This window comes from Brevibacillus antibioticus, from assembly GCF_005217615.1.
GTDB classification, from domain to species: domain Bacteria; phylum Bacillota; class Bacilli; order Brevibacillales; family Brevibacillaceae; genus Brevibacillus; species Brevibacillus antibioticus.
On record NZ_SZNK01000001.1, the window covers coordinates 1092035 to 1207377 of the forward strand.

The following is a 115343-nucleotide window of genomic DNA, read 5'->3' on the forward strand; positions in this document are numbered from 1 at the left end:
AAATGATTTATTGTTTTCGTACGATACCTGATAAGAAAAGTCCCCTTGACAATAAGAGAACTTTCTTTAATGGGCAGCGAGCTAAGTCAGAAGTAGTGAGAACGATTGCAAAATTAGATGGGGCTTCCTATGTAGAATTCGGATATGTTGCGGATGCGACTCGATTTGGCTTTCATTAGAATGTGCTCACTTTAATGTTTCGATGCACAGCTTGTTGCTATGCTGCATGGTCACGTCGGTAAAGATGACAACGCTTATCCAAATGTCAAATAGTCAAATTTTCGAGGAAAATCCTTTAGTCTGCATGCGCCTATAAATGAAAGCAGCACATACAGACTAACGACTTCACTACCAAGTAAGTAACAGTAAGTACTTTTTAAACATAGCCCCTATACAACCGTAACAACATAAAACACAAACTCCCCACATTCCCCACTATCCCATGGCCGACAATACTTCACTGAAATCGATGTCATTCCTCGCCGCAAAGCCTGAAAGGACATCACCTGATGCCCCTCTTGCCCAATACGAGCTGGCGATGGTGGAGGAACAAAATGATTCGCATGCAACGATAAAAAGCGAGCATCTACGGGATTAGACAAGTCCCACTGGTAGCCTGTAGAGGGATTTGCTACTAGCGTAATCGTGAACAAGTGGCCTTCTTGCACTTGCAGTGTATACGTTGAGGTCTTGACCACTGACCTTCCTCCCTTTGAATAAAGTCGATACCCATTTTCCATACCATATGAAGAAAGCTTGATCGCTGCTAACGACGAAACAAGCAGTAGAAATTTTATTTTCATTTATATAATGCGATTCAGAATGGTTAACAAGTTGTGGAATTACTTGATACATCTATATTCGTGAAAATATAACGATGAGAAATAACCATTATACGTACCATGTTCCTAATTAATTTGAAGCAATTAGTATGATTTGGAAAGGAATATGCAAAATGTTGGCGAATAAGTAGGGACAAAGACATATATTGTCGAAATGTCTGTTGATATTTGTAATCTTTATTACCTAGTTATTGCGTTGTGACTAGAAGTATCCTAAAGAGAGCGGAATCTCTTTTGCTCGCTTGCATGTAGGTACATTTCCCAGCACTTCCCTGGCGCTGAATATCTCGCTTGGAAGAAGCTTTTTCTTTGTGTTCATACTTGCTAGGAAAGGGAAAGGAAAATTGATGGAGAGCATTGCAGAATTATTTAAGAAAAAAGAGTACTACCACGCATTTCAACCAATTTGTCAACTTCCTGAGAAAAGTAGGATAGGGTATGAAGTATTACTTCGCAGTAAAGCGGGGATCCATCCAGAGGCATTGTTTTCTTTGGCGAAGGAAAACAAAATGCTGCCAGAACTTGACGCCCATTCCCTGCATTATGCGCTCTTGACTTTTTTTCATTCGTCGATTGAACACAAAAACGAGCTTTTATTTGTGAATATTTTTCCTTCTACCTTAACAGAAGACACATTTCCTGGCTTTATTCAAAAGATCGCTCGTTCCTTCCGTCCCTTTTTAAACCAAATCGTTTTGGAGATCAACGAATCGATTATGGAAGGGGAATGCTGGAGCGAACCCATTTTTACAAGACGTATAGCTGAATTGAAAAAGCTGGGGTTTCTAATTGCGTTGGATGATGTCGGAGATGGAGCAAACATATTCAGTAAAATTGAAGATATTTCGCCTGATTACATCAAGATTGATCGCTTTTTTTCGCAAGAGCTCTCGAGTTCATTAGAAAAGCAAAAGACTGTAAAATTGTTTGTCGATTTTTGCAAAGAGGCACCTCAACTCATTCTCGAAGGAGTTGAAGAAGAAGAGGATTTTGCTTGCGCTTCTTTATTGGGCGTTGCAATCGGCCAGGGTTACTTATTTGGTAAACCAGGCAGATTAGCGGGCGAATAAGAGGGCAATGCAGAATTGGAGGAATTTTTATGGCCAGTGATAACAACGTATATTCTCGGAAAGCAACGCTTTCCTTAAAAATATCCGAGTTTGAAGTCCCTCCGATGCAGGATCTGTTGATCATCGGACGGAAAGCACCAATTGGTCCTGAGGCTGTAAGGAGAATGGCGGATGCACTGTCCCCAGAACAATTTACTTTACTGAAGATGAATCATCCGAAGATTGAGGCAGTCTTGTTAAGAAATACTCTTTTGCAAATGATTGATGAAAAATTATTGATGAAAATCATTCTGGAAGAGGCAGAGCGTATGATTAGCGACTCCATGGTTCTGCGATCTGAATTGAAAATAGCATTGTCCGTTCAACGAGAGGTGGACCTATTATGAACATCTCCGACATCATGACGACGACGATTTGTACCATCACCTCTGACAAAAGTGTCTCTTATGCGGCGGAGCGAATGAACGAATCTCATGTTGATTCGTTAGTTGTCATGGATCACGGAGAGGTACTGGGAATGGTTACGACGAGAGACGTGCTGTCTGCTCATCCTAATCGAATCGTTGCCGATGCCATGAGCAGTCAGCCGTTTTACCTGTCTGCCAATCACAATGTTTGGGAGGCCTATCACGCGCTTCATCAAGAACAAAATGGCCTGGCTTTGGTCATGCAAGAGGATCAACTGATTGGATTCATCACAAAAGAAATCGTAGAGATGAAAATAGCAGAATATCGAGACCCATTATCGGGTTTGTATCGCGCTCCCTACATCCAGTTTATTGGGGAAAGTTTTTTAAAGGAGCGTAAACCTTTCCATTTGCTTTTTATCGATTTGAACGACTTTGGCCGAATTAATAAGCTGCATGGCCATCCATTCGGGGATGATGTCATCCGCACCTATTCATCGGTTCTCTCTTCTTTGGTTGAAGAACAGGGAGATTACTTATGTCGTTATGCAGGGGACGAGTTTGTTTTGATCTCTACGATTTCCGATGAACAGATTCAGGAATACATTACGCTTATTACACGTCCAACAAACGTTCTGGATATCTTTGTATCTGCAGCAGTTGGCCATGTGAACGGGTACCAAACACCAGACTTCTTCACTAGATCCTGGCGGGAATTAATCGCTGAAGCAAGCCTAGGCTCCTCAGCTGCCAAATTATCCAAAACAATTACTTCCACAGTGGGATAGGAATCGAATAGTTTGCTAGTAATGCGCATACACTTTTGGACAAGTTAGATCTTTCTTTGCAACCGATTATTTTATGGTACGTAATACATATTGTGAATAGATCGATATGAGGAGGCAATGACATGATTGTAACTACTACCAGCATGATCCAAGGAAAAGAAGTCGAACAGTATTTGGATATCGTCAGCGGAGAGGTAATCATGGGTGCAAACGTAGTCCGTGACTTTCTCGCAGGAATTACGGACATCATCGGAGGCAGAAGTGGCTCGTATGAGAGTAAGCTCGCAGAAGGGCGTGAACTGGCCTTGCGTGAAATGAAAGAAAAAGCACGGGCATTAGGTGCAAACGCAGTGATTGGGGTTGATCTCGACTTCGAAACATTGCGGGAAGGTATGATGATGGTTATTGCTACAGGCACAGCTGTCCGTGTAAAGTAAGCCGGTAAATCACCCGGCTTTCTTTTTTTACCGAAAGCGGGTTCTTATACATAGCAAGCAAGGAGAAGTGAGCATGCAGGTACAAAAAACTCTTCAGGATTTATCGAATAGAATAAACGCTCAGCCACAAGGGATCGCTGGATTACATGCGGTTTACCATTTTGTCCTAAGTGGAGAAGAGGGTGGCACCTATGAGGTGGTTTTTGCCGATAATCAAGCGGACTATACGATGGTTGTGACAAGGGAAGCGGGCTGCAAGCTGGAGTTGTCTGATAAAGATTTTATTAAGCTTGTAGAGGGACGCTTGAATCCCACAGTTGCTTTGGTAACGGGCAAGCTGAAGATTAGCGGACAAATGGGACTTTCATTTAAATTACAAACAATATTGCATCACTATCAATTGCAAAAATAACGAAAAAACTAGTCAATTCTTAAAAAGTTGCGTTAAAATATGACCAAACAATGACACCTACTCTAACACAAAACGAGGGGAAACATGCGCCATATTTGTTCATTGATAGCGATGGTAAGCCAACTGGAAGAACAATCTGTGCGTTTTGATTTTTACCAAGAAATCAGACGACGCAAGCCAGAACGTCAGATATTAAAGCATGATGTACGATTACCGCGACATTATTTCGATTATTTAATTCATTCAGGAGTATTGGAAGTGGAAACAGATGCCCCTTATCAGCCGGGGAAGATCATGCCTGCTTCCATCGGTATGAACATACGCTCGCTCGGTGGGAATGTATTGTTCGACATGTGTTTTGCTCCGCAAACATATAAATTGTGGCAAAACACAGATGCAAGCATAGAAGACCTTTCTTTACCTGCTGATATATTTGAAGAATATGTCTATCGTTTAGGCGCCATCAGTCGTTTTCGCTATTTAGGCCGAATTGATGATCCCGTAACAGCAACAAAACTTGGTGAGAATGACATGATTGAATTCAAACGCGACTTTCTTTATTCGAAGGCGGGAATTATTAAGTCTATTGTGGCGTTTGCGAATTCAAACAACGGGAATTTATTTTTAGGCATTACAGATGAGGGGACAGTGTGCGGGATTGATCATGAGATCGAGCAGTATGGAGACCCGGACAAATACATTCTTGCCATTACACAATACATCCAAGATAAGACGTCACCGTTTGTGACTCCATTTCCCAAAATTTCGTTGAAAAAGATTGAAGGGAAAACAGTGGTAGCTATCTTTGTAGAAGCCTCATCTGATTTGATCTGTGGTTTGGACAAAAACAATGAAAAGTATGTAGTGATTCGTACAAACAATCGCTCCGTTATCGTGAAAGATCCGCACCAAATTGGTGAGATTTACGTGAAACGAAAGCTTGGCAGTGAGATCAGCCGTCGATTGGGACTTCTGTAGTCTTACAGGAACACATGAGGAGGGTTACTGCGTGATATCGTCTTTACGTACGTGTCTACTGGTTATGATGGTGAGTAGCTTGTTCGTCACTGGCTGTGCACAGTCAGGCAAGGTTTCTGATGATATGAAAGATCATATCGAGACAGAGCTTGGTGCGGTTGAAAAAGTAACGGTAATGTCAACAGATGGACAGGAAGTATTATTGGACTTGCGCTTGTTTTTGCAAGAACTTTCCGGACAGGGACAAGATATACAAATATCATCCGAGCCTTTAAAGCAAGAAGATGTACGTTTTACGCTCGTCCTTTATAGGACCCAGCAGGCTCCACTTGTCGTAACGGTGGGAGAGTCGGCAAGTGAGTTTGGGGGACACACGTATCGTGGAGCGGGTGCCAGCTATTTTTATCAGTGGGTAAACAAGTTAACTGGCAAAGGAGTGCTCTCACAAAAAATCCAGAGCGTGCGTTTAGCTGCAGAGGACCTTGGGCAAGCGCGCGTGTTGAACGAATTAGAAGCAGAAACCATCAGAAAAGTAATGGGATCGGCAGTTCCGGAGGTGGACAGTCGCAGCAAGCAGTATCCACTTTACCCGAACTATCGGATGACAATGAATTCTGCTGACAAGCCGATCGAAGTGGCCATTTTAACGCCGACGCTAATTGCGGTTCCCTTTGGGAGAGAAACGTTTTTCTTTCACGTAGAGGGTAGCCTCTTCTCGCGGTTAACGGAATGGATGCCGCCAAGCAATCGAAAAGAAGACGGGATTGACCAGTTATTTAAATCTACACGGATTCGCATCACAGCAAATGGCGAAATGAACGTCCAAGACACGAAGCTGGATGTCACTCAAACGACGATCGAGCAAGGAATCGCCCATCAATCTGTCCGATTGCTAAAAAATGCAGATCCACTAAATGTTCCACCAAAAGAACCGGGTCAAAAACAATACGAACTTTATTTTTTGGTGAATGATACAGAACAGAGAATTGAACTATATCCACGTTATTTTAAGTATGAACAAACTTGGTACAATCACAATGAACTCGCTAAAATCGAATGGAAATTGCTTCAATCTCTAAGAAAATGAGGAATTTCCTCATGAAATTTCGCATTTCTGGTCACGATAAAAAGAACATATTACTACCACTTTTGCAGTTTTTGTCGTAGAATAGGTACGTTGCACTGATAGTGGAGGTTATGACCGGAAAAAGACAGACGTCTTTGAACCGGTCTAAAAGCCTGCCGATCTTTATCTGCCATAGGAGGATGGAGAATGAACATTCATGAGTATCAAGGTAAAGAGATACTTAAGCAGTACGGTGTAAAAGTTCCTGAAGGACGCGTAGCTTTCACAGTGGAAGAAGCTGTAGAAGCAGCGAAAGAACTGGGCACCCAAGTAAACGTAGTAAAAGCGCAAATTCACGCTGGTGGCCGTGGTAAGGCTGGCGGGGTAAAGGTTGCAAAAAATCTTGATGAAGTTCGTACATATGCCAGTGAAATTCTTGGCAAAGTACTGGTTACTCATCAAACAGGTCCAGAAGGTAAAGAAGTTAAGCGCCTTCTGATCGAGCAAGGCTGCGACATCAAGAAAGAATACTACGTTGGTGTAGTAGTTGACCGTGCTACTGGAAGCGTTGTAATGATGGCTTCCGAAGAGGGCGGTATGGACATCGAGGAAGTAGCAGCAAACAATCCAGAAAAAATCTTCAAAGAAGTAGTTGATCCAGTAACAGGTCTGAATGGCTTCCAAGCTCGTCGCCTGGCTTACGCAATCAACATTCCAAAAGAACTGATTAACAAAGCTGCTAAGTTCATGATGAGCTTGTACCAAGCTTTTGTTGATAAAGATGCTTCTATCGCTGAAATCAACCCACTGGTTGTAACTGGCGACGGTGAAGTAATGGCACTGGATGCGAAACTGAACTTCGACAGCAACGCTCTCTATCGTCACCCTGACATCGTAGCTCTGCGCGATCTGGATGAAGAAGATGAGAAAGAAATCGAAGCTTCCAAGTTCGATCTGTCCTACATCGCACTTGATGGTAACATCGGTTGCATGGTAAACGGTGCAGGTCTGGCGATGGCAACAATGGACATCGTGAAATTCTACGGTGGAGACCCTGCTAACTTCCTTGACGTTGGTGGCGGAGCTACTGAAGAGAAAGTAACGGAAGCGTTTAAAATTATTCTCCGTGACGAAAAAGTTAAAGGTATTTTCGTCAACATCTTCGGCGGCATCATGAAATGCGACGTTATCGCAAACGGCGTAGTGAATGCAGCAAAACAAATCAAATTGGACAAACCTCTCGTTGTACGTCTCGAAGGTACAAACGTAGATTTGGGTAAGAAAATCCTCAATGAGTCCGGTTTGAACATCGTAGCTGCAGAATCTATGGCTGATGGCGCTGAGAAAATCGTATCCTTGGTAAAGTAAGTTATCTCGAGTAGATACGTTACTCAGTGCTGAGCGACCACGACTCTTCGGAAAGTTTTCATGCGCTCCGGAAATTTATAAGCTAGTGCTTATAAATTCCTACACGTTAAAAAAGGTGGGAAAATTACGCGATGAGTATTCTCGTTAATAAAAATACAAAAGTAATTACGCAAGGGATTACGGGTGCAACTGGTCTGTTCCACACTCGCGGAGCCGTTGAATACGGTACACAAATGGTGGGCGGTGTAACACCTGGTAAAGGTGGAACCGAAGTTGACGGTATTCCAATTTTTAACACAGTAAAAGAAGCGGTTGAAGCAACTGGTGCTACTGCATCCGTTATCTACGTTGCTCCTCCTTTCGCTGCTGACGCGATCATGGAAGCAGTTGACGCTGAACTGGATCTGGTAATCTGCATCACAGAAGGTATCCCAGTTCTGGACATGGTAAAAGTTAAGCGCTACATGGATGGTAAGAAAACCCTTCTCGTAGGTCCTAACTGCCCTGGCGTAATCACTCCAGGTGAGTGCAAAATCGGTATCATGCCTGGTTACATCCACGTTCCAGGTAAAGTAGGTATCGTATCTCGCTCCGGTACCTTGACGTATGAAGCAGTTCACCAAACTTCTACTCGCGGCCTTGGTCAATCCACAGCTGTAGGTATCGGTGGAGACCCAGTAAAAGGTATGGAGTTCATCGATGTACTGAAAATGTTCAACGAAGATCCAGGTACTGAAGCAGTTATCATGCTGGGTGAAATCGGTGGTACTGCGGAAGAAGAAGCAGCTGAATGGATCGCTGCTAACATGAAAAAACCAGTTGTAGGCTTCATCGGGGGACAAACTGCTCCTGAAGGAAAACGTATGGGCCACGCTGGTGCGATCATCTCTGGCGGGAAAGGTACAGCTGCTGAGAAAATCGCGAAGCTCGAAGAATGCGGTATTCGCGTAGCGAAAACACCTGCAGTTATCGGTGAAACACTTGTTGAATTGCTGAAAGAGCGCGGTATGCTCGAGAAAGTAATGGGCAAGTAAGTAAATAAACAGAAGTGGACAGGCTCAGGCTTGTCCACTTTTTTATTTTTGAAGCAGCCTCTTTCTTTCGATAGAATAGCACTCAAGACCGTCCACGGTGACAATTGTGATCGGGATGAAGGAGGATTTTAGAGTGGAAAAGGCGAAGCTCGACGAGAGAGATTGGTTGTATGTGTTAACGATGATATCGGGGCTGGGAAGAAAGAAGATTCGAGAAATGTTAGAAATGACAGGTTCTTTTCAGGTTGCCATCGAAAATTGGCATGAGGTGGCACGTGAGCTCAGATTGACTTCCTTGATCACTGCGCAGGTTGACAAGCAAAGCAATGATGCTTCAGCTCTGGCACTGTTGGAAAAGCGTGAAGAAGAGGGAACGCGCTTCTTATGTCCTTTTGACGATGCTTATCCTGTTTCGCTCCGCAATATCCCTGATTCTCCATGGACGTTGTTTTACCGTGGTGATCTCACATTATTGGGAAAAATGTCGATTGGCGTCGTTGGTTCGCGCAAACCGACACCATATGGAAGAGCAAGTTGTAGCTATTTTGTCCGAGAAATGGTACAAGCAGGTCTTGTCATTGTGTCAGGGGTAGCGTATGGAATTGATGCGGAGGCTCACCAAGCTACCTTAAAAGCAGACGGTAAGACCATTGGAGTGCTCGGTTGCGGAATGAATCACGTTTATCCTTCGCGACATCGGGAACTTTATCGCGAAATTGAATCTTTTGGCCTACTCCTCAGTGAATATCCTCCTCATATTCCACCTGTTTCAGGATTATTTCCAGAGCGAAATCGCATCATAAGTGGACTTTCTATCGGTGTATTAGTTGTTGAAGCTGCAGAAAAAAGCGGTTCCTTGATTACGGCAGACTGTGCACTTGAGCAGGGAAAGGAAGTTTTTGCAATTCCAGGTCCCATTTTTTCATTGATGAGTGCAGGACCGCATAACTTGATCAAACAAGGTGCAAAGCTAGTAACATGCAGTAACGATATATGGGAGGAAATCAAACATCTTCTTCCAAAAACTAAGCAGATACAGCTGGTCGAAAAAAGAAATGCAACCGATGTTATCTCCTTATCTAATGAAGAAAAAGCGATTGTGCAAGCCGTAACCTATGAAGGGATTCATCTGGATGAGTTAATGAGCAGTTTAGAAAAAGACCAACGCAGGATGCTACATCAGCTGGTAATTCGTCTGGAAGCAAAAGGGGCCATCGTGGCACTTCCAGGCGGTTATTTTGCACGGCGATAGCATATCCGCTAGCTTTTTGGCAATGCCTAGAGGCACAAGTGTTTGACAAACCGGATGAGGGTATTTAATAATAGGGAAGATTCCTTACTAAAAGGGGAGGAAAAAAATGGCTGATACGCTAGTAATCGTAGAATCCCCTACGAAGGCCAAAACCATTGGAAAATACCTGGGTAGTAAATATATCGTGAAAGCGTCTATCGGGCATGTACGCGATTTGCCGAAAAGTCAAATGGGTGTAGACGTTACGCGTAATTTTGAACCCAAATACATAACCATACGCGGAAAAGGCGATGTATTGAAAGGCTTGAAAGATGCTGCTAAAAAAGTTAAAAAAGTATATCTCGCAGCCGACCCGGATCGCGAAGGGGAGGCAATTGCTTGGCATCTGGCGCAATACTTGGGGCTCGATTTAGATCAGCCACTTCGTGTGGTATTTAATGAGATTACCAAAGATGCCATCAAAGAAGCATTCAAGCATCCACGACACATAAACATGGACTTGGTAAATGCTCAACAGGCACGTCGCATTCTCGACAGACTCGTAGGTTACAATATCAGTCCGATTTTATGGAAAAAGGTTCGAAAAGGCTTGAGTGCCGGACGTGTTCAATCGGTTGCGGTAAAGCTTATCATGGATCGTGAGCGGGAGATTCAAGAGTTTATCCCGGAAGAGTATTGGACGATCGCGAGTACATTGATCAGCGACGGAAAAGAAATTAACGCGAAGTTTTATGGTTATGGCGATGAAAAGGTGGAGCTTCATTCGGAAGAGGATGTAGCAGCAGTATTGAAACGAATGAAGAACAAACCATATGTGGTACAAAAGGTAACGAAACGTGAGCGTAAGCGCAATCCTGCCCCTCCTTTTATCACGAGTTCTTTACAGCAAGAGGCAGCACGTAAGCTGAACTTCCGCACTTCTAAGACCATGCGAATTGCTCAAGAGCTCTATGAGGGGATCGACGTTGGTAATAAAGAGGGCGCAGTTGGTTTGATTACCTATATGCGTACAGACTCCACTCGCTTATCTGCGACTGCACAGAACGAAGCAAGAGAATACATACTTGAGAAATATGGTCAAGACTATGTGTTAACTGAGCCTCGTAATCAGGCGAAAAACGAAAATGCTCAAGACGCTCACGAAGCGATTCGTCCAACAGGTGTAATGCGTACACCGGATGAAATCAAGGAATACTTGTCGAGAGATCAGCTTCGCTTGTATCGATTAATCTGGGAGCGTTTCCTTGCCAGTCAAATGTCATCTGCTGTTCTTGATACGATGAGCGTAGATATTGACGCAGGTGGAGTTACCTTCAGAGCAACAGGATCAAAAGTGAAGTTTCCTGGATTTATGAAGGTATATATTGAAGGAAACGATGATGGTGCAGAAGAAGAAAGCTTCCTTCCGCCCATTGAAGAAGGACAAATCCTCGAACAAAAAGAAATCGAGCCGAGTCAACACTTTACACAGCCACCACCTCGATTCTCTGAAGCGCGCATGCTTAAATCATTGGAAGAGATGGGAATTGGACGTCCGTCTACCTATGCACCTACATTAGAGACCATTCAAAAGCGGGGATATGTGGCGTTAGAGGAGAAGCGATTTGTCCCGACTGAGTTGGGCGAGATTGTGATCACGCTTGTCGAGGAGTTTTTCCCGGAGATTCTTAACGTAGAATTCACTGCGCATATGGAATCGGGTTTGGATAATATCGAAGCAGGAGCAACCAATTGGGTCGATGTGCTGGACAATTTTTATCAAGATTTTGCAAAGCGCGTAGTGGTTGCAGAAGAAGAAATGAAAGAAGTAGAGCTGAAAGTCGAAGAATCGGATGAATCATGTGAGCTTTGCGGCCGTGTGATGGTTTATAAGCTTGGTCGATTTGGCAAGTTTTTAGCTTGTTCTGGATTCCCGGATTGCCGCAATACGAAGCCGATTGTAAAAGAAATCGGCGTAAAGTGTCCGCAGTGTGAAACCGGAGAGATTATCGAACGTAAATCTAAAAAGAGCCGTATTTTTTACGGCTGTAATCAATATCCGGAATGCGATTTTGTATCGTGGGACAAACCGATTGCCAGACCTTGTCCAAAATGCTCCAGCATGCTCGTGGAGAAAAAGCGCAAGAAGCAAGGAGTTAGCATTGTTTGCACCAAGTGTGATTATCAAGAAGAGGCAGACTCCTAAGCAGCCTGATTCGATTTTGTAGTTTGGAGGATTAACAGCATGTCACAACCAACAATTACAGTAGTGGGCGCCGGCCTCGCTGGTAGTGAGGCAGCATGGCAAATCGCGCAGGCGGGTGTAAAAGTAAAGCTGTATGAAATGAGACCGAAGACACAAACGCCTGCGCACCATACCGATAAATTTGCAGAGCTGGTTTGCAGTAATTCATTGCGTGCTAACACGTTGACGAATGCAGTAGGTGTATTAAAAGAAGAAATGCGTCGACTGAACTCTGTCATTATCGATGCGGCAGATCGTTGCGCGGTTCCAGCTGGAGGCGCGCTTGCCGTAGACAGACACGAATTCGCGGCTCATGTTACAGATGCCGTTCGTAATCATCCTTTGGTTGAGGTCATTTCAGAAGAGATTACCGAAATTCCTGATGGGATTGTCGTAATTGCGACGGGGCCACTAACTTCTCCAGCTTTGTCTACAAAGTTAAAGGAACTGACGGGTGAAGAATATCTGTACTTCTATGATGCAGCGGCACCCATTATCGAGAAAGACTCGATTGATATGAACAAGGTATTCGTTGCTTCCAGATATGATAAAGGTGAAGCAGCCTACCTGAACTGCCCGATGACGGAAGAGGAGTTCAATCGTTTCTATGATGCGCTGATCTCTGCGGAAACTGTTCCCTTGAAGGAATTTGAGAAGGAAATTTTCTTCGAAGGCTGCATGCCGATTGAAGTATTGGCAAAGCGTGGGCACAAAACCATGACATTTGGTCCTATGAAGCCTGTAGGTCTCGTTGATCCACGAACAGGTAAAAAGTCTTACGCAGTGGTGCAGCTTCGCCAGGACAATAGTGCTGCGACGTTGTATAATATCGTAGGTTTCCAGACCCATCTAAAATGGCCGGATCAAAAAAGAGTCTTTTCACTCATTCCTGGTTTGGAAAACTGCGAAATCGTTCGTTATGGTGTCATGCACCGAAACACCTTTATCAACTCGCCAAAATTGATGAAGCCTACGTATCAGTATAAAGATCGGGAAACTCTTTTCTTTGCTGGTCAAATGACTGGTGTTGAAGGATATGTAGAGTCAGCAGCATCTGGCTTGCTTGCGGGAATAAATGCAGCACGGTTCGCAAAAGGTGAAGAATTGATCGAGCTTCCGCCAGAAACAATTATGGGCAGTATGGCTCGTTATATTACGACGGCAGATCCAAAGCATTTCCAACCGATGAACGCAAACTTCGGGCTCGTACCGGAATGGCCAGAAAGAATTCGAGATAAGCGTTTGAAAAATGAAAAGCTCGCTGAGCGGGCGCTAGATACAATTCAGAATTTTACACAAGAACGACACAATTAACATTGATATCCGATTTTCGTCTGTGTTACTATATAGGTGCTTCGAGGAGGGTGCATCCCGTATGGACATATCGCAACAAAATTCTGCGGATATTGAGATGTTTACCCGCTATTTGCGAGTTGAAAAAAACGCCTCTCCTCATACGGTGAAGCAGTATGTGGCAGATATCAGCGAATTTGTCTCCTTTATGGAACAGCACCAAATCACCGTATTTGCTGCTGTTTCTTATTTGCATGGTCGCTCCTTTCTCGCGCAATTGGCTGGGAGGGGGCTTTCCCGGCGAAGTATTGCCCGCAAGCTATCCAGTTTGCGTAGCTTGTACCGATTTCTGTTGCGTGAAGGTCAACTGGAACAGAACCCATTTCAACTAGTCTCCACTCCCAAAATGGAGAAGAAACTTCCTTCCTTTTTATATCCGCAAGAAGTTCAAGCTTTTTTCGATCTGCCTGATACATCCACTCCATTGGGAATTCGTGATCGGTTGATTTTTGAACTGTTGTATGCAAGTGGCATGCGTGTTACGGAGCTCACCACTCTATCTGTGAGTGATGTGAATCCGAGCATGGGAGTCGCCTTGGTTTATGGAAAAGGAGCGAAAGAACGATATGTGCCGGTTGGAAGTTATGCCTGCGACGTTCTTCGGCAGTACCTAGAATATGGAAGAGAAAAACTGTTGGCTGGAAAAGTAGAACACGGCAATTTGCTGGTTAACTATCGGGGAGAACCGTTATCCGACCGCAGTGTTCGGCGGATTGTAGACAAATACGTAGAAACGTACGCTCTTCAATTGCGGGTTTCACCACATACCTTTCGTCATACGTTTGCGACCCATATGTTAAATGGCGGCGCTGATCTGCGTACCGTGCAAGAACTACTGGGACACGTCAATGTATCGACGACACAGGTGTACACGCATGTGACCAAAGAGCGACTTCGGCATGTATATGACACCGCTCACCCACGAGCAAACCCGGGCAATACAGGTTCCGCCAATCGGACATAACGGGAGGAATCAGTGATGGAACAGTTTCACGCAACAACCATATTTGCTGTACAGCACAATGGGTCTGTAGCGATGGCCGGAGATGGTCAGGTTACTTTTGGCAACAGTATGGTAATGAAGCACGGTGCCAAAAAAGTAAGACGTCTATATCGCGGCGAAGTATTAGCAGGATTCGCTGGCTCTGTTGCTGATGCCATTACGCTTTTTGAAAAGTTTGAAGGAAAGCTAGAGGAGTATCACGGCAATCTACAGCGAGCTGCTGTAGAACTGGCGAAAGAGTGGCGCATGGATAAAATTTTGCGTCGTTTGGAAGCAATGATGATTGTTGCCAATAAGGAGCATTTGCTGCTTATTTCCGGAAATGGTGAAATCATTGAGCCTGATGATGGGATTCTTGCAATTGGTTCTGGCGGTAGCTTTGCCCTTTCAGCAGGTCGTGCATTGAAAACATATGCTCCTCACCTCGGCGCACGTGAAATTGCGGAAGCATCGCTTCGTACCGCTGCTGAAATTTGCGTGTTCACAAACAACAATCTTGTTGTGGATGAGTTGAATTGAGCGAAAGGGAGGAACCTACTGTGCTGAATCTTGAGCAATTAACCCCGCGTAAGATCGTAGAGCATTTGGATAAATACATTGTCGGGCAGGCACAAGCTAAGAAAGCCATTGCTGTAGCGCTTCGCAACCGCTATCGTCGCAGTTGTTTGCCAGAGCAAATGATTGAAGAGGTTGTTCCAAAAAACATCTTGATGATCGGACCTACTGGTGTTGGAAAAACGGAAATTGCTCGTCGGATTGCAAAACTGACAGGTGCTCCTTTTATTAAAGTAGAAGCAACGAAGTTTACGGAAGTCGGCTATGTAGGGCGAGATGTGGAATCGATGGTCCGTGATCTGGTGGAAGCTTCTATCCGTACGGTCAAACAGGAAAAAGTAGAGTCGGTGAAAGAGAAGGCCGAGAAGCTTGCGAATGAAGCGATTGTGAATGTACTCGTACCATCTCGTAAGCAGTCGAACTCGTTCAAAAATCCGTTGGAAATGTTCTTCGGTGGACAGCAACAACAGCAGCAGGATACCTCTGATCAAGAAGAAGTGTCGATTGAGCAGCAACGCAGACAAGTCATGTGGCAATTGACGAATGGTCAGTTAGAAGAGCAAATGATTGAGATTGAAGTGGAAGATCAATCACCTTCGATGTTTGACATGTTCCAGGTTCCGGGTACAGAACAAATGGGGATGCAAATGCAAGATATGCTCGGTAGCCTGATGCCTAAGCGGATGAAGAAACGAAAATTGCGAATAAAAGATGCGCGAAAGGTATTAATTCAGCAGGAAGCGCAAAAACTGGTGGATATGGACGAAGTTACGCAGGAGTCAATTCGTCGAGCTGAACAACACGGGATTATCTTCATTGACGAAATTGATAAGATTGCGGGTAAGGATGGGCGTGGCCCGGATGTATCCCGTGAAGGGGTCCAGCGTGATATTTTACCGATTGTGGAAGGCTCAACTGTCATGACCAAGTATGGTCCTGTCAAAACAGATTATGTTCTGTTTATTGCAGCTGGTGCTTTTCACATGGCAAAACCATCAGATTTAATTCCTGAGTTGCAAGGTCGTTTTCCGATTCGGGTGGAGCTGACTAGCTTGCGCGTTGAAGATTTTGTCCGAATTTTGACTGAGCCTAAAAACGCGTTGCTTAAGCAGTACGTGGCCCTCTTGGAAACAGAAGGTGTGCGTATTGAATTTACACCGGAAGCCATTCAGGAGCTCGCTCGTCTCGCTGCTGAGGTCAATCAGAGCACAGATAACATTGGTGCTAGGCGATTGCACACCATATTGGAGAAGCTACTGGAGGATCTCTCTTTTGAAGCCCCAGAAATCCACCTAGAAGTTGTACAGATTACCCCCGATTATGTCAAACAGAAATTAGGTGCAATCGCGGGGAACAAAGACTTGAGTCAATATATTTTATAAACATTGGATAGGCAGCACATATAATTAGGAGGAAATACAGATGGATCTACTGTCAAAAACAAGAAGAATTAACCGCATGTTGCAAAAATCCGCGGGTCATGCCGTGAACTTCAATGAAATGTCACAAGTTTTAAGTGACGTTATTGAAGCAAATACTTATGTTGTAAGCCGCAAAGGAAAACTTCTCGGCTTTGCGATTCATCAAGAGATGGATAACAGCCGTATGCGCAAAATGCTGGAAGAACGCCGTTTTCCAGAAGAGTACAGCATGGGGTTACTGAAAGTAGATGAAACCTCTGCGAACCTGGATGTAGATAGCCCATACACCATTTTCCCAGTTGAAATGAAAGAAGTATTCCGCACAGGTTGGACGACGCTTGTTCCAATTATGGGTGGAGGAGATCGTCTTGGTACGCTGATTTTGGGTCGTATTAACGATCAATTTGTCGATGACGACCTGATTCTCGCAGAAGTAGGTGCAACTGTAGTAGGCATGGAAATCTTGCGTGAGCGTTCTGAAGCAATCGAAGAAGAAGCACGTAGCAAAGCAGTCGTACAAATGGCGATTGGTTCCCTCTCTTACAGTGAGTTGGAAGCAGTTGAACATATTTTTGAAGAACTCGAAGGCAAAGAAGGCTTGCTCGTTGCCTCCAAAATCGCGGATCGCGTAGGAATTACTCGTTCAGTCATTGTGAACGCACTGCGTAAGCTGGAGAGTGCGGGTGTCATCGAATCCCGTTCTTTGGGGATGAAAGGTACCTTCATTAAAGTGCTGAATGAAAAGCTGTTGCCTGAGCTAGAGAAGCTGAAAACGTCTTAATATACCTTGCCAAAAGTTACAAGAAAGTAAAAAAAGGTGTAGCAACTCATGTTGCTGCACCTTTTGTCTTGGGACTTTAGTCTTAGTTGTGTCGAAAAACGACACATTATTACCATAAATTATATATTGTTTTTAAATGCATGTTTCGACATTTGCAATGGTTTGAATATGGTTTGCATGTAAAATGCAGTAAAAAAACAGGAAGGATAAGGGATTTAGTCCCATTGAATCATTTTGAAAATCGTCATGAAAAGGGGCTTTTTTGTCCAAATTGATTTTGCTATGATTGTATCGTATTAGGGTGTCGAAAATACAGGAAACGTAGGTTGTTTTAGGGAAAAGAACTGACTCATATTGGGGGAAAAGGAAAAATGCTGGATAGTTACCATCTGCAGGTCCTGGAGAGATCACTCGACGCTGCAACATTGCGACATAGAACGATCGCAAACAACCTTGCCAACATAGACACCCCTCAATTCAAAAGTCAACAAGTCATCTTCGAGAGCTTTTTGCAAGATGAGCTGGACGCAAGAGCGGGAAATGGCAAGTTAGAAGCGTATCGGACCAATCAACGACACATCCCGTTTGGAAATGCAGGGGGCGTTGCAGTACCGCAGATTGTGTCCAATCCGAATAACTTCATTCAGAACAGTGGCAATGACGTTGACTTGGAAGCAGAAACAACAGAATTGGCCAAAAACCAAATTTGGTACAGCGGTTTAACGCAATTGACAGCAGGACATTTTCAAAAACTACGCAGTGTAATTGAGGGTGGAGGTAAATAAAGATGAGCTTGTTTCAGGGAATTAACACAAGTGCTTCTGCCTTAACAGCTAACCGCTTGCGATTGGATACGATTGCTTCCAATATTGCGCAAGCGGAAACCACTCGCGCAAACTTCGTAGATGGCGCCTGGCAGCCATATCGGAGGAAAATGGTGGAGTTGTCACCTCAAACAAATGGAACATTTGATAACTTCCTGCAAGCAGCCGTAGGGACGGTCTCAGGAAGTCAGGGTGGACAAGGTGTGAAGGTCACAGCAATTCAAGAAGACAATACTCCGTTTAAGCGAGTATTTGATCCATCTCATCCAGATGCAGATCAAGACGGATATCTCTTGATGCCGAATGTCGACCCGATGAAAGAGATGGTGGACATGATCTCCGCATCAAGATCATACGAAGCCAACGTGACAGCACTGAACGCTTCCAAATCGATGATGCTAAAAGCATTGGAAATCAAGTAAAGCGGGTGACAGTAAGGAATGGAAATGAGTGCAATCTCCCAACTAACGCCAATTCGCACACCGGTTGTGAACAAGCCAACCCCAGCTGAAGTTTCCCAAGAATTCTCATCGTTTCTATCGGATGCCATGAATAAAGTGAATCAGGCGCAAGTAGAATCGTCGAATCTTGCCGACAAGTTTGCAGCGGGAGAAATTACCGATTTGCACCAAGTGACTGTTGCAGGTCAAAAAGCTACCGTGATGCTGCAAATGACTATGCAGGTCAGGAACAAGATGATTGAGTCTTATCAAGAGATCATGCGCATGTCGATTTGATCGTTGTTGGTATCCTTTGAGAGGTGAAACATGAACGAACGTTTAGCAGTATACAAAGATCAGATTACGTCAAAATGGAACCAATTTTCCAAGAAACAAAAATGGATGATTCTCGGTATTTCCCTCTTCCTCTTGATTTCTCTAGGTCTATACATATACATCGCTTCCCAGCCGGTGTACAAACCACTTTACAACCAAAGATTAAGTGAACAAGAAATTGGGACGATCAAGCAAGAGTTGGATGCTTCACAAATCCCATATCGAATCACGGGGAATGGTACAAGTATCGAGGTTCCAGAAAAAATGGCACAAGATGTCATTGTAGATTTGGCAGCACAAGGTATTCCGAGTCAAGCAGGAATTAATGCAGAAATTTTCTCGAGTACCCTTGGAGTTACAGATCGCCAATTTGATGTCATGAAGAAAGAGGCTTTGCAACAAGAGCTACGCAAGATGCTGGAACGAGTAAAAGGTGTACGCACCGCACAAGTGATGATTACGTTGCCGCAGGAAAGCGTTTGGGTGACGGAGACTCCGGATACAGCGACGGCTTCTGTTATCGTCGATGTTGAACCTGGAACAACGCTTGATCAAAAGCAAATTAACTCGCTCTATTTACTTGTTTCCCGAAGCGTTCCGAAATTGCCGATGGAAGCGATTGCGATTACAGACCAGTATTCGAATCCGCTAGAACGTTCCGAAGGCAATGAAAACGAAGGTACATTGAGTAGCTTTAAGCAACAGGAAACAATCAAAGCAGATGTTGAAAAGAAAATTCAACAAAACCTGTACAACTTGTTGGGTACAATCATGGGACGCGATAAAGTCATCGTCCATACGTTCATCAAAATGAACTTTGACAAAGAAAATCGCGTTGAGAACATAGTTGAGGCACCTGACAAAGAGAATAACGAAGGACTTATCATTTCATCTCAAAAATTATCAAAAGCCTTCTCTGGGCAAGGTCAACCTCCAGGGGGGATTGCAGGAACCAATAACAATGCAGTTACGAACTACCCGGGATCTACCCCACAAGGAAGTAACAGTCAATACGAAGAGCTAAATGATACGATTAACCGTGAAGTAAATCGCATCACACGAAATGTTACATCAAGCCCTTACAAGATCGAAGACATCACAATCAACGTCGGGGTAGAACCGCCAGCTGGTGGAACGTTGGATGCTGCTACACTCGAGAGCATTAAACAAGTGTTGCGCAATGTTGTTCGTGTCACTTTAAGTGCTCAGGCTTCTGATTTACAGGATACTGAGTTGGACAAGCATATTTCTGTACTCCCTCGTCAATTCTCAGGAAAAGCTGAGCTTGAGGATTCCAGTGCACTAAGTCCTGCTGTTCTTTGGACAGTTGGTGGTATTGCAGTCTTGGCACTTGCAGCTGTTGCTTTCCTCGTTTATCGCAGACGCAGTCAAGCGAAGCAACAACAGGAAGAAGAGGAATATCCAGACTTGCTGACACCGTTAAACGCGGCCGAAATACCAGACTTGATTTACCAAGAAGATGGAGACCAGGTAGTGGTCAGAAAGCAACTTGAAAAATTGGCGCGAAGCAAACCAGATGAGTTTGTTGTTCTGCTTCGTACTTGGTTAGCAGAAGATTAAGGAGTGAAATGGTATGGCTCGCGGCGCTAAAGAGTTGTCAGGACGACAAAAAGCAGCTATCCTCCTCATCTCACTCGGGCCGGAAGTTTCTGCCCAGGTGTTCAAGCATTTGCGTGAGGATGAGATCGAGCAACTGACATTAGAAATCGCCAATGTGCGAAAAGTGGATACGGATGAAAAAGATAAAATTTTATCTGAATTTCACCAGATAGCGGTTGCCAAAGAGGTAATTGCACAAGGCGGGATTACGTACGCCAAAGAAATCTTGCAAAAAGCTTTGGGTGAGACCAAAGCAATGGATATTATCAATCGTTTGACGGCAAACCTTCAAGTTCGACCGTTTGACTTTGCTAGAAAGGCTGACCCAGGTCAAATCCTTAACTTTATCCAAAATGAGCATCCGCAGACGATAGCCTTAGTGCTTTCTTATCTGGAGGCTCAACAAGCAGCAATGATCCTGTCCGCGCTCCCGCAAGAACGTCAAGCAGAGGTTGCGAAACGTATTGCGACGATGGATAGTACTTCACCGGAAGTAATCGCTCAAGTTGAACAGGTATTGGAGCAAAAGCTCTCTGCCACTGTTACCCAAGATTACACGCAGGCAGGCGGGATCGAAGCGATCGTGGCTGTACTCAACGGTGTCGATCGTGGAACCGAACGCACGATTCTGGATTCCCTCGAAATTCAAGATCCAGAGCTGGCAGAAGAAATCAAGAAGCGCATGTTCGTCTTCGAGGATATCGCTACACTCGACAACCGTTCGATTCAGCGTGTTATCCGCGATGTGGAAAATGCCGATCTGCAACTTTCTCTCAAAGTATCCAGCGAAGAAGTTCGGGAAGTTATTTTCCGGAACATGTCCAAACGGATGGCGGATACCTTCAAAGAAGAAATGGAGTTTATGGGCCCAGTTCGCCTACGCGACGTCGAAGAGGCACAATCTCGTATCGTTGCAATTATCCGTCGCTTAGAGGAGGCTGGTGAGATCATCATCGCCCGCGGTGGAGGAGATGATATCATTGTCTAGGATCATCAAAAGCGCCAATTATCGGCCTTCTGAGGAATCTTTTCTCCTTTCGGTAACGCCTGTACCACTTAAGACGGAGGAAGTTGCCGAAAGGTTGCAAGAAAATCAGGAAATTTTTAATCAAGCTGAGATCGAGGCGAAAGCGATCATCTCAGATGCAGAAGAAACCGCCCAAAACATCTTGCAGCAAGCTACGGAGCAAGCAGAGCAAGTAAGACAAGAGACGCTTGCTCAGATGGAAGAATGGTGGGAACAAAAGCGTCAGGAAGCGGCCCAACTGTTTCAACAGGTACAAGAGCAGGCTATGACGGAAGGGCAAGAGGCAGGTTTCGAAACGGGTAAACGTGAGGCGTACGAGGAGCAAACAGCTACACTTAGCCAAGCAAAAACCATTCTGGAACAGGCATTTGCCGAGAAAAAACAGATTATCGCTGAGGCGGAGCCTTTTCTAGTGGAGCTCAGCATGGAAATCGCTAAAAAAATCATTGGACAGGAATTGCAACATCATCCCGAGCAGGTCTTGGAAATGACAAAAAAAGCACTCCGCCGCTCCCGTGTTCATGGCGAAATTACGGTGTGCGTCAACCATAAGTACTTCGATTATGTGCTCGAACATCGGGCTAGTTTTCTGGAATTGGTAGATGGACAAGCAGAGCTCTCCATTTACCCTGACTATACGGTACAAGATGGTGGATGTGTCATCCGTACTGCTTTGGGAAGTGTCGATGCCCGCATTGATACACAAATGGAAGAGATTAAGCAGGCGCTGCTTATGATTGCCAGAGGAAGTGAGGCTCCATGAGCGTCCTAGACCTCTCGAAGTACAAGCACATGCTTCATGGATTAGATCCGATGCGCGTGAATGGCAAAGTGACACAGGTTGTTGGACTCACCATTGAGTCGCAAGGGCCAGAAGTGAAATTAGGCGAGATATGCCACCTCTATCCGGCTAACACAAAGGAACCGATGATCGCAGAAGTCGTTGGCTTTCGCGAAAACAAAGTGCTGCTAATGCCATTAGGCGAATTGACCGAAATTGGTCCAGGTTGTGATGTAGTCGCGACAGGACGTTCGTTAGACGTAAAAGTTGGACCTGAAATATTGGGGTCGATCCTCGATGGACTGGGGCGCCCCTATCAAGGTTCGTTGCCATTTGGGCTGACGTCCTATCCTACCAACAATATGCCGCCAAATCCGATCCTTCGACCGCGCATTCAAGAACCATTGAGTGTAGGTGTGAGAGCAATAGACGGTCTCCTTACTATCGGGAAAGGGCAGCGGGTCGGCATTTTCGCTGGATCAGGGGTAGGAAAAAGTACCTTGATGGGAATGATCGCCCGAAATACTACAGCAGATATCAATGTGATTGGTCTCATTGGAGAACGCGGTCGTGAAGTGATGGAGTTTATCGAGCGCGATCTTGGGGAAGAAGGACTAAAGCGGTCTGTTGTTGTCGTAGCTACTTCCGATCAACCCGCCATGATTCGAATCAAGGGAGCGATGATTGCGACTTCCATAGCTGAGTATTTCCGCGATCGTGGAATGAATGTCATGCTCATGATGGATTCCGTCACGCGTTTTGCCATGGCACAACGTGAGGTGGGCTTGGCAATCGGAGAACCGCCAGCTACGCGTGGTTATACGCCATCAGTATTTGCGATGCTGCCAAAGCTGATGGAGCGTGCAGGAACAGCGGATAAGGGAAGTATTACGGCCTTTTATACCGTATTGGTTGATTCTGACGATATGAACGATCCGATTGCGGATGCGGCGCGGGGGATTTTGGACGGTCACATCGTTCTTGACCGAAAAATTGCTCACAAAGGTCACTTTCCTGCCATTGATGTGATGGCAAGTGTAAGTCGTGTCATGAATGAAATTGTCGATAGTAATCATTTGGATGCTGCTCGTCAGCTAAAAAAACATTTGGCTACGTTTCGTGAAGCGGAGGACCTCATAAATATTGGGGCGTACAAGCCGGGAAGCAATCGAGAAATCGATGCAGCCATTCGCTATCGTGATATCATTTCTGGTTTTACGGCACAAGGAACGCATGAACCGTCTACTTTGCAGGGTGCTATCCAAGCGTTGACAGCTCATTTCGGAGGAGTGAACTAACGTGCGTGTGTTTCAGTTTCATCTCCAAAAGGTTCTTGATTTAAAGGAAAAAGAAAAAGAACAAGCAGAGTGGGCTTTCGGAAAGTCGATCCAGCGTAAAAACGAAGAAGAGTGGAAGCTTTCTCAACTGACCGAGCATCATGACGAGATGACGATGAAGCTCCAGGAAGTACAGATGCAGGCATGCAGTGCTGCGCAGCTCATTTCCATTACGCAATACCAGCAATCTGTTGCGAGATCGATTCAGAATCAGCAACGGACCTTACACGGTTGCGAACAGGATGTGGAGCGCTGTCAGTCACGATTGACGGAACGTATGAAAGAGTCCCAACTATGGCAACGCCTTCGGGAAAAGTCGCTCCACCAATTTCTGGACGACCAGAAGCAAAGAGAGCAAAAAGAGTTGGATGAGATCGGTACGCAGCTCTATCTTCGCCGAAGCTACTGAGGGAGGTTCCAAATGGAAGAAATCCAAGAAGAACGGGAATACGGCAGGTGGGAATGGTTCTTTTATATGATTGTCATTCCTGCACTGTTTGCCAGCCTCCTTGGCGGTGTGCTCCTGAGCTTGCTCGGAGTAAATGTGTTAGGGACTGTTCTCCACTGGGCAAACTCCATACCGTACGTGGAAAAATTAGTCCCGGACGACTATGCAGCAACTCCCAACACAGAAGAACAACCTGACATGGACAAACAAGTGGCAACCCTACAGCAAGATCAAACAAAAAACCAGCAGCAGATTAGCACTTTAAAAGAAGAGTCAGCAAAGAAAGATGCCACCATTGCGGCACTGGAAAAGCAACTCGATGATGTAAACAAGGCAATGGAAGACAAGCGTGCGACTGATGAAGAGCGGCAGAAGCAGTTTGCAAGTTTGGCTAAAGTATATACAACCATGTCACCAAAGAATGCGGCGGCCATCATTGAAAATCTAAAACTGCAAGAGTCAGTTGCCGTTATGACAAAAATGAAGCCTGCACAACAGGCAGACATTTTGGCCAAGATGGAACCGAAGAAAGCTGCGGATATTTCCATCTTGTTAAAAGATTCAGTAGTGAACAAAGATGATGACATTGCAGCTCTGCAACAACGTGTTGATGTTCTGACAAAGGCGTTAAGCGATACGCGTGATGGTTCAGAATCTGCAGAGGATCTAAAAAAGACGTTCGCTCAAATGCCTCCAGCGGATGCTGCTGCTATCATTCGTTCGCTTATGCAGACAAACCAGGGTCAAGCTATCAATTTAATGAAAGATTTGCCTGTGGATAAACGGGCACAAACTCTCTCTGCGATCGCCAATGAAGACAAGAAAGAAGATGGCAATCTGGCGGCTCGCATCACGACAGAGTTGCTTCGAAAATAGATTCAGTAATCATCTGTTTTCGTTCCTATAAGCAACAAATCAAAAAGGGGAGGTGAACGAGATGAATGTGGCCAATTTGACCCCGGCAGTAGGTTCAGCAGGATCTGTTACAGCGACACCTGCAGCCAATGCGGGAACAACTGGTTTAGGTGAAATGTTTTCCATGCAATTCATGAAGATGTTGGATCAGGTGGGGGACTCAGAAGAGACAATGGTGGCGCCAGACAGTTTAAGTGAAGAGGACATGCTAGCATTAGCTGATCTCATGGCATTACTTGCCCAACTGCTTGGTTCTGGTCAAGCTACGCAAGACGAATTACCGCCTGACGCCCAAGAAAAATTTGCAACTGCAATTGAACAACTCTTGGGTAAAGCGCAAGGGAATGATGGTCAAGTAAGTGAGGATTTGAAGCAGATGCTAGCTAACCTGAAAAAAGGGGAAGCAACTCCAAACGAACTGGACAAGCTGGCAGCTCTTCTCGAATCCTTGAAGAATCAAAAAGGAAATGCGGAAGAGTCAAAAAGAAGTGGCCTGAACTTGCGATCCGATGTGATGGCAAATATGAACACAACGCAACAAGACACGCTTAAGACGATTTCTCCACTACGGTTGAATCAAGGTCTTTCGGCTTACAAGCTAGAGGCAGGGATTCAGTCCCAGACAGTACAGTCTACTCTTCAAAGCGGCCTTTTGAATCAAGAGGGCGATGCACAAGAGGGCATGTTGAATGGAAATGGTCAGACACCGATTATTGCTTCATCTAATACGCAAACACAATCTGTACAGACCTTTCAACAACAGTCGGTTCCAACACATCATGTGAACGCCAATCAACTGACACAGCAAGTCACACAGCTTTTCGTATCCAAGATGCAGTTGACGCAAAATAATGGCGTACATGAGGCAAGGCTGATTCTAAATCCACAAGCTTTGGGCCAGGTAGATGTAACGATTACCTCCCAAAATGGAGTGATTACAGCACAGTTCCATGCCGAAACACAGGCAGGTAAGGACATGCTAGACAATCAGCTTCCACAGCTTCGAGCTGCGTTGACACAACAAGGCTTGCAGGTTGATCGCTTGGAGGTAAACCAGCAGCAGGATGCAGCTTTTAACTTCCAGCAACAGCGTGAACAAGCACGACAGCAACAAGAGAATCGACAAGAGCAAGATAAAGACGAGCAAGAATTTGCTCTCGATGCCCTGGTAGACAACAATGAATCAACAGAAGTGCTATGGAATCGATTGCGGGAAACGGCTCGCGGCATTGACGACATCGTCTAGGATTGGATATAAGGAGGAAGCGCCATGAACCAATTTCGTGTGGGGCAACCCTATTTTCCTCCGAAAACGAATCACGTCGCAAAAGCTACTACCCAAACTGCTCCGGGAAACAACAAGTTATTTCAGCAGTATTTGACGGAATCGATTGGCGCTGCAACCAAGGCGGAACCACTAAGTTTTAGCCAGCATGCCGTCAATCGCTTGCAGGAGCGGGGCATTACGCTAGAAAGACAGCAGATGGAGCGTTTGGAATCAGCTGTGCAAAAAGCAGCCGCCAAAGGCGCCAGAGAGTCTCTCGTTATGATGGATAATGTGGCCTACGTCGTGAGCATCGTAAATCGGAAAATTATTACCGCCGTAGACGATGGCAGCATGAAGGACAACGTATTTACTAACATTGACAGTGCCATTTTCGTGTAGGTGGCTGTTTACTGGGCTGGACCTCCTTATGAGGAAGCCCATTCGGCTACCGACTGACAGAGGTAGCCGCTGCAAATGAGAAGCTAAAGGAGGAAGTTAGAATGCTTCGATCTATGTATTCAGGTATTTCAGGCTTGCGTGGCTTTCAAACGAAGTTGGACGTTATTGGTAATAATATCGCGAACGTAAACACCGTTGGTTTCAAAAAGGGCCGCGTGATGTTCCAAGATATTTTGAGCCAAAACGTTCAAGGGGCTGGGGCTCCTACAGCAGGTGGTAAGGGCGGAACTAACCCAACTCAGATTGGACTAGGAGCTTCAATAGCATCCGTTGATACCGTCTTCTCTGCTGGTAGCCCGATGACAACCAACCTGCCAACAGACCTTTCTATTGAGGGCGATGGATTCTTTATGGTAAGCCCGGATGATGGAGCCACGATCTATTATACGCGTGCAGGTAACTTTACACGTGATGCCGAGGGATACCTAGTGAACTCCCAAGGGATGAAGCTCATGAACTCTGATCCAGGTGCGATTCAGATCAGCCAAAATGACGGGATTGTTTCTTACTCCATCGGGAAAGACGGAGTTATCACAACCGTAGACGAAACAGGTGCGCTAGACTCTACCAATACCATTGGCGTAATGACCTTCAATAACCCAGGTGGTTTGAAGAAAATTGGGAACAATCTTTACGAAAACACAGTAAACGCTGGGGCGAATGATGGTGACCCAATGACACCGGTGACGCCAGCTGATGCAAAAGTAAGCATCATTGCAGGACAACTGGAAATGTCCAACGTTGACCTTTCTGAAGAATTTACAGAAATGATCGTGGCACAGCGCGGTTTCCAAGCAAACTCTCGGATCATCACGACATCTGACACAGTACTGGAAGAACTGGTGAACCTGAAACGATAATTTCGTTTAACGGAAAAAAGCAGGGGAAGTGTTCAAAGCCTTCCCCAGCTTGATCCGGAAAGGAGCAGCCAATGATTAAGTTAACTCGGTTTAACGGCTCTACTTTTTATCTGAACATCACTCACATTGAAACTGTTGAAGGAACTCCGGATAGCGTAATCACGCTGTTCAACGACAGAAAGTACATCGTGAAGGATTCGGTGGAATCCATCGCTGAACGTGTTCAGGCTTTTTATCATAATGTTCCTCCGGCAACTTCTGTACCGAAAATGCCGGGTGATTCAAATGAATAGCGGGAGGCATTAGCGATGTTTCAAAATCGATTGTTTAACATGGCTCTAATCATTATCATCGCGATATCGCTACTGGGAGTGATCTCGTTTGTGCTCTGGCAAACCTATCTCTCTCCAGCTGCGCAAACATCTTCTACGGAAGAGCAAGAAGTGAAGCCGCTCACGGCAGAGCAAATGAAAGAGTTCTCCGTTGACACTGGCGAAATTACTACGAACTTGCTGACGAATAATTACATGATTGTACGCTTTAGCATTACGACTGACAGTTCTGCTGCCAAAACAGAGTTGGAGCAGCGTTTGCCGCAAGTCAATCAAGTGATTATTAAAACATTGGCGGGGTTGACACCAGAAGATATAAAAGGAACTGAAGGTGTGAACAAGCTGGAAGCAAAAATTATGAATGAAATCAGCTCCCTGATGCAAGAGGGTAAGATTGTTCAAGTAGTGACAACCAAACGCGTCTTGTCATAGGAAGCGATTATGGTATACATAGCAAGGAGGTGACGACATATGGCCGAGGTTCTCTCACAGAGTGAGATTGATGCGCTGTTGGCCGCCCTATCTTCGGGCGAAATGGATGCCAACGAGCTGAAAAAGGAAGAAACTGAACGTAAAGTCAAAGTATATGATTTCAAACGCGCCCTGCGATTCTCAAAAGATCAGATACGTGGTTTAACGCGAATCCATGAAAACTACGCTAGGCTGTTGACTACGTATTTTTCAGCTCAGCTCCGTACCTTCGTGCAAATTACGGTTGCCTCCGTCGATCAATTGCCGTATGACGAATTTATACGTTCTATTCCCAAGATGACCATCTTGAACATCTTTGAAGCTCCTCCGCTGGAAGGACGAATGGTTTTGGAAGTAAATCCAAACATCGCCTATACCATGTTGGATCGACTTCTGGGAGGACAGGGGGCGATTCCGGAAAAGATGGGCGCCCTAACGGAAATTGAAACAACGGTGATGGAACGCGTATTCGGCAAAGCGCTGGATACTTTCCACGAGGCATGGAAGCAAATCATTGAGTTGGATCCTTATCAGGAAGGTTTGGAGATGAATCCACAGTTCATGCAGATCGTCTCACCTAACGAGATTGTCGTGGTAATCTCCTTTAGTACCAAAATCGGCGATACAACAGGGATGATCAATCTCTGTTTGCCTCACGTGGTACTGGAGCCAATCATGACAAAGCTGTCTGGACAATACTGGTTCTCCAAACAGAAGAAAACGCGGGATGAAGAAGAGCGCCTGCGTGTAGAAGAGCGAGTAAAAGTTGCAAATTTGCCGATTGTTGCTGAGATGGGAACAGCTACGATTACAGTAGGAGATTTCCTGCAGCTACAAAAAGGCGATGTCATTCAATTAGATCAATCGATCGACAACAAGTTGAAAATTAAAGTGGGTGACCACTTAAAGTTCTTGGGTCAGCCAGGGACACTTAAAGGAAGAGTCGCCGTACAGATTGATGAAGTCATAGAGGAGGGGGATGAACAAAATGAGTAGAGATATGCTTTCTCAAGACGAGATTGACGCGCTGTTACGTGCGAACAACTTGGTTGAGGACGAAGAGGAAGCTGTTTCGGCAGTGAACCAGGATGTTGCCGATTTTCTGTCCCCGTTTGAACAGGATGCACTCGGAGAAATTGGTAATATCTCCTTTGGGAGCGCAGCTACTGCGTTATCTACTTTGTTAAGTCAAAAAGTTGATATTACAACCCCTACTGTTTCCGTAGTCAATGTCGATGAATTGGAAAGCGAATTCCCGATTCCTCACGTGGCTGTCCACGTGGAATATACAGATGGTTTCAAAGGAATTAACCTGTTAGTCATTCGCATGGAAGATGCTGCAGTTATCGCGGATCTGATGATGGGTGGAGACGGTAGACCAGCGAGCACTGAAATGTCTGAGCTTCATATCAGCGCGGTTCAGGAAGCAATGAATCAGATGATGGGCTCCGCTGCTACGTCCATGTCGACGATTTTCAACCAGTTCATTAATATTACGCCACCAGGCATCGATGTAATGGATCTGGCGCAAGGCAAGGGTGGAGACAGCTTCTCTGATGATGACAGTCCTCTGGTGAAGGTATCTTTCCGCTTAAAGGTAGGAGAACATGGCGAACTTATTGATTCAAATATTATGCAGCTTCTCCCTCTTTCCTTTGCGAAAAAGATGATTGATCGACTGGTTGGAGGTGCAGGGGATGAAGAAGCAGCAGCGGCCCTCATAGATGAGATAGAGATGCCTTCTCTGCCTGCTATGGGTCTGTCGGCTCCTTCTGTCCAGCCAAGTGTGCAAGAACAGCCACAGGGCCATGTACCGCCTGTAGCGCAGCCGCCACAGGCACAGCAACAGCCGATGTATCAACAACCGCCGGGTTACGCACCGCCAATGGGCTACCCAGGACAGCCGCCGATGTATCCTGACGCGTATGGACAACAAATGATGCCACCTGGCTACGCTCCGTACCCAGGAATGTATCAGCAGCCTCCAATGGCTCCGCCAACACCACAGCATTTCGGAGGTCCTGCAGCTAGTCAGGCGAATGTAGTACCAGCACAATTTGCTCCACTTGGAGGTGCTCCTATGTATACAGGAGACATACAGAACTTGAACTTGCTTCACGATATTCCATTACAAGTAACCGTTGAGTTAGGTCGAACGAAAAAGCTCATTAGAGAAATCCTTGACTTGTCCGCTGGATCGATTATACAGTTGGACAAGCTGGCAGGTGAGCATGTAGACATTTTGGTGAACAACAAATTAATTGCCAAGGGCGAGGTTGTCGTCATTGATGAGAACTTTGGGGTTCGTGTTACAGACATCATCAGTCAGATAGATCGTGTTCAAAAATTACAATAAACCAATCAAGAGGGAAGCATTAGGGAGGAGCTATTCATGTCTAACAAAGTTTTAATCGTCGACGATGCAGCATTCATGCGCATGATGATCAAGGAAATTCTTTCAAAAAACGGGTACAGCGTCGTAGGGGAAGCAAGTGACGGTGCACAAGCAGTTGAAAAGTACAAAGAATTGGGACCTGATCTCGTAACTATGGATATTACCATGCCAGAGATGGATGGAATTTCTGCATTGAAAGAAATTAAAAAGTTGGATCCTAACGCGCGCGTGATCATGTGCTCTGCGATGGGACAACAAGCGATGGTAATCGATGCGATCCAGGCGGGCGCAAAAGACTTCATCGTAAAACCATTCCAGGCGGATCGCGTTCTGGAAGCGATCAAAAAGACAATGAGCTAATGATGATGATCCGGAATGCAGGGGCAAGACTCATTTTAGCCTTCAGTCTGATCCTGTTGCTTTTCGTCTCCTCCCTGCCGAGTACCGCATTTGCGGAAGGTTCAGTAGCGGATGCGTACAACCAGGGAAAAGTGCCAACTAGCAATGCGCCCGCCGGCAGTGAACAGCCGGCGGCCATTCCGGGCAGCGGAACAGGAAGTATGATCGGGTATCTGGTTCAAGTCATCTTTTCGCTTGGCTTTATTGCAGTATTGATCTTTTTATTGCTCCGTTTTCTTGGTCGACGTCAAGGGGCTCAAAGTCATGGACCGATTAAAGTGATTAGTGCTACTGCGCTAGGCAATGGCAAAACACTTCAGGTGGTTATGATCGGCGAGTCATTGTACATCGTGGGCGTGGGAGAAAACGTTCAATTGCTACGTAGAATCGAACCGGGTGAAGAGGTAGATCTGATCTTGGCTGACGCAGAGATCAAACCGATGAAAAGCCCATTCTCGCTAGAATGGCTCCCGTTCGGTAAGAAAAAGCAGGCGGAAGAAGAAATCTTGTTTTCTTCTGATATGGACGGCAAAAACTTTCAAGAGCTGTTGCAGGGTCAATGGAACGACTTGAAAAATCGTCCAAACCAAACAGAACATTGGAAGAAAGAGCAAGCTCAGGACAGAGGGGACCAAAAATGAAATATTTTTTGCAGGTGCTGATGCTTGTCGCAGTGTTGCTATCCGTACCTGATATGGTCATGGCGGCGCCAGCGGGGACACCGCTTGTTCCGAGCATTGATTTGAAGATAGGGGGCGGAACAGGAACACCGCAGGAGACATCGACGGCCATTCAGCTGTTACTGATTTTGACAGTACTATCTGTAGCTCCAGCGATTTTGCTTTTAATGACCAGTTTTGCGCGAATTATCATTGTCTTATCTTTTGTACGAAATGCGTTGGCAACTCAACAAATGCCACCGAATCAGGTATTGATTGCCCTTGCGTTATTTATGACTTTCTTCATCATGGCTCCGACACTCGGACAAGTAAACGAAACAGCCGTGCAGCCATTTATGCAAGGAAAGCTAACGCAACAACAGGCATTTGACGCAGCGGTTATACCCTTTAAGCAATTTATGGCAAAGCAGACGCGTGAAAAAGATTTAGCACTCTTTCTGGAATATACAAAAGCCGAACGACCAAAATCGATCCAGGATATTCCTTTGAATGCGCTGGTACCTGCTTATGCCATTAGCGAATTGAAGACGGCTTTTCAGATCGGCTTTATGATATTCATTCCTTTTCTCGTAATTGATATGATCGTCTCCAGTATTTTGATGGGGATGGGGATGATGATGTTACCGCCGGTTATGATTTCGTTGCCGTTTAAGATTTTATTGTTCATCATGGTGGACGGCTGGTATCTCATCGTGAGATCACTTTTGACCAGTTTTTAGCGACATTCCGAATGCCTCAGGAGGTAGAGCATGACACAAGAATTACTTATGCAGATTGCCCAAAGCTCTGTTTATACCATCCTGCTGATTTCGGCACCCGCACTTGGGGTCGCCCTACTGGTCGGTTTGATGGTCAGCGTCTTTCAGGCAACGACACAAATTCAGGAGCAGACACTCGCTTTCATTCCAAAGATCGTGGCCGTATTTGTCGTGATTTTGGCTGCGGGTCCATGGATGCTTCGGGTACTGCTTGATTTTACGATGGGGATCTTCGGTAACCTTCATCGTTTTGTTGGGTAGCATATGAATCTTTTTCTGATGTATCTGCCCGTATTCTTGCTTGTTTTTGTCCGGATGAGTGCCTTTTTTGTAACGGCACCGTTCTTTTCCATCCGTGGTGTACCGAATCAGTTTAAAATCGGTCTTGCGTTTATCATTGCCGTCATCAGCTTTCAATCCTTGCCGGTACAAGGCGAGATTCCAATGGATTTGACATTTATTCTGTATGTCATGAAGGAAGTGCTTGTTGGTGTCATTCTTGGTTACATATGTGAAATGATGTTTATCGCCATTCAGGTTGCCGGCGGAATGATGGACATGCAGATGGGTCTTGCGATGGCAAACGTGATTGACCCGAAAACGGGTGCATATATCCCGGTGACAGGTAACTTCAAAAACATACTCGCTGTCCTATACTTTTTCAGTATTGACGGGCATCACATGCTAATACGAGGTGTGATAAGCAGTTACCAGGTTATACCAGTGGATGTCATGTGGGCTGCTTTCGGAAGCGAAAACGTTATGAATACAGCAGTAAAAACATTTCTAACGATGTTTACGAGTGCGTTTATGATTGCGGCACCTATCGTCGTTGCGTTGTTTCTGGTTGATCTCTCTCTTGGTATTATCGCCAAATCTGTCCCGCAGTTTAATATCTTTGTGGTGGGTTTGCCCATTAAACTGCTTGCGGGCTTTTTACTGCTAATCGTGGTGATGCCTGCGTTCTTGCTGACCCTGAACGGATTGTTTGGGAACATGTTCCGGGCACTTGCAGAAATGATGAAATCGCTCGGAGGATCACCATGAATCAATTAAGGCTTTCTTATCAAGTAGATCTTCAATTTTTTAATGGGGAAAAGACAGAAAAAGCTACGCCCAAGAAAAAGCAAGACGCACGAAAAAAAGGGCAAGTTGCGAAAAGTCAGGATCTTTCCCCAGCCTTATCTTTGACTGCATTTTTCTTTCTGTTAATGATGCTTGGCTCTACCATGCTAGGCACCTTTCAAGATTTGATGCGGGAGTCATTGATTACATACACGACGTGGCAATTAAATGAAGAAAATTTAAAAGTCATGGTGATGCAACTCGTATTTGAAGCGATTAAAATTGTAGGACCTATCTTAGGCTTGAGTTTTCTTGTCGCGTTTGCGGTGAACTACATGCAAGTAGGCTGGCATATTAGTGCAGAGCCCCTTCAAATGAAGTTGGAAAAGATCGATCCGATTAAAGGGGCAAAAAGAATTTTTTCCTTACGCTCACTCGTAGAGCTGCTGAAGTCTTTATTAAAAATAAGCGCAGGCATATACGTCGCGTACGTCATTTTGTGGAATGCAAAGGAACAAGTTGTACAGCTTTCCTTATTGTCTCTCGGAGCAGTGTTATCGTTTACTGCCGAAGAGGTGACAAAGCTAGGAATCTATCTCGGGTTATTGCTTTTCATTCTCGCGGTTCTGGACTACGCCTATCAGCGTTATGAGCATGAAAAGAATCTGCGAATGTCCAAGCAGGATCTCAAGGACGAGCATAAGCAAGCGGAAGGTGATCCGCTCGTTAAAGGGAAGATTCGTGAACGGCAAAGAAGTATGGCCATTCGCCGTATGATGCAGGAGCTTCCCAAAGCGGATGTCATTATTACGAACCCGACTCACTTTGCTGTTGCCGTTCGCTATGATGCAAGTGCGATGAGTGCACCGACGGTAATCGCCAAAGGGCAAGACTATCTAGCATTAAAAATAAGGGAAGTAGCGAAAAAGCATCGTATCGTTACCATGGAAAACAAGCCCTTGGCCCGGGCTCTCTATAGTCAAGTTGAAGTTGGGCAACAAATTCCCGAAGAGATGTTTAAAGCGGTCGCGGAAGTTCTCGCGTACGTCTACAAGCTGCAAGGGAAAGTGAAATAAATGGAAGGAGGATAACCAGTGGGATTCAAATTTAAAGAAGTTGGTACGATCCTTTTTGTCATAAGCATTGTTGTCATGATGGTAATCCCACTTCCTTCAGCGCTTCTTGATTTGCTGTTGATTTTGAATATCTCCCTTGCATTGACCATCTTGCTTGTGTCGATGTATACAAAAGAAACTTTGGAATTCTCGATCTTTCCGACGGTTTTGCTTATTACAACACTTTTTCGACTAGCCTTGAACGTGTCGACGACGAGAAATATTCTATCGCACGGTGAAGGCGGTAAAGTTATTGAAACGTTTGGTAGCTTTGTAGTCGGTGGTAATCAAGTCGTCGGTTTCGTCGTGTTTCTGATCTTGATCATCATTCAGTTTATCGTAATCACGAAAGGTTCTGAGCGTGTAGCTGAGGTAGCAGCACGTTTTACGCTCGACGCGATGCCTGGTAAACAGATGAGTATCGACGCCGATCTGAATGCAGGAATGATCACAGAAGCAGATGCACGTGTCCGAAGAAAAAAGATTGAGAACGAAGCTGACTTTTATGGAGCAATGGATGGTGCCAGCAAATTCGTAAAAGGGGACGCCATCGCGGGTATTATCATTTTTATTGTAAATATTATCGGTGGTTTTATCATCGGGATGCTCATTCACGATATGAGCTTTGCAGAATCTGCCTCTCGATTCACTACCATGTCTGTCGGTGACGCACTGGTGAGCCAGATTCCAGCGCTCTTAATCTCGACTGCAGCGGGTATTATTGTAACGCGTTCCACTTCTGGTGAAGGCCTGGGTGAAGACATCGTTAAGCAAATGTTCAGCTTTCCGCGTCTTCTCTATATCGTAGCCGGATGCATGTTATTGCTGGGGATCTTTACACCGATTGGAATTCTGCCTGTACTTCCGGTATGCGGGATAATGGGATTTGCTGCTTGGAAAATGGAGAAGAACCAAAAGATGCAAATCCAAGAATCCGCCGACCAGGTGGAAGAGCAGCAATTGGAAGAAGTACGTAGTCCAGAAAGTGTCGTGAACCTGTTACAGGTCGATCCGATCGAATTCGAGTTCGGTTATGGCTTAATTCCGCTTGCCGATGTGAAGCAGGGAGGAGATTTGTTAGATCGGGTCATTATGATTCGAAGACAAATCGCACTCGAGATGGGGATCGTTGTACCGGTCATTCGTATACGTGACAACATCCAGCTTCGACCGAATGAATATATGATTAAAATAAAAGGCAACCAGGTCGCAAAAGGCGAAATTATGCTGGATCACTATCTGGCGATGAGCCCGGGGATCGAAGATGATTCCATTGTTGGTATAGAAACCGTAGAACCTGCGTTTGGATTGCCTGCATTATGGGTAACAGAAGAGAATAAGGAGATTGCTGAGCTGTCTGGCTATACAGTTGTCGATCCGCCATCTGTTGTGGCTACCCACCTGACAGAGGTTATCAAGCGACATGCCCACGAATTGTTAGGTCGCCAGGAAACAAGGGCTCTAATCGACAATGTACGGGAGACAGCACCAGTTCTCGTAGACGAGCTGATTCCAAGTATGCTCGCCATTGGGGACGTACAAAAAGTATTGCAAAAGCTGTTGCGTGAAAAAGTGTCTGTTCGAAATCTCAACGTCATCCTCGAAGCACTTGCGGATCATGCCTTGTATACAAAAGATCCAGATGTACTGACAGAATATGTGAGACAGGCGATAGCGAGACAGATCACACTCCAATTTACGGAGCCAGGGCAACCACTTCGCGTGCTTACAGCTGGAGCAGGATTGGAAAAAGCAATCTCTGAACGTGTGGAACAGTCTGAGCAAGGAAGCTATCTGGCGATGGATCCGGAAACGTCTCAGCGAATTTTCCAAAACATGTCGACTGAAGTGAGCAAAATGATCAACTCGGGTCAACAGCCGATCATTATTTCATCACCAGCGGTCCGAATGTACTTGCGTCAATTAGTAGATCGCATGATGCCAGACGTTCCCGTTTTGTCGTACAGCGAGCTCGAACCACATGTTGAAGTGCAAAGCGTAGGGATGGTGAACATTTCGTGAGGGTAAAACGTTACATTGTCGATTCGATGCCAGAAGCAATGGAAAAAATCAGGACGGACTTAGGAATGGATGCAGTGATTCTTAATTCCAAGCCGATCAAATCAGGTGGATTGTTCGGGATGTTTGGCAAACAACGAATCGAAGTAATCGCTGCTGTCGATGAAAAGGCATCCGAGCGAGAAAATCCCACAGTAGCAGCTGAACATCGAACCAACAACGTTTTGCCCAAATCGCAGACGGGTACATACACGGCTGCTCAAGCGTATCGAAGACCGACTGTAACAAAAACATCAGTGACTCAACAAACTGAATCAACAAGTAGAGAGCAGGTCGTAGCCGCGATGACACAAGTCGCGGTTGCGACGCCTCCAAAAGAAGAGATCTCAGATACGAGAGCTGTGCAAAAGCAAGGAGAGCCAGCTGAGCAGCAAGCTCCTGTCATGACATCCGAAGAAAGAGCTTTACCCGCAAGCAATCATGACGCGATTGCTACTGAAATGAGAGATATGCGTCAAATGTTTCAAAAGCTGTTGGTGCATGACTTAAGTGAACAACTTCCTCCGGCGGTACAGTCTATTCGTGCAAAGTTATTGAAGCAAGAAGTGACGGAAGAGCTAACAGCGGAAATCATTCGAAAAGTGATGGAAAAGTCGCAACCGGGTGAAAAGTGGGCGGAGGAAGAAGCGTTTACCGTTTGCCGAACAATCATCACTTCCATGATCGAGCCATATACAGCATCTTCGCCAAAGCTGGGTAGGAACGTACGGTATGCTTTCTTTTTCGGCCCGACAGGGGTTGGAAAAACAACGACCATTGCGAAGCTTGCGGCGAACAGCATGTTGAAGGAAAAGCGAAAAATCGGTTTTATCACGGCTGATACGTATCGAATGGCGGCTGTAGAACAATTGAAGACGTACGCAAACATCTTGAATGTCCCGCTGGAGGTTGTCTTTTCTCCAAAAGAAATGGCGGCAGCGATGGAGCGCTTAAGTGATTGTGACCTCATTTTTGTAGATACAGCTGGACGAAATTTTCGCAACGATGAGTACGTCGAAGGCATTCGCGAATTGTTGGAGCATGGAAAAGACAGCGTGAACTACCTAGTACTTAGCTTGAGCTCCAAATTCAATGATATGAAAGCGATCGTCCAAAATTTTGCGGAAGTTCAAGTGAAGCAAGTCATTTTTACAAAAGCGGATGAAACGAACAGCTTTGGCACGATGTTGAATGTTTGTCAGGAGATGAATCTACAGCTCTCCTATGTAACGACAGGTCAAAATGTACCAGATGATATCGTTGTAGCTACACCCGAGCTGGTTTCAACGATGATTATGGGAGAGTAAACAGATGCGTGACCAAGCAGAGCAACTCCGTGAGAGGATGCTACAAAACAAGAAGACACAACCAACTAGACTGGTAACAGTGACGAGTGGAAAAGGTGGTGTCGGCAAGTCCAATTTCAGCTTGAATTTTGGACTTGGTTTGATTGAGAAGGGTCATAAGGCGGTTTTGTTTGACTTGGATCTGGGTCTTGCAAATCTGGATGTGTTAATGGGAATTACCCCAAAAAAGCATCTGTTTCATTTGTTAGAGCCAGATACGACTGTTTGGGACATTATCGAGCACGGACCAGGAGGCTTAGAATTCATCGCGGGTGGTTCTGGATTTACGCAGATCATGCAGTTAGATGATGAGAAGCTTGATCGCTTATTCTCACATCTGGACCCATTGCAGGGATATGCGGACACCATTATTTTTGATACGGGAGCAGGTTTTTCAAAAGAATCCATGCGATTCATGCTCTCCTCAGACGAGGTCATCCTTGTTACCACACCCGAACCACCAGCGATAACGGATGCGTATGCAGTCATCAAGATGCTACACGCACGTAATCCCGCTGTTTCCATTCGATTGGTGATAAACCGAGCATCATCGGAGAGAGAAGGGAAAATGACAGCGGACAAGCTTGCGATGGTTTCCAAACGTTTTTTGAATATGGATATTCAGTCGCTTGGATATGTTTCGGATGATCCTTGTGTTTCAAAAGCTGTTAAATTGCAGCGTCCTTTTCTACTTACATATCCACAATCGCAAGCCACGAGAAGCATACGAAATCTGGTAGAGCGGTATTTGGATCGTCCGGTTACTTCCGATGCTTCTGTCAGTGGTCTCAAAGGTTTTCTTGCGAGGTTGAGGCACTTCATACGATGAGACATAAAAGTAGGAAGGGAGCGACTTTCGAATGAGCAAAATCCGCGTTCTCGTCACGGACGATTCTGCATTCATGCGTAAAGTAATTTCGGACATTTTATCTACTGATTCTGAGATTGAAGTGATCGATCGAGCCAAGAATGGACTCGAATGTATTGAAAAATGTAAAAAACTGGCCCCGGATGTTCTCACACTCGACATTGAAATGCCGGTCATGAACGGTTTGGACGCTCTGGAAAAGCTGATGAATGAGCACCCGGTTCCGATCGTCATGTTGAGCAGCCTGACAAAGGAAGGGGCCGAAGCTACGATTCATGCGTTGGAACTAGGTGCGTTCGACTTTGTAACGAAGCCTTCTGGTCCAATTTCTCTCGACATCCACAAAGTGGGCGATCGTCTTATCGAGCGGGTAAAGGCTGCAGCAGCATCGAAAGTACGTTTGAAAAAGCAGATGCCACGCGTAGCCAAACCGGTATCTTTCGAGTCAAAAGCTACACCTGTTCCACCGGCATCTCCAGTAATACGTACGAAAATACCGAGCCCGCCTGCCGTGATACGGTCACAAGTAGGCGGAAAGGCAAGACTGGTGGTTCTAGGTACTTCCACGGGTGGTCCTAAAGCATTGCAGAGTGTACTAACTGCAATTCCGGCGAATTTTCCGGCTCCAATTGCCATCGTTCAGCATATGCCAGCAGGTTTTACAAAATCGTTGGCAAATCGACTAGACTCATTATGCCAAATTCGAGTAACCGAGGTTGTCGATGGAGAGTATTTGGAAAATGGTACAGCGTACATCGCTCCGGGAGGCTTCCATTTCGAAGTTCGTCAAGTGAATGGGAGACTGCAGGCCTATTTACATCAAGAGGAGCCACGAGGTGGACACAGACCGTCTGTCGATATCCTGTTTGAATCAGTCAGTCAATTGACAAATGTAGACAAATGGGCAATCATCATGACAGGCATGGGAAATGATGGGACTAAAGGACTAAAGCTCATGAAGGAGCTTGGCCGTGTTACAAGTATTATCGAAGATGAGTCGAGTTGTGTCGTATATGGAATGCCACGAGCAGCGATTCAAGCAGGCTTGGCAGACAACGTGGCCCCATTAGAAAAGATTCCAGAGCTGTTGTGCAGGCTCTTGCACTGATTTTTGGGAGGTGGATCACCTATGGATATGAATCAGTATTTGGACATGTTTATTGAGGAGTCAAAGGAACACCTACAGGCAATCAACGCCAACTTGTTACTCTTGGAAAGTGATCCGGGTAATATTGGCCACGTCAAAGAGATTTTTCGTTCCGCTCATACATTGAAGGGTATGTCCGCAACGATGGGCTTTGAAGACATGGCAAGTTTGACTCACGAAGCGGAAAATGTACTAGACCTAATTCGCAATCAGAAGTTAACGATTACCAGTGATATCATGGACGCTATTTTTCATAGCGTAGATTTGATTGAAGGCATGGTAATCGATATCACAGAAGGCGGAGACGGTTCAGCGGATGTATCCGCTATTGTAAAGAAGCTGCGGGCGATTGTTGCGGGAGACTTTTCAGCCGAGCAGGAAGTAGCAGCTGCTACGATGGAAGTGGAAGCACCAGAAGAGGAAAGTACACCTGCTGAAGATCATGAGCTGGATGATTATGCCATGATGGTCTTGAAGCAGTCTCAGGAGCTCGGTAACAACGTTTTGTGGATCAAAGTGACATTGAATGAAAACTGCGTGCTCAAGGCTGCCCGCTCTTACATGGTTTTTGATCAATTGGAGTCCATGGGTGAAGTGATCAAAACGAAGCCAGCTGTTGAAGATATCGAGAATGAGCGTTTTGAACAATCGTTTGAAATCGCCTATGTGACGGAGCAATCGATTGAAAAAGTACGTTCTACGATTCTTAACATTTCGGAAATCCAAGATGTGACAATCGAAACGATTCAATTGAAGAGTGAAGCACCACCTGCTCCCGTAGTGAAACAAGCACCAGCACCAGCTGAAAAAGGAGCAGCAGAAGCTACTCAAGTACCAGTGAAGAAGCCTGCGGCTGGTGGAAAAACAATTCGTGTCGATATCGAACGCTTGGATATCTTGATGAATCTGTTTAGCGAATTGGTCATTGACCGTGGTCGTCTGGAGCAGTTGGCACGGGAGATTGGAAAGAATGAACTGCAGGAAACTGTGGAGCACATGAGCCGGATTAGTGGCGATTTGCAAAACATCATTCTAACCATGCGCATGGTTCCTGTGGAGCAAGTATTCAATCGTTTCCCACGTATGATTCGTGATCTACAAAAAGATCTGAATAAAAAAGTGAATCTGGAGATTATCGGTGCGGAGACAGAATTGGATCGTACCGTCATCGACGAAATCGGGGACCCACTCAATCACTTGCTGCGTAACTCGCTTGACCACGGAATTGAGTCTCCAGCAGATCGGAAAAAGGCGGGTAAACCAGAGGAAGGAAAAATCGAGCTTCGCGCTTTCCACAGTGGGAATCATGTATTTATTGAAGTAAAAGATGACGGTGCTGGAATCAATAAAGATAAAGTTCTCAAAAAAGCGCTTGAGAGAGGGATTGTCAATCCTGCTACTGCAGATACCATGAGCGACAAGCAAATCCACGAGTTGCTATTTGCAGCAGGCTTTAGTACAGCGGAGGTTGTATCTGATATTTCCGGTCGTGGTGTTGGACTGGATGTTGTTAAGTCCAAAATTGAATCGTTGGGTGGCAGTGTCGGCGTAGATTCTGTGCGCGGTCAGGGCACGACTTTCCTCATTCAATTGCCGCTTACGCTCTCTATCATTTCCGCGATGCTGGTACAAGTGAAAGATGAAAAGTACGCTGTCCCACTTAGCTCCATCATTGAGACGGCGGTATTTAAAAAAGATCAAATCATGATGGCTCACCGCCAAAAAGTAATCGACTTCCGGGGACGTGTAGTTCCGCTCGTTTCGCTGCAGGATATTTTCCAAGTGCCTAATAACGGGGAAACGATGGAAGATGAAGTGGCAGTCGTCATCGTGCGTAAAGGTGAGAAAATGGCAGGCCTTGTCGTTGATTCGTTCATCGGTCAACAAGAGATTGTTCTAAAATCTCTCGGCAAATATCTGGTCAATGTATTTGCCATTTCAGGTGCAACGATCCTGGGAGACGGTCAGGTCGCGCTCATCATAGATTGTAACTCGCTGATTAAGTAGAAGGAGGGGCAGCCACATGCTCGATCAAAAAGAAGTCATTAGCGAAGTCAAAGTGATTGTCTTTCGATTGAAGGACGAAGAGTATGGCGTAGAGGTTCATCAAGTCAAATCCATTGAAAAGCTGGAGCACATCACAAGAGTTCCACGAACGCCTAGTTTCGTCAAAGGGGTAATTAATCTGCGTGGCGTTGTGACACCGATTATTGACCTGCGCAATCGTTTCAGTCTCGAAGAAAGCGTCTATTCCGAAGCGACTCGAATCATTATCGTGGCCGTAGGTGAATTGGAAGTGGGCCTCATTGTAGATGCTGCTAACGATGTTATCGATATACCAGTTGATGCGATTGAACCGCCTCCAGAGGTTGTTGGAGGAGTGGAAGCTGCTTATTTGCGAGGCGTCGCCAAGCTGGATAAACGACTGCTAATCCTCTTAAACCTCGATAAAGTATTGAGCACTGAGGAAATCAAGCAGTTGGACGCAATTGAGGGGTAAGTAAAATGGGCGATTTTACGAAGTTTGGGGATTTCCAATTTGACGTTTTACGGGAAATCGGGAACATCGGTGCTGGTCACGCTGCCACGGCTCTCTCCAAGCTCATACAAAAAGAAATCGATATGAAAGTTCCACAAGTCAAGATCATCTCCTTCGACGAAGTGGCAGATTGTGTAGGAGGAGCGGAAACTGTAGTAGTGACCGTCTTCCTCCGGGTTGAAGGCGATTGTCCAGGTAACATGTTTTTCATCCTTGATTTGGATTCTGCCAAGCACTTGCTCGAACAAATTACAGGAATTGATAAAGATGTGTACGAGTGGGAAGAGCTGGAGATCTCGGCGCTGCATGAGATTGGCAACATCTTAACAGGTTCTTATTTATCATCGTTAGCTGATTTTACAAAATTAAATTTACAGCCGTCTGTACCTGCACTCGCTGTGGATATGGCTGGAGCTATTCTAAGTTACGGATTAATAGCGTTGGGTCAAGCGGGTGACTTTGCCCTCACGATTGACACCGCTTTTTTCGAAGGCAATGATCAAGTAAAAGGGAACTTTTTCTTAATTCCTGATCCTGAATCGCTCCCAATACTATTTCGTTCATTAGGGGTTCCGTTCGATGGAGATTATTAAGATAGGGATGGCTGATCTTGGTGTGGCAAAGCCGCCGAGTAAGCTGCGTACTACAGGTTTAGGTTCTTGCGTTGGCGTAGTGCTCTATGATCATATCCATAAAATTGCAGGTATGGCACATGTTATGCTCCCTGAATCGTCTTTGGCTAAAAGCGGGGAGTTAACGATAGGCAAATATGCGGATACGGCAATCCCCCACCTGATCCAGTTGATGGTGAAGGCTGGTGCGGAGACCAGGCACACTGTTGCGAAATTGGCCGGTGGAGCACAAATGTTCGCGTTTCTAGGGAATAATGACACCATGCGGATTGGGCCTCGGAATGTAGAGGCGTGCAAACTTGCATTGAAGGATGCTCATATAAAGATCGTGGCAGAAGATACAGGGGGAAACTGCGGTCGGACAATAGAGTTAGATGCCACAACCGGCATTCTTCAAATCAGGACCGTAAATCAAGGTGTGAAGGAAGTATAACAAATGTTAGGAACCATTTGGATTAATTTTGGATTAGGGATGCTCGCATTTCTTGTAACGCTGGGTACGGCTGTGGCGAGTAATGTCTGGCTCGTATCGCTGGAGAGAGCAGGTATTGCATTTGTCCTATTCTTCCTCGCTGCATTTCCAATTCGTTGGCTGCTCGCAACGTTCATACAGTCATCTACTCCGCCAATCGTTACGGACACGCTAGAGGGGACAAGCTCTCCTCTAGCAGAAGATGGGGTTGTTCTGGAAATTGGACAACAAGTCGAACAGGAAGATCAAACATTTGCACCACTCTCAACCAACAAGATGGAAAGGATTCATCCAACTGAGGATCCAGCCACCGTTGCAGAGGTCGTTAGGCGCTTATCAGATGAGTAAAGGTTGGTGACTATTCGTGGCACGGCTAACCAGTCAAGAAAAAGCAAAAGAGTTCGATAAATGGGTCATGTGGAAGCAAGAGGGAAGTCGCGAGGCGGAGGTTGACTTGGTCACGCGGTTTTTGCCACTGGTAGATAAGGTGGCAAATCGGTTGGCGATTAATCTGCCAGCAAATGTGGACAAGGATGACTTGATTAGTTATGGGCGCTTTGGACTATTGGACGCTTTGGCTAAATTCGATCATACACGGGGTCTCCAATTTGAGACGTACGCTATGTGGCGGATTCGTGGTGCGATGATCGATGGACTACGCGAGAACGACTGGATCCCTCGTACTGTTCGAGACAAGGCCAAAAAAATCGAAGAAGCATACACCAACTTGGAACAGCAAATGCTGCGAATGCCAACCGATCAAGAAGTGTCTGATTATCTGGGAATAAGCAAAAAGGAGCTTCAACAGGTTTTCTTGGAAACCTCCCTTGCCAGCATGGTTTCTATCGATGAGGCAGTAGGGGATGAAGACGAACAAAAAACAGCAAGACATTCGTATATCATCGACGAGCTCACACCTCGCCCTGAAAATGTGGCGGAAGTATCCAGCTTAAAAGAGGTTCTAGTAACTGTCATCGACAAATTGCCTGAAAAGGAACGACTGGTTGTCTCCTTGTTTTATTTTGAAGAAATGACCTTATCAGAAATTGCGGAAATCATGAGCTTGTCACCTTCAAGAATATCCCAGTTGCACTCCAAAGCTCTTTTCCGACTGCGTTCTGCGTTGTCCAGATGGAAATCGCAATTGCTGTAAGGGGACATTACCCAAGCTTGAGAGGGGTAGAATGATGGAAGGGATCGGGAAATATAAATTAGAAGTAAGAATTTCAGCTGATAAATTGGAGGCCGAACTACTTCTACGCATGGACGAACAAGATATCGACGAAATTGTCGTCTTGGAAACAGATGTATACAAAGCATTACAAGCAAGCAATGTGAAGTATGGAATTCTCGATGATGTAGTTCGGGACTTGTGCACCTTACCCGCGAAGTATGCGAACGCGAGAGTAAAGGTTGCTCAAGGGATTGCACCAGAGGCCGGAACCGATGGGACGATCGAGTACCCCTATTTGGCAACTATTAATGAAGGGGAAGGTCCAAAAGAGCTAGAGGATGGCCGAGTTGATTTTTATAATGTGACGACAATCCCTAATGTAGCAAAAGGACAACTCTTGGCTCGTAAAATATCAGCAAGCCAGGGACAACCAGGTACAGCAGTTACCGGAGAGCCCATCGCTCCCAAAGCCGGCAAGGAAATAAACATGAAGCCTGGGAAAAATGTTGTGCTCAATCAAGAGCGGACGATGCTTTACGCCGCTATTGACGGACAAGTCTCCTTTACGGAACAGGCAAAAATGAACGTATTTCCCGTATTTGAAGTAAACGGGGATGTTGATTTTGGTGTTGGCAATATTGATTTTGTGGGAACGGTGGTCATTCGCGGGAACGTATTGAATGGCTTTCGCGTAAAGTCATCAGGAGATATACGCGTACTTGGCAGTGTAGAAGGGGCCGAGTTGTACGCGGAAGGCTCCATTGAGATCAAAAGCGGGATTGTTGCCCAGGACAAAGGCTGCATTGTTGCGGGGAAAGATGTCCGGACATCCTTTATCCAAAACGCTAATGTGACGGCTGGCAATCAAGTGATTGTTTCACAAAGCATCTTGTTCTCAACCATACGAGCCGGAAAGCAAATCATTTGCAAAGGGTCAAAAGGCTTCATTATAGGCGGTGTGCTGCAGGCTGGGGAAAAGATTTCTGCACGAGTATTTGGGAACAGCAGCGCCACTCCTACGATACTCGAAGTAGGAGTAAAACCGGAATTAAGACAAGAGTTGGCAAACATTCAAAAAGAACTACAAAATGTGTATGAAAATTTACGCAAAACAGATCAAGGTCTTGGCGTTATGAATCAGATCCTCCAAGTCAGCAAAGAACTTCCAGCAGACAAGCGTCTCATGCAAATCAAGCTAACCAATACTCGTTTGGTTCTGGAAAAAGAAAGCAAGGAATTGGAAGCACGCAGAAATGATATTGAACTCGAGCTGAAAGGGGAAGGCCCAGCAGCTATTGAGGCATATCATGTGATGTATCCAGGAATCAAAATGACGTTTGGAAAACTGGTGCACTTTATCAAGCACGAGTATGCGAGAACGCGATTTATTGTGCTGGATGGTGAAATTAGCACAGCAACTCTTATCTAATCTAGGCTGCTTACATACATAGTGTGACAAAGGGAGTTGGGGCCATATGAGTTTGAAAGCGGTTGAATTGCAGGTGGCAATACCACGCACGCTAGAAGTCAGCCGAATTCAGGAGCATCAGCAACAACGAACCATGCATGAACAACAATCAATGATTGATCAGCGAAGAGACCTGGATGAACATATGCGCCAGCGCCCGAACGATCTTGAGCAATCACAAAAGAACCAAATACGCGAACGAGAAAAAAAACAAGGACAGCAAGAACATCAGGACAAAAAAGAAGCCACTGGGAGCCAATTGTCCGAATCGAGCGAAGGTGTATCTACGAATGCTGATCTCATGAGAGATCCATTGCGTGGACGTATTATAGATATTTCTTTATAAACGAAGTTAAGCCAGAAATAAAGGTGGACAACATGGACGTAGTGTATCCCATCCTGATTGGAGCAGGAATGATCAGCATGCTTCTTGCTTTTATCATTAAAAAGAAGCAGCCTGTTGACTCCTTTTCCTCATTACCGACACAACGCACGACGGACAAGGACGAGCTCGAAAAGAGCGTGCAGCGTCTTCAGAAACAGGTCAAGCAAGAAACCAATCTTCTTGCTGCTGAATGGCAAGAAATGAGAGCGGACCTTCTCGAGGATATCGATAGTTTGCGCAAGCGATTAGACAATATGGAAGAACAATGGGAAAAGAGTGCAAGTCAAAAGCAAGAAGCTCCAAAGGATACGAATAGGATAGAACCAGCGCCTAAAGTCCAAGAGGCGGATATGCTCGTACTGCGAGAACGGTATCGCCGTGCCTTTGAGCTGAGTAAAGAAGGTTTGTCTCGGGATGAGATCGCAAAACGACTCGGTGCCGGCAGAGGGGAAATCGATTTGATCTTTTCCTTGGCTGATAGGCATGAGCGAGGTCTTGCCGATGCGTAAACAAGAGCTATTATTTGGATTTGGAGCAGGACTGATTGTGGCTACCTCCATTATCGGACTGTTAGCGCCCAAGCAGACTGCGCAAGCACCAGCCTTGACAGTAGATCAAATGAAAGTAGCTGCACAAGAACTGGAAATGGTCGTACTTACAGCAGAAGAATACAAGCAGTGGCAGGAAGAAAAAAAAGTGAATGTACAGCCAGCTCCTAGCGTGCCTAAGGCGCCAGTTTCGCCAAAGGTAGGTCAAACAGTGGCGCCTGTGTCAAAGCAACCGCAGACGCCAACTGTACAGCCTACGACACCTGCAGCTTCAGCGGAACAAAAGGTGATACCGCCAACAAATCCAGGGAGTAAGGACGTTCAGCCTACTTCAACCGTACCGAATACGCAGACACCAACGTCACCCAATACGGTGGCACCTAAAGCTCCGACAGTGGAAGCACCTGTAGTAGATAAGAAGGTATCTTTCACTGTTCCTTACAAAGCAACTGCAGAGGATGTAGCGCAGATTCTCGTAAAGGAAGGAGTCCTTCCTGCCGAGAATCAATTTGTGGCCCAGCTACGTGCGAGCGACAAGCTAAATCGTATTCGAGTCGGTACCTATGAAGTGTCGACTGCGTCTAAGGAAGCAGACATCGTCAAATTGATAACAACGCCGCCTAAAAAATAGGCGGTTTTTTCAATGTAACGAAAAATGTATGTTTGTCGTCTGCCAAAGGGTCAAAACTTTTTTTACGAAATAAATGGAATTCGTTTGTTGCAATTGAAACTCCCATATGATATATTCATTTACGGTGTTGAAATCGCACGTCCACCAATTCCGGCAACGGTGCTGCCTAATGGCAGAATTGCTTGGAACATGCGGTGTGACGGAGGTAGGCATCACAAAAACCATTTTTGAAGGAGGTGTGAAATATGGCAGTAATTTCGATGAAACAATTGCTCGAGGCTGGTGTACACTTCGGTCACCAAACTCGTCGTTGGAACCCGAAAATGGCTCGCTATATCTTCACCGAACGTAACGGAATCTACATTATCGACCTGCAAAAAACCGTTAAAAAAGTAGAGGAAGCGTACAACTTCGTACGTGATCTCGCTCAAGACGGCGGAAAAATTCTCTTCGTTGGTACGAAGAAACAAGCACAAGAATCCGTTAAAGAAGAAGCAGAACGCACAGGTCACTACTTCATCAACCAACGTTGGTTGGGTGGTACTCTGACAAACTTCACAACCATCAAAAAACGTACAGCTCGCTTGGCTGAGCTGAAGCGTATGGAAAACGATGGTACTTTCGCAGTATTGCCTAAGAAAGAAGTTATCGTTCTGCGCAAAGAAATGGATCGTCTGGAAAAATTCTTGGGCGGTATCGCTCACATGGATAAACTGCCTGACGCTCTGTTTGTCATCGATCCTCGTAAAGAGCGCATCGCTGTAGCAGAAGCTCGTAAATTGGGTATCCCAATCGTTGCGATCGTAGATACTAACTGCGATCCAGATGAAATCGATTATGTGATCCCAGGTAACGATGACGCAATTCGCGCTGTGAAATTGCTCACTGCTAAAATGGCAGACGCTCTCCTGGAAGGAAACCAAGGTACAGAGCAACAAGCAACAACAACTGCGTAAGCATGTGTGTTAAAGGGTGGACTGAGGGTGTCAGAACCCCCGTCCATCCTTTTTTGCTGAATAGCGTCGCCGAGGTTAACAGGTGACTTGCTTTTCGATTATAATAGATCGTAACTTTTCGAGGAGGTTTCACTCAATGGCAATTAGTGCACAAGCGGTTAAAGAACTGCGCGAACGTACAGGCGCAGGTATGATGGATTGTAAACGCGCGCTGGAAGAAACAGCAGGCGACATGGAAAAAGCAATTGACTTGCTCCGTGAGCGCGGCGTAGCGAAAGCAGCGAAAAAATCCGGTCGTATTGCAGCTGAAGGTTTGACTGCGACAGCGGTAGCTGGAAACGTTGCAGCAGTTGTAGAAGTAAACTGCGAAACTGACTTCGTTGGTAAAAACCCTGAGTTCCAAGCACTCGTAAAAGACATCGCTGAGCACGTTGTATCCCAACGCCCTGCATCTGTTGAAGAAGCTCTGGAGCAACCTTTCAAAGGTGCTGGTGAGACTTTGGCTCATGTAATCAACGAGAAAATCGCGACTATCGGAGAAAACATCTCCTTCCGTCGTTTCGCACTCTCCGAGAAAACAGACAACGGCGTTTTCGGTGCTTACCTGCACATGGGTGGTCGTATCGGCGTTCTGGTTACTTTGGAAGGTACACAAGACGAAACAATGGCTCGCGACCTGGGCATGCACGCAGCAGCGTCTAACCCACGTTTTGCTAACCGTGAAGAAGTTTCCGCTGATGAGATCGAGCGTGAGCGTGAAGTTCTGAAAAACCAAGCACTGGCTGAAGGCAAACCTGCTAACATCGTTGAGAAAATGGTAGAAGGCCGCCTCTCCAAATTCTTCGAAGAATACGTACTGGTTGAGCAACCATTCGTAAAAGATACTGACAAGAAAGTAGCTGTTCTGTTGAAAGAAGCGGGCGCTACCTTGAAAGGATTCGCTCGCTTCCAAGTAGGCGAAGGTATCGAGAAGAAACAAGAAGACTTCGCAGCTGAAGTAATGGCTCAAGTTAATAAGCAATAATAAAGATTATAGGGAACACCTTTGTGTTCCCTATTTTCAAAGCGAGAGTTTCACTTTGTGTGAAACTCTCTGCATGTAAATAGCAGTGTGTACCTGTTCCCAATTAGAAGGAATGAAGACTGGGCACAGAGAATGATTCATGAATGGAGGCCGTTTCACATGCCACTTCCTGCCTATAAACGGGTTGTGTTAAAGTTGAGTGGGGAAGCTTTGGCGGGGGACTTAGGGTATGGGATTGACCCAAAGGTAATTTTCTCCGTCGCTAACCAAATCAAGGAAATCGTAGAATTGGGTGTACAAGTCGCAGTAGTCGTCGGAGGAGGTAACATCTGGCGCGGACTTTCCGGTAGCTCTAAAGGAATGGATCGGGCAACAGCCGATTACATGGGGATGCTGGCCACAATTATGAACTCACTCGCCTTGCAGGATGGGTTAGAAAAAGTGAACGTCCCGACTCGTGTTCAAACCTCGATTGAGATGAGGCAGGTAGCAGAACCATACATACGCCGTCGTGCCATTCGTCATTTGGAAAAAATGCGCGTGGTCATCTTCGCTGCCGGTACTGGTAACCCTTACTTTTCAACGGATACGACTGCTGCTCTGCGTGCAGCTGAGATTGAAGCGGAAGTAATCCTGATGGCGAAAAACAAGGTTGACGGTGTGTACACTGCAGACCCAAGTCTTGACCCAGATGCGAAGAAGTACGACCAGTTGACATTCCTGGAAGTGCTGAATAAAGGTTTGGGTGTCATGGATTCAACAGCGTCCAGCCTGTGCATGGATAACAGTATTCCGTTGATCGTCTTTAACATTTCTGAAGAAGGCAATATTCGTCGGGCAGTAATGGGCGACAAAATCGGCACTCTAGTGAAAGGGGAATAATTATGCCACAAACTGTGCTAAAAGACATGGAAGATCGCATGAATAAAGCGATCAATGCTTTGAAAAGAGACCTGTCCAGCCTGCGTGCAGGTCGCGCGAACCCAGCGATGCTGGAGCGTGTTACAGTAGACTATTACGGCACTCCTACGCCGATTAGCCAATTGGCAAACATCAGCGTACCAGAACCTCGTATGCTGACAATCCAGCCTTGGGATAAAACGGCGCTCAAAGAAATTGACCGTGCGCTGCAACAATCAGATTTGGGAATTTCTCCATCCAACGATGGCGTGATTATCCGCCTGATGATTCCTCCACTCACAGAAGAGCGTCGTAAAGAGCTCGTGAAGCTGGCAGGAAAAGGTGGAGAAGAAGCAAAGGTAGCCATTCGTAACATCCGTCGTGATGCAAACGATGAAATCAAAAAGCTGGAAAAAGCTGCTACCATTTCTGAGGACGATTCCCGTCGTCATCAAGAAACGATACAAAAATCGACGGATAAATTCATCGCCGAAGTTGACAAGGTTGTTAAGGACAAAGAGAAAGACATTTTGGAAGTATAGGTAATGGTAATCCCCCTCGATTGAGGGGGATGTACGTCTATATCTCTCATTACGGGGGAACACTTTATGTTAGAACATCTGGTGCGCAAATGGGGTCGCAAAGAAAAGCAATCGGAGCCAGCCGAGTTGGATCGTTCCGGTAAGATTCCGGAACATGTCGCGATTATTATGGATGGCAACGGTCGTTGGGCCAACAAGCGCAGTTTACCCCGGGTTGCCGGGCACCGTGCAGGAATGAAAGCAGTAAAGGAAGTAGTCAAGGCTGCAGACGAGATCGGCGTGCGTTATATGACGATGTACGCATTCTCTACCGAAAACTGGAAGCGTCCACGTGATGAAGTGGATTTTCTCATGAAACTTCCGCAGGAATTTTTGTCGACAGAATTGGATGAATTAATAGAACGTGGTGTCCGCATACGCATGCTGGGCAGTAAAAACGAGCTGCCTTCTCATACGCTGAAAGCATTGCTGGAAGCCGAAGAGAAAACGAAGAACAATAGCGGTCTTCAATTGAATTTTGCTCTGAATTACGGTGGGCGAGATGAACTCGCGAAAGCATTTTCAGTAATGGCAGCACAAGTAAAAGCAGGTGAGCTTCAACCAGAGCAATTGACTGAGGAATTAATATCGAGCTACCTGTATACAAGCGAAATTCCCGATCCAGACCTCTTGATTCGTACAAGTGGAGAGATTCGCTTGAGTAATTTTATGCTGTGGCAATTAGCGTATACAGAATTATGGTTTACGGACGTGCTATGGCCTGATTTTACCCGTGAACATTTTTATCAAGCAATCGTGGAATACCAAGGCCGAGCTCGTCGCTACGGGGCGGTATAACCGAGAGGTGGAATCAGTTGAAGCAACGTATAATAACAGGCCTGATTGGCGGGGCTGCTTTTCTATTATTGATGTATGCTGGTGGCGTTTGGTACTCACTATTAGTGTTTTTACTGGCTGTCATTGGCTATTTTGAATTTATGAGAATGGCTGGCATTCAGTCATTTTATTTGGCAGGATTGCTCGGATATGTATTGATGTTAAGCATTTTGTGGCCGTCTCTATTATTTTCGGATTGGCTCAGTATCAGCATGCCGGATCTGATGCTGCCCGTCATCCTGCTCTTGTTGATTTACTCCGTTTTACGGAAAAATCAGTTTCACATTGAACACGTCGCCCTTACGGTGGTGGGGGCGTTATACATAGGCTATGGTTTTACTTATATGGCCGCTACCCGAAACCTACCAGAAGGATTCATGCTGACGGTCATGGTCATAATGGGAATCTGGTCGACTGATTCGGGCGCCTATTTTGTCGGAAAAGCAATAGGTAAGCGTAAACTGTGGCCAGAAATAAGTCCAAACAAGACGGTGGAAGGGGCCTTAGGAGGTCTCGTCGCTTCTGTCTTGATTGTTCTTTCCATCAATGCAAGCTTTGGACATTTTGCAATTGATCAGGCTTTGACCATCGCACTTGTTGCGGGGATCGTCGGGCAATTGGGGGATTTGGTTGAGTCGGCTTTCAAGAGACATTTCCATGTAAAAGATTCAGGACAACTCATTCCGGGTCACGGGGGCGTTTTGGATCGCTTTGATAGTTTTTTGCTCGTCTTTCCGGTTCTACATCTATTAGGTATTGTCTAAAACCTTTTGCATATAGAAAGAGATATAGAGGGTGAAATCCGTGAAAAAAATAGCGCTCTTAGGTTCAACGGGGTCAGTTGGAACGAGCACGCTTGATGTCGTAGACCAGCATCCTGAGGATTTTTCGGTGGTGGCTATGGCAGCTGGAACAAACGTCGATCTATTGACACGCCAGGTGGAAAAATTCAAGCCCGAGCTCGTTTCTGTGGGAAATGAGAAGGCTGCCGTTGAACTGCGAGATAGATTGGCGGGTAAGTCTCAACCAGAAATCGTTTACGGGGCGGAAGGATTGGAACTGGTTGCCCGTCATGAAGCTGCCAATTTCGTTATGACCGCTGTCGTCGGCAGTGTAGGGGTCGCACCTACACTCGCTGCGATTGAGGCGGGAAAAACAATTGGACTGGCCAACAAAGAGACACTGGTGAGCGCTGGCCCTATCGTCATGAAACGAGCGAAAGAAAAAGGCGTATCGATTATTCCAGTAGACAGCGAGCATTCAGCTGTCTACCAATGTCTGCAAGGGGAGCGTAAGGAAGATGTGGCGCGGGTCATTTTGACCGCTTCAGGAGGTTCCTTCCGTCATCTCTCTCGTGAGGATCTACAGCAAGTGACAGTAGAGCAGGCATTGGCTCATCCGAATTGGAGCATGGGTGCAAAAATTACCATCGATTCTGCTACCATGATGAACAAAGGTTTTGAAGTGATCGAGGCTCATTGGCTGTTCGATTTACCTTATGAGCAAATCGAATGCGTATTGCATTATGAAAGTATCATTCACTCTATGGTAGAATACAAAGACAGAGCGGTCATGGCCCAACTCGGTACGCCGGATATGAAGGTTCCGATTCAGTACGCCATGAGCTATCCCATCAGAAAAGAACTGCCTACGGAACCACTTGATTTAGTCAAGATTGCCACGCTTCATTTTGCAGCCATGGATTATGAGCGTTATCCTTTGTTAAAATTAGCGTATGAGTGCGGCATGGCAGGAGGTACACATACCGCAGTACTGAATGCAGCCAATGAAGTCGCAGTTGATAGGTTCTTGAAGGGAGCGATCCGTTTTTTGGACATCGAAAAGGTCGTCCGAAAAACGTGCGAAGCTCACCCTGGTGTAGCGAGTCCAGAGCTTGCAGATATTTTTGCAGCTGATGAGTGGGCACGCTCTTATGCGCTCGTCTCCATCTAAGGATTATGAGTGTTAGATACTTGACAGAAAGGTGGCTGTTCACTTGCCTTTGCCCAACCTGGATTCCGTTGAATCAATTCTCGCGATTGTCGTTGTATTTGGGGTACTTGTCTTTGTGCACGAACTAGGACACTTCCTTCTGGCGAAGAAGGCAGGGATCTTATGTCGTGAATTTGCACTGGGAATGGGGCCAAAAATTTTTCGCGTGAAGCGGGGAGAAACGGAATACACCTTACGCCTGTTACCCATCGGCGGTCTCGTTCGCATGGCGGGAGAAGACCCGGAGATGGATATGTTAAAACCGCACATGGAGGTAAGCGTGGAGCGGGATGCGTTAGGAAAGGTCACACATATTTTGCTCGATGGGCCAAGTTCTGGTTCTGCTCGTGCGATTACTGGTACGGTGGTACAATTTGATCTGGAGCAAAATTTAAATATCGTGCTTGAACTGGATGGAGAGCAGAAGACGTTTGCTGTTCATCCACAGGCTCACCTGGTCAAGGATGGACAAGAAGTACAGATTGCCCCTCTGAACAGACAGTTCAAAGGCAAGACAGTTTCACAACGTTTTTGGGCGATTTTTGCAGGACCTGCAGCCAACTTTTTGCTGGCGTTTGTTTTGTTTATCGTGATCGGCTTCTTGTACGGCGTACCGAATAGTAGCATTCTGGGGAATGTGATCCCGGGAGGACCTGCTGCTGCTGCTGGATTATTGCCAGGTGATAAGGTGATTGCGATTCAAGGTCAGCCTGTATCCTCGTGGAAAGACGTTATAGAGAAGATTAGCAAAGCGCCGGACCAACAATTAACAGTTGAGTACGAGCGCAATGGCCAGCGTATGACTGTGCCTGTGAAAGTAGGGAAAGACGAGAACAACGTGGGCAAAATCATGGTAACTAATGCAACCACGTTTGCCCCAGGAGAAGTTCTCAAATACGGTGCAACCTCCACGTACGAGTTTACAATGATGATCCTGAAAAGCTTGGGAATGCTCGTGACGGGTGAATACGGACTGAAGGACTTGAGTGGTCCAGTCGGTATTTTCAAGATGACGGGAGAGGTTGCGCAACAAGGTATGGCGATTCTGTTGAAATGGGCTGCTGTATTGAGCATTAACCTTGGGTTGTTCAATCTGTTGCCACTGCCAGCCTTGGATGGCGGTCGTCTCGCCTTCTTGGGAGTAGAGGCGCTGCGCGGTCGACCTGTTGACCCGCATAAAGAAGGAATGGTTCATTTCTTGGGCTTTGCCTTTTTGATGTTGCTGATTTTGGTAGTGACTTGGAATGATCTGCAACGATTGTTCTCCTAATCACGTACTAACACGATAGAAAGATAAACAGACATACGTAAAAGGATGGTGCAAAATGTTCAAGCGCGAGGAGACGAAACCGGTTTTTGTAGGTGGAGTGCAAATCGGGGGCCAAAAAAGCGTCGTCATCCAATCGATGACGACAGCAGACACACGTGATGTAGAAAAAACTCTGGCCGAGATTCAGAGACTGCACGATGTCGGTTGCCAAATTGTTCGCTTGGCCGTCATCAATGAAGATGCAGCCCGTGCCATCAAAAAAATTAAAGAACGCTCCCCGTTGCCGCTTGTTGCCGACATTCATTTCGACCACAAGCTGGCATTGATTGCACTGGAGAGCGGGATTGATAAAATTCGGATCAACCCAGGAAACATTGGGTCGAAAGAAAAAACGCAACGCGTAGTGGAAGCGTGCCGTGAGCGCAATGTTCCGATCCGTATCGGGGTCAACTCCGGTTCTGTCGAGAAAAGACTTTTGGATAAATACGGTTACCCTTCTCCTGAAGCAATCGTAGAAAGTGCGATGGACCACGTGCAAATTCTCGAAGACTTGAATTACGACAACATTGTCATTTCCTTGAAGTCTTCCGATGTTCCAACAATGATCCAAACCTATTCGTTGATGGCACAGAAACGCAACTATCCGCTGCACGTCGGTGTAACAGAAGCAGGTACTCAGTTCTCCGGCAGCATTAAGTCTTCGGTTGGAATCGGAACGGTATTGTCGATGGGCATTGGTGACACGATTCGCGTATCCCTGACGGCTGATCCTGTTGAAGAAATTAAAGTAGCGAAACAAATCCTTCGCAGCTTGGATATCGTGAATAACGATCCAGTGGTGATTGCATGCCCATCTTGCGGTCGATGCGCAATTGACCTGATCGGCTTGGCAACCAAAGTCGAGGATGCTGTTTCCACGCTGAAAGTACCGTTAAAAGTAGCGGTAATGGGCTGCGCGGTTAATGGCCCTGGTGAAGCTCGTGAAGCGGATGTAGGTGTGGCCGGCGGAAATGGCGAGGGCTTGATTTTCCGTAATGGTGAAATTGTTCGGAAAGTAAAAGAAACCGAGTTGTTTGAAGAACTGATGAAAGAAATTAACGAAATAGTAAACGAGCAAAAACCTACAACTGTAGGATAATGCACGTTGATTGCTGATAAGGCATAAGGAGGACACGCACGTGTTGAAGCAAAGTCAAATGTTGATCCCTACCCTGCGGGAAGTGCCATCCGACGCGGAGATTGCCAGCCACAAGCTGCTGCTCCGCGCTGGTATGGCCCGCCAACTGGCTTCCGGTATTTATACGTACCTGCCCCTGGCGCTCCGTTCCCTGCACAAAATCCAAGCGATTGTGCGTGAAGAAATGAATAATGCTGGGGGACAAGAGCTGTTGATGCCAGCGATGCAACCAGCTGAGCTGTGGCATCAAACGGGTCGCTGGGATGTATATGGTCCCGAGCTCGTTCGCCTGCGTGACCGTCATGATCGTCCTTTTGCCTTGGGTCCAACCCACGAAGAAGTCATTACGAGTCTCGTGCGTGATGAGATTAACTCTTACAAAAAACTCCCGATCAACCTTTATCAAATTCAAACCAAGTTCCGTGATGAAGTACGTCCACGCTTCGGTTTGATTCGTTGCCGCGAGTTTATTATGAAGGATGCTTACTCTTTTGATACGTCACAAGAAGGTCTCGATCGCAACTTCCAGGCGATGTACGATGCGTACACGAACATCTTTACCCGAGTAGGCTTGAACTTCCGTGCAGTAGAAGCGGATGCAGGTGCAATCGGCGGAAAAGGCACTTACGAATTCATGGCGTTGTGCGACATAGGGGAAGACACGATTGCTTATTCGGAAGAAGGCGATTATGCGGCCAACTTGGAAAAGGCAGAAGTCGTGTACAAGCCATCCGCGAAGCCAGCAACAGAAGCGCCAGCTCGCGAAAAATTGCATACGCCTGGCACTAAAACGATCGACCAATTGGTACAAGCACTGCAAATCGAAGCAAAGCAAATCATCAAGAGTCTCATTTATCGCGTAGACGACAAGCTGGTTATGGTGCTGGTGCGCGGTGATCATGAGATCAACGAAGTGAAGCTGAAGAACTTGTATGATGCGACGATCGTAGGATTGGCTTCTGAAGCGGATATCGTTTCGGTAACAGGAGCGCCAGCAGGATTTGTTGGCCCAGTTGGCATTGATCCTGAAAAAGTGGAAATCATCGCGGACAATTTTGTTCAAGATGTGTATGATGGTGTTGTCGGTGCCAATGAAACAGACTATCATCTGACACACGTAGCTGCTGGCCGTGACTTTACGGTTTCCCAGTACGCTGACTTGCGAAACATTACCGAAGGCGACGAGTGCCCTCGTACAGGTGGTGTTATCAAGTTCGCCCGTGGTGTAGAAGTCGGTCACGTATTCAAGCTGGGTACGAAATACTCCACTGCGATGGGTGCTACGTACTTGGATGAGAACGGTCGCAGTCAACCGATGATCATGGGCTGCTACGGAATTGGAGTATCTCGTACAATTGCGGCAGTGATCGAGCAGAATAATGATGAAAATGGTATCATTTGGCCAGTATCTGTTGCACCTTTCCATGTGCATGTGATTCCGGTAAATGTTAAAGTAGAAGAGCAACGTCAAGTTAGTGAACAAATTACAGAAGCACTGCGCAAGGCTGGCGTCGAGGTTTTGTTTGACGATCGTCCTGAGCGTGCTGGTGTGAAGTTTAAAGATGCCGATTTGATCGGATTGCCTCTGCGTATTACAGTTTCCGATAAAGCGGCACAAGAAGGAACAGTGGAAGTGCGTATCCGCAAAAACGGTGAAACACATGATGTGAAGCTGGATCAATTGGTCGATGAAGTGAAAGGTCTCCTATCTCGTGTTGACCAAACCGGAGCTGCGTTGTTCGGTAACTAGTTGCATGCAGGAATAAGAAGGATTTTGTCGAATTTCTACGGGGTACTCCCCCAGATTAACGGGGAGTACCTCTTTTTCTTGTTTGAACGCTCACTTATAGGGAAGGTGGGAAAACCGTGGACCGTTTACAAGAGCAAAAACATCGCTTCTCCCTATTGGTCAAGCAAATGGAAGTTCCTGACGAATGGGTGGAGCGATTTTTTCTTGATGCTCAAATTGAAAAGTTAGAGCTGTATAAGCAAAACAAAGAATGGGTTTTTCACTTTGCCCTCCCGAGAATGATACCTGCGGATGTTTATTCAGCTTTTACTAAGCGATTGACGCATACATTTTCACATTTAGCCAAAGTAGATACCCGATTTCGCTATCACCAAAAGCCGTCTCTCGATCACGTAGTCGAAGAGTATTGGGATGTTTTGCTGGCGGGGCTGGAGCCAACTTTGAACTCCTTGGCAGTTACGATGCGTCAAGCGCGTAAGCAAGTCGACCAACAGGAAGTCAAGGTGTACTTGCCAACAGAGATGTCCGTTGAGGTTGCCAAGCGAAAACGAGCGGATAATGAGCTTTTGGCTGCTTTCCAGAAAGCTACCGATTCCTCGATGCGCTTTACTTTCCATGGGGAAGAAAGCGATGACGCGTACAAGGCCTTTGAGGAGCAACGTAAAGAAGAAGAACGTGCTCTCGTCGAAGTAGTGATGACGGCTGTTCAACAGGAGAGCAAATCGTCTGATAAAGCTGAGGCTGTCACTACGCTCATGATGGGGTATGAAATCAAAGATGCGCCGATCCCGATTTGCGAGATTCAAGATGAGGAACGCCGTATCGTCATCCAAGGAACCGTATTTAACGTTGAAGTAAAAGAGCTTCGTAGTGGACGTCATTTGCTCACGTTCAACGTTTCAGATTATACGGATTCTCTCACGGTGAAGATGTTCTCTCGCGATAAAGAAGATGTGAAAATGCTCGAATTGCTGAAAGACGGCATGTGGGTGAAAGTACGGGGAAGTGTACAGCATGACACATTTGTACGCGATCTCGTTATGAATGCCAATGATTTGAACCAGATTGAGCAAGTCATTCGCAAAGATCAAGCGGAAGAAAAACGTGTCGAGCTCCATTGTCATACGCCGATGAGTGCGCTTGATGCTGTTGCATCTGTAAAATCACTGGTTTCGACGGCAGCCAAGTGGGGCCATAAAGCCATTGCTGTTACTGACCATGGTGTCGTGCAGGCTTTTCCAGAGGCGTATTCCATCGCCAAAAAGAACAACATCAAATGCATTCTCGGTATGGAAGCGTACGTAGTCGAGGATGGCATCGATATCGTTTACAACCTGCAAGCGGACAATAATCTTTCCATTGATGAAAATACGGAATACGTTGTGTTTGATACGGAGACAACGGGTTTAAACGCGTCAGAGCATACAATCATCGAGATCGCTGCTGTTAAAATGAAAGGCTCGGAAATTGTCGACCAATGGACGGAGCTGATTGACCCGCAATTGGTTATTGGGCCAAAGACAACGGAGATTACGGGTATTACCAACGAAATGCTCCGCGGGCAAGAGACACTGGATGTGGTACTTCGCAAGTTCAAGGATTTTTCTGGTGACGCCATCCTGGTTGCACATAATGCAGAGTTTGACAAAGCGTTTATTAACGCGTGCGCCAAACGGATTGGCATGGAGCCATGGACCAATCCATTTTTAGATACACTGCCGCTAGCGCGCTTGATGTACAAGGGAATGCGCAATTATCGTTTGGGATCATTAGCGAAAAAGTTTAACGTCGAGCTCATTAATGCCCACCGTGCGTTGGATGATACGGTGGCCTTGGCTCACGTGTTCCAGCAAATGTTGAAGGACATAAAAGAAGCGGAAATCAAATCGCTCGCTGAACTGAATGAAAAAAGCAACGAAGAGGCGGATTACAAGAGTGGACGTCCATTCCATGCGACGATTCTCGTGCAAAATAAAGAAGGTCTCAAAAACCTGTACAAGCTCGTAAGTCGCTCCCATGTGGAAACATTCTTCCGTTGGCCACGAATTCAGCGAAGCCAGCTGACCAAATACCGCGAAGGCTTGCTAATTGGTACGGCATGCAAAGACGGAGAACTCATGCAAGCGATTCTCCGCGGTAAGTCACCTGAAGAGTTGAAGGAAGTTGCTGCTTTTTACGACTTTTTGGAATTACAGCCGGTCGCTCATTACTCGCCGCTGTTACGTAATGAAGAAATTCCTTCGCTGGAAACGATGAAAGGCTACCATGAAAAGATCGTCGACATGGGAAAAGAGCTCGGCAAGCTGGTCGTTGCTACAGGGGATGTGCACTTTCTGAATCCTCAGGATGAGATCTTCCGCGATGTATTCTTACTGTCAAAAGGTGATCCAACCGCAGGCAATCAGCCGCCGCTTTACTTTCATACAACGGATGAGATGCTGGAGGCGTTCTCCTTTTTGGGAGAAGAGACCGCAAAAGAAATTGTCGTGACGAACACAAATGCCATCGCGGATATGATTGAGGATATTAGTCCGATTCCAGACAAGCTGTACACGCCGATCATTGAAGGGGCGGACGATGAGCTGCGTCAAATGTGTTATGACAAAGCAAAGTTGTTGTATGGCGAGCCATTGCCCGAACTGGTCGAGCATCGCTTGGAAAAAGAATTGAACAGTATCATCAAGCACGGCTTCGGTGTGATTTATTTGATTTCGCAGCGCTTGGTAACGAAATCGTTGAATGATGGTTACCTGGTAGGTTCACGTGGATCTGTAGGCTCGTCTTTTGTTGCGACGATGTCTGAGATTACAGAGGTAAATCCATTGCCTCCTCACTATCGCTGCCCAAATTGCAAGCACAGCGAGTTTATTACAGATGGTTCAATCGCCTCTGGGTTTGACTTGGAGGATAAAGCATGTACACAATGTGGAACTATGTATGCCAAGGACGGCCAGGACATCCCGTTCGAGACGTTCCTCGGTTTTAAAGGAGACAAGGTACCGGATATTGACTTGAACTTCTCTGGTGATTATCAGCCGCGTGCACACAAGTACACACAAGAGCTGTTCGGAGCGGATTTCGTATATCGTGCAGGAACGATTGGTACAGTTGCGGAAAAAACAGCGTATGGCTACGTGCGCAAGTATGCGGATGAGCGTGGAATGACGTTGCGTAATGCGGAGATATCCCGGATTGTCAACGGCTGTACGGGTGTAAAAAGGACGACAGGACAGCATCCGGGTGGTATTATCGTAGTTCCAGACTACATGGAAATTGAAGACTTTTGTCCGATTCAGTTCCCGGCTGATGATAATGAGTCAGAATGGCGCACAACCCATTTCGACTTCCACTCGATTCATGACAACTTGCTAAAACTCGATATTCTGGGACACGACGATCCGACCGTCATTCGTATGCTGCAAGACTTGACGGGAATGGACCCGAAGACGATTCCACTGGATGATAAAAAGACGATGTCCATCTTCAGTACGACCGAAGCGTTGGGGGTTACACCTGAGCAAATAGGTACGAACATGGGGACATTGGGCATACCTGAGTTTGGGACTAAATTCGTACGTCAGATGCTAGAAGACACCAAACCGACTACGTTTGCCGAGCTTGTTCAGATTTCTGGACTCTCTCACGGTACGGACGTTTGGCTGAACAACGCGCAGGACTTGATCCGCAACGGTACTTGCAAGCTACCAGATGTAATTGGTTGTCGTGACGATATCATGGTGTATTTGATCTATAAAGGGCTAGAGCCATCCCGTGCTTTTAAGATCATGGAGTCCGTTCGTAAGGGTAAAGGGGTTCCTGAGGACGATCAAGAAGAAATGCGCAATAACAATGTGCCAGAATGGTATATTCAGTCGTGCCAGCGGATCAAGTACATGTTCCCGAAGGCGCATGCGACTGCCTACGTCATGATGGCTGTACGGATCGCCTATTTCAAGGTTCATCGCCCATTAGAGTTTTACGCGACGTATTTCACTGTTCGCGCAGATGACTTCGATATTCCGCTGATGGTCAAAGGCTCAGCGGCGATCAAGCAAAAGATTGAGGAGATTGAGGGCAAGGGACACGATGCACAGCCTAAAGAAAAGGCATTGCTGACGGTCTTGGAGATGGCGTTGGAGATGATAGAACGCGGCTTCCGTTTTGTCAACGTTGATTTGTACAAATCGGACGCTACGCGTTTCTTGATCGAAGGTGATACTCTCATCGCTCCATTCAACGCCCTGCCTGGTTTAGGGACGAACGCAGCAATCAGTATCGTGCAAGCGAGAGAGCAAGGAGAGTTTTTGTCCAAGGAGGACCTCCTATCCCGATCACGGATCTCCAAGACCATTTTGGAGTTCTTGGACGAGCAAGGTGCTTTGCAAGGATTGCCAGAATCCAACCAGCTATCCTTGTTCTAAGGCGTGCAGTCAAGGCTCACAGTCATCCAAAGGTTGTCAGCAGAGGGCTGTTATGCTATAATTTTTTTGGAAATACTGGTTTTATACGCATGGCAGAACGAGAGTGGGGAAACCCACTCTTTCTTTCTGGCTACACCTCATGGTTCAAACGAGAAGGAGGTACTTGCTTGAGCAAGGTAACAGGCATCGTCACTGAACTCGTCGCGCCCATTGTTGAAGAAGTGGGCCTGGAGCTGGTTGACATCGAGTACAAAAAGGAAGGCAGCAACTGGTTTCTGCGCGTGTTTATCGACAATGAAACTGGCAACATCGACATCGATGACTGCCGCCTTGTCAGCGAGAAGCTGAGCGAAAAACTAGACGAAGTAGATCCCATCCCTACGGCATACTTTTTAGAAGTATCTTCGCCGGGTGCTGAGCGCCCATTGCGCAAGGATAAGGATTTCACGAAAGCTGTCGGCAGAAATGTGCATATCACAACAAAAGAGCCAATAGAAGGTGCAACCACGTTCGAAGGCGAACTGGTATCCTATGAGGATGGCAAGCTGACAGTAAAAGAAGCAAAGAAAACGTATGTAATTTCCCAAGAGCAAATTGACACAGCTAGAATGGCAATTATTTTTTAGTTGTCTCGGTCTGTGTTTGCCCGTGGTTAGTAAAGGAGGAGGCAACGAAAGTCATGAACGGCGATTTTATCGAGGCTTTAGAAGCCATTGAGAGAGAGAAAGGCATCACCAAAGACGTACTGATCGAGGCCATCGAAGCGGCTCTTATCTCTGGATACAAACGTAACTTCAACTCGGCCCAAAATGTACGGGTGGATGTAAATCGTCATTCAGGTATGGTGCGTGTGTTTGCGCGGAAGAGCGTAGTCGAAGAGGTTTTGGATCCGCGCCTGGAGATCTCTCAAGAAGCAGCACAAGAAATCGATCCTAACTTCCGTCTGGAGGATATCGTAGAAATCGAGGTAACGCCTCGTGATTTCGGTCGTATTGCCGCTCAGACAGCGAAGCAAGTGGTTACACAGCGCATTCGTGAAGCGGAGCGCGGTTTGATCTACAGCGAGTTTATTGAGCGTGAAGACGATATCGTAACAGGCGTCGTTCAACGTATGGACGCTCGCAATTATTACATTGATCTGGGTAAGGCTGAAGCTGTTATGCCGATCACAGAAAAAATGCCATCCGAAGATTTTAAATCACAAGATCGCGTGAAGGCATACATCATCAAAGTAGAGAAAACCACTAAAGGACCGCAAATCGTCGTTTCCCGTACTCACCCGGGGCTCTTGAAGCGCCTCTTTGAATTAGAAGTGCCAGAAATATATGACGGCGTGGTTGAAATCAAGTCTGTTGCCCGTGAAGCGGGTGATCGCTCGAAGATCGCTGTGCATTCCATCAACGGAGATGTAGATCCAGTTGGAGCATGTGTTGGTCCAAAGGGCATGCGCGTCCAAACGATCGTTACGGAGCTGAAAGGCGAAAAGATCGACATTGTTCGTTGGTCTGAAGATCCTGCCGAGTATGTAGCCAATGCACTCAGCCCTGCAAAGGTGTTGCATGTTGAGGTTAACGTAGCGGAGAAGGTTACACGTGTGATCGTTCCTGATTATCAATTGTCTCTGGCGATTGGTAAGCGCGGTCAAAACGCGCGCCTGGCAGCCAAGCTGACTGGCTGGAAGATCGATATCAAGAGCGAGTCCCAAGCCGACCAAGAAGGCATCGCTTATCCAAAAGAAGTAGAGAGCGATGAAGGGACGGACAACGAATAATCATGAAGCAAAAAAAGATCCCGTTGCGTAAGTGCATTGTTTGCCAAGGAATGTTTCCGAAAAAGGAATTAATCCGCGTGGTCCGGACGCCAGAAGAAGAGATCGTCATTGATCTTACTGGAAGGGCGGCGGGACGCGGTACCTATGTGTGTCGGCAGGAAAGCTGTCTGAAGCCGGATGCGTTCGCATCGGGAAAATGGAAAAAAGTGCTGGAACGTGCCCTCAATATGTCCATCTCCCAAGAAAAGTATGATGCTTTCCGTGAGAAATGGTTGGAGATGATGGGAAAATGATCCCAAAAGCAGCACAACTACTCGGATTGGCGATGCGTGCGAGAAAGATCGTTACCGGAGAAGAACTGGTCATTACTGCTGTTCGTAATGGGCAGGCCCGCCTGGTATTGCTCGCATCAGATGCATCAGACAATACCGCCAAGAAAGTAAAGGATAAATGTTCCTATTACGGTGTCTCATGTGTAACCACTGGCGACCGACATTCATTGGGACACGCAATCGGAAAAGATGGGCGCGTTACCGTGGCGGTAACCGATGGGAAATTGGCCGAAAGCATTCAGCGTCTGCTCACCTAACTTAGAAAGGGTGAAGTATATTTGAAGACACGTGTGTATGAGTATGCCAAACAGCACAACATGAGCAGTAAGGAAATCCTAAATTTGCTAAAACGATTGAATATAGAAGTAGCAAATCATATGAGTATCATGGAAGAAGGGACGATCAAAAGGATCGAGGATCACATGGCCAAATTGCGTTCTGGTGCCAAACCGGAGCAGCGTAATACGCCAAGTGATGTAAGACCCAAACAAACGGAAGATCAACGACGCCCCAACGACTCCAGAGGACAACAGAACAAACCCCAGCAACAAGCGGGGCAAGCTCAAATGGTTAGAAATGACAGGCCAAACAGCGATCGTGGAGGAAGTACATCAAACATCAATCGTCCAGCTAACAACAGTGCGAGTGCCAATTCCGATCAGCAAAGTCCTCAGCATGGAAAAAATCAGGGGAAGAATCAGGAGAGAAAACCAAACAATATGAGAAGTCAACCCGCAAAGCCGAATGACCGCAAGCCACAAGGTAATCAGCAACGACCACAAGGCCAAGGCCAACAAAGACCACAGAACAATCAGCAACGACCACAAAACCAACAGCGTCCTGCACAACAACCTGTTGCAAATCAAACAGAGGGACGTACAGGGGAAGAATTTGAAGATAAAGTAAATCTCCCATCCAATGTGGGTACAGAAAAACGTGAGAAAATCAAAAAGGGTCCACAGACTCAAAAGACTTTTGAAGATAACAAGAAGAGTCAGCCTTTCCGTGGCGGTGGTAATAACCGCTATAACCAAAATAATCGTCGTGGCAATAACAATCGTGGTGGCCAAAAGGCTCCACGTCCAGTATTTGACCCACCAACAAAAATTACCTTTACCGAGTCTTTGACCGTTAACGAATTGGCTGTAAAACTACGCAAAGAACCAGCAGAAGTCATCAAAAAGCTGTTTAATTTGGGGATCATGGCAACGATTAACCAGTACCTCGATCGTGAAGCCATCGAACTTATTTGCGCAGATTATGGCATTGAAGTCGAAGAGAAAATCATCATCGATGAAACCAACTTCGAAACACTGGAAGAAGTAGATGCACCAGAAAGCCTCTTGGAGCGCCCGGCGGTTGTTACCATCATGGGTCACGTTGACCACGGAAAAACAACTTTGCTGGACGCGATTCGCTCTACAAACGTAGTAGCGGGAGAAGCAGGCGGAATTACACAGCACATCGGTGCGTACCAAGTAGAAATCAAAGGAAAGAAAATTACTTTCCTCGATACACCTGGTCACGCGGCGTTCACAACGATGCGTGCACGCGGTGCGCAAATTACAGATATCACCATTCTGGTTGTTGCAGCGGATGACGGCGTTATGCCGCAAACGATTGAGGCGATCAGCCATGCGAAAGCGGCTAACGTACCAATCATCGTTGCAGTCAACAAGATTGACAAACCAGAAGCAAATATGGACCGTATCAAGCAAGAATTGACCGAGTATGAACTGGTTGCCGAAGAGTGGGGCGGCGAGACGATTTTCTCCCCATTGTCTGCAAAGCAACGTACAGGTATTGAAGAACTGCTTGAGTACATCTTGCTCGTATCCGAAGTACAAGAACTGAAAGCCAACCCAGATAAGCGTGCTCGTGGTACCGTTGTTGAAGCTGAGCTTGACAAGGGACGCGGTCCAGTTGCAACCATCCTGGTTCAACAAGGTACACTGCGCGTTGGTGACCCTATCGTAGTAGGCTCTGCTTTCGGACGTGTACGTGCGATGGTTAACGACAAAGGACGCCGTCTGAAAGAAGCTGGCCCATCTACGCCAGTTGAAATCACGGGTCTGAATGATGTTCCACAAGCAGGCGACCAGTTCCGTGTTTTTGAAGACGAGAAAAAAGCCCGCGCGATCGGGGAAGCACGTGCTTCCAAACAGCGTGAATCCGAACGTCGCGAGAGCTCCCGTGTATCTTTGGATGACTTGTTCCAACACATCCAAGAGGGCGATATCAAAGAGCTGAACCTGATTGTTAAAGGTGACGTACAAGGTTCTGTAGAAGCTCTGCGCGGTTCTTTGGAAAAAATCGATGTCAACGGTACACGTGTGAAAATCATTCATACAGGTGCTGGGGCGATTACGGAATCTGATGTTACGTTGGCAAATGCATCGAATGCGATCATCATTGGCTTCAACGTGCGTCCTGAACCAAATGCACGCAGCATGGCTGAACAAGAGAAGATCGACATTCGCCTGCACCGTGTCATCTACACTGTAATCGAAGAGATCGAGTCTGCTCTCAAAGGTATGCTTGATCCAGTCTTCAAAGAAAATATTATCGGTCAAGCCGAGATTCGTGAAGTGTTCAAAGTATCCAAAGTCGGAAACATCGCTGGTTGCTATGTGACTGAAGGTAAATTGAGCCGCGATGCTGGTGCGCGTTTGATCCGTGAAGGCATTGTGATTTATGAAGGCAAACTTGATACCCTCAAGCGCTTCAAAGATGATGCGAAAGACGTTGCAGCTGGCTATGAGTGCGGTCTGACTTTGGAACGCTTCAATGACCTCAAAATCGGCGATGTCATCGAAGCATTCGTCATGGTTGAAGTGAAACAATAATGATAGCAGGTGTGCAGATTGAACTGTTTCTGCCCGCTAGCCAAAACCTGAAAGAAAAACGGGCCATCGTCAAAAGTCTGATCGGCAAGCTGCGGAGCCGATTTAACGTCTCCGCGGCAGAGGTGGCTTATCTCGAGCAATGGCAGCGTACCGTGTTGGGTATCGCTGCCGTTGCTAATGAGATCTCTTTTTTACAACAAGAAATGCAGGCTGTCATACGATTCGTGGAAAACCATCCAGAGGCAGAGTTGATTCGAGTGGATACGGAATACTACGAGTAAAGAGCAGCCAGCGGAGGTGAAAATCGATGAATAAAACACGAATCAGCCGCGTAGGCGAAGAAATCAAAAAAGAATTGAGCCTCGTATTGCAGCGTGGACTCAAAGATCCTCGTGTCGGTTTCGTAACGGTAACAGATGTTGAGGTAAGTAGTGACCTGCAATTGGCAAAGGTTTTTGTCAGCATTTTTGGCAGTGAGGAAGAGCGTAAAGCTTCTCTTGCAGGTTTGACAAAAGCAAAAGGTTATTTGCGTACGGAGATCGGGAAACGCGTAAAGCTGCGTCACATTCCTGATTTTGTATTCAAGCTGGACGAGTCCATTGACTACGGCAGCAAAATTGAATCAATCCTGCGAGAAATCTCCACAGAGGGAGAGAAACAGGATGAATCCTAATCAAATGGCAGTACAGGAAGCGGCGCGCTTTATGCAGGAGCACGACCGCTTCCTGGTTCTTTCTCATGTAAGTCCTGACGGAGATGCTACAGGATCTGCTTTGGGAGTCGTTCTCATGCTCGAGCAATTGGGGAAAGAGTATGTGGTTGTAAACGAAGGGGAAACGCCGAGCAAGTTTAACTTCTTGCCGCGGTTTGACCGTCTTTATAACCAGCGCAAACAACCACTGAACGAGACGTTCGGGGCCGTAATCGCTGTAGACTGCGCGGATGAGTCGCGGATGGGCGATGTACGGTCTTTATTTGCGTCTGGCGCTGCTTTGCTGAATATCGATCACCATCCGACCAACGATCATTTTGGAACAGTAAATCTGGTTCGGCCAGATGCAGCCGCAACAGCAGAGATTTTGTTTGATGTTGCAGAAGCAGCAGGGGTTTCTTTCAATGAAGAGCTTGCGCTGTGCATCTACACCGGCCTTCTGACGGATACAGGTGGTTTCCGCTATTCCAACACATCGCCGCGCGTCATGGAAATCGCTGCTCGATTACTCGGTTACGGTGTAAAGCCAGGAGACGTAGCAGAGCGGTGTCTGGAGGAAATCACTTTTGCCCATGTGAAAGTATTGCGACGTGCTCTCCAAACCTTGCAACTGTCCCATCAAAATTTGGTTGCCTCCATTACTGTTTCAGCCGCAGATTTTGCCGAAGTGGGTGCCGAGCGAGAAGATGCTGGTGGATTGGTGAATTACTGCCGCAACATTGAGGGAGTTGAGGTCGGCGTTTCTTTTGTGGAAGCGGAACCGGGAGTGATCAAGGTGAGTATGCGCGCTCGTGATCGGGTTGACGTAGCTGTTATTGCGAAGCAGCTCGGTGGCGGTGGGCACGCAAAAGCAGCAGGATGCACAATCAAAGGACCACTTTCAGAAGTACAGCAAAAAGTATGGACTGTGCTGGACGATGCAGTAGGAGTGAAATTCAATGAGTAACGTGAACGGCGTGCTGGTTATCGACAAGCCAGCTGGTATGACCTCTCATGATTGTGTAGCACGTATTCGTCGATTGTATGGAACGAAAAAAGTGGGGCATACGGGTACACTGGATCCAGATGTGACGGGTGTACTCCCCATTTGTGTGGGACACGCAACCAGGCTAGTTGAATATTTGCAAGAGCTGCCTAAGCGCTATGATGTAGTCATGCGCCTTGGCTCTACAACCACGACGGAAGATGCCTCCGGAGAAGTGGTGGAGCAAGCTAGCGTAGATGCAGCATCGATAACGACGGAGCGTATTCAAGCGCTGTTCGAATCCTTTTTGGGTGAAATGGAACAGGTACCTCCGATGTTCTCAGCGGTAAAGGTAAACGGCAAGCGTTTGTACGACCTGGCTCGTGAAGGCACCGTGATTGAGCGGCAGGCACGGAAAGTGACGTTGTATGAGCTGACACTTCATAAGATCAGCGTGGATGGGGACACTGTCGATGTTTCATTCACGTGCACGTGCTCCAAAGGCACATACATGCGCACCTTATGTGTTGACCTCGGACGCGCTCTGGGTTATCCTGCCCATATGAAGCTGTTGCGGCGAATAAAAAGCGGCCCGTTCCAGGAGCAAGAGGCAATCCCCCTCCAGCAAATTGAGGAACAGGCAGCAAACGGGGAAGACATTTCCCACCACTTGGTCTCCATCCCTCAGGCAATCTCGTTCTTACCTTCGTTTCAGGTCAAGCCAGAACGGATCAAAGCAGTACGCAATGGACTTGCGACTGCGCTTCCGGGCGTCACTGCGGAGGAAGGAAGTTTGATTTGCTTGTTTGCGGGGGAAGAATTACTTGGCATCCATCGCGTATGCCGTGGAGACAAAGGACTTTTCGCCAAACCAGAAAAAGTCTTTCCAGCCGAGGTGTAATCCGTGAAAACGATCTACCTGACATACCCGTTTCCGTCTGACCTGCAAGCGAATCCTTGTGCGATTGCACTGGGGTACTTTGATGGTGTACATATTGGGCATCGCCGTGTAATCCAAAAGGCGATTGATACGGCGAAAGCAAACGGATGGCAAAGTACGGTAGTGACCTTTGATCCGCATCCTCGAGAAGTATTGGGGCAAAGTGGTTATACCCGCTATTTGACACCACTTGCAGACAAGCTCGAGCAATTCGAAAAGATGGGCATAGACACCACTTATGTGATGAAGTTCGATATTAGCTTTGCGGCTATTTATCCAGAAGATTTCATCGCAGAGTGCCTTCTCCCATTGGAATGCCGCCATATTGTCGTTGGCTTCGACTACACTTTTGGTTATCGCGGGATGGGAACTGCCCATACCCTGCAAGAAATGAGCAAAGGTCGCTATGGGCTGGACATCGTGGGTCCGGTTAATCGCTTGGGTGAAAAAGTGAGCAGTACAATCATTCGTGAATATCTTCATCATGGGGATGTCGAGCAGGTTCGCCATTTGCTAGGCCGCTCCTACAAAGTGCGCGGGACAGTCGTACATGGCGACAAACGCGGTCGAACCATTGGCTTTCCTACAGCGAACGTCCAAGTGAATCAGCCGTACTTGATCGGAAAGAATGGGGTCTACGGTGTTCGCTTTACCGTGGATGAACAAAGCTACTATGGCGTCATGAACGTTGGGATCAAGCCAACATTTGAACTGGAGAAAAAAGAAAAGTCACTAGAAGTGCACATTTTTGAGTTCTCTGGTGAAATCTATGACAAAGAAGTAGAAGTAGAGTTCTTGTTCTACATTCGGGAGGAACAGAAATTCGCTGGAGTCGATGCACTCATCGCACAAATTGGCCGAGATGTACAAAAGGCGAAGCAAAAATTCGCAGAGGGAATCTCGTAAAGGATTCTCTTTGCTTTTCACAAAATGGTATGCTATAATTCAAAACGTTGTACAGATAACCGTAGCTTGGCTGTCCGATTCTCACCGACGGCAGACTCGGCGAACGGTATAAAAAATGAGGAGGTGAGTCATGATGGCATTGACTCAAGAACGTAAAACTCAACTGATTCAAGAGTTCCGTACTCATGAGAACGACACCGGTTCACCGGAAGTGCAAATCGCTATCTTGACCGAAAACATTAACAATCTGAACGGACACTTGCGTACGCACAAGAAAGATCACCACAGCCGTCGTGGTCTCTTGAAAATGGTTGGTCAACGTCGTAACCTGTTGACATACCTGCGTGAAGCGGATGTTCAACGCTATCGTTCGGTTGTAGACCGCCTGGGTCTGCGCCGCTAATCAGCGTCTTGTAAAAAGCGGGTTCTGCCCGCTTTTTCTATCGTGTAGGAGGGTTTAGCGTAGAAATGCGCTAAGCCCATCCGATACGAGTAAAAAGGCTTGTGAACGATCTAGTAGTTTTCATTAGCTTCAAAAGAAGCTTTTTTTATTATCTAGAAAGACTGCCAAAGGTAGCCATTTAATTTTTATCATGGCAGGAAATAATACATATAGGTAGAAAACAAAGTGTGAAACGCACATTGTTGTGAAGGAGGACTGCTAGCATCATGGAGCAACAATACCGTACATATGACTTCGAACTGGCAGGCCGAAAACTGACCCTGGAATTTGGCAAAATGGCTAAACAGGCGCATGGTTCGGTCTTGGTTCGTTACGGCGATACAGCAATCCTGTCCGCAGTTACAGTCTCGAAGGAACCAAAACCACTTGATTTCTTTCCATTGACTGTCAACTATGAGGAGCGTCTCTACGCGGTTGGGAAAATTCCTGGCGGCTTTATTAAAAGAGAAGGACGTCCAAGTGAAAAGGCAATTTTGGCTAGCCGCTTGATTGACCGCCCTGTCCGCCCTCTTTTTGCAGAAGGATTCCGTAACGATGTACAAATCGTAAATACTGTTCTGTCTGTGGATCAAGACTGCTCGCCTGAAATCGCAGCGATGATCGGTACTTCCGCAGCGCTTTCCGTTTCGGAAATTCCTTTTGAAGGTCCGATTGCAGGAGTGATCGTAGGACGAATTGACGGGGAGTTCGTCATTAACCCTACGGTAGCTCAAGCGGAGAAAAGCGATATTCACCTGACTGTCGCAGGTACTCACAAAGCGATTAACATGGTGGAAGCAGCTGCGAATCAAGTACCGGAAGCAGTCATGCTCGAAGCGATTATGGCTGGTCATGACGTTATTAAGCAACTGGTAGAATTCCAGAACATGATCGTGTCCGAAATTGGCAAGCAAAAGATGGAAGTTATCTTGCATGAGGTTAATCCTGAAATCGATCAAGCTGTGCGTGAATTTGCGGAAGCTCGCCTGAAAGAAGCTGTCCGCATCGAAGAAAAACAAGCACGCTACGATGCTATTGACGATATCAAGGCTGAAACCAAAGAGCATTTTGCAGCCAAGGACCCTGAAGCATATCCAGAGCAGGAAAAGATGATTAGCGAAGTACTTGGCAATATTGTCAAGGATGAGGTTCGCCGTCTGATTACGGATGAGAAAGTTCGCCCTGATGGACGCGCTCTGAACGAAATCCGCCCGCTGTCCAGTGAGACAACCATTCTTTCCCGTACACATGGCTCTGCTATGTTTACCCGCGGTCAGACGCAAGCGCTGAGCGTTTGCACATTGGGCGCGCTGGGAGATGTTCAAATTCTCGATGGACTCGGTCTGGAAGAATCGAAGCGTTTCATGCACCACTACAACTTCCCGCCGTATAGCGTGGGTGAAGCACGTCCGTTGCGTCCTCCAGGGCGTCGTGAAATCGGACATGGTGCGTTGGGTGAGCGTGCAATCGAGCCGATCATTCCATCTGAGGTAGAGTTCCCATACACGATTCGTCTCGTATCCGAAGTAATTGAATCCAACGGTTCCACATCGCAAGCGTCGATTTGCGCAAGCGTACTTGCCTTGATGGATGCAGGTGTACCGATCAAAGCACCGGTAGCAGGTATTGCGATGGGCTTGATCATGAGCAAAGATGAGAAATCTTTCTCGATCCTGACTGATATTCAAGGTATGGAAGATCATTTGGGAGACATGGATTTCAAGGTAGCGGGTACAGAGGCTGGTGTAACAGCTATCCAAATGGACATCAAAATTTCCGGTATCAACCGTGAGATTTTAGAGCTGGCCTTGGAGCAAGCGCGTGTAGGTCGTTTGCACATCTTGAACCATATGATGAGCACGATTTCCGAACCGCGTAAAGAACTGTCTCCTTATGCACCAAAAATCATGACCATGACGATTAATCCGGAGAAAATTCGCGATGTAATCGGTCCACAAGGTCGTGTCATCAATAAGATTATCGAAGAAACCGGCGTAAAAATCGACATTGAACAAGATGGACGTGTCTTCATTGCATCCATCAACCACGAAGCGAATCTGCGCGCGAAACAAATCATTGAAGATCTGGTTCGTGAGGTAGCTGTTGGTCAGGTGTACCTGGGAACAGTAAAACGCGTAGAGAAGTACGGTGCGTTCATTGAATTGTTCGCAGGTAAAGAGGGCTTGTGCCACATCTCTCAACTGGCTGAAGAGCGTGTAGCCAAAACAGAAGATGTTGTCGCAGTTGGTGATAAAGTAGAAGTGAAAGTGACCGAGATCGACGACCAAGGTCGTGTGAATCTCTCTCGCAAAGCAGTTTTGAAAGAGCAAGCTGCTTCGGCACAAGCTGCTGAAACACCAACAAAAGCAGAATAAAGAAAAACAAAAGGCTTCGTCACTCGAAGAAATTCGTGTACGGAAGCTTTTTTCTTTTATGTGCCAGATGCTCTCGTTTCGTATGTCTAAGTCGTTCCTTCCTCTCATACATTGGACAAGAGAGACTCGTACGATCGATAGAGGAGGGCGACGCCCTGATGACGAATAGGACCAGGAAACTTTTGTTCATCGTTATATATGGAGCTGCGCTGATTGTTCTCTTGAATTTTCAGCCTATTCATCAATATATTAGCACGATCAAAAATGTCCAAGTAGTGAATGGGGATCGAAACGAAAATGAAAAAGCACGTTTACGGGCGCAGATTGAAAAGTGGAAAGAGGGCAGAGAGGAACAGCCGATAGATGCCGTCGTCGATCAGACGTGGAAGGCGATTCCCGGCTATAATGGCCGCGTAGTCGATGTAGAGGAATCGCTCAATAAAATGCTAGCTGCGGGAGTGTCCAGCCCAGATTTGTTGGTATACAAGGAAGTACCTCCAGCGGTTTCGCTTGAGCAATTGGGAGCACAACCTATCTATCGAGGAAATCCGAACAAACCAGCGATTTCTTTCATGATCAACGTGGCTTGGGGAAATGAGTATCTCGATTCGATACTCAATACACTCGATAAACACAACGTAAAAACAACCTTCTTTTTGGATGGATCATGGGTAAAACGTTATCCAGAAGAAGCAAAAAAAATCATGGCACGTGGTCATGAGATTGGTAATCATGCGTATTCTCATCCCGATATGAACACACTAGGGACTCAACGGATTCATCAAGAGATAAGTCGTACGCAAGATGTTATTTTTAAAACGCTGGAAGTGAAGCCTTCCCTGTTTGCACCTCCATCTGGTGCTTTTGACCAACGTGTTGTAGAAATCGCGCATTCTTCTTATCAAATGAAGACGATTCTCTGGACGGCAGATACGATAGACTGGCAGAAACCTTCCCCTGCTTATGTGATCAATAAAATAAGCCGGAAAATGGAGAATGGAGTCCTTGTACTCATGCACCCTACTTCTACCTCCGAGGCCAGTTTAGATCAACTTCTGACAATCGCCAAAAAGAAGGGGCTCCAGCCGTCGACTGTCTCGGAGGTTATCTCGAGTCGTAGACTCCCGCCACCGTAAATACATGTTCATTTATTGTGGAGACAAAGGAAGTTTGCTATAGTTAGACGTGTTTACAAGAAATTCCCCGAGGTTTCGGGTAGAGACAGATGAACAACCGAGGAGGATTTACGTGATACAACGTCATACGTGTGATAACGGTCTTCGAATCGTGACGGAACGGATTCCGTCCGTTCGCTCCGTTGCCTTAGGCATCTGGGTAGGGACTGGTTCGAAATATGAAAACGAGAAAAACAACGGGATTTCCCATTTTCTCGAACATATGTTTTTCAAAGGCACGAAAACTCGTTCTGCTAAGGAAATTGCGGAAACCTTTGATGAGATTGGCGGGAACGTGAACGCCTTTACTTCGAAGGAATATACCTGCTATTACGCAAGGGTACTCGACCAACATGCTCCAATCGCTCTCGATGTTCTTTCCGATATGTATTTCAACTCGGTATTTGATGCAGATGAGCTCGAAAAGGAAAAGAACGTCGTCATTGAAGAGATTAGCATGTATGAAGACACACCAGATGATTTGGTACATGATTTGATTGCACGCGCTTCGTACAGCACACACCCGCTAGGCTATTCAATTTTGGGTACGGAAGATGTCCTACGCAGCTTGAAGCGTGACGATTTGCTTAGTTATATTGACCAGCATTACCTGCCTACGAATACGGTGATTACGGTCGCGGGTAATTTTGAAGACAGTTTGATTGAAGATATTCAAAAGCGCTTTCAGACTTTCTCACGTCCAGGCAGTATACCGACCTTGTCAACTCCTGATTTTGCTGGAAATGTGATCGCACATAATAAGGCAACAGAGCAAGCGCATTTGTGCCTGTCTTTACCTGGGTTTAAAGTAGGACATTCCGAAGTATACTCATTGATCTTGCTGAACAACGTGCTGGGTGGAAGCATGAGCTCGCGTCTATTCCAAGAAATTCGAGAAGAACGCGGCTTGGCATACTCTGTTTATTCCTATCATTCGTCTTATAAAGAAGCGGGTACGTTCCACGTGTATACAGGAACGGCACCCGAGCAAGTAGGACAGGTATTTGACATCGTCTCGCGCGTCCTGCGCGATGTCGCTGATCATGGAATTACGGACAAAGAGCTAAACAAGGGAAAAGAGCAACTGAAAGGCAGCCTGATGCTCAGTTTGGAAAGCACGAATAGCCGTATGAGTCGACTTGGCAAAAATGAACTCTTGCTGGGCCGACACCTTAGTCTAGATGAGATCATCGCCAAAATTGACCGTGTTTCCCATGAATCTGTTTTGGCTGTGGCGCAGCAGCTGTTCCGTTCCAAGATGTCTATGGCGATGGTGAGTCCTCTCGATGGCTTCCCTGAAAACGTGAAAAACGATATTTTGTTGTAAACAAAAATCCGGCATAGCCCGGATTTTTTTGCGTATATCAACAGTAAATGAAAGGACAAAGGGGGCTTCTCCATGCGTTTAAGCGAGTTGGGTGGGAAGGAGATTATCGGACTGGACAACGGCGAGAAAATGGGAGTTATCAGTGATTCCGATTTAGTCATTCATCCCGAAAATGGTGCGATTCAATCCATCATCCTGCCAGGAGGTAGTTTCTTTGGGTTCGGCAAGAAGCGAGAGGACCTCGTCATCCCATGGAGTTCCATCGTAAAAATTGGGCCAGATATGGTCATCATCCAGCTTAATGCGCCTGAGGCACAAGCTTCTCAAAAGTAGGCGCTACTGTCACCGAAGTAACAGGAGCGGAATAGGATGGGGGTAGACCGCATGGATTTCCGTCAACTTTTCCAAAAGGAAAACCTTTGCGTTCCGATCATTTAATGCAGTAAAATGTGTGGAAAGGGGAACGCAGCATGCTAACGGGCATACATGTTGCCTTCATCGGCGGAGACGCTCGCCAGTTGGAAGTCATTAAGCGATGCATACAACTGGATGCTAGCGTCACGTTAGTTGGCTTCGACAACCTGGAAAGTAATTTTACAGGGGCAACGAAGAAACCATTAACATGCGATGTGTTGAAAGACGTGGACGCCCTCATCTTACCCATCGTAGGGACCGATGACCAAGGATACGTGGAAAGTATTTTCTGCTCTAAACAACTGCAGTTGCTAGACGAACATGTGGCGAGTCTGCCGAGTCATTGCGTGGTTTACACGGGAATGGCAAAGCCTTATCTGAAAAAGCTGTTGGCTTCCACCCAGCTTCCTCTCGTAGAGCTTTTGGATCGTGATGACGTAGCTATCTATAACTCTATCCCTACTGTAGAGGGAGCGTTAATGATGGCGATTCAACATACGGATATTACGATTCATGGATCACAGTCAATTGTTTTGGGATTGGGCCGAACAGGTTTGTCCATGGCTCGAGCATTGCATGCGTTGGGGGCCCGCGTAAGAGTTGGGGCCAGACGTCAAGAACACTTGGCACGCATTTATGAGATGGGATTGACTCCCTTCCATATAAGCGAAGTAAGGCAACAGGTTACGAATGCAGATTTCATTTTTAATACCATCCCGCAATTATTACTCACGGCAGAAGTGATTGCTCAAATGCCTCAATCGGCGTTTATTCTTGATCTTGCCTCCAAGCCAGGAGGAACAGATTTTCGTTACGCTGAAAGACGAGGTATCAAAGCTCTTCTTGCTCCCGGATTGCCTGGAATCGTTGCACCTAAAACCGCTGGACAAATTTTGGCCCAAACATTGTCTCGTCTGATTGCGGATCAAAGGAAAGCGCCAGGAGGGGATGCAACATGAGTAAGCTTCAGGGAAAGACCATTGGATTTGGTTTGTCTGGATCGCATTGCACCTTTGAGGAAACCATGCCGCAAATTAAGCGATTTGTGGATGCTGGAGCACGGGTGGTTCCGATCGTATCGAATACGATTATGACCACGGATACACGCTTCGGTACTTCGCAAAGCTGGCAGCAACAAATCAAGGAACTAACAGGCGAGGAACTTATTTCGACGATTCCTCAGGCTGAGCCGTTGGGACCTTCCAAGTTGTTGGATGTCATGCTGATTGCGCCCTGCACGGGCAGTACGACGAGTCGACTGGCGAACGCCATTACGGATAGTGCCGTACTGATGGCAGCTAAAGCGACCATGCGTAATTTGCGACCTATTGTGATTGCCATATCCACCAATGATGGTCTGGGATTAAATGCAGCCAATATTGCCAAGCTGTTGGCTGCGAAAAATATGTATTTCGTGCCGTTCGGGCAGGATGCCCCGGATAAAAAACCGAATTCGCTTGTAGCTCGTATGGATCTCCTATTGGAAACATGCGAAGCAGCTTTGGAAGGTCGACAATTGCAACCCTTGCTCATCGAGAGATTTAACTACTAATAAGACTACAGAAAAAACAATAAACCTGCTTTTTCGCGATTAGGAGGAGAGTAAGAGATGGCAAACCAACTGACTTTCAATGTTGCTGTAGTCGGTGCGACTGGTGCAGTCGGACAGCAGATGATTCAACTATTAGAAAAGCGCAACTTCCCAATCAAACAGCTTAAGCTGCTTGCTTCTGGACGTTCTGCAGGAAAAACAGTCACCTTCAAGGGGCAAGAAATTGTACTGGAAGAGGCGACTCCAGACAGTTTTGCAGGGGTTGATTTTGCCCTGTTTAGTGCTGGTGGATCGGTCAGTAAGGAACTGGCTCATCACGCAGTGCGTCATGGTGCAGTTGTCATTGACAATACCAGTGCATTCCGGATGGACCCAGATGTTCCTCTCGTTGTGCCAGAAGTAAACATGGATGCTGCGCTCGCTCATAATGGAATCATTGCGAATCCGAATTGCTCTACGATTCAGATGGTTGCCGCTCTAAAACCCTTGTATGATCGTTTTGGTATAGACAGAATTATCGTTTCTACTTACCAGGCAGTATCTGGTGCAGGTCAATCTGCGATCGATGAATTGCTTGACCAGAGTCGAGACATTTTGGATGGGAAAGATCCGCAGTGTAACGTACTTCCCGTAGGCAAATTGCCTGTTCATCATCAGATTGCGTACAACGCGATTCCGCAGATTGATGTGTTCACGGACAATGGTTTTACTTATGAAGAAATGAAAATGGTTAATGAGACCAAAAAAATCTTCGGTGATGACACTGTACTTGTTTCAGCTACTTGCGTACGTATTCCAGTGGTCTACGGTCATAGCGAGTCGGTATATGTAGAGCTGAAACAGGATTTCGATCTGGCAGAAGTAAAGGCTCTGCTGAAAAACGCTCCGGGAATCGTGTTAGTAGATGCACCGGAGGAACAGCAGTATCCACTCGCTACTGATGCAACAGGCAAACTGGAAGTATTCGTGGGCCGGGTGCGTTGTGATCTCCATCATCCTCGTGGACTGCATATGTGGATCGTTTCTGACAATCTTCTCAAGGGTGCAGCATGGAATACAGTACAAATCGCTGAAGAAATCATAAAAGCAAGAGTATAGGGGAGAGGTTAGTGAAGATTCTCGTCCAGAAGTTCGGTGGTTCTTCCTTGACGACGGAGGATTGCCGGATGCGGGCAATCTACCATATGGAAAAAGCAATTGATGAGGGCTATGCCCTCGTCGTTGTCGTATCGGCGATGGGGCGCAAGGGTGATCCATATGCGACCGATACACTTTTGCAGTTGGTTCGTGCGAATGGGAACCAATTGCCGAGTAGAGAAATGGATATGCTGATGCATACCGGAGAAATCATCTCTGCTACAATCATGTGCAGCATGCTGAATGCACGGGGAATTAAAGCAACGATTTTGACAGGCGGTCAGGCAAATATAGTGACGAGCGACGACTTTATGAATGCGCAAATCATGTCGATCGATCCAGGTCGCATTTTGCAGGACTTGCAGGAAGGTCAAGTTGTGATCGTTCCAGGTTTTCAGGGACGTACAGCCGAGTGGGAAATTACGACACTGGGACGGGGCGGAAGCGATACGACTGCAACCGCTCTCGGTGTCGCCTTGAAGGCTGAAACGGTGGATATTTTCACCGACGTGGAAGGCATCATGACGGCGGACCCACGTATCGTTGAAGAAGCGCAGCGGCTCGGGATGGTGACTTACACGGAAATTTGCAACATGGCTCATCTGGGTGCAAAAGTTATTCATCCTAGAGCGGTGGAGATCGCGATGCACGCAAACGTGCCGATTCGTGTTCGCTCTACGTTTTCGGACGACCCCGGTACACTTGTTACGACTATGCTGGAGATCGGGAAAATGGGCTACACTGTAAACGACAGAGTCGTCATGGGAATTGCTCATGTACCGAACATAACTCAAATCAAGGTCGCGAACAAAGAAGGGTCTTACGATACACAGCTGCAAGTCTTCAAAACGATGGCAACCTATAACATCAGTGTAGATTTCATCAATGTGAATCCAATGGGTGTTGCCTACACGGTCCATGATGAAATGGGAGAAAAAGCTGCTCGTCTGTTAACGGAAATGGGATACGAGCCGCAGCTTTTGCCGCATTGCGCAAAAGTGTCCGTGATTGGGGCAGGGATGACGGGCGTGCCCGGCGTTATGGCGAGGATCGTGGAGGCACTTACACAAGAAGACATTCAAATTCTTCAATCGGCAGACTCTCATACAACCATTTGGGTACTCGTGCATGAGACGGATATGGTGAAGGCGGTTCGCGCACTTCATCAGCAGTTCAACCTGCATGTTCAACATAAGTAAGAGTATATCCTGACTTAAATACCTACTGATCACGATAAGAGGAGTTGGAAAGGTAGTGGCACGTTTTGGTAGACTGCTTACCGCAATGGTAACGCCTTTTAATGATCAACTTCAAATCGATTACGATAAAACAGAACGTTTGATTGATCATTTGATCGCAAATGGTACGACGGGGATTGTCGTCAGTGGAACGACTGGCGAATCTCCGACTTTGTCTCGTACCGAAAAGCTTGATCTGTTCCGTCATGTGGTTTCCTACGCAAAAGGAAGAGCCCACATCATTGCTGGAACAGGTAGTAATGATACAGCTTCTAGTATAGAGTTCACTCAAGCAGTACAATCCATTGGCGTAGACGCTGTAATGCTTGTTGCACCCTATTACAGCAAGCCATCTCAAGAAGGGCTTTACGCACACTTTAAGGCATTGGCTGATGCTACCGAGCTACCAATCATGCTGTACAATGTGCCAGGACGAACTGTTGTCAATATGACAGCGGAAACAACTCTGCGTTTGGCTCAATTGCCAAATGTCGTTTGCGTGAAGGAAGCCTCCGGCAACTTGTCGCAAATGGCGCAAATTATTGAACATGCTCCGGAAGGCTTTGAGTTGTACAGTGGTGATGATGGCTTAACCTTGCCGATCCTGTCTATCGGGGGAGTGGGCATTGTCAGTGTGGCGAGTCACGTGGTTGGCCGCCCTATGACGGACATGATGGACGCTTATTTTGCAGGTAATTACGCCGAGGCAGCAAGACTCCATCGAAAGCTATTGCCGATTTTTGAAGGTCTCTTTGCCTACCCGAGCCCTGGTCCGACCAAGGTCGCTTTAGAAAAGCTCGGCGTTCAAGTAGGGGGCGTTCGACTGCCTTTAGTCGAGTTGAACGAACAAGAAAAAGCATTTGTGCATTCTCTGCTTGTGTAACTCCATAGAAGATCAAGAGCCATTCCAGCCGGGGATGGCTCTTTTTCCTTGTGTTCATGATTTCACTTCGGGTATAATAAGAACAAGTGATTTGGGGCGGTTTTTTTGAGTGGACATGACAACTAAATATAGGAGGTTACACGTTTTGGCAAAGTCGAATCACTCTGTTCTCGTTTTCGCCCTGGGCGGAGTCGGCGAAATTGGGAAGAATATGTACGTGGTACAAAGCGGTGACGACATCGTAGTGATTGATGCCGGATTGAAATTCCCAGAAGAGGAAATGCTGGGGATTGATATGGTTATTCCGGATATCACCTACTTGGAGGAACATCGCGACAAGGTTCGGGGTATTATTATTACGCATGGACACGAAGACCACATCGGCGGCCTCAGCTACGTGCTGAAGCATTTGAAAGTCCCGGTTTATGCGACAAAACTTACCCTTGGTTTAATTGATGCAAAGTTAAAAGAAGCGGGCATCCTAAACGAAACAAAACGCGTATTGATCAACAGCGACTCGGAAGTCGTTCTCGGAAAGATGAAGGCGACCTTTTTCCGCGTAAACCACAGCATCCCGGATTGTGTAGGGGTATGCCTGGATACGCCAGAAGGTTACATCGTTCATACAGGAGACTTCAAGTTCGATCAAACACCTGTTAACAATCAGGTAGCTGATCTGGCAAAAATGGCGATGATCGGTGACAGAGGCGTTTTGTGCTTGCTCTCTGACAGTACGAATTCAGAACGGCCTGGATTTACCGGATCAGAACGCTCTGTAGGCAAAGCACTCATGGATGTGTTCAGCAAAGCATCTGGACGTATTGTTGTTTCTACGTTTGCATCAAATGTTCACCGCATTCAACAAGTGGTGGACGCTGCAGCACAGTTCAACCGTAAATTGACGGTTGTTGGCCGGAGCATGCAAAATGTTATTAATATCAGCAGAGACCTGGGATATTTACTAGTTCCTGAAGGCTTGATTGTTGAGATCGATGAAATCAACAAGCTGAATGCTGAACAAGTCGTTATTTTATCAACTGGAAGCCAAGGAGAGCCTATGTCCGCGCTCACTCGGATGGCCCGATCCGCCCATCGGAAAATTGACATCCTTCCAGGGGATACCGTAATTATTGCAGCCACTCCCATTCCAGGGAATGAAAAATATGTGGCGCGCACGATCGATCAGTTATCGCGCATTGGTGCAGATGTCATTTATGGTGGCCATGGACCAAACGGAACCGTCCACGTCTCCGGTCATGGTAGCCAAGAGGAATTGCGCCTGATGCTTAACTTAATGAAGCCTAAGTACTTTATTCCCGTTCACGGTGAATATCGCATGCTGAAAACACATGCCTTACTCGCTGAACAGGTTGGCATTCCTGAAGAAAACACGTTCTTGCTGGATAACGGCGATACAGTTGAATTCTTAGGGGGCAAGGCCCGTTACGGTGGAAAAGTCCATGCTGGCAACGTTTTGATTGACGGCTTGGGTGTTGGTGATGTTGGAAACATCGTACTTAGAGATCGCAAATTACTGTCACAAGATGGCATACTGGTAGTTGTCGTTACACTCAGCAAACAAAATGGCACGATTTTGTCAGGTCCAGACATCATTTCTCGCGGTTTCGTATACGTGCGTGAATCCGAAGAGCTGCTGGATGAGGCAAATCGCATAGTGACCCAAACACTTGTCAAATGCATGGAAGAAAATGTGAATGAATGGTCTTCACTGAAAAATAACGTAAAAGATTCATTAGGTCGTTATCTGTACGAGCAAACGCGCAGACGTCCGATGATCTTGCCGATTATCATGGAAGTGTAGGATCACGATAAAGAGCTGGAAATCCTTTGGGAAAAGGGTTTCTGGCTCTTTTTGCCTTTGGGGGCGCATGATTTTTCTTCCGCTTATCCATACTACAGAGGAAAGTGAGGGAGGATCATCCATGTCGAATCAACAATTTAGCGATTTTTTAAATAGGCCGCCGTTTGGGAACACAGCGGTAACTAGTAAGGAATCCCAGCCACAATCACCAACTGATGATCAGGAGCAGCCATCGGAAGCACCTGCACAGGAAGATCCGAAGAAAAAACTGCTGGATTCCATTACGCAACTGGGCCAGACAAACGTCCCACAGCTCGAAAGCAATATTTATTGTATGACCATCATCGGACAAGTAGAAGGGCATATTCAGTTGCCCCCACAAAATAAGACGACGAAATACGAGCACCTCATCCCTCAATTGGTTGCAGCAGAACAAAACAGTAAAATAGAGGGCGTACTCGTTATTTTGAATACGGTTGGTGGGGACGTGGAAGCGGGCTTGGCAATTGCGGAAATGGTTTCATCCTTGTCCAAACCGGTAGTCACACTCGTACTCGGCGGTGGTCATAGTATCGGTGTGCCAATTGCTGTAGCCGGTTCGTACTCGTTTATTGCAGAAACAGCCACGATGACGATTCACCCGATCCGTTTGACGGGTCTTGTGATTGGTGTGCCCCAAACGTTTGAGTACTTGGACAAAATGCAGGATCGGGTAGTTAGCTTTATTTCCCGTCACTCCAAAGTTTCAGAAGAAAAGTTCCGTGAGCTTATGACCCGAACTGGTGAATTGACACGAGACATAGGAACCAATGTGATTGGCGTGGATGCGGTGAAATATGGATTAATTGATGAAGTCGGTGGTCTTGGTAGCGCGCTGAAAAAACTGAACGAACTGATCAAAGCGCAAAAAGGCGAGGAGAGTGTACTCCAATGATCTTATACTCCATCATTCCGATGGAAACGGTTTTTGAGAACATGGAGCAAGTCGAGAAACAAGAGCTGAAAGAGATAGCGGTGGGTCATGCCACGATGCTCATTGAGCAAACCGGACCGTTTGAAGGAAAAATCGTTAGGCTGATTAGTCCAGATCCACAAGATTACCTGAAGGAGCAGTACGCGCCCGGACAAAAAATTCAGTTTCAACCTGAATGGCTCGCCTAAGAAGTCCTGTATTTCTATGAATTTCCTGTGTTATACTAGTGATGTACGAACAGCAGCCGAACACGCGACGGCTGCCTTTTTTAACGAATAGGAATTTATAAAATAAATTCCGGAGCGCATGGAAACTTTCCGCCAAAATGCGGTCGCTCTACGTTCGGTACATAACGAGTATAATGACGAGGAGGAGGCGTGCCATTGAGTAGGAGAAAAAAAGAGCGTTCACAAGCGGCATTGGCCTCAGTTGTCAAAATAGAACTGCTGGGACTTCTCATCATCGTGCTGTCCTTGATCGGGCTATTGGAGAGTGGATGGCTGGGCAAAAATGTATTGGCATTTCTATTTCGGTTTATTGCGGGCTCATGGGATTTCATCATTCCTGTTCTGCTAATCGGTATGGCCATACATATGATGTTTACAAGAAAATCACCGAAGCTTTCTTACCGCGTCTTAGGGATAGCGCTTATTGGTGTGGCGATTTTGACCTGGGATCACATGATTTTGTACAAACAAATTACCGCAGATGGAAAATTTGCAGAGCAAAGCATTATTAAGGTTACATGGGACAGAATTTGGCTCGATCATGGTCAGAAAGTGTCCACCACTGGGGTAGGCGGGGGAATGATTGGTGCCCTGTTTTTTGCGGTGACAAATGGTCTTGTTGGAACCATTGGTACCGGACTCGTGATTGTTTTCCTTTTCCTCGTGGGACTGATGTTTCTGTTCAATCTTTCCTATGTAAACATTCTGATGTTTGCCAAGGACAAGCTCGCTTTGTTTTACGGAAAGGCGAAGAATACAGTGAAGGACTCTGTACAGCTTTTGCAGGAAGAGAGCGAGAAGCGAAAGAAAGAAGCAAAGGAAGCCGAAGAGGCTCGTAAGCCAAAGCAATCGGAGGCAGAGAACGAGGCGATTGCTGTTACGGCGTTGAAAGAGCAAAAATCTCATCCACAGCCTGCTCGTCAAGAGGAGGAAGCCCAGCAACTGAACGCCCCGTTAATTCGTGATTTTACGGATCGCATTGCATTGGAAGAAGATGAGGAACCGATTGGTCCTGGTCATCAAGCGAGAGCTGCACAACCGAAAACGAATCAGGAAATTACGTTTGCGCTCGAAGGAGAAGGAGAAATCTTCGGTACAATCGATACCGGAGAAGAACAGAACACCATACCGTATGAGCTGCCGAATTTGCAAATGCTTGCAAGGCCCAAAGCGAGTTCAACAGGTAAAGACGTCGATCATACTTCAAATGCGGCAAAATTAGTGCAGACACTAAAGAGCTTTGGCGTCAATGCAACTGTTTCCGAAGTACATCGAGGACCGGCTGTTACACGGTACGAAGTTCAGCCTGCTACAGGGGTAAAAGTAAGCAGGATTGTCAGCTTGACGGATGACCTTGCGCTGGCCTTGGCAGCAAAAGATATCCGCATTGAGGCACCGATCCCAGGAAAATCAGCCATCGGTATCGAGGTTCCGAACTCGGAGGTAGCGGTCGTATCACTACGAGAAGTGTTGGAAGCACCCGAGTATCAAGATGCACCAGGGAAGCTTACCGTCGCTCTTGGCCGAGATATTTCCGGAGAGCCGATCGTAGCAGATTTGACCAAGATGCCCCATTTGCTCGTAGCGGGTGCGACGGGAAGCGGTAAATCAGTATGCATTAATGGATTGATCATGAGTATTTTGTTCAAGGCCAAACCAGAAGAAGTTAAGCTGATGATGGTTGACCCGAAAATGGTGGAACTGAATGTGTACAACGGAATTCCGCATTTGTTGGCTCCAGTTGTTACTGACCCGAGAAGGGCTTCTGTTGCATTGAAAAAAGTCGTGGCCGAGATGGAGCGACGTTATAATTTGTTTGCCAAAACAGGGAGCCGCAATATTGAAATGTACAATGCACAAGTGGAAGGCACGCCGCTTCCCTATATTGTCGTCATCGTCGATGAGCTTGCGGACTTGATGATGGTAGCTCCGGGAGAAGTGGAGGATGCGATTTGTCGACTCGCGCAAATGGCTCGTGCTTCGGGGATTCATCTGATCATCGCGACGCAACGTCCTTCCGTAGATGTCATTACGGGTGTGATCAAGGCAAATATCCCATCCCGCATTGCCTTTGGCGTGTCTTCGATGGCTGACTCTAGAACGATTCTCGACATGGGAGGAGCAGAAAAGCTTCTCGGTAGAGGAGATATGCTTTCGCTGCCGATGGGGGCATCCAAGCCGACCCGTGTCCAAGGTGCCTTTGTATCTGACAAGGAAGTAGAAGAGGTCGTTCGTTTTGTAAAAGAACAGCAAGAGGTTCGCTACAATGAAGAAATGATCCCGGGTGACGTGCAGGAGGAACAGCAGCCAGTCGTGGATGATGAGCTGTACGATCAAGCCGTCCAAATCGTTTCAGAAGCCCAAACGGCATCGGCATCCTTGTTGCAGCGTCGTCTCCGTGTCGGTTATACGCGAGCGGCACGATTGATTGATATGATGGAAGCTCAAGGTGTAGTCGGTCCTTATGAGGGAAGCAAGCCTCGAGAGGTTCGTCTTCCACGGCCGTCCATAGAAAGCAATATTTCATAGAAAAAGTCCCTGTCACGATTTGTAACAACAGGGACTTTTTTCCTAATTTAGCAGGAAAATCCCTGTCGAAATTAATCATTTTGCATTATTATTCATAAATATTTGGCTTGCATGATACTCGCCCCTCATGTAAAATTTCTAAGAGATTGACGGAAATTGTTGTTATTAAGTCTCAACGAATCAGAGGTCTGACGTCCTACCTGTTGGGTGGCTTGCGGACAGCAGGAGTGAATGATGATGAGCATCAAAGGGAATGTTCGATCACTGTTTCTCTTGGTAATGGACAAGATCAAGAGTGATATCGAAACCGGACTTCTTCGTCCTGGTGAGCGCCTCCCTTCTGAAGCCGAACTATCTAAACAGCTTGGTGTAAGCAGGGCGACGCTTCGCGAGGCACTCCGACTTCTTGAGGAAGAGAAGATTGTCATTCGTAGACACGGTGTAGGTACCTTTATTAATTCTAAGCCTGTTTTTTCAGGCGGGATTGGGGAACTCTTTAGTGTGACGGATGCAATTGAGCGTCAAGGATATACGGCAGGAACCTTGATCCTGAAAACATCCTTTGGCGAATCCGCAGAAGAAGAGAGGAAGCGGCTGGCCTTAAATCCGGGTGAAGGCGTTCTCATAGTAGAGCGAATTCGAACGGCTGACGGTGAGCCTGTGGTTTATTGTGTAGACCGCATTCCTGCATATCTGGTGCCCGGGGGCTATGCGGCAAGTGGAGAGTCTATCTTCAAATGGCTGGAGAGCGTAACAGGGGTAAGGATCGCATACGCAGTAGCAGATATTGAACCCATGGGCTACAATGAAAAGGTTTCCAACCTGCTGCATTGCGATAAATCTGCTCCCATGCTCTTGCTCAAACAGATTCATTACGACGAAAGTGAAAAGCCAGTACTATACTCCCATAATTACTTCAGGGCTGACAAAATTCACTTTCATGTCGTACGGAGACGGTTGTAACTGTGGGGGCAACCTCACTCAACAATTTCATCAACTAAAAACAGGGGGTAATTTCAGATGAAGAAAGTTCTATCCGTGCTTTCTGTGGCAACACTCAGCCTGTCGCTCGTTCTCGCTGGGTGCGGAAGCAAACCAGAAGCACAGCCTCAAGGCCAAACTGGTAGCAGTGGAGGCGCTCCAGCCGCTAAAGCTATCAAAGTAGGTATGGTTACAGACGTTGGCGGTGTAAACGACAACTCCTTTAACCAGAGTGCTTGGGAAGGGCTGCAAAAACTCCAAACCGATATGAATCTCCCGAAAGAAAACGTAAAGTATCTGCAATCAAAATCAGATGCTGACTATGTACCAAACCTGACTCAATTTGTAAAAGACGGTTGGGATCTGACTTGGGGTATCGGCTTCCTGATGGGTGACCACCTGAAAAAAGTAGCAGATGAAAACAAAAATGCAAAATTGGCGATCATCGACGCTGAAGTAGATGCTCCAAACGTAACATCTGTTCTCTTTAAAGAGCATGAAGGCTCCTTCCTTGCTGGGGTAGTTGCAGCAAAGATGACCAAAACGAAGAAGGTTGGATTCGTGGGTGGCGTTGACATCCCGGTAATCAAACGTTTTGATCTTGGTTTCGAAGCGGGCGTAAAAGCTGTAGATCCAAGCATTCAAGTAGTGAAAGTTTACACGGGTGCTTTTGACAAACCAGACATGGGTAAATCTACTGCTTCCTCCATGTACGGTCAAGGTGTGGACATCATCTTCCACGCTTCCGGCGGTACAGGCGACGGTGTATTCAACGAAGCAAAAGATCGTAAAGCTAAAGGCGAGAACGTATGGGTAATCGGTGTTGACAAAGACCAATCCCTGACTTTCGGCGACGAAGTCACGTTGACTTCCATGGTAAAACGTGTTGACGAAGCAGTTATTCGTGTATCGAAAGACCTGTCTGAGGATAAATTCAAAGGCGGAGTACAATGGCTCGGACTGGCTGAAAACGGTGTAGGTCTGGCGGACACTTCCACGAAGAACGTTCCTGAAGACGTACTGAAGCTCGTTGAAGAATACAAGCAAAAAATCGTTAAAGGCGAAATCACAGTTCCTGATAAGTAAAAACGAAGGAAGCTGCAAATGGACAAGGCTGGTTTGAGCTACTGGCCTTGTCCTTTACCTTCACACTAGACCCGAAAAATGGGGTGAGCATGCATGAACTCGGTAAAAAAAGTGGTTGAAATGAGAGGGATCACAAAACGGTTCCCAGGCATTGTTGCGAATGACAGTATTACACTGTCTGTAGGTAAAGGTGAAATTCATGCGCTACTCGGAGAGAATGGCGCGGGCAAGTCAACACTCATGAATATCTTGTTTGGTCTATATCAGCCGGATGAAGGCGAAATTCTGATTAACGAGAAAGTTGTACAGATCACAAGTCCAAAGATTGCAAACGAACTTGGTATCGGAATGGTTCACCAACATTTTATGCTCGTAGAAACATTTACAGTCACGGAAAACATTGTGCTAGGAAATGAACCGAAAAACGGGTTGAAGATAGATATTCAAAGCGCTGAGAAAGCGGTAGAAAAACTGTCGAATCAATACGGGCTCAAAGTTGATCCGAGAGCAAAAATTCAGGATATCTCAGTAGGGATGCAGCAGCGTGTAGAGATTTTGAAAACGCTTTATCGCGGTGCCGACATCTTGATTTTTGATGAGCCTACGGCTGTATTGACGCCGCAGGAAATCCATGAACTTATCGAGATCATGCATAACTTGGTAAAAGAAGGTAAGACGATTATCCTGATCACACACAAGCTGAAAGAAATTATGGCTGTATGTGACGCAGTTACGATCATTCGTCGAGGAAAAGTTATTGACTCCGTATTGGTAAAAGATACGAATCCAGACGATTTGGCTGCGAAAATGGTTGGTCGTGAAGTGAGCTTCCATGTCGATAAAACGGAAGCAAAACCAAAAGAAACGATCTTGGCCGTAGAGCAATTGACTGCGATGGGCAATCGTGGTGTGAATGCGCTGAACAATCTTAGCTTAGAAGTTCGCTCCGGTGAAATTCTCGGAATTGCAGGAGTCGATGGAAATGGCCAAAGTGAACTGATTGAAGTATTAACTGGTTTACGTAAAGCAACAAGTGGGCGTGTCCTTCTTAATGGCAAAGAAATTACGAACCAAAGTCCGCGCAACATCTCGGAATCAGGACTGTCGCACATTCCTGAAGACAGACATAAACGAGGGTTGGTTCTTGATTTCACCATGAGTGAAAATATGGTATTGGAAACGTACTTCCATCCAACGTTTTGCAAAAACGGTTTTCTTAATTATGGCGCCATTGACAAGCATGCGGCCAAGCTCATCGAAGAATTCGACGTTCGGACTCCGAGCATTTACACGCCAGCACGAGCGCTCTCGGGGGGAAACCAACAGAAGGCAATTATTGCCCGCGAAGTGGACAAGAACCCGGATTTGCTGATTGCGGCTCAGCCTACTCGTGGCTTGGATGTAGGGGCTATCGAATTTATTCATCGCAGACTGATTGATCAACGCGATCAAGGAAAAGCAGTTCTCTTGCTTTCCTTGGAGCTGGATGAGGTTATCAATGTGTCCGACCGGATCGCAGTTATTTATGAGGGAGCCATTGTGGGGATTGTTGATGCAAAATCGACAACGGAGCAAGAACTCGGCTTAATGATGTCCGGCGGAAAAGTAATGCAAGGAGGGGGAAACGATGAATAGAGTTATTGCAGTCTTCACGAAAGAATCGTTTCTCGTTCCTGCCGTTGCGATCATTCTTGGTCTTTTGACCGGAGCAATCGCAATGCTGGCAGGTGGATTTAATCCAATCGATGCCTATGTGGCTTTGATTAAAAAAGTATTTGGAAACGCGTATAACTTTGGTGAAACGATTCGCCAAATTACGCCTTTGATCTTTACAGGTTTGGCTGTAGCGTTTGCTTTCCGTACAGGTCTCTTTAACATCGGGGCAGAAGGTCAATTTATCGTAGGGATGATTGCTTCTACTGTCGTAGGTGTTTCTTTTGACCTTCCAGCTATCATTCATGCTCCGCTTGCTATCTTAGCAGGTGCTGTAGCAGGTGGTTTGTGGGGTGCCATTGCCGGTTATTTGAAAGCAGCACGTGGTGTCAATGAGGTTATTACCAGCATCATGTTGAACTGGGTAGCTCTTTACTTTGCAAACTGGATCATGAATGCCTTCTTTATTCCAGCAGGCAAACAAACATCTGAAGAAGTAAAGGATTCTGCGATCATTACTATTGGCTGGCTCGCTGAAATGTTTGACAATGCTCGTTTGCACTGGGGTACACTGATTGCCGTACTCGCAGCTATTTTCTTCTATATCATCCTTTGGAAAACAAAATCTGGTTTTGAATTGCGTTCCGTTGGCTTGAACCCGCATGCTTCTGAGTATGCTGGTATGAACGTGAATCGTAATGTTGTAAAGGCCATGTTCATTGGTGGTATGTTTGCAGGGATTGGTGGAGCTACTGAGATTTTGGGCGTTTTCCACTATCAAGCGATTATGACGCAGCATACGGGCTATGGATTCGATGGAATCGCAGTAGCATTGATTGGCGGAAATACTCCATTCGGGGTTATCCTTGCTGCCATATTGTTTGGGGTTCTTACATTCGGTGCGAGCGGTATGCAGTTTAGTGCGGGTGTACCGTTTGAGTTGATTCGTGTCGTGATTGCTTCTGTTATTTTCTTCGTTGCCGCACATGGCATCGTGAAAATGTTTATTAAACCGATCTTGCTGAAGAAAAAGGAAGGTGGAAACTGATGGATTGGGGATTAATTCTTAGCAACCTCTTTCATGATACCATCGTGTTTTCCACTGCCTTGATTTTTGCCGCATTGGGTGGATTGTACTCCGAGCGTTCTGGTGTCGTGAACATTGCGCTAGAAGGTATGATGATTATCGGTGCTTTTACCGGTGCCGTAATGACCTTTGCTTTCCAAGATTCACTGGGTGCCTGGGCACCGTGGGTCGGATTTATTGCGGCAGGGATTGCCGGTTCTATTTTTGCACTCCCGCATGCCGTTGCTTCGGTTACATTTAAAGCGGACCAGACCGTCAGTGGTGTGGCCCTGAACTTCTTGGCAGCTGGACTTTCCATCTACCTGACCAAAATTATTTTTGACGGAGCAGGTCAGACACCGACATTGAACTCAGTGTTTAACAAATTCAGTATTCCTGGGTTGAGTGAAATACCGTATATCGGACATGCCATTTTTGAGGCGTATCCAACTAGCTTTTTGGCTTTCATTGCTGTTTTCGTGACGTGGTATGTCGTATTTAAGACACCATTCGGATTGCGCTTGCGTTCTGTTGGTGAGCATCCACGTGCTGCTGATACAGTAGGGATCAATGTGAAGAGAATGCGCTACACGGCTGTTATGATCAGTGGTATGCTGGCTGCATTGGGTGGAGCTACCATTTCTTTGACGACAACCAGTAACTTTTCCCATAACACGGTTTCTGGACAAGGGTTTATCGCGATTGCGGCCTTGATCTTTGGTAAATGGCATCCAATGGGTGCGATGGGAGCAGCATTGTTCTTTGGTGTCGCTCAAGCGATCAAGTCTTTGGTGCAAATCTTTGGATTGACCAATTACATTCCTACTGAATTTATCTTCATGCTTCCGTACGTACTGACGATTCTCGTGATGGCTGGTCTGGTAGGACGATCCAGTGCTCCAGCGGCCCTCGGCAAACCTTACGATACGGGATCGCGTTAATCATTCGTTGACAAAATTTAGCGTCTAGAACCTGTCACTTTCCCTGTGCAATAATTTTTGTGACTGCTTGCGGTCGGCAAATTGTTTGTGGGGAGGGAAAAAGATGAACCGCTGTCTACATCAGTACAGCAGTTATCGGTGGAACAGGATTCTAGGCGCTTTTGTTTTTTGCCTGATGATAGGAATATCCGGTGGAATGGCTTCAGCAAAAGAGCCAGGACCGGTCATTTCTGTTGTTGTCGATGGAATGGGAGTCCAATCAGATGTATCGCCAATCCATCGAAATGGGCGTATGCTCGTTCCGATACGGGTAGTAGCGGAGGCAACAGGCTCAGAAGTAAGCTACGATGCCAACGCGCAAAAAGTATTGCTCAACAAAAAAGGCAAGCATATCACCCTTACAATTGGAAGCCAGACTACATACGTAGATGGAAAACGTATGAAGATGGATGTTTCCCCCAGCATTGTGAATAAGCGGACGCTTGTTCCGATCCGATTTATTTCCGAGGCATTTGGCTATCAAGTTCAATGGGATGAGACGTCAGCTGTTGCATACATACAATCCAAACCTGTGGAAGACAAGGCTATGAGTGTGACATACTCCTTGAATCCATATGTCGTTCAACAGGGTGATACCTTATCAAAAATTGCAACTCGCCACGACACGAACATGAGTGCCATTCAGAAAAATAACCCTCTCTCTTCTGATGAGTTATTGGTGGGCCAAATTTTATTTTTGCCAGAAGGTGCACAAAGAGCTGAACATCCCATTGCCACAAAAGTTGCAGATGATCAATTGATTGGGAAACAATTTCGGTTTCCTTTCCACGATAATAGTTGGTACGAGCCGTATGGGGATAGCTTTGGGTCCGATCGAGAGTGGACCGAGTCGAATAGCGGCAGTGTCCGTAATCACGAGGGCATCGACATTATGGCACCGAAAGGAACGCCGGTTTACTCGGTATCCGATGGGACGATCAACAAAGTGGGCTGGAATACGTATGGTGGCTGGAGAGTAAACATTACAGATGAGAATGGCCAATATCGGATGTATTACGCGCATTTGCAGGCGTATACACCTGGATTGCATGTAGGGAAAACGATAAAAGCAGGACAGCTGATCGGTTTTGTTGGCGATACAGGCTACGGTGGAACTGGTACAGTGGGAATGTTTGAATCACACCTGCATTTTGGCCTCTATCGTAACAGTACGGGGAAAGCGATCGATCCGTATGATTACTTGCGGATATGGGAGCAAAATAAAGTGGAGAGTCCCCTCTAATATTGGGACAAACTACTACGGAGTACCTTCACGAATAAAAGGAGGCCCTTCGTATGTGGACATGTCCGTACTGTGGAGGAAGCCACGGCTTACCCTTTCACGATGAGCAGTTAGATGGCATGCTCTGTCTCTCGTCTGATTGCGGTCGATTTGTTGAAGAGGGTAGCACATCGGATGATCCCGGGGACTGGGATGCAATGGATATGTAAGGAAAAGAGTGAACGCCCTTCGTAAAAAGGTGCGCTCGCTCTTTTTTTATACAATGGAAGCGCTGTGATTTGCGTATTACGGGACTTGCGTGAGCGCATAGGATGAAGCACTGGGATATATAATGGAAGATTCTGATGCTTGATGCCCTGACAATTGGTTACAATAGAGAAGAGTATGAGTAAGCTGATGGAGAAGGGAGATTGGACTATGACTGCTACTACAACCGAAATTGCATTTCAAAGCTCCCAAATCAATGGGATGAACGTACATATCCTTCCAACCGAAAAGTTCAAGACAACGACAATCGTGACGATGATTGAACAGGCGCTATCGGAGGAGCACGTAACGAAAACAGCATTACTTGCGATGGTTATGAAACGTGCCAGCGCTCGTTTTCCGGAAACGAAGCTATTGCGAGCACATTTGGATTTCCTGTATGGTGCCATTTTTGATGTCGATGTCATGAAAAAAGGCGAGCGGCAAATCCTGCAAATTTATATGGAAGTACCGAATGAAAAATATTTGTCCAATGAAGCTTCACTTTTGGAGCAGGCCATCGAATTCGTAGGAGATATGCTGGTCAGACCGTATGTACAGGACAACGCTTTTTCCGAAAAGTACTTGGCACAGGAAAAAGAGACGCTTCGTAAACGGATGGAGAGCTTGATCGACGACAAAATGAAGTATGCGAACCAACGAGTGACAGAAGAAATGTGTAAAGGTGAACCATTCTCTCTTCTCGTCCAAGGCCGTGTGGCGGATTTGCCGAAGATCACTGGTCAGGAGCTGTATCAATACTTCAAAGAAGTAATGACGACGAATCCGATCAATATGTTCGTGGTGGGCGATGTTGAACAGCAGGAAGTAAGCGAGGCAATTCGCAAGCATATCCCATTGGAGCGCTCCCAAGTAGGAGAACTGCAGATCGGATCGACGGTGAAGGATGTATCAGCTGAACGCGAAGTGATCGATCGACTCGATGTCAACCAAGCAAAGCTCAATATTGGCTGCCGAACGCAGATCACTTATAAGGATGACGATTACCCGACGCTACTCTTGTTCAACGGGGTTTTAGGCGGTTTTCCTCACTCCAAGCTGTTTGTCAATGTCCGTGAAAAAGAGAGTCTTGCTTACTATGCGGTATCCAGACTAGAGAGCCACAAAGGGATTCTCATGATTATGTCTGGGATTGATGTTAGCAAATATCAGCGTGCGGTTGAGATTATTAAGCAGCAGCTTGATCTGATGCAACAAGGAACCATATCGGATGAGGAAATGAGCCAGACGCGTGCGACCTTGTCTAACCAGTTCCGTGAGCTTTTGGACAGCGCACGCGGGATGATTGATTTTACGTACAATGGTGTGATTAGTGGGCGTCCTCGGAAAATCGAAGAGCTTTTGGCGGGGATCAACGAAGCGACCATCGAGGATATCAAGAAGGTAGCAAGCAAGGTGACGATCGACACGATTTATCTGCTGCGGGACAAGAAGGGAGAGGCATAAGATGCAGACCACTGTCTTTGAACAAGTAAATGAAACGGTATATCATGAAACTCTCCAAAATGGGTTGCAAGTCTATTTGGTTCCCAAACAGGGCTTCAGCAAAACATACGCTGTGTTCACTACGCGTTACGGCTCCATTGATAGCCATTTCCGCACCCGAAGCGGGGAAGAAATCAATGTTCCCGACGGCATTGCGCATTTTCTTGAGCACAAAATGTTTGAGAAAAAAGATCGGGATGTGATGCACGAATTCAGTAAAAACGGGGCGAGCTGCAATGCGTTCACGAGCTTCAATCGTACAGCTTATTTATTCTCGTGCACAGATAAGTTAGATGACAATCTGAATCTGCTGCTCGATTATGTGCAGGATCCGTATTTTACAGATGCCAGCGTAGAAAAGGAAAAGGGAATCATCGGCCAGGAAATCACCATGTACGATGACAATCCTGACTGGAAGGTGTACATGAACCTCCTAAAGGCCATGTACCAAAAGTATCCGATTAATATCGAGATTGCGGGTACGATCGAGACGATCTCTCATATTACTAAAGAATATTTGTATCAGTGCTATGAAACGTTTTATCATCCTGCCAATATGCTCCTATTGGTCGTAGGCTCCTTCGAGCCAGAAGCAATCATGAAGCTCATTCGTGAAAATCAGGGAGCAAAGGAGTTTTCTCCTGCGCCACAAGTCACGCGCGTTTTTCCAGAAGAGCCGTCAGCGCCAGCGGAGGCGAAAGTAGAAGCGTTTCTAACCGTTGGTCTTCCTAAATGCATGATTGGAATCAAGGAAAAGGAAAACGGGCTAACCAAGGAAGCCTTGTTAAAACGCGAGTTGACTACTAAACTAGTATTGGACATCGCGTTCGGCACAAGCTCCGCTGTCTATGAGCGCTTGTATGACAGTGAGCTGATTACGGAAAGCTTTGATTTTGACTACAGCAGTGAGCAGGATTATGCGTATACGATCATTGGTGGAGATACACCTGATCCAGAGCGTTTAGTGGAAACGATCAAAGTGGAAATTGAACAATTGAAGCAAACCGGAATAGCTCAGGATGATTTTGAGCGTGCGAAGCGTAAAAAAATCGGAAACTTCCTGCGTTCTCTAAATTCCGTGGAGTTTATCGCTAACCAGTTTACCAGCTTCAAATTTAACGGAAATGATCTGTTTTCCGTAGTGCCGACCTTGGAGTCGATCACACGCGAAGATGTGGAAAAACGTTTGAAGGAGCATTTCTTAATCGAGCAGATGGCTGTTTCCATCGTTCGTTCCGCTTCGCCACAGGAGTAATGTATTCATGTCTAAGCAAGAGACGCCGTGGGCGTTCATTACGGGAGCTTCCGGAGAGATCGGGCAGGCGATCGGTGCCTACCTGATTGATGCGGGGGTTCCCCTTTATCTGCATTACAATCGAAATATGGAAAAATTGGAGCCCTTGGTGCAGAAATGCCAGGAGCGGGGTGTTCCATACTTCATTCTCCAAGCTGATCTAAGGGACCCACAGCAAATTGCGGCGATGTTTGCTCAGATGCAGGTTGCACCACTATTAATCGTAAACAACGCCTCAGTGGACGATGTCGGCTTATTTACGGATGTGACTGTCGAGAAATTTGATGAGCTCATCGCTCTTAATGTTCGTTCTGCTTTTTTGGTCTGCCAGGCTGCTGTTCCGGCCATGCTGCGCGAAAGGTATGGACGTATCGTCAATATTTCTTCCATTTGGGGGCTTACGGGCGGTTCATGTGAGGTGCTGTATTCCATGACCAAAGGAGCAATCAATACGTTCACCAAAGCCTTGGCAAAGGAAATGGCACCAAATGGAATCACGGTAAATGCAGTCGCTCCTGGAGCTATTGCTGGCGGAATGATGGAGCGCTTTTCTCCAGATGAAATGGAAATGATCGCGGAAGAAATACCAGCTAACCGTCTCGGACAACCATATGAGGTAGCCGCAGTCGTGCGCTTTTTGCTGTCGGCGGATTCCAGTTATGTGACGGGACAAGTGATTAGTCCAAACGGAGGATGGTACACGTAGAAGATAAGTATGCATGAATAAAATAGGAGAAATGATGGAATTCTACCTTTTGTGTGGGCAGCTAATCTGTTCGCAACGTACAAAAGGAGGGAATTTCCCTATGTCGATTCTTGACAATTTCAGCGACTGGAAATCGTTTCTCGGAGATCGGGTAGACCAAGCGAAACAAGCCGGGATGGAAAGCGAAACACTTCAAAATGTAGCTTATCAAATTGGTAGCTATCTGTCTGAGCAAGTAGACCCGAAAAACGATCAGGAGCGTCTGTTGAAACAGCTGTGGGACGCAGGTGATCAACAGCAGCAACAAGCTTTGGCATCACTCATGGTGAAGCTTGTTCAGAATCGCAATGACGCGAACGCTGGCAGCTAGCCATTCAAATCCCCTACTCTTGGGGATTTTTCTTTTCGCGGATTGTCGAATGAAACGAACGTGATATACTACATAAGAAGAGAATTCTGGTTGGCGGAGAGGATTGCATATGGAAGCGAAGAAAGAATGGTACATGGAGTATGAGATTGCCCGTAACCGTCCTGGTCTCTTAGGGGACGTATCTTCTATTCTGGGGATGTTGAACATCAATATCGTGACGATCAATGGTGTGGATACCATGCGTCGAGGTATGCTGCTCTTGACCGATGATGATGAAAAAATGGAGGTTTTGCGCAACGTGGCGCAAAAAATGGACAACATAACCATAACGAGGTTACGTCCCCCGACCATGCTGGATCGCTTGGCTGTGCGTCACGGTCGCTATATTGAACGGGATAGCGAGGACAAAAAAACCTTCCGCTTTGTTCGTGAGGAGCTGGGCTTGCTGGTCGATTTCATGGCAGAAATCCTGAAGAAGGAAGGTCACCAGCTCATCGGGATTCGTGGCATGCCTCGCGTAGGGAAGACTGAATCCATGATTGCTGCCAGCGTATCCGCCAATAAACGTTGGACATTTATTTCCTCTACTTTGTTGCGCCAGACGGTGCGCAGCTCCTTAGCCATTGATGAAATGTCTACTGATCATGTATATTTGATAGATGGAATTGTCTCAACGCTGCGATCGACAGAAAAGCACTTTACCTTGCTTCGGGAGATTATGAACTTTCCTGCCGCAAAAATCATTGAGCATCCGGATATATTCGTAAGGGAATCAGAGTATCAACTTGATGATTTCCATTACATAATTGAGCTGCGTCATCATCCGGATGAAGAGATTACCTATGAGCTTATCAACAATCGCGGCTTTGATAATTTCGAAATGAATTAAGGAGGGGCAGCTGTGTCTGAGCTAGGTCAAGTCCTGCAAAGGGCCCGCGAAGAAAAAGGAATCACGCTCGACGACATCCAACGTATCACCAAGATACAGCGGCGATATTTGGAAGCCATTGAAAGGGGTCATTTTCACGTACTACCTGGCCACTTTTACGCGCGTGCTTTTATAAAGAGTTATGCGGAAGCTGTCGGTCTAGACCCGAACCACATCCTGACTCACTTTCAGTCCGATTTGCCGGCCCAGCCACCTACAGAGCAAGTAGAGCGACTGCGTCGCAGACGAGTTGCTTCAGCGAACAATCCATTACAAGCGGGGCGATGGGTTACCAAAACCTTGCTCGTCTTGTTTATTGCCTTGATTATCGGGGTTATTTATTTCGCTGTCGTCAACAACAACGGAGGTCAGTATACTCAGCCAATGCCGGGTGGAACAGTTAACCCTGGAGCGGAGATTGTCACGCCAGGCAATGGTGGTGGAGCGGCAACATCCCCGATTGCTCAACAACCGAAGCCTCCTTCTATTACCACACCGAATCCTGAAACGGGAACAATCCCACCTGAGACTGCTACAGAAACTCCTCAGGCAACCATCACATTCGAATCGCAACAAGGATCGATGTATAACTATTCCTTGCAAGGTGGAGAAAAAATCACAGTTTATGTGAAGGTGAAGGCAGAAACAAGCTGGTTTGGTATTTCGGAAGGAAAAGGCAAAACGTATGTTGAGCAGGGCACGCTCAAGAAGGATCAGGAAAAAACGATTGAGTTGGGGAAATCCGCTTATATTCGTTTGGGAAAACCGACTGTAGTGGAATTAAAGGTGAACGGTGTCTTGGTAGACACGTCTAAAATGAAGTCAATGCCGTCCAATATTACGATGAAAGTAAAAGAGGCGGTCACCCACTAGGCAAGCATATGCTTGCCTTTTGTACTTTTCTCTTTTTTGACACTTCCTTTAGGCTTATATTATACTGGATAGGTGTAATATGGGTTGGTGTGACCAATTGGAGGAAAAAAGATGACAGAGAAGGTAGGCACGCGTGAAAAAGTAGCGATTGTTACGCTGGGCTGTGAAAAGAATCTCGTTGATTCGGACATGATGGCCCATCTGATAGATGAAAAAGGTTATGAACTAGTTGATAACCCGGAAGAAGCAACTGTGGTCATCGTCAATACCTGCGGTTTCATCGATGCAGCCAAGGAAGAATCCGTAAATAAGATTCTGGAAATGGGTGAATTGAAGGAATCCGGCAAGCTGAAATCGCTTGTGGTGGCAGGCTGTCTCACACAACGTTACAAAGAGGATATCTTGAATGAGATTCCTGAGGTGGATGGCATTGTCGGAACAGGCGATTTTATGTCGATTACAGGTATTATCGAAGAATCTCTTGAGGGCAAGCGACCGATTTTTGTAGGAAACCCCATTTTTACGTACGAAGATGTAGTGAAGCGGAAAGTAAAACAAGGCACGTACACCGCATATATTAAAATTGCCGAGGGCTGCGACAACGCCTGTACGTTTTGCTCGATTCCTTTGATGCGTGGAGGATTCCGCAGTCGTACCATCGAGTCCATCGTGGAAGAAGCTCGTCATTTGGCCGCACAAGGGATCGTAGAAGTAAGTCTGATCGCACAAGATTCTACGAACTATGGAACGGATATTTACGATGGAAAACTGATGCTTCCTGAACTTTTAAACCGGTTGGCAGAAGTCGAGGGCATCGAGTGGATTCGTCTTCACTATGCATATCCTGGATTTTTCACGGATGAATTGATCCACACCTTTGCGACCAATCCAAAAGTGTGCAAATACGTTGATATGCCTTTACAGCACTCGGAAGACCATATTCTGAAAAGAATGCGTCGCCCTGGAAGACAGACGGACATTCGTGCGCTGGTAGCAAAAATTCGCGCGCAGGTTCCAGATGTTGCACTGCGTACCTCTTTGATCGTAGGGTTCCCTGGGGAGACAGAGGAAGACTTTGAGCGTCTGAGCGAGTTTGTGAAGGATATCCGATTTGATCGACTGGGTGTGTTTACGTACTCCAACGAGGATGACACTCCAGCTTCCCGTCTGCCTGACCACGTAGACGAAGAGGTGAAGGAAAAACGTGCGAACATGCTGATGGAAATTCAGCGTGAAGTAGCCGGAGATCGCAACGGACGCTTTGTTGGTCAATTTTTGGATGTTTTGATTGAACGTTATGAAGGACGTAACGATATTTATGTAGGTCGAACACAGTATGACGCTCCGGAAATCGATGGTGAAGTATTCGTCACTGGTTTTAAAGGCGAACTGGGCACCATCGTAAAAGTAAAAATTACACACTCCTATGAATACGATCTAGCCGGGGAGGTAGTCTAGGTGAATCTCGCCAACCGCATCACCCTCGCCAGGATTTTTCTGGTGCCGGTAGTTATGTTTTTTCTGCTGGTGCGTTACAACATCGGGACATTTTCGATTGGCAGCCTGACGATGACGTATAATGAGCTGATTGCGGCTTTGGTGTTTATCCTAGCAGCCAGTACGGACGGACTCGACGGTTATATTGCACGGAAAAAGAAAATCGTGACGAACTTGGGGAAGTTCTTGGATCCGCTTGCTGATAAGCTGTTGGTTTCTGCAGCACTCATTTCGCTGGTAGAGATGCAGCGTTTGGAAGCGTGGATTGCGATTGTCATTATCAGCCGGGAGTTTGCGGTAACGGGTCTACGGCTAGTTGCTGCGGCAGAGGGGCAGGTAATTGCTGCGAGTGCATTGGGTAAACTGAAAACATGGGTGCAGATCGTAGCGATTACGGCTGTCATGATTCGCAACTTCCCATTTGGGTTCTTCGGCATTCCGTTCGACGAACTAGCTACTTGGGCGATGGTGATCATCACGATTTACTCCGGGTACGACTACTTTGCGAAAAATCGTAACGTGATCCAATACTCGTAATGCGGGTATTGGTCTCTTTTTTCACAAGACTCTTCTCTTGAGCGTTTGTAAGTGATAAACTGTTAGTTTAGAGGCTTTTCTATCTCTCAAAGAGAATGGATGAGGAAGATGAGAGCGGAGATTATCGCGGTAGGTACCGAACTTTTGTTAGGCCAGATCGCTAACACCAACGCACAGTTTCTTTCTCAGAAGCTGGCGGAAATTGGCGTGGGAGTTTATTTTCATACGGTTGTGGGAGACAACACGGAGCGATTGCTACAAGTGATTCGATTGGCATCAGGGCGATCTGATCTCGTCATTTTTACGGGTGGGTTAGGGCCGACTCAAGATGATTTGACGAAAGAAACCGTGGCGGTGCATGTGGGCATTGGATTGGAAACGAATTCAGAGGCCATGGAGAGAATTGAAAAATTCTTTTCGCAACGTGGGATTGTCATGACGGAGAACAATCGTAAGCAAGCGCTGGTGCTTTCTGGCAGCCATGTATTCTCTAATGATTTCGGGATGGCGCCGGGGATGGCGATCCGTCATGACAGTAGTACGTTCGTGCTATTGCCTGGACCACCAAGCGAGCTGTATCCAATGGTGGAGAATTACGTGATGCCTTACTTAACCGATTTGCTCCCCGATAAACAAGTGTTTCATTCTCATGTACTCCGGTTCTACGGAATAGGGGAATCCGCGTTGGAGGAAAAACTGCTCGATCTGATCGAAAAGCAGGACAATCCAACCATCGCGCCATACGCCAAAGAATTCGAAGTAACGCTGCGGATTACGGCAAAAGCTGCTACAGTCGAAGAAGGGGAAGCCCTAATCTTGCCTGTAGAAAAAGAAATTCTCAGCCGTGTTGGCCAGTACATGTACGGGATGGGCGAGAATTCGTCCCTGCATGATGTGCTGGTTTCTGAGCTAAAAAAGAAAAATGAGACGATTGCTTGTGCAGAAAGCTGCACAGGAGGAGCAATTGCCTCGTTGATCACATCTGTGCCAGGAAGTTCGCAAGTGTTTCGTGGCGGGGTAGTCTGCTATACCAATGAAGTGAAGAAACAGCTGCTCGAGGTACCTGATTCCATTTTGCAAACAGATGGGGCAGTCAGTGAGAAAACGGCTCAATTACTGGCTGAACATGTACGAGAAAAGCTGGGAGCTACTTACGGTATTTCTGTTACGGGAGTGGCTGGACCCGATCCATCCGAGGGCAAGCCTGTTGGCCTTGTTTACGTAGGGATCGCGTCAGAAGGAATTCCTACAGTTGTAAAAGAACTGCGCCTTGCCGGAAGAAGGCATGCAATCGTTGGGCGTGCCGCTAAATACGCGTTGTTTTATGCGCTGCAAATGCAAAAAGAAAGGTGATTTTTTCATGACGATTTTTTCTGATTTTCCTTTACATAAATCTATTCTGCAAGCGATTCACGATATGGGCTTCGAGGAGCCATCACCGATTCAGGCAGCTTGCATTCCAAAAGTTCTGGATGGCGGAGACCTGATTGGTCAAGCACAGACAGGTACTGGTAAGACTGCTGCATTCGGGATTCCACTTGTAGAAAAGATTACGCCTGCCAATCGTGTACAAGCGATCGTGCTGACCCCAACTCGTGAGCTGGCTATCCAGGTAGCGGGAGAGCTCTTGCGTATCTCCAAATACAACAAAGTTCGTACGCTGCCAATCTATGGCGGACAATCGATCGGACATCAAATTCGTGCACTACGTCAAGGTGTACAAATCGTTGTAGGTACTCCTGGCCGTGTTATGGACCACTTGCGCCGCAAAACATTGAAGCTGGATCACGTACATACACTCGTTTTGGATGAAGCGGATGAAATGCTGGACATGGGCTTCATCGAAGATATCGAGACGATCATCACACATATGCCGGAAGAGCGTCAAACCTTGCTGTTCTCTGCGACGATGCCGCCAGAAATCAAGCGTTTGGCTACCCGTTACATGAAACAGCCACAAACGATTGCAGTGAGCCGTGAAGAAGTAACGGCGCCATCGATCGAACAGGTATATTACAAAGTGTTTGACCGTAACAAAGTAGAGAGCCTTTGCCGCATCTTGGACAGTGAGGATGTTGAGCTGGGTATCATTTTCTGTCGTACTAAGCGCGGTGTAGATGAGTTGTCCGAAGTGCTGCAATCCCGCGGATACCTTGCGGACGGCTTGCATGGCGACTTGTCACAGGCACAACGTGACAAGGTCATGAATGCGTTCCGTGAGGGCTCGATTGAATTCCTGATCGCGACAGATGTAGCAGCACGCGGTATCGATGTAGGAAACGTTTCTCACGTAATCAACTACGATATTCCACAAGACTCTGAGAGCTACGTACACCGTATCGGCCGTACAGGTCGCGCTGGTCGTAAAGGAATTGCGATGACGTTGGTTACGCCTCGCGAAGTAAGACAAATGATGTTTATCCAAAAGCAGACAAAAGCACAAGTGCTCTCTCGCAATGTTCCTTCCCTGGAGGAAGTGGCTGAGCGCAAACAAGAGCAATTGCGTGAACAGTTGACTAGTCTTTTGGAAAGCGATGCAATCGCGGATATGTATCAAAAGGTAGCGGATGCTCTCGTAGGTCAATACCCGGCTGAAAAAGTAGCAGCTGCTGCATTGCACCTCGCATTCCATACCGAAGCGGGACAAGGGCAGGAAGCAGAAGCGTACAACTTTGGTGAGACGGGTGCAGCAAAAGGCATGGTTCGTTTCTTCCTGAACGTAGGCCGCAATGCGAACATGAAGCCACAGGATCTGGTACGAGAGATCTCTGAATCTGTTGGTATCCCCGGAAAATCAGTAGGTCGTATCGATATTTTCGAGAACTTCACGTTTGTTGAGGTTCCAGAAGAGGTAGCGGCATTCGTATACGAGTCACTGCGTCAAACACGCATCAACGGGAAACGAATCAATCTGGAGCCTGCAAAGCCTCGCGGAGCGAAGCGTTCCTAATTAGCGAGTCCTACAAAGCAGCCATTTCACTGGGAATAACCAGGAAATGGCTGCTTTTTTGCAATACGAATATTTGTTCGTAAAAAATACTTGGCAAACACTTCTGTCTCGAGGTATGATGAAGACAAGCAAAACAGAAGCGAAAAGTTGAAAGGGTGTGTACCATTTGTCAGATCGTCGCGCAGCTTTGGAGAGTGCATTGCGTCAAATAGAAAAGCAATTCGGTAAAGGTTCCATTATGAAGTTGGGGGAAGTATCCAATATTCAGATTTCTACGGCTTCTAGCGGTGCACTTGCTCTAGATATCGCACTTGGTGTGGGTGGGTTCCCACGCGGACGGATTGTTGAGATTTACGGACCAGAGTCTTCTGGTAAAACAACAGTAGCGCTTCATGCCATTGCAGAAGTGCAAAGACAGGGTGGACAAGCTGCGTTTATCGATGCTGAGCATGCCTTGGATCCGGTTTACGCTGCAAAGCTGGGTGTGAACATCGACGAATTGCTGTTGTCCCAACCAGACACTGGTGAGCAAGCTTTGGAGATCGCGGAAGCACTGGTGCGCTCTGGTGCGGTAGACATTATCGTAGTCGACTCCGTTGCGGCACTCGTACCAAAAGCAGAGATCGAAGGCGAGATGGGAGATTCCCACGTAGGTTTGCAAGCACGCTTGATGTCCCAAGCACTTCGCAAGCTGTCTGGTGCCATCAACAAGTCCAAAACGATCGCGATCTTTATCAACCAGCTTCGTGAAAAAGTGGGAGTTATGTTCGGGAACCCAGAAACAACTCCAGGTGGACGCGCTTTGAAGTTCTACGCGAGTGTTCGTTTGGATGTTCGTAAAGCGGAATCTATCAAAGTCGGCAACGACATTCTGGGTAGCAAGACAAAGATCAAGGTCGTCAAAAATAAAGTTGCTCCACCATTTAAGGTTGCAGAAGTGGACATCATGTACGGTGAAGGTATTTCCAGAGAAGGTAGCATTCTCGACATCGGTTCCGAGATCGATGTAGTACAAAAGAGTGGCGCATGGTACTCCTTCAATGAGGAGCGACTCGGTCAAGGTAGAGAGAATTCGAAAGTCTTCCTGAAAGAAAATCCGCACATTGCATCACAGATTGAAACAAAGGTGCGCGAATACTTCAGCCTGAACCCTAGTTCTGTTCCAGAAGCAGAGGCAGAACATGACCCAGAGCAAGATGAAGAGCCTACATTTGATCTGGAGTAATGAAGAGTGGAAGAGCAGCCTGTCGATGAGACAGGCTGTTATTTTAGCTTTGCGAAGGAGTGACTCATCATGAAGAGCGGCCTGATCACTGCCGTTCATCGAGATATCAAACAAAAGCAACGCTATCATATCGATGTAGAGGGCGAGTATGCCATTACCGTACACGAAGACATACTGGTAAAGTACAACTTATTTAAGGGAACAGAATTAGATGAAGCTTTTTGCCGAGAAGTCCTGATGGCGGAAGAAAAGCATAAAGCGTATTTAGGTGCTTTGCGATACCTCGGTATACGCCCACGGACAAGCAGTCAGCTGCATTCTTATTTAGTAGAGAAGGGATTTTCTACGCAGATTGCAGAAGAGATATGTCAGCGCTGCAAGGATCACGGCTACATCGATGATGAAGCATTTGCGAAGCAATGGGTGGACGAGCGATTGCGTTTGAAGCCGAGGAGCCCGTATATGCTGCGTATGGAGCTTACACAGCGTGGAGTGGACAGAGCGATTGTAGAGGACGCAATAGGTGGCGTGTCTAGGCAGGCTGAACTCGATGCTGCCCGCGCATTGATAGAGAAGAAGGCGCGACGCATAGAGGGCATACCGAATCCCGACGAAGAACGCAAGCTGCTGTCCATGCTGATGCGCAAGGGATTCTCTCATGCGATCATTCAACAAATGCGTGAAGAATTGCGTCATAGAAGCGATAGTTAGGGCCAACTCTATTTGCATGATCTTGACAATTCTTGTTCACAAATAATAAAATAGGTTTGTATTTACTTGGTGTATCATAACTTTTGTGATTTGCTCACTCGTTGCCTATGAAACAACTGAACAACCGTGCGAGAGAAGTACGGGTTCAGAGGACCGAGTAAAATCAGTCTTGTTTTTTAGCCGAATGTTCAAATGTGAGAGCACTCCATGAAAAACAAATGCTTGGAAAGCGGGGAGATGTCTTACAATAAGGAGGTGAAACGAAAAAGCCTATGGATCCTATAATTACTGTTGTCATTGTGCTCGTTGCCCTGCTGATCGGCTTGGGTGCTGGCTACTTCACTCGTAAATCGATTGCGGAAGCGAAGATCTCCAGTGCAGAAGAAGCTGCACGACAGATCGTGGAGGAAGCCAAACGGGACGCCGAGGCCGTTAAGAAGGAGAAGGTGCTGGAGGCAAAGGATGAAGTGTTCAAGCTTCGATCCGAAGCAGAAACGGAATTGCGTGAGAGACGCAATGAGATCCAGCGTCAGGAACGACGAATTCTACAAAAAGAAGAATCGTTGGACCGCAAGATGGAACAGTTGGAACGCAAAGAAGAAGAATTGTCTGAGCGTGACCGTGCCATCGTAGAACTGCAAAGCAAGGTAGAGCACTTATATAAAGAGCAAGTATCAGAGCTAGAACGAATCTCCGGCTTGACGCAGGATGAGGCGAAGACGATCATTCTCACAGATGTGGAGAATACTGTCCGTCACGAAATGGCTGTGATGATCAAGGAGATTGAGACTCAGGCCAAGGAAGAAGCGGACAAGCGTGCTCGTGAGATCATTACGACCTCCATTCAACGTTGTGCAGCAGACCACGTAGCAGAAACAACCGTTTCTGTGGTTACGCTGCCAAATGATGAGATGAAGGGACGTATTATCGGACGCGAAGGACGTAACATTCGTGCTCTGGAAACGTTGACTGGTATCGATCTGATTATTGACGATACGCCAGAAGCAGTCATCCTGTCTGGCTTCGACCCGATTCGTCGGGAAATCGCCAAGACAGCGTTGGATAAACTGGTCGCAGACGGTCGCATTCACCCAGCTCGCATCGAGGAAATGGTGGAAAAAGCGCGTCGCGAAGTAGACGAGCGAATCCGTGAATACGGTGAGCAAGCAACGTTTGAAACAGGCGTTCACGGCTTGCATCCGGATCTGATCAAGATTCTCGGACGATTGCGTTATCGTACAAGCTACGGTCAAAACGTACTGAAGCACTCTATGGAAGTGGCACATCTCGCCGGTTTAATGGCGGCAGAACTGAAAGAAGATGTGAAGCTGGCCAAACGTGCAGGTTTGCTGCATGATATCGGAAAAGCGATTGACCATGAAGTAGAAGGTTCACACGTTGAAATCGGTGTAGAACTGGCTAAGAAGTACAATGAGCATCACGTAGTAGTGAACAGTATTGCGTCTCATCACGGTGATACCGAACCAACTTCCGTCATTGCTATGCTCGTGGGAGCTGCTGACGCTCTGTCTGCCGCACGCCCAGGTGCACGCCGTGAGACATTGGAAACATATATCAGACGTTTGGAGAAACTGGAAGAAATCTCTGAGTCGTTCGATGGCGTAGAAAAGTCTTATGCGATTCAAGCAGGACGCGAAATTCGCGTGATGGTTCAACCTGATAAGATTGACGATGCGGAAGCTACCCGTCTGGCACGGGATATCACGAAACGAATTGAAAATGAACTTGACTACCCAGGTCATATTAAAGTAACGGTTATCCGTGAAACACGGGCAGTTGAGTATGCAAAGTAAAGTGGCTGCGTGCCACTTTACTTTTTTTGTAGCATACCAATGACTTGACGAAGTCAAGTTTTCTAATGAGCAGAGGAATTGTGTATACTAGCAATGAGGTGATTTGGTAATGAAGTTATTATTTATTGGAGATATTATGGGCTCGCCTGGCAGAGAGATCGTGAAAACATATCTGCCGTTACTGAAACGAAAATACAGCCCTACCTTTATCGTAGCGAATGGAGAGAACGCCGCGCATGGTCGCGGGATCACAGAGAAAATTACCAAGGAGCTTTTCGAGTGGGGTGTTCACGCGATTACGCTCGGGAATCATACGTGGGACCAAAGAGAAATTTTCGATTTTATTGATGATGAGCCGCGGATGATTAGACCCGCTAACTTCCCAGAAGGGGCTCCTGGAAAAGGGATTACATATATCAAGCAATCTGAAGGGGAACTAGCGGTTATTAATTTGATGGGGCGTACGTTCTTGCCACCGCTCGACTGTCCGTTCCAAATGGCTGACAAGTTAGTAGAGCAAGCCCGGAAGCGCACGAAGTTCATTTTTGTAGACTTTCATGCCGAAGCCACATCGGAGAAGCAAGCAATGTCATGGTACCTCGATGGGAAGGTAACAGCGGTCGTGGGGACACATACCCATGTGCAAACCGCTGATGAACGTATTTTGCCTCAAGGAACCGGATTTTTGTGTGATGTAGGAATGTGTGGCCCAAGTAACGGCATTTTGGGGATGGAACGCGAAGCTGTTATTAAGAAATTTTTGACGCAGCTCCCTGTTCGATTTGAGGTAGCGCCAGATCCAGCGCAGTTGAATGCGGTGCTGATTACCCTAGATAAAACGACTGGGCATGCGAAAAAAATGGAACGAATCAGAATTGACTCTGACCACCCGTTTATGGAATAATGGGAATAAGATTAGAATTTTTTGAATCTTTCAAGCAAGTTAGCAGGAATTTTTAGGGGTTATGCGAATATCATTCTAATGATGACAGGATTCCTATCAGACGGGAGGTTCAAAAAGGATGGAAGTATTAAAAGTTTCAGCAAAGTCTAACCCCAATTCCGTTGCTGGTGCCCTTGCCGGAGTTCTTCGTGAACGAGGCGCGGCTGAGATCCAAGCCATTGGCGCTGGGGCGCTTAATCAAGCTGTGAAGGCAGTAGCAATCGCACGAGGGTTCGTAGCGCCGAGTGGAGTTGACCTCATTTGTATTCCAGCCTTTACCGACATCGTGATTGATGGAGAAGAACGAACTGCAATCAAGTTAATCGTAGAACCCAGATGATACAACTGCAAATGCTTCACCTGCCTGTTTGTTCGAAGAATGAACAGGTTTTTTCGTTTTTCCAGAAGTATGACCTCCGAAGTTATCGAAGAGAAGGAGCGTTTCCATATGAAAATCTTTGATGCGCATTGCGATGTATTATGGAAGATATGGCAGAATCCCGAACTGGACTTTTATAAAGAAGACAAGCTCTTGCAATCTGGTTTCATTGCTCTTGAAAAAGGGAATGTAGACATACAAGTGCTTGCCTGTTTCGTCCCTTCTCAGGTGCCGTTTGGACGACGTTTCCATACTGTACTAGAAATGATCGATATTTTTTATCAAAAGGTGGCGAGTGATAAATTCCGGCCCATTTTCACGAAGGCAGATTTGGCTGAATGCGTATTAAAGCGACAGAAAGGGGCTATTCTGTTTGTAGAAGGCGCGCATGCATTAGAAGAGAGCCTCGTTCAGCTACGTACGTGGTTCCGGCTTGGTATAAGAGGAATGACGCTGACCTGGAATCATGGCAATGCCCTAGCGAGTGGAAATGGAGAGCCAAATCCAGGGGGACTTACTTCATTTGGAAGAGAAGTCATAGAAGAAATGAATCGGCTGGGGATGATCATTGATGTTTCGCATTTGGCCGATCCAGGATTCTGGGATGTACTAGAATGCTCGAGCGCACCAGTGATCGCTTCACACTCGAACGTGAGAAGCATATGTAATCACTCTCGTAATTTGACGGACGAGCAGATTCGAGCGTTAATCGCCAAGGATGGGGCGATCGGCTTGACGTTTGTAGACTTCTTTACCGTATCGGAGAAGCGCACGGTCTGGATCGATGACTTGCTGCGCCACTTGGATCACATCTGCGCATTGGGTGGCGTAGACCACGTAGGTTTTGGCTCCGATTTCGATGGGATTACCGAGACGTTTGGAGACATGGTATCCGCAGCAGATTATTCCCAGTTACTAGAAGCTTTGTTAAAACGTTATAAAGAGGCGGAAGTATTGAAATTTGTGCAAGGAAATTGGTTGCGTGTTTTCGGAAACGTGCTACAATAAAGCATGAGGATATTAATGTACCAAGTTCAACATTAAAATTCAGGTCAAAAGTAAGTTGAGTAAAAGCACTTGCAATTTGACATGGACAGGACTACAATTGTTACTGTCTATGCACAGAAATGTCACATCTTATCAGTCTTTTCAAGGTGTGATAGGCAGCTTTTCTCACAGTCACTGAAAGGGTGGAATCTGAATGATTAGTCAACTTTCCTGGAAAGTTGGAGGACAGCAAGGGGAGGGCATCGAGAGTACTGGTGAGATTTTCTCGATGGCGATGAACCGGATGGGGTACCATCTGTATAGCTACCGTCACTTCTCTTCCCGTATTAAGGGTGGACACACGAACAATAAAATTCGCGTGAGCACAACGCCAATGCGTGCGATCTCTGACGATCTGGACATTCTCGTAGCGTTTGACCAAGAGACGATCGATTTCAATGCGCATGAGCTGCGTGAAGGCGGTATCATTATCGCGGATGCGAAATTTAATCCAAAGTTGCCGGACGGCCTAAAGCCAGTTCGCTTCTTCACTGTACCACTGACTGAGATCGCTGATGAGCTGGGAACTTCCCTGATGAAAAACATGGTGTCGATTGGTGCTTCCAGTGCCATCCTTGGCATTTCAGTGGAAAGCTACCGTCCCATCGTTGAAGATATGTTCCTCCGCAAGGGCGAAAAAGTGGTTGAAAAGAACATGGATGCCATTCGCCGCGGTTTTGATTTTGTAAATGAATTGACTGGTGGTCAACTGCCTGAGTTCCAAATGGAAAAGGCTGATCCACAAAAACAACTGTTCCTCATCGGTAACGATGCGATCGCTCTGGGTGCTGTAGCAGCAGGCTGCCGTTTCATGCCAGCTTACCCGATCACACCTGCTTCCGAAGTAATGGAATACTTGATTAAAAAGCTGCCTAAATTGGGTGGTACTGTTATCCAAACAGAAGATGAGATTGCTGCTATTACGATGGCAATCGGTGCTAACTTCGCGGGTGCTCGTTCCTTGACTGCTTCTGCAGGTCCTGGTCTGTCTCTGATGATGGAAGCAATTGGTCTGGCTGGTATCACGGAGCAACCTGTTGTTATCGTGAACACGCAGCGTGGTGGCCCATCTACTGGTATGCCTACCAAAATCGAGCAGTCCGATGTGAATGCTATGATCTACGGTACACATGGTGACATTCCAAAAGTAGTTATCGCGCCAAGCACAGTAGAAGAGTGCTTCTACGATGCAGTTGAAGCGTTTAACATTGCGGAAGAATACCAACTGCCTGTTATCCTGATGACAGACTTGACGCTGTCCTTGGGTAAACAAACTGTTGTTCCATTTGACTACAGCAAAGTAGAAATCCGCCGCGGAAAACTGCTTGCTGGACAAGAATTGCCAGAAAAAGAGCAAAACGACCTGTTCAAACGTTATGAAGTAACAGAAGACGGCGTTTCTCCTCGTGTAATTCCTGGTCAAAAATACGGTCTGCACCACGTAACTGGTGTTGAGCATGATCAAACTGGTCGTCCATCTGAGAATGCTGCAAACCGTATTCAACAAATGGATAAACGTATGCGCAAAATGGAAGGCGTCCTGAAAAACTTCAAAGGCGCTGTAACAGCAGATGCTCCTCACGCTGAAGCGGATGTTCTGGTTGTAGGTATCAACTCCACAATCGGTACCATTCAAGAAGCAAAAGGCCGTCTGGAACAAGAGGGAATGAAAGTAAACCATGCACAAATTCGTTTGCTGCATCCGTTCCCAACTGAAGAAATCAAAGCACTGGTAGATAAAGCGAAGAAAGTTGTTGTTGTTGAGCACAACGCTCAAGCGCAAGTAACAAGCTTGCTCAAACAACACGTTGGAAACGCTGAAAAAATCGAATCCGTGCTCAAATATGACGGTAACCCATTCCTGCCGAAGGAAATCTATGCTGAAGTGAAGGAGCTGGTAAAACATGGCGACTATGAAAGAGTTTCGAAATAACGTAAAGCCAAACTGGTGCCCAGGCTGTGGAGACTTCTCCATTCAAGCGGCTATTCAACGCGCTGCAGCGAACGTAGGTCTGGAACCTGAAAATCTGGCGGTTGTTTCCGGTATCGGTTGCTCTGGTCGTATTTCCGGCTACATCAACTGTTATGGTTTCCACGGTATTCACGGACGTTCCCTGCCAATCGCACAAGGTGTGAAAATGGCGAACCGCGAGCTGACAGTTATCGCAGCAGGTGGAGACGGGGATGGTTTCGCGATCGGTATGGGCCATACTGTACACGCTATCCGTCGTAATATGAACGTTACGTACATCGTAATGGATAACCAAATCTACGGTCTGACAAAAGGTCAAACCTCCCCGCGTTCCGCGACTGGTTTCGTGACCAAGTCTACACCGGCAGGTTCCATCGAGTCCTCCATTTCTCCAGTTGAACTGGCGCTGTCTGTAGGTGCGACATTCGTTGCTCAATCCTTCTCCAGCGATCTGAAGGGCTTGACTGAACTGATCGAAAAAGGTATCCAACACGAAGGCTTCTCCTTGATCAACGTATTCAGCCCTTGTGTAACCTACAACAAGGTTAATACGTACGACTGGTTCAAAGAGAACATCGTACCAGTAGACACGATCGAAGGATACGATGCACATGACCGTATCAAAGCAATGTCTACTTCTATGCAATACAAAGGCCTGATTACAGGTCTGATCTACCAAAACACTGAGCAAAAACCTTACGAAGCTCTCGTAAATGGCTTCAAAGAAGAAGGTTTGGTTAACCAAGACATTCGTTTGTCTGAAGAAGACTTCGAAAAATTGGTTAAAGAATTTGCTTAAGTTTGATAGAGTGAAAAACCTCTCCTTAACGGGAGAGGTTTTTTTGTTACACGCGATCGCGCCACTGCCTGTACACGAGCATGACGAGGAAAAAGACAACCAATTGACCAAAGAGTGGATACAGGAAACGGAGTAGTGAGCTAAACCCAATAAAACTAATCAAATAGCAAATGAGCAAAATCCCGAGTAAAATAGTCGGACCTCGAAGGGGGGTAACTTGTCTAATTTGTTGGGCTAGACCAAAAACGTTGGCCACAAGAGTTGAGAAAATTTCAGCATACACCAATAGGGAGAACAAAAAGGGAATAGTTGGTCCCAAGCCTTGCAGCACAGCGATCATGGGCATTTCCGCGTGATGGATTCCCGGCATTTTTACAGAGAGAGAAGCGTAAGCGAGCAAAAGCAGAAGGCCTATTCCCAAACCTCCTATGATTCCCCCTAGGATAAGCGGTTTCTCCTTGGTACTCTGTCTGCCCATCGGAATCAAAACCGCTTGTGTAAGTGTGACATTTAAGGCAACATAATAAAAGGGAGAGCTAAGCCACGCCCAAGGTCGTAACGATTCAACGACGACATTCGTATCTAACCATGGCTTCGTATATAGGAAGACAAGTACAGTAAAGCCAATGAGCATCGGAACAAAAATGCTGTTCACATGATGGATGGCAAACAGCCCTTTTTTCGTCACGAAAAAAATCAAAATCATGCTAAACCAAATGCCGATTTGGGGAGATAATCGAAATGACTCCCAAAAGATCGCACCCGTAGCAGCGAGCATAACGGAGGTAGTGCCTAGCAATACGGTTAAAAGCAAGGTATTAAAAACAGTTCCAAACGGATGCCCAAATAAATAGGTGCTGACTTCTTGATAGGAATCGGCCTGAATCCGATAGGCAATCAGCATGACGCGGATGCCGGCCCAAATAAACAGCGTTGTCGCCAGAATGATGCCTACCAAGCCTTGTGTTCCATATTGAACAAAGAACTCTACAATTTCTTTGCCTGAGGCAAAACCAGCTCCTACGACTGTCCCAATATACGTAAAAGCGATCTGCCATGCGGCTCTCCATGTTCCTTGCATCTCAGACCTCCTGTCCCACCTTATTCCATCCTATGAGAGGGAGTGAACCGAATATGCGCGTTACCATGTTAGGCTATCAATCTCCTTATCCTGGCCCAGGGGGTGCTACTCCGGGTTATCTGATTGAGACAGAGCGTGTCAAAATTCTTCTCGACTGCGGCAGCGGTGTTCTTGCGCAGTTAGGCAAGTATTTGC

At 46.5% G+C, this 115343-nt stretch carries 115 protein-coding genes (1 of these 115 cut by a window edge); 113 read left to right on the forward strand and 2 right to left on the reverse strand.

The window, feature by feature from the left end:
• Positions 1–389 precede the first annotated feature (389 nt).
• A complete protein-coding gene (locus E8L90_RS05490) occupies positions 390–698 on the reverse strand; it encodes a protease inhibitor I42 family protein (RefSeq protein ID WP_137028337.1) in 309 nt (102 codons plus the stop codon).
• 491 nt (positions 699–1189) lie between these two features.
• Here E8L90_RS05490 and E8L90_RS05495 point away from each other — a divergent pair, with 491 nt between their 5' ends.
• The 112 genes from E8L90_RS05495 to E8L90_RS06045 all read left to right on the forward strand — a co-directional run bounded on the left by E8L90_RS05495 (position 1190) and on the right by E8L90_RS06045 (position 114067).
• Positions 1190–1912: an EAL domain-containing protein gene (locus tag E8L90_RS05495; protein WP_137028338.1), complete on the forward strand. Its 723-nt coding sequence runs from the start codon at positions 1190–1192 to the stop codon at positions 1910–1912.
• Between the two features lie 29 nt (positions 1913–1941).
• Entirely contained in the window at positions 1942–2298 is a 357-nt protein-coding gene (locus E8L90_RS05500) for a hypothetical protein (protein WP_017249346.1), read from the forward strand.
• Entirely contained in the window at positions 2295–3107 is an 813-nt protein-coding gene (locus E8L90_RS05505) for a CBS domain-containing protein (RefSeq protein WP_137028339.1), read from the forward strand. The genes E8L90_RS05500 and E8L90_RS05505 overlap by 4 nt, the downstream gene beginning before the upstream one ends.
• Before the next feature lie 122 nt (positions 3108–3229).
• Complete coding sequence (locus tag E8L90_RS05510; protein ID WP_137028340.1) at positions 3230–3544, forward strand: YbjQ family protein; 315 nt, start codon at positions 3230–3232, stop codon at positions 3542–3544.
• Positions 3545–3617: 73 nt separating this feature from the next.
• On the forward strand, positions 3618–3956 hold the full coding sequence (locus E8L90_RS05515) for an SCP2 sterol-binding domain-containing protein (protein ID WP_137028341.1): 339 nt from the start codon (positions 3618–3620) through the stop codon (positions 3954–3956).
• Positions 3957–4040: 84 nt separating this feature from the next.
• Positions 4041–4934 (forward strand): AlbA family DNA-binding domain-containing protein, encoded by an 894-nt coding sequence (locus tag E8L90_RS05520; RefSeq protein ID WP_137028342.1) that lies wholly within the window; start codon positions 4041–4043, stop codon positions 4932–4934.
• A gap of 31 nt (positions 4935–4965) precedes the next feature.
• On the forward strand, positions 4966–6021 hold the full coding sequence (locus E8L90_RS05525) for a hypothetical protein (protein WP_137028343.1): 1056 nt from the start codon (positions 4966–4968) through the stop codon (positions 6019–6021).
• A 186-nt stretch (positions 6022–6207) separates the two neighbouring features.
• Complete coding sequence (gene sucC, locus E8L90_RS05530; protein ID WP_007719385.1) at positions 6208–7368, forward strand: ADP-forming succinate--CoA ligase subunit beta; 1161 nt, start codon at positions 6208–6210, stop codon at positions 7366–7368.
• Between the two features lie 131 nt (positions 7369–7499).
• Positions 7500–8402 (forward strand): succinate--CoA ligase subunit alpha, encoded by a 903-nt coding sequence (gene sucD, locus E8L90_RS05535; RefSeq protein WP_137028344.1) that lies wholly within the window; start codon positions 7500–7502, stop codon positions 8400–8402.
• A gap of 133 nt (positions 8403–8535) precedes the next feature.
• Positions 8536–9654, forward strand: coding sequence for a DNA-processing protein DprA (dprA, locus tag E8L90_RS05540; protein ID WP_137028345.1), 1119 nt, complete (start codon positions 8536–8538; stop codon positions 9652–9654).
• A gap of 106 nt (positions 9655–9760) precedes the next feature.
• Positions 9761–11839 carry a type I DNA topoisomerase gene (topA, locus tag E8L90_RS05545; RefSeq protein ID WP_137028346.1) on the forward strand — a complete coding sequence of 693 codons (2079 nt, stop codon included), beginning with the start codon at positions 9761–9763 and terminating at the stop codon, positions 11837–11839.
• Between the two features lie 39 nt (positions 11840–11878).
• Positions 11879–13192: an FADH(2)-oxidizing methylenetetrahydrofolate--tRNA-(uracil(54)-C(5))-methyltransferase TrmFO gene (trmFO, locus tag E8L90_RS05550; RefSeq protein WP_137028347.1), complete on the forward strand. Its 1314-nt coding sequence runs from the start codon at positions 11879–11881 to the stop codon at positions 13190–13192.
• A 61-nt stretch (positions 13193–13253) separates the two neighbouring features.
• Positions 13254–14195, forward strand: coding sequence for a tyrosine recombinase XerC (gene xerC / locus E8L90_RS05555; protein WP_137028348.1), 942 nt, complete (start codon positions 13254–13256; stop codon positions 14193–14195).
• A gap of 15 nt (positions 14196–14210) precedes the next feature.
• Complete coding sequence (hslV, locus tag E8L90_RS05560) at positions 14211–14753, forward strand: ATP-dependent protease subunit HslV (RefSeq protein WP_007719366.1); 543 nt, start codon at positions 14211–14213, stop codon at positions 14751–14753.
• Between the two features lie 20 nt (positions 14754–14773).
• On the forward strand, positions 14774–16171 hold the full coding sequence (hslU, locus tag E8L90_RS05565) for an ATP-dependent protease ATPase subunit HslU (protein ID WP_279633645.1): 1398 nt from the start codon (positions 14774–14776) through the stop codon (positions 16169–16171).
• Positions 16172–16211: 40 nt separating this feature from the next.
• Positions 16212–16991: a GTP-sensing pleiotropic transcriptional regulator CodY gene (gene codY, locus E8L90_RS05570; protein ID WP_016743316.1), complete on the forward strand. Its 780-nt coding sequence runs from the start codon at positions 16212–16214 to the stop codon at positions 16989–16991.
• 371 nt (positions 16992–17362) lie between these two features.
• Positions 17363–17776 (forward strand): flagellar basal body rod protein FlgB, encoded by a 414-nt coding sequence (flgB, locus tag E8L90_RS05575; protein WP_137028350.1) that lies wholly within the window; start codon positions 17363–17365, stop codon positions 17774–17776.
• 2 nt (positions 17777–17778) lie between these two features.
• Complete coding sequence (gene flgC, locus E8L90_RS05580; RefSeq protein ID WP_137028351.1) at positions 17779–18237, forward strand: flagellar basal body rod protein FlgC; 459 nt, start codon at positions 17779–17781, stop codon at positions 18235–18237.
• An 18-nt stretch (positions 18238–18255) separates the two neighbouring features.
• The gene (gene fliE, locus E8L90_RS05585) at positions 18256–18552 is read left to right on the forward strand and encodes a flagellar hook-basal body complex protein FliE (RefSeq protein ID WP_137028352.1); all 297 of its coding nucleotides are present in this window, start codon (positions 18256–18258) and stop codon (positions 18550–18552) included.
• A 30-nt stretch (positions 18553–18582) separates the two neighbouring features.
• Positions 18583–20172, forward strand: coding sequence for a flagellar basal-body MS-ring/collar protein FliF (gene fliF / locus E8L90_RS05590; protein WP_137028353.1), 1590 nt, complete (start codon positions 18583–18585; stop codon positions 20170–20172).
• A gap of 13 nt (positions 20173–20185) precedes the next feature.
• Entirely contained in the window at positions 20186–21199 is a 1014-nt protein-coding gene (fliG, locus tag E8L90_RS05595; RefSeq protein ID WP_007719331.1) for a flagellar motor switch protein FliG, read from the forward strand.
• Entirely contained in the window at positions 21183–22001 is an 819-nt protein-coding gene (fliH, locus tag E8L90_RS05600; protein WP_137028354.1) for a flagellar assembly protein FliH, read from the forward strand. Before fliG ends, fliH begins: the two co-directional genes overlap by 17 nt.
• Positions 21998–23317 (forward strand): flagellar protein export ATPase FliI, encoded by a 1320-nt coding sequence (gene fliI, locus E8L90_RS05605; protein ID WP_137028355.1) that lies wholly within the window; start codon positions 21998–22000, stop codon positions 23315–23317. Before fliH ends, fliI begins: the two co-directional genes overlap by 4 nt.
• A 1-nt stretch (position 23318) precedes the next feature.
• Complete coding sequence (gene fliJ / locus E8L90_RS05610) at positions 23319–23765, forward strand: flagellar export protein FliJ (RefSeq protein WP_137028356.1); 447 nt, start codon at positions 23319–23321, stop codon at positions 23763–23765.
• A 12-nt stretch (positions 23766–23777) separates the two neighbouring features.
• Positions 23778–24680, forward strand: coding sequence for a MotE family protein (locus tag E8L90_RS05615; protein ID WP_137028357.1), 903 nt, complete (start codon positions 23778–23780; stop codon positions 24678–24680).
• Positions 24681–24741: 61 nt separating this feature from the next.
• Positions 24742–25965, forward strand: coding sequence for a flagellar hook-length control protein FliK (locus E8L90_RS05620; protein WP_137028358.1), 1224 nt, complete (start codon positions 24742–24744; stop codon positions 25963–25965).
• 24 nt (positions 25966–25989) lie between these two features.
• Entirely contained in the window at positions 25990–26385 is a 396-nt protein-coding gene (locus E8L90_RS05625) for a TIGR02530 family flagellar biosynthesis protein (protein ID WP_137028359.1), read from the forward strand.
• A gap of 101 nt (positions 26386–26486) precedes the next feature.
• Entirely contained in the window at positions 26487–27305 is an 819-nt protein-coding gene (gene flgG / locus E8L90_RS05630) for a flagellar basal body rod protein FlgG (protein ID WP_137028360.1), read from the forward strand.
• Between the two features lie 71 nt (positions 27306–27376).
• Complete coding sequence (locus tag E8L90_RS05635; RefSeq protein ID WP_015891749.1) at positions 27377–27598, forward strand: flagellar FlbD family protein; 222 nt, start codon at positions 27377–27379, stop codon at positions 27596–27598.
• Between the two features lie 15 nt (positions 27599–27613).
• A complete protein-coding gene (locus E8L90_RS05640; RefSeq protein ID WP_137028361.1) occupies positions 27614–28069 on the forward strand; it encodes a flagellar basal body-associated FliL family protein in 456 nt (151 codons plus the stop codon).
• A gap of 39 nt (positions 28070–28108) precedes the next feature.
• A complete protein-coding gene (gene fliM, locus E8L90_RS05645; RefSeq protein ID WP_137028362.1) occupies positions 28109–29104 on the forward strand; it encodes a flagellar motor switch protein FliM in 996 nt (331 codons plus the stop codon).
• On the forward strand, positions 29097–30464 hold the full coding sequence (fliY, locus tag E8L90_RS05650; RefSeq protein ID WP_137028363.1) for a flagellar motor switch phosphatase FliY: 1368 nt from the start codon (positions 29097–29099) through the stop codon (positions 30462–30464). Before fliM ends, fliY begins: the two co-directional genes overlap by 8 nt.
• A gap of 36 nt (positions 30465–30500) precedes the next feature.
• Positions 30501–30863 carry a response regulator gene (locus E8L90_RS05655; RefSeq protein WP_007719294.1) on the forward strand — a complete coding sequence of 121 codons (363 nt, stop codon included), beginning with the start codon at positions 30501–30503 and terminating at the stop codon, positions 30861–30863.
• On the forward strand, positions 30863–31543 hold the full coding sequence (locus tag E8L90_RS05660; protein ID WP_137028364.1) for a flagellar biosynthetic protein FliO: 681 nt from the start codon (positions 30863–30865) through the stop codon (positions 31541–31543). Before E8L90_RS05655 ends, E8L90_RS05660 begins: the two co-directional genes overlap by 1 nt.
• Positions 31540–32301, forward strand: coding sequence for a flagellar type III secretion system pore protein FliP (gene fliP / locus E8L90_RS05665; RefSeq protein ID WP_137028365.1), 762 nt, complete (start codon positions 31540–31542; stop codon positions 32299–32301). The genes E8L90_RS05660 and fliP overlap by 4 nt, the downstream gene beginning before the upstream one ends.
• Positions 32302–32331: 30 nt before the next feature.
• Complete coding sequence (gene fliQ / locus E8L90_RS05670; protein WP_007719290.1) at positions 32332–32601, forward strand: flagellar biosynthesis protein FliQ; 270 nt, start codon at positions 32332–32334, stop codon at positions 32599–32601.
• Between the two features lie 3 nt (positions 32602–32604).
• Positions 32605–33387: a flagellar biosynthetic protein FliR gene (gene fliR, locus E8L90_RS05675; protein WP_137028366.1), complete on the forward strand. Its 783-nt coding sequence runs from the start codon at positions 32605–32607 to the stop codon at positions 33385–33387.
• Positions 33384–34481: a flagellar biosynthesis protein FlhB gene (gene flhB, locus E8L90_RS05680; RefSeq protein WP_137028367.1), complete on the forward strand. Its 1098-nt coding sequence runs from the start codon at positions 33384–33386 to the stop codon at positions 34479–34481. The genes fliR and flhB overlap by 4 nt, the downstream gene beginning before the upstream one ends.
• A gap of 18 nt (positions 34482–34499) precedes the next feature.
• Positions 34500–36542: a flagellar biosynthesis protein FlhA gene (gene flhA / locus E8L90_RS05685; RefSeq protein WP_137028368.1), complete on the forward strand. Its 2043-nt coding sequence runs from the start codon at positions 34500–34502 to the stop codon at positions 36540–36542.
• Entirely contained in the window at positions 36539–37885 is a 1347-nt protein-coding gene (gene flhF, locus E8L90_RS05690; RefSeq protein ID WP_137028369.1) for a flagellar biosynthesis GTPase FlhF, read from the forward strand. Before flhA ends, flhF begins: the two co-directional genes overlap by 4 nt.
• A gap of 4 nt (positions 37886–37889) precedes the next feature.
• Entirely contained in the window at positions 37890–38753 is an 864-nt protein-coding gene (locus E8L90_RS05695) for a MinD/ParA family protein (protein ID WP_137028370.1), read from the forward strand.
• Positions 38754–38784: 31 nt separating this feature from the next.
• Complete coding sequence (locus E8L90_RS05700) at positions 38785–39900, forward strand: protein-glutamate methylesterase/protein-glutamine glutaminase (protein WP_137028371.1); 1116 nt, start codon at positions 38785–38787, stop codon at positions 39898–39900.
• A 21-nt stretch (positions 39901–39921) separates the two neighbouring features.
• On the forward strand, positions 39922–41946 hold the full coding sequence (locus tag E8L90_RS05705; protein WP_137028372.1) for a chemotaxis protein CheA: 2025 nt from the start codon (positions 39922–39924) through the stop codon (positions 41944–41946).
• 16 nt (positions 41947–41962) lie between these two features.
• Positions 41963–42439 carry a chemotaxis protein CheW gene (locus E8L90_RS05710; protein WP_007719278.1) on the forward strand — a complete coding sequence of 159 codons (477 nt, stop codon included), beginning with the start codon at positions 41963–41965 and terminating at the stop codon, positions 42437–42439.
• Positions 42440–42444: 5 nt separating this feature from the next.
• Positions 42445–43071 carry a chemotaxis protein CheC gene (locus E8L90_RS05715; RefSeq protein ID WP_137028373.1) on the forward strand — a complete coding sequence of 209 codons (627 nt, stop codon included), beginning with the start codon at positions 42445–42447 and terminating at the stop codon, positions 43069–43071.
• A complete protein-coding gene (locus E8L90_RS05720) occupies positions 43058–43543 on the forward strand; it encodes a chemotaxis protein CheD (protein ID WP_137028374.1) in 486 nt (161 codons plus the stop codon). Before E8L90_RS05715 ends, E8L90_RS05720 begins: the two co-directional genes overlap by 14 nt.
• Before the next feature lie 3 nt (positions 43544–43546).
• Positions 43547–43930, forward strand: coding sequence for a hypothetical protein (locus E8L90_RS05725; protein WP_137028375.1), 384 nt, complete (start codon positions 43547–43549; stop codon positions 43928–43930).
• 16 nt (positions 43931–43946) lie between these two features.
• Positions 43947–44735: a FliA/WhiG family RNA polymerase sigma factor gene (locus tag E8L90_RS05730; protein ID WP_137028376.1), complete on the forward strand. Its 789-nt coding sequence runs from the start codon at positions 43947–43949 to the stop codon at positions 44733–44735.
• 31 nt (positions 44736–44766) lie between these two features.
• Positions 44767–46185 (forward strand): DUF342 domain-containing protein, encoded by a 1419-nt coding sequence (locus E8L90_RS05735; protein ID WP_137028377.1) that lies wholly within the window; start codon positions 44767–44769, stop codon positions 46183–46185.
• A gap of 46 nt (positions 46186–46231) precedes the next feature.
• Positions 46232–46570, forward strand: coding sequence for a hypothetical protein (locus E8L90_RS05740; protein ID WP_137028378.1), 339 nt, complete (start codon positions 46232–46234; stop codon positions 46568–46570).
• A gap of 23 nt (positions 46571–46593) precedes the next feature.
• Positions 46594–47118 (forward strand): DUF6115 domain-containing protein, encoded by a 525-nt coding sequence (locus tag E8L90_RS05745; RefSeq protein ID WP_137028379.1) that lies wholly within the window; start codon positions 46594–46596, stop codon positions 47116–47118.
• Positions 47093–47788, forward strand: a complete 696-nt coding sequence (locus E8L90_RS05750; RefSeq protein WP_137028380.1) for a DNA polymerase III subunit gamma/tau — start codon at positions 47093–47095, stop codon at positions 47786–47788. Before E8L90_RS05745 ends, E8L90_RS05750 begins: the two co-directional genes overlap by 26 nt.
• A 245-nt stretch (positions 47789–48033) precedes the next feature.
• On the forward strand, positions 48034–48744 hold the full coding sequence (rpsB, locus tag E8L90_RS05755) for a 30S ribosomal protein S2 (RefSeq protein WP_088908088.1): 711 nt from the start codon (positions 48034–48036) through the stop codon (positions 48742–48744).
• 136 nt (positions 48745–48880) lie between these two features.
• On the forward strand, positions 48881–49768 hold the full coding sequence (gene tsf / locus E8L90_RS05760) for a translation elongation factor Ts (protein WP_137028381.1): 888 nt from the start codon (positions 48881–48883) through the stop codon (positions 49766–49768).
• A gap of 159 nt (positions 49769–49927) precedes the next feature.
• Positions 49928–50650, forward strand: a complete 723-nt coding sequence (gene pyrH / locus E8L90_RS05765; RefSeq protein WP_137033282.1) for a UMP kinase — start codon at positions 49928–49930, stop codon at positions 50648–50650.
• A 2-nt stretch (positions 50651–50652) separates the two neighbouring features.
• A complete protein-coding gene (frr, locus tag E8L90_RS05770) occupies positions 50653–51210 on the forward strand; it encodes a ribosome recycling factor (protein ID WP_137028382.1) in 558 nt (185 codons plus the stop codon).
• A 66-nt stretch (positions 51211–51276) separates the two neighbouring features.
• Positions 51277–52047, forward strand: coding sequence for an isoprenyl transferase (locus E8L90_RS05775; protein ID WP_137028383.1), 771 nt, complete (start codon positions 51277–51279; stop codon positions 52045–52047).
• Positions 52048–52064: 17 nt separating this feature from the next.
• The gene (locus tag E8L90_RS05780; protein ID WP_137028384.1) at positions 52065–52850 is read left to right on the forward strand and encodes a phosphatidate cytidylyltransferase; all 786 of its coding nucleotides are present in this window, start codon (positions 52065–52067) and stop codon (positions 52848–52850) included.
• A 40-nt stretch (positions 52851–52890) separates the two neighbouring features.
• Entirely contained in the window at positions 52891–54039 is a 1149-nt protein-coding gene (locus E8L90_RS05785; protein WP_137028385.1) for a 1-deoxy-D-xylulose-5-phosphate reductoisomerase, read from the forward strand.
• A 43-nt stretch (positions 54040–54082) separates the two neighbouring features.
• Positions 54083–55348 carry an RIP metalloprotease RseP gene (rseP, locus tag E8L90_RS05790; RefSeq protein ID WP_137028386.1) on the forward strand — a complete coding sequence of 422 codons (1266 nt, stop codon included), beginning with the start codon at positions 54083–54085 and terminating at the stop codon, positions 55346–55348.
• Between the two features lie 55 nt (positions 55349–55403).
• Positions 55404–56486, forward strand: a complete 1083-nt coding sequence (gene ispG / locus E8L90_RS05795; protein WP_015891719.1) for a flavodoxin-dependent (E)-4-hydroxy-3-methylbut-2-enyl-diphosphate synthase — start codon at positions 55404–55406, stop codon at positions 56484–56486.
• Positions 56487–56529: 43 nt separating this feature from the next.
• Positions 56530–58275 (forward strand): proline--tRNA ligase, encoded by a 1746-nt coding sequence (locus E8L90_RS05800; protein ID WP_162309132.1) that lies wholly within the window; start codon positions 56530–56532, stop codon positions 58273–58275.
• A gap of 116 nt (positions 58276–58391) precedes the next feature.
• A complete protein-coding gene (locus E8L90_RS05805; protein WP_137028388.1) occupies positions 58392–62696 on the forward strand; it encodes a PolC-type DNA polymerase III in 4305 nt (1434 codons plus the stop codon).
• A gap of 167 nt (positions 62697–62863) precedes the next feature.
• Positions 62864–63322: a ribosome maturation factor RimP gene (gene rimP, locus E8L90_RS05810; RefSeq protein WP_137028389.1), complete on the forward strand. Its 459-nt coding sequence runs from the start codon at positions 62864–62866 to the stop codon at positions 63320–63322.
• A gap of 53 nt (positions 63323–63375) precedes the next feature.
• The gene (nusA, locus tag E8L90_RS05815; RefSeq protein WP_137028390.1) at positions 63376–64467 is read left to right on the forward strand and encodes a transcription termination factor NusA; all 1092 of its coding nucleotides are present in this window, start codon (positions 63376–63378) and stop codon (positions 64465–64467) included.
• Positions 64468–64469: 2 nt separating this feature from the next.
• Positions 64470–64760: an RNase P modulator RnpM gene (rnpM, locus tag E8L90_RS05820; protein WP_048033422.1), complete on the forward strand. Its 291-nt coding sequence runs from the start codon at positions 64470–64472 to the stop codon at positions 64758–64760.
• Positions 64757–65056, forward strand: a complete 300-nt coding sequence (locus E8L90_RS05825; RefSeq protein WP_137028391.1) for a YlxQ family RNA-binding protein — start codon at positions 64757–64759, stop codon at positions 65054–65056. Before rnpM ends, E8L90_RS05825 begins: the two co-directional genes overlap by 4 nt.
• A 21-nt stretch (positions 65057–65077) precedes the next feature.
• On the forward strand, positions 65078–67645 hold the full coding sequence (gene infB / locus E8L90_RS05830; protein ID WP_137028392.1) for a translation initiation factor IF-2: 2568 nt from the start codon (positions 65078–65080) through the stop codon (positions 67643–67645).
• Positions 67645–67926: a DUF503 domain-containing protein gene (locus tag E8L90_RS05835; protein WP_137028393.1), complete on the forward strand. Its 282-nt coding sequence runs from the start codon at positions 67645–67647 to the stop codon at positions 67924–67926. Before infB ends, E8L90_RS05835 begins: the two co-directional genes overlap by 1 nt.
• A gap of 26 nt (positions 67927–67952) precedes the next feature.
• Positions 67953–68318: a 30S ribosome-binding factor RbfA gene (gene rbfA, locus E8L90_RS05840; protein ID WP_007719226.1), complete on the forward strand. Its 366-nt coding sequence runs from the start codon at positions 67953–67955 to the stop codon at positions 68316–68318.
• A complete protein-coding gene (locus tag E8L90_RS05845; protein ID WP_137028394.1) occupies positions 68308–69303 on the forward strand; it encodes a DHH family phosphoesterase in 996 nt (331 codons plus the stop codon). Before rbfA ends, E8L90_RS05845 begins: the two co-directional genes overlap by 11 nt.
• Positions 69296–70222: a tRNA pseudouridine(55) synthase TruB gene (gene truB / locus E8L90_RS05850; protein WP_137028395.1), complete on the forward strand. Its 927-nt coding sequence runs from the start codon at positions 69296–69298 to the stop codon at positions 70220–70222. The genes E8L90_RS05845 and truB overlap by 8 nt, the downstream gene beginning before the upstream one ends.
• A 3-nt stretch (positions 70223–70225) precedes the next feature.
• Positions 70226–71167, forward strand: coding sequence for a bifunctional riboflavin kinase/FAD synthetase (locus tag E8L90_RS05855; protein WP_137028396.1), 942 nt, complete (start codon positions 70226–70228; stop codon positions 71165–71167).
• Positions 71168–71300: 133 nt separating this feature from the next.
• Positions 71301–71570: a 30S ribosomal protein S15 gene (rpsO, locus tag E8L90_RS05860; RefSeq protein WP_015891708.1), complete on the forward strand. Its 270-nt coding sequence runs from the start codon at positions 71301–71303 to the stop codon at positions 71568–71570.
• Between the two features lie 266 nt (positions 71571–71836).
• Positions 71837–73984 carry a polyribonucleotide nucleotidyltransferase gene (gene pnp / locus E8L90_RS05865; RefSeq protein WP_137028397.1) on the forward strand — a complete coding sequence of 716 codons (2148 nt, stop codon included), beginning with the start codon at positions 71837–71839 and terminating at the stop codon, positions 73982–73984.
• A 158-nt stretch (positions 73985–74142) separates the two neighbouring features.
• Positions 74143–75120, forward strand: a complete 978-nt coding sequence (locus E8L90_RS05870; RefSeq protein ID WP_137028398.1) for a polysaccharide deacetylase family protein — start codon at positions 74143–74145, stop codon at positions 75118–75120.
• A gap of 112 nt (positions 75121–75232) precedes the next feature.
• Positions 75233–76486: a M16 family metallopeptidase gene (locus E8L90_RS05875; RefSeq protein ID WP_137028399.1), complete on the forward strand. Its 1254-nt coding sequence runs from the start codon at positions 75233–75235 to the stop codon at positions 76484–76486.
• A 72-nt stretch (positions 76487–76558) separates the two neighbouring features.
• Positions 76559–76819 carry a YlmC/YmxH family sporulation protein gene (locus E8L90_RS05880; protein ID WP_137028400.1) on the forward strand — a complete coding sequence of 87 codons (261 nt, stop codon included), beginning with the start codon at positions 76559–76561 and terminating at the stop codon, positions 76817–76819.
• Positions 76820–76956: 137 nt separating this feature from the next.
• Positions 76957–77859: a dipicolinate synthase subunit DpsA gene (gene dpsA, locus E8L90_RS05885; protein ID WP_016743359.1), complete on the forward strand. Its 903-nt coding sequence runs from the start codon at positions 76957–76959 to the stop codon at positions 77857–77859.
• Positions 77856–78452, forward strand: a complete 597-nt coding sequence (locus E8L90_RS05890) for a dipicolinate synthase subunit B (protein WP_007719213.1) — start codon at positions 77856–77858, stop codon at positions 78450–78452. The genes dpsA and E8L90_RS05890 overlap by 4 nt, the downstream gene beginning before the upstream one ends.
• Before the next feature lie 57 nt (positions 78453–78509).
• Complete coding sequence (locus tag E8L90_RS05895; RefSeq protein WP_137028401.1) at positions 78510–79550, forward strand: aspartate-semialdehyde dehydrogenase; 1041 nt, start codon at positions 78510–78512, stop codon at positions 79548–79550.
• 11 nt (positions 79551–79561) lie between these two features.
• The gene (gene dapG / locus E8L90_RS05900; protein WP_137028402.1) at positions 79562–80788 is read left to right on the forward strand and encodes an aspartate kinase; all 1227 of its coding nucleotides are present in this window, start codon (positions 79562–79564) and stop codon (positions 80786–80788) included.
• Positions 80789–80843: 55 nt separating this feature from the next.
• A complete protein-coding gene (gene dapA, locus E8L90_RS05905) occupies positions 80844–81710 on the forward strand; it encodes a 4-hydroxy-tetrahydrodipicolinate synthase (protein ID WP_137028403.1) in 867 nt (288 codons plus the stop codon).
• A 115-nt stretch (positions 81711–81825) separates the two neighbouring features.
• The gene (locus E8L90_RS05910; protein WP_208759458.1) at positions 81826–83532 is read left to right on the forward strand and encodes a ribonuclease J; all 1707 of its coding nucleotides are present in this window, start codon (positions 81826–81828) and stop codon (positions 83530–83532) included.
• A gap of 121 nt (positions 83533–83653) precedes the next feature.
• On the forward strand, positions 83654–84466 hold the full coding sequence (locus E8L90_RS05915; protein WP_137028405.1) for a ClpP family protease: 813 nt from the start codon (positions 83654–83656) through the stop codon (positions 84464–84466).
• Entirely contained in the window at positions 84463–84693 is a 231-nt protein-coding gene (locus E8L90_RS05920) for a YlzJ-like family protein (protein WP_047067802.1), read from the forward strand. Before E8L90_RS05915 ends, E8L90_RS05920 begins: the two co-directional genes overlap by 4 nt.
• A 189-nt stretch (positions 84694–84882) precedes the next feature.
• Positions 84883–87261, forward strand: coding sequence for an FtsK/SpoIIIE family DNA translocase (locus tag E8L90_RS05925; RefSeq protein ID WP_137028406.1), 2379 nt, complete (start codon positions 84883–84885; stop codon positions 87259–87261).
• A gap of 237 nt (positions 87262–87498) precedes the next feature.
• Positions 87499–88224 (forward strand): GntR family transcriptional regulator, encoded by a 726-nt coding sequence (locus E8L90_RS05930; protein ID WP_137028407.1) that lies wholly within the window; start codon positions 87499–87501, stop codon positions 88222–88224.
• A 57-nt stretch (positions 88225–88281) separates the two neighbouring features.
• Positions 88282–89328, forward strand: a complete 1047-nt coding sequence (locus tag E8L90_RS05935; protein ID WP_137028408.1) for a BMP family lipoprotein — start codon at positions 88282–88284, stop codon at positions 89326–89328.
• A gap of 93 nt (positions 89329–89421) precedes the next feature.
• Positions 89422–90963, forward strand: coding sequence for an ABC transporter ATP-binding protein (locus E8L90_RS05940; RefSeq protein ID WP_137028409.1), 1542 nt, complete (start codon positions 89422–89424; stop codon positions 90961–90963).
• A complete protein-coding gene (locus E8L90_RS05945) occupies positions 90956–92029 on the forward strand; it encodes an ABC transporter permease (RefSeq protein ID WP_137028410.1) in 1074 nt (357 codons plus the stop codon). The genes E8L90_RS05940 and E8L90_RS05945 overlap by 8 nt, the downstream gene beginning before the upstream one ends.
• Complete coding sequence (locus tag E8L90_RS05950; RefSeq protein WP_137028411.1) at positions 92029–92988, forward strand: ABC transporter permease; 960 nt, start codon at positions 92029–92031, stop codon at positions 92986–92988. Before E8L90_RS05945 ends, E8L90_RS05950 begins: the two co-directional genes overlap by 1 nt.
• 103 nt (positions 92989–93091) lie before the next feature.
• Complete coding sequence (locus E8L90_RS05955) at positions 93092–94270, forward strand: stalk domain-containing protein (RefSeq protein ID WP_137028412.1); 1179 nt, start codon at positions 93092–93094, stop codon at positions 94268–94270.
• A 53-nt stretch (positions 94271–94323) separates the two neighbouring features.
• Positions 94324–94479: a hypothetical protein gene (locus E8L90_RS30135; RefSeq protein ID WP_167497585.1), complete on the forward strand. Its 156-nt coding sequence runs from the start codon at positions 94324–94326 to the stop codon at positions 94477–94479.
• Between the two features lie 208 nt (positions 94480–94687).
• Positions 94688–95983, forward strand: coding sequence for an EF-P 5-aminopentanol modification-associated protein YfmF (gene yfmF / locus E8L90_RS05960; protein WP_137028413.1), 1296 nt, complete (start codon positions 94688–94690; stop codon positions 95981–95983).
• A gap of 1 nt (position 95984) precedes the next feature.
• Positions 95985–97277: an EF-P 5-aminopentanol modification-associated protein YfmH gene (yfmH, locus tag E8L90_RS05965; protein WP_137028414.1), complete on the forward strand. Its 1293-nt coding sequence runs from the start codon at positions 95985–95987 to the stop codon at positions 97275–97277.
• 7 nt (positions 97278–97284) lie between these two features.
• On the forward strand, positions 97285–98022 hold the full coding sequence (ymfI, locus tag E8L90_RS05970) for an elongation factor P 5-aminopentanone reductase (protein ID WP_137028415.1): 738 nt from the start codon (positions 97285–97287) through the stop codon (positions 98020–98022).
• A gap of 100 nt (positions 98023–98122) precedes the next feature.
• Positions 98123–98392 carry a DUF3243 domain-containing protein gene (locus tag E8L90_RS05975; protein ID WP_137028416.1) on the forward strand — a complete coding sequence of 90 codons (270 nt, stop codon included), beginning with the start codon at positions 98123–98125 and terminating at the stop codon, positions 98390–98392.
• A 109-nt stretch (positions 98393–98501) separates the two neighbouring features.
• Complete coding sequence (locus E8L90_RS05980) at positions 98502–99281, forward strand: DUF3388 domain-containing protein (RefSeq protein ID WP_137028417.1); 780 nt, start codon at positions 98502–98504, stop codon at positions 99279–99281.
• Positions 99282–99293: 12 nt separating this feature from the next.
• The gene (locus E8L90_RS05985) at positions 99294–100193 is read left to right on the forward strand and encodes a helix-turn-helix domain-containing protein (protein WP_137028418.1); all 900 of its coding nucleotides are present in this window, start codon (positions 99294–99296) and stop codon (positions 100191–100193) included.
• Positions 100194–100304: 111 nt separating this feature from the next.
• Positions 100305–101651, forward strand: a complete 1347-nt coding sequence (gene rimO / locus E8L90_RS05990) for a 30S ribosomal protein S12 methylthiotransferase RimO (protein WP_137028419.1) — start codon at positions 100305–100307, stop codon at positions 101649–101651.
• Positions 101652–102227: a CDP-diacylglycerol--glycerol-3-phosphate 3-phosphatidyltransferase gene (gene pgsA / locus E8L90_RS05995; RefSeq protein WP_015891681.1), complete on the forward strand. Its 576-nt coding sequence runs from the start codon at positions 101652–101654 to the stop codon at positions 102225–102227. It begins immediately after the preceding gene.
• Between the two features lie 108 nt (positions 102228–102335).
• The gene (locus E8L90_RS06000) at positions 102336–103580 is read left to right on the forward strand and encodes a competence/damage-inducible protein A (protein ID WP_137033284.1); all 1245 of its coding nucleotides are present in this window, start codon (positions 102336–102338) and stop codon (positions 103578–103580) included.
• A 7-nt stretch (positions 103581–103587) separates the two neighbouring features.
• Complete coding sequence (locus tag E8L90_RS06005) at positions 103588–105177, forward strand: DEAD/DEAH box helicase (protein ID WP_137028420.1); 1590 nt, start codon at positions 103588–103590, stop codon at positions 105175–105177.
• Between the two features lie 166 nt (positions 105178–105343).
• Positions 105344–106402 (forward strand): recombinase RecA, encoded by a 1059-nt coding sequence (recA, locus tag E8L90_RS06010; RefSeq protein WP_015891678.1) that lies wholly within the window; start codon positions 105344–105346, stop codon positions 106400–106402.
• A gap of 69 nt (positions 106403–106471) precedes the next feature.
• A complete protein-coding gene (locus E8L90_RS06015) occupies positions 106472–107113 on the forward strand; it encodes a RecX family transcriptional regulator (protein WP_137028421.1) in 642 nt (213 codons plus the stop codon).
• 272 nt (positions 107114–107385) lie between these two features.
• Positions 107386–108927: a ribonuclease Y gene (rny, locus tag E8L90_RS06020; RefSeq protein WP_137028422.1), complete on the forward strand. Its 1542-nt coding sequence runs from the start codon at positions 107386–107388 to the stop codon at positions 108925–108927.
• 109 nt (positions 108928–109036) lie between these two features.
• On the forward strand, positions 109037–109831 hold the full coding sequence (locus E8L90_RS06025) for a TIGR00282 family metallophosphoesterase (protein WP_137028423.1): 795 nt from the start codon (positions 109037–109039) through the stop codon (positions 109829–109831).
• A gap of 118 nt (positions 109832–109949) precedes the next feature.
• On the forward strand, positions 109950–110210 hold the full coding sequence (gene spoVS, locus E8L90_RS06030) for a stage V sporulation protein SpoVS (RefSeq protein ID WP_003385776.1): 261 nt from the start codon (positions 109950–109952) through the stop codon (positions 110208–110210).
• A 108-nt stretch (positions 110211–110318) separates the two neighbouring features.
• On the forward strand, positions 110319–111257 hold the full coding sequence (locus E8L90_RS06035; RefSeq protein WP_137028424.1) for a dipeptidase: 939 nt from the start codon (positions 110319–110321) through the stop codon (positions 111255–111257).
• Positions 111258–111450: 193 nt separating this feature from the next.
• Complete coding sequence (locus E8L90_RS06040; RefSeq protein WP_137028425.1) at positions 111451–113229, forward strand: 2-oxoacid:acceptor oxidoreductase subunit alpha; 1779 nt, start codon at positions 111451–111453, stop codon at positions 113227–113229.
• Complete coding sequence (locus E8L90_RS06045; RefSeq protein ID WP_087346699.1) at positions 113201–114067, forward strand: 2-oxoacid:ferredoxin oxidoreductase subunit beta; 867 nt, start codon at positions 113201–113203, stop codon at positions 114065–114067. Before E8L90_RS06040 ends, E8L90_RS06045 begins: the two co-directional genes overlap by 29 nt.
• 46 nt (positions 114068–114113) lie before the next feature.
• Here E8L90_RS06045 and E8L90_RS06050 read toward each other — a convergent pair whose 3' ends face one another.
• Positions 114114–115148 (reverse strand): YkvI family membrane protein, encoded by a 1035-nt coding sequence (locus tag E8L90_RS06050; RefSeq protein ID WP_137028426.1) that lies wholly within the window; start codon positions 115146–115148, stop codon positions 114114–114116.
• Between the two features lie 53 nt (positions 115149–115201).
• On the opposite strand from E8L90_RS06050, the gene E8L90_RS06055 reads away from it, so the two are divergent.
• A protein-coding gene (locus E8L90_RS06055) for an MBL fold metallo-hydrolase (RefSeq protein WP_137028427.1) crosses the window boundary here: on the forward strand, positions 115202–115343 show its 5' portion. 608 nt of this gene lie beyond the right edge of the window; only the first 142 of its 750 coding nucleotides appear in the window; it begins with the start codon at positions 115202–115204; its stop codon lies beyond the right edge, outside the window.

What these genes read in the sequence shown, in the direction of transcription:
- topA (WP_137028346.1), top strand. Translation starts at nt 9,761, where the DNA reads ATGGCTGATACGCTAGTAATCGTAGAATCCCCTACGAAGGCCAAAACC.
- fliY (WP_137028363.1), top strand. Translation starts at nt 29,097, where the DNA reads ATGAGTAGAGATATGCTTTCTCAAGACGAGATTGACGCGCTGTTACGT.
- sucC (WP_007719385.1), top strand. Translation starts at nt 6,208, where the DNA reads ATGAACATTCATGAGTATCAAGGTAAAGAGATACTTAAGCAGTACGGT.
- E8L90_RS05520 (WP_137028342.1), top strand. Translation starts at nt 4,041, where the DNA reads ATGCGCCATATTTGTTCATTGATAGCGATGGTAAGCCAACTGGAAGAA.
- E8L90_RS05955 (WP_137028412.1), top strand. Translation starts at nt 93,092, where the DNA reads ATGAACCGCTGTCTACATCAGTACAGCAGTTATCGGTGGAACAGGATT.
- yfmF (WP_137028413.1), top strand. Translation starts at nt 94,688, where the DNA reads ATGACTGCTACTACAACCGAAATTGCATTTCAAAGCTCCCAAATCAAT.
- E8L90_RS05705 (WP_137028372.1), top strand. Translation starts at nt 39,922, where the DNA reads ATGGATATGAATCAGTATTTGGACATGTTTATTGAGGAGTCAAAGGAA.
- E8L90_RS05500 (WP_017249346.1), top strand. Translation starts at nt 1,942, where the DNA reads ATGGCCAGTGATAACAACGTATATTCTCGGAAAGCAACGCTTTCCTTA.
- fliF (WP_137028353.1), top strand. Translation starts at nt 18,583, where the DNA reads ATGAACGAACGTTTAGCAGTATACAAAGATCAGATTACGTCAAAATGG.
- E8L90_RS05895 (WP_137028401.1), top strand. Translation starts at nt 78,510, where the DNA reads ATGGCAAACCAACTGACTTTCAATGTTGCTGTAGTCGGTGCGACTGGT.
- E8L90_RS06015 (WP_137028421.1), top strand. Translation starts at nt 106,472, where the DNA reads ATGAAGAGCGGCCTGATCACTGCCGTTCATCGAGATATCAAACAAAAG.
- E8L90_RS05835 (WP_137028393.1), top strand. Translation starts at nt 67,645, where the DNA reads ATGATAGCAGGTGTGCAGATTGAACTGTTTCTGCCCGCTAGCCAAAAC.
- E8L90_RS05935 (WP_137028408.1), top strand. Translation starts at nt 88,282, where the DNA reads ATGAAGAAAGTTCTATCCGTGCTTTCTGTGGCAACACTCAGCCTGTCG.
- rny (WP_137028422.1), top strand. Translation starts at nt 107,386, where the DNA reads ATGGATCCTATAATTACTGTTGTCATTGTGCTCGTTGCCCTGCTGATC.
- E8L90_RS05940 (WP_137028409.1), top strand. Translation starts at nt 89,422, where the DNA reads ATGAACTCGGTAAAAAAAGTGGTTGAAATGAGAGGGATCACAAAACGG.
- E8L90_RS05700 (WP_137028371.1), top strand. Translation starts at nt 38,785, where the DNA reads ATGAGCAAAATCCGCGTTCTCGTCACGGACGATTCTGCATTCATGCGT.
- E8L90_RS05625 (WP_137028359.1), top strand. Translation starts at nt 25,990, where the DNA reads ATGAACCAATTTCGTGTGGGGCAACCCTATTTTCCTCCGAAAACGAAT.
- fliI (WP_137028355.1), top strand. Translation starts at nt 21,998, where the DNA reads ATGAGCGTCCTAGACCTCTCGAAGTACAAGCACATGCTTCATGGATTA.
- E8L90_RS05515 (WP_137028341.1), top strand. Translation starts at nt 3,618, where the DNA reads ATGCAGGTACAAAAAACTCTTCAGGATTTATCGAATAGAATAAACGCT.
- E8L90_RS05620 (WP_137028358.1), top strand. Translation starts at nt 24,742, where the DNA reads ATGAATGTGGCCAATTTGACCCCGGCAGTAGGTTCAGCAGGATCTGTT.
- flgB (WP_137028350.1), top strand. Translation starts at nt 17,363, where the DNA reads ATGCTGGATAGTTACCATCTGCAGGTCCTGGAGAGATCACTCGACGCT.
- fliR (WP_137028366.1), top strand. Translation starts at nt 32,605, where the DNA reads ATGAATCTTTTTCTGATGTATCTGCCCGTATTCTTGCTTGTTTTTGTC.
- sucD (WP_137028344.1), top strand. Translation starts at nt 7,500, where the DNA reads ATGAGTATTCTCGTTAATAAAAATACAAAAGTAATTACGCAAGGGATT.
- E8L90_RS05880 (WP_137028400.1), top strand. Translation starts at nt 76,559, where the DNA reads ATGCGTTTAAGCGAGTTGGGTGGGAAGGAGATTATCGGACTGGACAAC.
- rnpM (WP_048033422.1), top strand. Translation starts at nt 64,470, where the DNA reads ATGAAGCAAAAAAAGATCCCGTTGCGTAAGTGCATTGTTTGCCAAGGA.
- E8L90_RS05915 (WP_137028405.1), top strand. Translation starts at nt 83,654, where the DNA reads ATGTCGAATCAACAATTTAGCGATTTTTTAAATAGGCCGCCGTTTGGG.
- frr (WP_137028382.1), top strand. Translation starts at nt 50,653, where the DNA reads ATGCCACAAACTGTGCTAAAAGACATGGAAGATCGCATGAATAAAGCG.
- E8L90_RS05510 (WP_137028340.1), top strand. Translation starts at nt 3,230, where the DNA reads ATGATTGTAACTACTACCAGCATGATCCAAGGAAAAGAAGTCGAACAG.
- rpsB (WP_088908088.1), top strand. Translation starts at nt 48,034, where the DNA reads ATGGCAGTAATTTCGATGAAACAATTGCTCGAGGCTGGTGTACACTTC.
- fliP (WP_137028365.1), top strand. Translation starts at nt 31,540, where the DNA reads ATGAAATATTTTTTGCAGGTGCTGATGCTTGTCGCAGTGTTGCTATCC.
- dpsA (WP_016743359.1), top strand. Translation starts at nt 76,957, where the DNA reads ATGCTAACGGGCATACATGTTGCCTTCATCGGCGGAGACGCTCGCCAG.
- E8L90_RS05640 (WP_137028361.1), top strand. Translation starts at nt 27,614, where the DNA reads ATGTTTCAAAATCGATTGTTTAACATGGCTCTAATCATTATCATCGCG.
- pnp (WP_137028397.1), top strand. Translation starts at nt 71,837, where the DNA reads ATGGAGCAACAATACCGTACATATGACTTCGAACTGGCAGGCCGAAAA.
- E8L90_RS05720 (WP_137028374.1), top strand. Translation starts at nt 43,058, where the DNA reads ATGGAGATTATTAAGATAGGGATGGCTGATCTTGGTGTGGCAAAGCCG.
- fliE (WP_137028352.1), top strand. Translation starts at nt 18,256, where the DNA reads ATGGAAATGAGTGCAATCTCCCAACTAACGCCAATTCGCACACCGGTT.
- E8L90_RS05920 (WP_047067802.1), top strand. Translation starts at nt 84,463, where the DNA reads ATGATCTTATACTCCATCATTCCGATGGAAACGGTTTTTGAGAACATG.
- E8L90_RS05710 (WP_007719278.1), top strand. Translation starts at nt 41,963, where the DNA reads ATGCTCGATCAAAAAGAAGTCATTAGCGAAGTCAAAGTGATTGTCTTT.
- E8L90_RS05495 (WP_137028338.1), top strand. Translation starts at nt 1,190, where the DNA reads ATGGAGAGCATTGCAGAATTATTTAAGAAAAAAGAGTACTACCACGCA.
- E8L90_RS05775 (WP_137028383.1), top strand. Translation starts at nt 51,277, where the DNA reads ATGTTAGAACATCTGGTGCGCAAATGGGGTCGCAAAGAAAAGCAATCG.
- E8L90_RS05825 (WP_137028391.1), top strand. Translation starts at nt 64,757, where the DNA reads ATGATCCCAAAAGCAGCACAACTACTCGGATTGGCGATGCGTGCGAGA.
- E8L90_RS05750 (WP_137028380.1), top strand. Translation starts at nt 47,093, where the DNA reads ATGAGCGAGGTCTTGCCGATGCGTAAACAAGAGCTATTATTTGGATTT.
- E8L90_RS05725 (WP_137028375.1), top strand. Translation starts at nt 43,547, where the DNA reads ATGTTAGGAACCATTTGGATTAATTTTGGATTAGGGATGCTCGCATTT.
- E8L90_RS05635 (WP_015891749.1), top strand. Translation starts at nt 27,377, where the DNA reads ATGATTAAGTTAACTCGGTTTAACGGCTCTACTTTTTATCTGAACATC.
- E8L90_RS05890 (WP_007719213.1), top strand. Translation starts at nt 77,856, where the DNA reads ATGAGTAAGCTTCAGGGAAAGACCATTGGATTTGGTTTGTCTGGATCG.
- flhB (WP_137028367.1), top strand. Translation starts at nt 33,384, where the DNA reads ATGAATCAATTAAGGCTTTCTTATCAAGTAGATCTTCAATTTTTTAAT.
- E8L90_RS06045 (WP_087346699.1), top strand. Translation starts at nt 113,201, where the DNA reads ATGGCGACTATGAAAGAGTTTCGAAATAACGTAAAGCCAAACTGGTGC.
- E8L90_RS05910 (WP_208759458.1), top strand. Translation starts at nt 81,826, where the DNA reads ATGACAACTAAATATAGGAGGTTACACGTTTTGGCAAAGTCGAATCAC.
- rpsO (WP_015891708.1), top strand. Translation starts at nt 71,301, where the DNA reads ATGGCATTGACTCAAGAACGTAAAACTCAACTGATTCAAGAGTTCCGT.
- rimO (WP_137028419.1), top strand. Translation starts at nt 100,305, where the DNA reads ATGACAGAGAAGGTAGGCACGCGTGAAAAAGTAGCGATTGTTACGCTG.
- ispG (WP_015891719.1), top strand. Translation starts at nt 55,404, where the DNA reads ATGTTCAAGCGCGAGGAGACGAAACCGGTTTTTGTAGGTGGAGTGCAA.
- E8L90_RS05735 (WP_137028377.1), top strand. Translation starts at nt 44,767, where the DNA reads ATGATGGAAGGGATCGGGAAATATAAATTAGAAGTAAGAATTTCAGCT.
- E8L90_RS05930 (WP_137028407.1), top strand. Translation starts at nt 87,499, where the DNA reads ATGAGCATCAAAGGGAATGTTCGATCACTGTTTCTCTTGGTAATGGAC.
- E8L90_RS30135 (WP_167497585.1), top strand. Translation starts at nt 94,324, where the DNA reads ATGTGGACATGTCCGTACTGTGGAGGAAGCCACGGCTTACCCTTTCAC.
- E8L90_RS05505 (WP_137028339.1), top strand. Translation starts at nt 2,295, where the DNA reads ATGAACATCTCCGACATCATGACGACGACGATTTGTACCATCACCTCT.
- fliQ (WP_007719290.1), top strand. Translation starts at nt 32,332, where the DNA reads ATGACACAAGAATTACTTATGCAGATTGCCCAAAGCTCTGTTTATACC.
- fliH (WP_137028354.1), top strand. Translation starts at nt 21,183, where the DNA reads ATGATATCATTGTCTAGGATCATCAAAAGCGCCAATTATCGGCCTTCT.
- E8L90_RS05715 (WP_137028373.1), top strand. Translation starts at nt 42,445, where the DNA reads ATGGGCGATTTTACGAAGTTTGGGGATTTCCAATTTGACGTTTTACGG.
- yfmH (WP_137028414.1), top strand. Translation starts at nt 95,985, where the DNA reads ATGCAGACCACTGTCTTTGAACAAGTAAATGAAACGGTATATCATGAA.
- hslV (WP_007719366.1), top strand. Translation starts at nt 14,211, where the DNA reads ATGGAACAGTTTCACGCAACAACCATATTTGCTGTACAGCACAATGGG.
- fliG (WP_007719331.1), top strand. Translation starts at nt 20,186, where the DNA reads ATGGCTCGCGGCGCTAAAGAGTTGTCAGGACGACAAAAAGCAGCTATC.
- xerC (WP_137028348.1), top strand. Translation starts at nt 13,254, where the DNA reads ATGGACATATCGCAACAAAATTCTGCGGATATTGAGATGTTTACCCGC.
- E8L90_RS05845 (WP_137028394.1), top strand. Translation starts at nt 68,308, where the DNA reads ATGAATCCTAATCAAATGGCAGTACAGGAAGCGGCGCGCTTTATGCAG.
- E8L90_RS06025 (WP_137028423.1), top strand. Translation starts at nt 109,037, where the DNA reads ATGAAGTTATTATTTATTGGAGATATTATGGGCTCGCCTGGCAGAGAG.
- E8L90_RS05660 (WP_137028364.1), top strand. Translation starts at nt 30,863, where the DNA reads ATGATGATGATCCGGAATGCAGGGGCAAGACTCATTTTAGCCTTCAGT.
- flgC (WP_137028351.1), top strand. Translation starts at nt 17,779, where the DNA reads ATGAGCTTGTTTCAGGGAATTAACACAAGTGCTTCTGCCTTAACAGCT.
- E8L90_RS05980 (WP_137028417.1), top strand. Translation starts at nt 98,502, where the DNA reads ATGGAAGCGAAGAAAGAATGGTACATGGAGTATGAGATTGCCCGTAAC.
- E8L90_RS06040 (WP_137028425.1), top strand. Translation starts at nt 111,451, where the DNA reads ATGATTAGTCAACTTTCCTGGAAAGTTGGAGGACAGCAAGGGGAGGGC.
- ymfI (WP_137028415.1), top strand. Translation starts at nt 97,285, where the DNA reads ATGTCTAAGCAAGAGACGCCGTGGGCGTTCATTACGGGAGCTTCCGGA.
- flgG (WP_137028360.1), top strand. Translation starts at nt 26,487, where the DNA reads ATGCTTCGATCTATGTATTCAGGTATTTCAGGCTTGCGTGGCTTTCAA.
- E8L90_RS05975 (WP_137028416.1), top strand. Translation starts at nt 98,123, where the DNA reads ATGTCGATTCTTGACAATTTCAGCGACTGGAAATCGTTTCTCGGAGAT.
- nusA (WP_137028390.1), top strand. Translation starts at nt 63,376, where the DNA reads ATGAACGGCGATTTTATCGAGGCTTTAGAAGCCATTGAGAGAGAGAAA.
- E8L90_RS06000 (WP_137033284.1), top strand. Translation starts at nt 102,336, where the DNA reads ATGAGAGCGGAGATTATCGCGGTAGGTACCGAACTTTTGTTAGGCCAG.
- E8L90_RS05615 (WP_137028357.1), top strand. Translation starts at nt 23,778, where the DNA reads ATGGAAGAAATCCAAGAAGAACGGGAATACGGCAGGTGGGAATGGTTC.
- E8L90_RS05655 (WP_007719294.1), top strand. Translation starts at nt 30,501, where the DNA reads ATGTCTAACAAAGTTTTAATCGTCGACGATGCAGCATTCATGCGCATG.
- fliM (WP_137028362.1), top strand. Translation starts at nt 28,109, where the DNA reads ATGGCCGAGGTTCTCTCACAGAGTGAGATTGATGCGCTGTTGGCCGCC.
- E8L90_RS06035 (WP_137028424.1), top strand. Translation starts at nt 110,319, where the DNA reads ATGAAAATCTTTGATGCGCATTGCGATGTATTATGGAAGATATGGCAG.
- spoVS (WP_003385776.1), top strand. Translation starts at nt 109,950, where the DNA reads ATGGAAGTATTAAAAGTTTCAGCAAAGTCTAACCCCAATTCCGTTGCT.
- E8L90_RS05945 (WP_137028410.1), top strand. Translation starts at nt 90,956, where the DNA reads ATGAATAGAGTTATTGCAGTCTTCACGAAAGAATCGTTTCTCGTTCCT.
- truB (WP_137028395.1), top strand. Translation starts at nt 69,296, where the DNA reads ATGAGTAACGTGAACGGCGTGCTGGTTATCGACAAGCCAGCTGGTATG.
- trmFO (WP_137028347.1), top strand. Translation starts at nt 11,879, where the DNA reads ATGTCACAACCAACAATTACAGTAGTGGGCGCCGGCCTCGCTGGTAGT.
- E8L90_RS05695 (WP_137028370.1), top strand. Translation starts at nt 37,890, where the DNA reads ATGCGTGACCAAGCAGAGCAACTCCGTGAGAGGATGCTACAAAACAAG.
- E8L90_RS05950 (WP_137028411.1), top strand. Translation starts at nt 92,029, where the DNA reads ATGGATTGGGGATTAATTCTTAGCAACCTCTTTCATGATACCATCGTG.
- pyrH (WP_137033282.1), top strand. Translation starts at nt 49,928, where the DNA reads ATGCCACTTCCTGCCTATAAACGGGTTGTGTTAAAGTTGAGTGGGGAA.
- E8L90_RS05870 (WP_137028398.1), top strand. Translation starts at nt 74,143, where the DNA reads ATGACGAATAGGACCAGGAAACTTTTGTTCATCGTTATATATGGAGCT.
- codY (WP_016743316.1), top strand. Translation starts at nt 16,212, where the DNA reads ATGGATCTACTGTCAAAAACAAGAAGAATTAACCGCATGTTGCAAAAA.
- E8L90_RS06050 (WP_137028426.1), bottom strand. Translation starts at nt 115,148, where the DNA reads ATGCAAGGAACATGGAGAGCCGCATGGCAGATCGCTTTTACGTATATT.
- E8L90_RS06005 (WP_137028420.1), top strand. Translation starts at nt 103,588, where the DNA reads ATGACGATTTTTTCTGATTTTCCTTTACATAAATCTATTCTGCAAGCG.
- rbfA (WP_007719226.1), top strand. Translation starts at nt 67,953, where the DNA reads ATGAATAAAACACGAATCAGCCGCGTAGGCGAAGAAATCAAAAAAGAA.
- E8L90_RS05740 (WP_137028378.1), top strand. Translation starts at nt 46,232, where the DNA reads ATGAGTTTGAAAGCGGTTGAATTGCAGGTGGCAATACCACGCACGCTA.
- tsf (WP_137028381.1), top strand. Translation starts at nt 48,881, where the DNA reads ATGGCAATTAGTGCACAAGCGGTTAAAGAACTGCGCGAACGTACAGGC.